The following is an 84,141-nucleotide window of genomic DNA, read 5'->3' as shown; positions in this document are numbered from 1 at the left end:
TATACACGGTAGCTTTAAAAAGGGGGACTTTGACTGAATCTTTGCCCCCTTAAAAAGGCAGGGCTGATTCATCCCCTTTGGGAATGAATTTGTCAATATCTAAAGCAATCGGTTTTTAGTTGAAGGTGGTTGTTTCTGAGCATGAACGTACCAGTTATTCGATCGGAATTAATTACTTTTATTCTTGTCAACCTAAGCCCGATCGGGAATGAATCAGCCCTGCCTTAAAAAGGGGGTTTGGGGGATTCGCACCAATTTCGCTTCTCACCCAAGATGTGTATGCACGGTAGCAAACTGAGGTAGTAGGGCTAATTTATGAATTAGCCCTACTACCTCAGTTTGCTGTCTCGACACCCAATTCTAAAGCAGCCACCAATCCGGGCAATGTATATTCAGTTGCTTCGATATCTACCTTACCCAATAAGGCTAGACAGGTAGCCGAAGTCTGAGGACCGATCGAGGCGATGCAGACTTGCTGTTGCCAATCTGTTGGTAAACTGGTGCCGATGAGTTGGTAGAAATGTTGGACGGTTTTAGAGCTGGCAAAAGCGATGATATCTATCTCTCGATTTTGGAGTGCGGTAAGTACGGTGGGATCGATGTGGGCGGGACATTGCGATTGATATGCGGCGACTTCGATGACTGTCGCACCTAAATCGGTAAATTCTTTGACTAAAACTTCACGTCCGCCTGTTTCGACGCGGGGAAATAAAATTCTTTGTCCTGCTGGGGATGTGGGGAAGTTAATAATTAAGGAATCGGCGATAAAGTCGGGCGGGATGAAGTCGGGGGTAATGCCGTGCGGTTGCAACGATTGGGCGGTTTTTTGGCCGACGACGGCAATTTTAATGCCAGCGAGCGCGCGACTATCTTTACCAGCATGTTGGAGTCGGGCGAAGAACGAGTCTACTGCGTTGCTGGAGGTAAGAATTAGCCAATCGAAATCGGTTAATTTATCAATCTCGCGATCGAGATCCTGCCAGCTTGTCGGCGGTACGATTTCTAAAGTGGGCATTTCTAGGACGCGTGCGCCCTTCGATTGTAACATTTGACTGAATCCACTAGCTTGTTTGGCAGCACGAGTCACAAGGACGGTTTTGCCCACGATAAAGGGACGATCGGCACAGTTATCTAGCCCTAAAATTGGATCGATCGGCGAAGTTGACATTTCACACTTGAGATATTCGCGCAATCTGACCACTTGACCCACGACGATGACGGCTGGCGATAGATCGACATCGCCAGTTTCCAGCAGAATTCGACCCAAATCTGAGACCCAAATTTGTTGCTGGGGGGTACCTGCCCAGCGGATAATGGCGATCGGGGTATCGATGGCGCGATCGTGTTTTAAAAGCTGGGTGACTACAGCGGCTAATTGCCTAGCCCCCATTAAAATCACCACCGTGGGCATCCGTGCTAAGGCATCCCAATCGAGATCGTCCGGAAGATGAGCGGTGACAACCGCAAAGCCGCGACTCAGTACCGGATCGGTGAGTGGAATGCCAGCCAGTAACGGGGCGACTAAGGCGGTAGATAAGCCCGGAACGACTTCATAATCGCACTGTGCGGCAATTAAAGCATCAATTTCGGCAGTGACTCGCCCGAAGATAAACGGATCGCCACTTTTGAGCCGAACTACCGTCTGTCCGGTTTGGGCATATTCTACCAGCAATAAATCGATTTGCGATTGAGGCATACTCGGCTGTCCGCCGCGCTTGCCGACATCGACTAAGATACAAGTGTCTGGGACGAGATCGAGTAATCCGCGATCGACCAAAGCATCATAAATTAACACTTCCGCTTGTGTGAGAATCTGTTGCGCTCGCAGTGTTAAATATGCGGTATCTCCTGGCCCCGCGCCCACAATGTATACTTTGTTCATCGAAAAAATTAATTAATTATTATATTTCTCAGACTGTCGATGCGATCGTTCCCCACCGTCCGATCGAGCGATCGGTAAGATCGAGCATTCTCAAGCGATCCCCATCCGCAGGGCTGCCATTGTCGAGAATTCGGATAAACCTATCACAGTATCACAAATTGTCGATCGGACTCGCCGATCGTGCCAAATTGGTGTAAGAATATAATATAATTCCCCATTCAGATCTGATAATTCAGTTTTGGATCGAGTTCGATCGATAAACATCGTACGATGGTTGCAAGCTACCATCAGGCTAACTAATTCGGAGCGATACCGAAACAGCAATTCTTCAAAAAGAGTGGCTGTGCCCGTGAGTCGATTGATAACGGAGGGGAAAAAATCAGCATTCGCTAAGTTCGCTTGCGTTGCTAAGCACCCACTACTACCAGGTAATAGCTTTCATTATATATACTTAGTTTAATCATCAAAATATCAACATTGTGTAGATAAATATATGGTCTTGCCCACATCAAGTCATAATCTAGACGCTCGATCGGTTTCATAAATAGGGACATAGTGGATGAACAACGGCAAAGTCAGAATTTACGAATTGTCAAAGGAATTGAATTTGGAAAATAAGGATTTATTAGGGATTTGCGAAGACTTGAATATTGTAGTCAAAAGTCACAGTAGCAGTATCTCAGAGGCGGAAGCAGAACAGATCGTCACCGCCGCTAACGAAAAATTTCCCGATCGTCACAATAAACCCCTGCGTCAGATCGCGACTGAGAAGGGGGAATCTACTCCTGCCACAACCAAGATCGAACCACCAAAATCGATAACTCCAAATCCAGCCACCGCCAACCAGAGCGCGCCCCAACGACCAAGCGAATCAAAAGCCAGAATCTTGCAAATCGAACACAAAAGCGACAGTCAACACAAGCCATCTTTGATGCCTCAACCGCCGTTACCAGCCCAACAGCCACCCTTGAGACAGCCCCCATCTCAGCCCACTGCCAGTCGTCCGGTCGTTCGGCCGACACTCGGCGGTGAAGCCGTTACTTCCGTCCGCCGTGCGGAGAGCAGTAACACAGAAGGAGCAGCACCCGTACGTGCTGCCAGAGTGTCCAGTCCCGTCCAGCCACCAGCTCCAAAACCCCAATTATCTGGCCCGCCAGCGCGTCCAGCGGATGGCGATGGCGGGGAAGCCAGCGGTGTGGCTCCAGCGGCCAAGTCCCCAGCTCCCACTAAGCCGATCCCCAAACCCCAGATCGTCAGAATCGAACCGGGCAGCCGTCCGGCAGCAGGCGCGCCCACGCGTAGCCCCGCTCCTGGCGCACCGCGCAAGCCAGTTGCCAAAGCCGAAAACGAAGCACCACCGCTCAATCGTCCGCCCGCGCGGATCGTCCAGATTAAACCTCAGGGCAACGGCCCTAAAATTGGCGGAGCGGCTAAAGATGCCAACAGCACCGACAAAGATGATACGCCAACCACCGTCGATCTCGAACTCAAGCGGCCGCCGCTCCGCAAGCCAGTAAATAAAGGCAAAGGCTGGAGTAAAGAAGAGGAAGAAATCGAAACTGCTAAAGCCAAAGTCCCAGCGAAAGGGAAGCGGGTTAAAACAGTGGTCATCGATGAAGATGATGAAGACGACGATCTCGATGGTAACGACAACGCGACCGAGACGATCGTCAGCCTGTCGATCGCCCGACCTGCTAAACAGAAAATCGGTACTGGTGGCGGCATTCGACCCGCATCGGTACCCGCTCAACGTAAGAAGCCCGTCATGAAAGGCGATCGCGACACCAAAGAGCGCAGTAGCAACAACAAACGGGAACAGAAAAGCACCGTTGAAAAGCCAGAGTCGATTACACTCATGGGCAGTATTACCGTCCGCGATTTAGCCGAAATGCTGATGGTAGCGGAAACGGAAATTGTTAAACAGCTCTTCTTTAAAGGGATGGCAATTAGCGTCACCCAAATTCTCGATGCGGGTACCGCCACAATGGTAGCCGAAGAGATGGGTGTGGAAGTGATTACTGGTGTCGAACAAGCAGCGGCAACCAAAGTTACCGAAATGCTCGACCTCGAAGACTTCGACTTACTCCAACGTCGTCCGCCCGTCGTTACGATTATGGGTCACGTCGATCATGGTAAAACTACCTTACTCGATGCCATTCGATCGACCAAAGTCGCTCAGGGTGAAGCAGGGGGGATTACCCAGCACATCGGTGCTTACCATGTGGACATGGAACATGAAGGCGAAACCCAACAGGTGGTTTTCCTCGATACCCCCGGTCACGAAGCCTTCACCGCCATGCGGGCGCGGGGTGCGCGAGTCACAGATATTGCGATTCTCGTCGTTGCTGCCGATGATGGCGTGCGTCCCCAAACGATCGAAGCAATCCGTCACGCTCAAGCAGCAGAAGTACCGATTATCGTCGCCATTAACAAAATCGACAAACCCGGTGCCAACCCCGCTCGTGTCAAACAAGAACTCATCGCCTTCAACCTCCAATCTGAAGACTTGGGTGGCGATACAATTATGGTCGAAGTTAGTGCCCTTAAAGGCGAGAACCTCGATACGCTGCTAGAGATGATTCTCCTAGTTGCCGATGTCGAAGATCTTCAAGCTAACCCCGATCGGACTGCTCGTGGTACGGTAATTGAAGCCCACCTTGACAAAGCCAAAGGCCCCGTTGCTACGCTGCTAGTCCAAAATGGTACCCTCCGCGTCGGCGAAACCCTAGTTGCCGGACACGTATTTGGGAAAGTCCGGGCGATGGTAGACGACCGACTCGCACGAGTCGAAGCTGCTGGCCCCTCTTTTGCCGTCGAAGTCCTCGGTTTGAGCGATGTACCTCAAGCTGGTGACGAGTTTGAAGTCTTCATCGAGAAAGAAGCTCGTGCCATTGCCGATGTCCGTTCTGCCGAACGTCGTCAGTCGCGACTCCAACAAATGATGGCATCCCGCCGGGTCACCCTCAACAGCTTATCAGCCAAGGCTCAAGAAGGAGAACTCAAAGAACTCAACCTGATTCTCAAAGCCGACGTTCAAGGTTCTGTCGAAGCAATTCTCGGTTCCCTACGCCAGTTACCTCAAAACGAAGTCCAAGTCCGCGTTCTCCTCTCTGCCGCAGGTGAAATCACCGAAACCGACGTAGATTTAGCCGCAGCCAGTGGTGCCGTAATTATCGGCTTCAACACCACTCTCGCCAGCGGTGCCCGTTCTGCCTCCGATGATGCTGGTGTCGATGTTCGCGAATACAACATCATCTACGCCCTCCTGAGCGACATTCAAGGCGCGATGGAAGGTCTCCTCGACCCCGAACAAGTCGAAGAACCCCTCGGTCAAGTGGAAGTCCGGGCGGTATTCCAAGCCGGACGCGGCAACATTGCTGGCTGTTACATACTATCGGGTAAAGCCCTGCGGAACTGTAGCATTCGCGTTCTGCGGAAGAGTCAACTGGTGTATGAAGGTACGCTCGATTCGCTCAAACGGGTCAAGGATGACGTGCGCGAGGTCAATTCTGGCTTTGAGTGCGGTATCCGTCTAGATAAGTTTAATGACTGGCAAGAAGGCGATATTATCGAAACCTTCCAAATGGTCAGCAAGCGTCGGACGCTATCGCCCGTTTAAGCAATAACGCGATCTTAATTTTTAAAACCCAGCTTCAGTTAGAAGCTGGGTTTTTTAAGGTAAGTTACATTGAGAATAACGATCTCGGTTAAGATGCCGATCGATTCAATCATCTAAATTAATATTTACTTCCGAATTAGTACGCCCCAAATTACGAATAATAGCAGCGCGATATAGGTGCCTACAAATAGCCATTCCTGCCAAGTATCTTGAGTCTCCATCTGGAACTTCAGTTTTAAATCTCTCGTCTTATTGAATTATATCTTCTTTTCTTACCAGCCGATCGCACCTAGAGTATCATGAACAAGATTCAGTTAATATCGATCGGGTTAGCTATACTGCTGGTGCCGAATGCTGTGTCTGCCCAACCAGAACCTCAAGATAGAACGATCGTCAATAGTCCCACAGCGGCTAGAAAATTAGTAGGCAAGCATAAGCTAAATCTCCAATGGATTGGTTGGGACAATTGGGCAGAATTTGGCAATCTTAAAGTAATCGATCGGCAAGGGATGATGGTGGCAATCGGCAACCAGACTAAAGGAGAAGACTATCTACAAATCGACGGCAAAATTGTCAGTGTTGAAGATAAGCAATTTACATTCAGAGGTAAAATTGTTACGAGAGTCAGTCATATTAATAAAGGCGAGGCTTGCAAGCGAGACGGCGAGATGGTGTTTAAAATAACTGAAAATAGAAAATATTGGCGATTACAGCAAATGCAAAGTCCATGCGATACTGCCACTGACTATGTTGATATCTTCATGCGGTAAATATCGATCGTATTTTTGGTTTTAATTTACAATATTAAAAATCACCCCATTATCGACTCTCTTCTAGAGATACTTCGCGATCGAATTGAATTATGTCACTCAAAAATACTGCTAAGGAAACATTAGATATCCTCAAAGTCGGGAAATATATCAATCAGGCTGGAAAAACAATTGAATTTTTAGCCGCACAACAGAGCGCAGTCAAAAAAACAGTTTTATATACCCCACAACAGTCGTATGTGCTGTTAGAACAGCCTGCCGCTAGTACATCTAAGCAGCAACCTCAGATTGAAGTAACAACCGAAACAACTCAAGTAGCCGCCAATCGGTTAGTGCGTGCTGAAGGATGCGAGGATTTGGTATTGTTAAGCTTCGCATCAGCCCGAAATCCGGGTGGTGGCTTTATTAATGGTGCCAAAGCCCAAGAAGAAGATTTGGCGCGTTGTTCGGGCATCTACCCGTGTCTGCTGACTCAACCCACTTACTACGATATCAATCGTGCGGGCGAATCGTTGCTCTATAGCGACCATATTATCTATTCGCCGAATGTACCCTGGTTTCGCGTCCGCAATCGGGAATTGTTAGATGATGTATTTCTGGCATCGGTAATTACCGCACCCGCACCCAACGCGGGACAAGCTTTGCGTCGAGATCCTGAATGTAGCGCGGCGATTGCAGCCGCACTCGAACGACGTGCTGGCATCGTTCTAGCCATCGCGCGCGACAATGGACATCGATCGTTATTGCTCGGAGCTTGGGGTTGTGGGGTATTTTGCAACGATCCTAGCATGGTCGCCGATGCGTTCGGGCGGTGGCTGGAACATCCCAGCTTTTGGGGTTGTTTCGATAGGGTTGTATTTGCGATCTATACTTCTAATCGTAATTCAGATACGCTGACGGCATTTCAACAGCGGTTTCGATCGAACATCAGCTCAGATGAGATCCAGAAAAGACTAATTTAACTATTGAAATTCCGTTTTCAGTAGGATCGGTTTGAATGGGAAGCTCCGATCTGGAAAGGAATCTAAATATAAATTTTTAGCGTATGTCTAAATAACAATCACTATTAACCCCTCTTGCCATGCCGGATTTAACTATACTCAAACAGCCGATCTCAAGTATCATTTCGATCGGCTCCGCAATCGGGATCGCGGGATTATTTGGCTGGATGACACCCCTAGCAATGGCGCAGCAGATTGAGGGGATAACTGCTTTTGGCGATAGTCTCGTCGATAATGGGAATGTTTTTCAGGCAAGCGGGCAAATATTTCCACCGAACCCACTGTATTTCAAAGGGCGTTTCTCTAATGGCTCAATCTGGGTAGAGAATATTGCGGCTAAGTTAAAAGTTACCAAGACAAGTTCTAATTTCGCTTTTGGGGGAGCTACTAGCGGTACACTCAATACGATCGATCCGGCTTTACCTGGCTTAACCACTCAACTAGATCGCTTTTTACAGACAACTCCAAGGATCGATCCAGATCGATTGTTTATTCTCTGGGCGGGAGCTAACGACTACTTGGGAGATCGGCAACCTAATCCAGCCGTGACAGTCGGTAATTTATCAACGGCACTTCAACGACTGATTGATGCTGGGGCAACACAACTAATGGTGCCTAATCTTCCAGATTTAGGCAAAAGTCCATCTGGTGTTGCCAACTCCAGAAAAAGTGCGCGATTGACTGAGTTGTCAACGGTGCATAATCAACTTTTAAAAACGTCAATTGAAAGGCTATCTCAACAGAATCCTAAAATTTCAATTATCTCGATCGATATGCAGACATTGTTCGGCACAGTAATAAATAATCCGAGTAAATTTGGATTTATAAATGTCACACAGCCTTGCTTTAATCGATCTACTAGAACTGTTTGCACTAATCCTAATTCTTTTTTGTTTTGGGATGAACTTCACCCGACTGCTGCTGCCTATCAAATTCTCTCAGCACATGCTCTAACCATCCTACAATCAAACACTCAGCAAAGCCGTAGCCGATAAGAAGCTGCTCTTTTCCCAGCGTAGCACTAGACATCGATCGGGTTCCACTCGATCGAAGAGCGGACTGCATATTTCTTGAGTGAGATGGGAGTAATTTAGTAGCATACTCCCCGCAAGAGTTTATGAATTAAATAAGAATTGCTACAATACGAGAAATTGCGTTGGCGCAGCCTCGCCCTGGATAATCGCCATGTCAATTCCAGCTAGCATTGTTTTTCCGCATCAACTTTTTCGCCAACATCCGGCACTGGTTCCAGGTAGAGTTGTTTATTTAGTGGAAGAGTGGTTATTTTTTCATCAATTCAACTTCCATCAGCAAAAATTGTTGTTACATCGCGCGACGATGCAGATGTACGCAGATTACTTGACTCAACAAGGCTATGAGGTGCGCTATGTTCCCGCGACGAGTGCGGAATGCGACATTCAGAAGCTGATCCCCATTATTGCTAGTGAGGGGGTATGCGAACTCCACTATGCAGATGTGGTTGATGACTGGCTGCAACAGCGGTTGACGGCGGGATCTCAGCAGCACGGCATCGAATTACAGGTATATCGAACGCCGAATTTTTTAGAAGATCCGGCGGAAATCTCCGCATTTTTCGACAAGCGCAAGAGTTATAAGCAGACGGATTTTTATATTGATAGACGCAAAGAGCGGGAGATTTTAGTAGATAAGTTTAATAAACCGCTGGGCGGACAATGGACGTATGATGTGGATAATCGCCTCAAATTTCCTAAAGGTCGATCGGCTCCAGTTTTAGATTTACCCGAATTGAATGAGTACGTGCGGGCAGCTCAAATTTATGTGAGCAAACATTTTAGCAATAATTATGGCTCGGTAGAGCAACCATTTGCGGCTGGGTTTTATCCGACGACTTATGCTGAGGCTGATGAGTGGCTGACTGATTTTTTAACCGTGCGGTTTGCTGATTTTGGCGCGTATGAAGATGCGATCGTCTTACGTGAGACAGTTTTACATCATTCCATATTATCACCGCTGCTCAATACTGGATTGTTATCGCCCCAACAGGTAATCGACGCAGCTTTAAAAATGGTCGATGAGGTGCCTTTAAATAGTCTAGAAGGCTTCATTCGGCAGATAATGGGATGGAGAGAGTTTATCCGAATTACATACGATCGCCGGGGACGCAGCCAGCGTACGCGCAACTATTGGGGTTTTACACGCCAGATTCCTAAAAGTTTCTGGGAGGGAACGACCGGAATTTTACCATTAGATGCCACGATTAAGAAAACACTTAAAAGCGGTTATTGTCATCATATCGAACGGCTGATGGTAGCTGGGAATTTTATGCTGCTATGCGAGTTCGATCCCAATGAGGTGTATCGCTGGTTCATGGAAATGTTTGTCGATACTTACGATTGGGTGATGGTGCCAAATGTGTATGCGATGAGCCAGTTTGCCGACGGTGGAGGCATGTGTACTAAGCCATACATCAGCGGTAGTAATTATTTGATGAAGATGAGCGACTATCCAAAAGGTGATTGGCAACAAACTTGGGATGGTTTATTTTGGCGATTTATGCACGTTCATCGCGATTTCTTTCTCAGCAATCCGCGTCTGGGTATGTTGGTGAGAACTTTCGATAAAATGACTCCAGAAAAGCAGCAGCAGCATCTCACCGCAGCAGAAAAGTTTTTAAAAAATCTAGATGCTACTGCGTAAACACGCCTAGATCCCCGACTTCTTGAAAAAGTCGGGGATCTTTTCTAACCTCGATCGATCGGTTTAATTGTATATGCTAACGGATCGATATCTACAGGGTTGTTTACACCCAAAGCTTGCCAATCGGGCGGATGGCTGAATGCAATATTTACAGCTCCATCTTGAGACTTTGCAGTCCAGTTTTCCCCAGGACAAACTTTTGAGGGCATGTTAAATTCTTTTGTTGCAAGCTCGACTTTTTGTCCCGATGCTAATTGAGATTTTACTTGTCTAATTATACTAGTTGCTTCCCAGCGCAGATCGCTACTCAAGACTTTTCGATATTGACTGGCTAGATATGGAGTCGAAGTAATATAGTCATCAATACCTAAAATCGCTGTCGGTATTATCCCATCAGCTCCATTCGTGCGGCAAATATTCTGTTTCTGCCAATATGCTAAACCTTGCATAACTTCTCGATGACGATCGACTATTTTTAGTCGAATCTGAGGGCGTAAAAAATGATAATAAGCAGGAATAAATCTTACAAAACTTTTGTTGTCTATTAAAATCTGCCCGAACATCGTTTTATCTTGCAGTTTTCTATTAGTAAACATTGAATAATTTTCGATAGAACCGTACATCTGTGTGTGACGATCGAGACTAAATAAATTATTACCCCATCCTGTCGGAATCCGATCGACACGTCTTACCAAATCTGAAATTCGACGTTCTCCAAGTCGGGCAACTAACTGTGAAACTAATGACGGTTGAGTTTGAAAAGATTGCTGAATTTTTTCAATGGCGGCTAAATCTCGATCGATATTAGTGTTAGGTAATGACTGTTTATCGAGTAAATTCAGGATCGTTAAATTCTCTACATACCAAACAGCAAAACTATTCATCTGTTGTGAATACGGACTATCTCCAGCTTGCAGATCGCTTTTTTCGATCCATCCTGGATCGGCACCCCATTGTGGAATTGGATTATTAATTAGATGAGTTTCAATAGCTGTAATCTCAGGTTGATGTTTGTTAAGATAACTTGCTAGCAAATCGGGGAATGGTTCGATCGATTCTTTTGTTTCTAATTGCTTATCTAAATACTTTTTAAAAACTGGCTCGATCGTTTGCCATTGCAAGATTGCGGCTTGCTCTGGCTTGACTTTTACTTCGGTACCATCGCCAAAAGCTTCTACAGATAGGCCTAATTTAGCCATTAAAGCTTGTAATTCGATCGCCGATTTGTTTGGTGCAGTTTTAGGATATTGACGGACATAACTGGCGATCGCTAATTCTAAGGGTTTTTCGCGATCGGCTGCATAGATATTCCCGCCAATTAAATAGATGCTAGTTATTAATGCGATCGCACCAATTACCCACCACTGAAGCTTACTAAAGTCACGACGAGGACGCGATAATTCTTTTTCTAACGCACGAGCTAATATGTGTTCCGTCCCAGCTAATTCGCGGACTCGATCGACAAGTAATTGAGGTGTCTGGTAAAAACGAGGTGAGATGTGAATATTTTTTCGACCTATTACTTTAATACATAAAGAGCGGGTTCCTTGGAACTGATAAGGCTTAACTGCGATTATTTCTTGCCAGCCGATATCAGTCCGACGACCCCACCGATCGTAACCAGAGATACCTTTTGAAGTAAGTAAAAGACAACATTTATTAACTAGAAAGTGTGTTGATAATATTGCGATCGCGAATATCGATATTATTAAAAGTATCGATATCCAAATAGTTTGACTTGCGATAAATTTTGCAATTGGCTCGAACGTCCAACATATCGATATAACCAGAAAATCGACGATAGCAAACAAACCAAATAAAGGTAAAAATAATAGCTTGAATCGATACTCAACTAGATTTTGGCTAGGCTTGACTGGAGATAGTAGTTGTTTTTGTCTCATCAGCCCACAACTTACGAGATTACCTAGTAAGTATGCCCAAATCGCTGAGTGAATTTCTCATCCTGTGTCAATTAGAGTGCGTATCCTCGGTACAGAATCCATTTGAGATCTTAAATGGGTTCTATACAAAGTTCGGGATAAGGACAGTTGATTTGCTCCGTTCCAACACCGCCTGGGGATTAATCCCCAGGCTAGTAACTAAAGTCCTCTTCAGAGGACTATCAATTAGTCCTCTGAAGAGGACTTTAGTTACTAGCCCGCACTTCAGTCGCGGGCGGTGTCTGAGCGGAGCAGATATTCTTAACCTGAATTGACGTTATCTTAGTCTAAAATCTCGATCGCGCGATCGGTTAAAATCTCCGACTTTTTAAAAAAGTCGGAGATCTGGCTTACTTATACATCTAAACGACGTTCGATCGCATTTGCCCAAGTATCGGTAATTGCCGCGAGATCGAGATCGATTAATCCAATTGCGCCGTTAGCAGAAGTAATTTCAAATCGATCGCTCGCAGTACCAACGACACCTAAAGATTGCCAATTACCTGTGATTTGTTGTTGTAAATAAGCCTCGAATTCGGCTTGAGAGTCGGGCGAAATCGAGACGATAATTCTCGCACCACCTTCGCCAAATAACCACTCATCCCAACGCCAGCACATGCCGCTGAAATCTAATTGTGCAATTGGTAACCGCGCCCCCGTCTCGCGATAAACTTTAGCGATATTTTCGGCTACCCCTTTTTGCCAAGCTTCTTGATTGCTGACAAAATTAATTGCTGCGCCTTTATTGCCAGAAATACAACATTCAGCGAGGGCTACGGCTAAACCACCCTCGGTGGAGTCGTGAGCGGATTTAATCCAGCCTTGGCGAATTCCATAGCGACAGGCGGCTTGAACTTGGAGTTCGAGGGCGAAATCTACGGCGGGGGGTTGCCCAGCGACGGTTTGATGGAGGGTTGCCAGATATTCCGATCCGCCTAGAGTAATGGGATGGAGTACGTGCGATGCGGGGATACCCGCTGGAGCGTCATTGCGGTGGGGTGCGTTTGAGGTGGTGGGAATCCCTAATAGGTAGATAATATCGCCGGAATTTTGCCAGCCTTGACCGCAGACTTTGGTAATATCGTCTACGATGCCGACCATGCCGACGACTGGGGTGGGGTAGATGGGGACGGGATTGCCTTCGGGATCGAAGGTTTCGTTATATAGTGATACATTTCCGCCCGTGACGGGGGTGCTAAATGCGCTGCAAGCTTCAGATAAACCCTTACAGGCGTTGGCGAGTTGCCAATACCCGATCGGTTTTTCGGGGCTACCAAAGTTGAGATTGTCGGTGACGGCGACGGGTTCGGCTCCGACGCAACTGAGGTTACGGGCGGCTTCGGCGACGACCATTTTCGCGCCTTCGTAGGGGTTGAGATAGACGTAGCGGGGGTTGCAGTCTACGGTAGCGGCTACGCCGAGGTTGGGGTTATTAACTGTAGATTGGCGACCTTGGATCGGCTCCAAGGGGCGGATGCGGATGATTGCGGCATCGGCACCACCGGGAAGCATGACGGTATTATTTTGGACTTGGTGGTCGTATTGACGGTAGACCCAGCGTTTGGACGCGATCGAAGGTGTATCCAACAGGGTCAACAGCACGTCGTTCCAGGTATGAGATTTGCCGTTAATTTCGATGCCTTGGGGGGTGGCTGGGGGTAATAGGTCTGGTGTCCATGCCCAGGCTGTTTGGGCATACTCAGGAGCTTCTGTCATCAATTCCCGCTCGTAAATGGGGGTGTTATCTGCCAGTGCGGTGGCGGGAACTAAGGCAGCAACTTCTCCCTGAAATAGAATTCTGACAACTGGCTCTTCGATGACGGTACCTGCGACGACGGCGTGGAGTCCCCACCGCTCGAAGATATCGATTAATTCTTGTTCGCGTCCTTTATGAGCGACGAATAACATCCGTTCTTGGGATTCGGATAAGAGGTATTCATAGGGCACCATGCCGGGTTCGCGGGCGGGTACTAAGTCGAGGTTAAATTCAACCCCAACGCCACCTTTAGCCGCCATTTCCGAGCAAGAACAGGTAATCCCAGCGGCTCCCATATCTTGGGCGGCGACGACTGCACCAGTTTTGAAGGCTTCGAGACAGGCTTCGATTAGGGATTTTTCTAGAAAAGGGTCGCCAACTTGGACTGCGGGGCGATTATCGATCGATTCGGCAGTCAGTTCGGCACTGGCGAAACTCGCGCCACCCATGCCGTCGCGCCCAGTAGTGGAACCGACGTAGAGAACGGGATTGCCAATGCCAGCGGCACCAGATTTAACGATCGTATCTGTCTCCATTAAGCCCATCGCCATCGCATTGACTAAGGGATTACCAGAATAAGCGGGATCGAAATAAACTTCGCCACCGACGGTAGGCACGCCAACGCAATTATGGGCGACAATTCCCCCGCTGGTGACAAATAAGTGAGTATTATCGACCTCGACATCGTAGACATCGCAGGTTTCGATGGTATGGGCGGCGATGCTATGAATTTTGACTGTCGCCATTGTTGTCAGCGTATCGGTGACGCATTTAGTTGCGACATTCCCAGCTTCTTGCTGCTGCGGGGGGGTCGCGGAACGAGTCTGCATCCAATCGTGGCGCACTTCAATTTGCCAGAGTGCAGCGTAGTCAAATTCTCGTCCTTTAATTTTGCCCACAGTCGCCGGACGGTGGTGAACTTGGGGTAGAATGCCCTGATTTTGGATCAGGAGCATAATGCCATCGAATAATTGACGGCTGGAAGTAGAGCAGAAAATTTTCTCGCGCGCTGAGGCTCCATAACTCGGATTGGGAATTGTGGGATTGTTGCGAATTAAACCTTTGAGTAATTCCTGCTGAAGTTGCCAGTTCCATTCCCACACAAAATCGGGAATCCGTTTGTGCGTCGATTCGTTACCACAGCCCCACGCTCGAATGAATAAATGACCCAATAACCAGGACGAAACACAAATTGCCATTCCCGATGTGCGTTGCTTGGCACTAGCTTCGAGTCCCAACTGCTGGAGGATTTCGATCGTATCCTCAGCAGCAGCGGCTTCCTGATGGCTGAAGTTAAAGAAAATTCGATAAATGTTCCCAGATGGCGATACCATCCCCGTGGCGAGGTAGTAACCGAGTAACCGAGCAAAAGCGGCATTCGGCTGCACGATCGCAGGTAACCAGTCATCCTTGCCATGTTGCCCGATTTGCAGATCCGCACGGGAGAAATTCAAGGCACGATCGAGTCCGAGTAATTGTTCCAGATTTAGGAACCGATCGAGTGGTAAAGTTTTGGTACTGAAGTAGTGATTGCGTTTTTGAATCGAGGGTTCAAATAATTCCAGCGTAGTGCGGATTAGATCTGTAGGTTGCCAAGTGTCTGGCAGTTTGACAAGTAAATCTAGATCGGCATGTAGTTGGGGATCGATGGTGGCAATTAGATCGATCGGTTGAGGCTGGGCAGAGCTTTCGGGGAGTTTCTGGAGTACGGGGAGATTATCGCCAACGCGGAGGGTTTGAGCGTAGCGAATTCGCACTTTATTCTCGGCTTCTACCCGTAACATCGGGTGATCGGGAGTAACTGTAATGCTTCGCCCTAGTGAGGTGCGGATATTAACTAGGGTAGTTGTCTGACGTTTGAAAATCCGCGCTACGGGTTGCCAGCAAGTCCGATTGGTTTTAGGATCGAGCGAGAGGGTTTCAATCCCCGCTGGGAGTTCGTGAGTATGGACGTTCGGCGGAAGATGGGTATTGACAAAATTACCGATCGTATCGATATGAATACCGCGATCGTCCTTCCAGGTAAAGGTTTCAGATCCGATCAAGCAGTTGCCATAATGAGATATTCCCGCGACGACACCCGTAAATAAACGGCGGGTTTTAGCATCTTTGAGGTCTCCAAATCGCAGCGAATTGAGAATTGCGATCGGACGTGCGCCCATTGTAAAGATATCGCGGAGAATGCCGCCCACGCCCGTAGCGGCTCCTTGAAAGGGTTCGACCGCCGAAGGATGGTTGTGAGATTCGATTTTAAATGCAAGTTGAAGTCCATCGCCTAAATCGATCACACCCGCATTTTCACCTGGCCCGACCAGAATCCGATCGCCTGTAGTCGGAAATTGTTTGAGCAATGGACGCGAATTTTTATAGCAGCAATGCTCCGACCACATCACCCCAAACATGCCTAATTCGGCTTTGTTAGGGTGTCTATTGAGTCGTTTGACAATTTCCTCGTATTCATTAGGCTTGATACCTTGAGCGGCGATTTCGGCAGGGGTGAAGGGGCTAGTCATGGGGTGGGAGTAAGGAGTAAGGAGAGTATTTTATGCGATCGGTAATTTTCTAGGCGGCTGGGTATTATAAACTAGAGCAATTTTTTTGGTGGGCTAGGGTTAAAACTATGGCGTATTGGTGTAATAAGTGCGAAACACAGATTTTAGTACTCCGACTGGGATACTGTATGAACTGTCGAGAACCCATTTCTACCGATATTTTACCTGAATCTAAACAACAAGCTCTGACAGCAGCGGAACGGGAATACGAAGCCAAGCGCGATCTGGTTAGAGCGCAAAAAAGACAGAAAAGTTTGGGGGATGGAGAATTTGTGGATTTTGGCAACACCAGCGATTTGGGCAATTTTGATTAGTAATGCGATCGATCCACATCTAATTATCGAAAATGACTTTTTGGGCGTAGCCATTTTGCTCCCACGCTCCGGTAACGAAGCCCATAATACCAACAATTAAAATGCCTAACATCGGAATTTGTTGCAACTTTTTGACTTCAGCAATTTGGTAGCAGCGACAATCGCCCGTTGAAACCAATCTCGCCCAATGTTCGCAGTTAAATCGATACAGATCGTATTGCCAGTTTTCGTGAAATTCTCGTACGGATAAATGCAGTGCCTTCTCGATCCATTCTCGATGCCAATATGGAGATCGATCCGGTTGAAAGCGATGCCAATCGATCTCCCAAATTGCTAATTTGCCAGTATCTTTGCCCTTACCAGCATGGATGGGTTCCCAGCCGATCGAATGCCAATCGTTGAGTTGGACGGAATAATGCAAAATAGTTGGATTGTGCAGATCGTTGTGCTGGAGTAGCCTGCCATAGTGGGGATGCGATCGATTATTGTCAATTAATTCGTACAGGTTTTGCATAATTCAACTCCGGTCGATCGATCTATAAAATCTAGTTCGATCGACCTAATTTAAGTCGATAGAACTGTGGTAATTGCTAATTTACATACATGAGTTCTTCATCTCGATCGAGATCGATAATTTTGGTACCGATACCATCTTTACCATGCGATGCGATCGTTGAGATCGGCAGAAGTTCGCGACGGTGGGTAGTGGTAATCAGATCGAGGTGGGTGGCTTGGGCGGGGAGGATCGACCGAATTAGCCGATCGGTTTTAGTCGCAAATTGCATCGCATGGGTGCCCATATTTCCGGTTTGGACGATCCTGATGGTGGCAATGGGAATACGTTTGGCATAGCCATGACGGGAGATTAAGATGATGTCGTCCGTATTATTAGCGGGAATACAGCCGACGATACTTTCTCGATTACCGACTTTAAGAGCTTGGATGCCTTGAGATACCCTACCCATCAGGGGAATTTGTTCGGAGGCAAGCGCGAGCCGTAAAATTCGCGCGCCGGAAGTGGCGATAATAATTTCGCGTTGGTTGGTAAGGGGCGTAATGGTATGGAGTTTGTCGTCTTCTCGCAGTTTAATTAGGGTAGTACCGCGATTGGTAAGTCCGGTTAATTCTTGCAGGAGGATGCGTTTAATTTTACCTTGGCTGGTGAGCAGAAGCAGTTGCTGGAAATCGTCGGCGATTTCGTCGGGAGTTGGCAGGCTATAAATTATTTGCTCTGCGGTGTCTTGTAGTGCGGGAATCAGGTTCGCGAGGATCGTTCCCCGATCGTTACCTAATGTGGGGGGAATATCGCGAATTTTGAGCGGATAAGCTTTACCGTCGGTGGTAACTAATGTTAGTTCGGCTTCGGTATGCGTTTGATAGGTTTTGGTAACAAAATCTTGACTATTAGGATTGAGTTTTGCACCTGTTTTACTCAGTCTTCTAATGTAGCCTTCCTGAGTTATTTCCACGGTGCTAGGTTGACTGGGTTCTGCTTCAATTATTTGCAGTTGAGTGGCGGGAAGTGCCCGATTGCGTAATTCTTTAGCTGTCAATCGTTCTGCTGCTAGCTCGGTTTTGGCTGCTTTTTTAGCCGCGCGCAGCTCTTTACTAGCAGCTCCGATCGCGAGTTTTGGCGTGTCGATTTTGGTGATTTTTGACCGCCGAGGATCTGTAAACTTCCGCTTTAGCGATCGCAGGTCTTTTTTAAGCGATTTAAGTAGTTCGTTGCGATCTTGCAGGAGGGTATTTAAACTAGCAATTTTATTGTTTTGTTCTTCAAATTCTGTCTGAAGATTTTGCTTTTCCATCCCGGTTAAGCGTCGCATTGGCATTGCCAAAATTGCATCTGCTTGGGTATCGCTCAGATCTAATTCGGTCTGAAAAATGGCTTTAGCAGTAGTGCCATCCGGCGCATTGCGGAGGATATTAATCACCACATCGAGATTATTTAAAGCAATTAGCAATCCGGATAGAGTATGTACCCGTTTTTGGGCTTGTGCGAGTTCGTTACTATACTGGCGGGTGAGAGTAATTTCTCGAAATTTGAGAAATTCTTCGAGGAGTTGTCTGAGGCTTAACTGTCTGGGTTGTCCTTCGACAATTGCCAGCATAATTGCGCCAAAGTTGCTCTGGAGTGCAGTTTGTCGATACAGTTGGTCGAGAACGTGGTTCGGTTCGCTATCGCGTTTGATCTCGATAACTACCCGCATTCCATCCCGATCGCTTTCATCGCGTAAGTCGGCAATACCGTCAATTTTACCAGCATTGACCAGCTCGGCAACTTTCTCGATCCAGGCGGCTTTATTCACCTGATAGGGTAATTCGGTGATAATCAGCGAATCGCGGCGTTTTTTCGATTTTGTCAGTTTGGCTTGAATACTGGCAACTTCTACATGGGAAACCCCGCGCACGGTAATAATTCCTCTTCCCGATCGATAAGCATCGTGGATCCCTTCGATGCCCATAATTTCACCACCCGTGGGAAAATCAGGGCCGGGAATTAATTCCCATAATTTGGCATCGGGGAGATCGGGTTTATCAATAATGGCGATCGCCCCATCGATAATTTCACCCAAATTATGCGGGGGAATATTTGTCGCCATCCCTACCGCAATCCCGCTGCACCCATTGAGGAGCAAAATCGGTAATTGCGCGGGTAAAACCGTCGGCTCCTGCTGAGAATTATCAAAATTTCCCGTGAAGTCTACAGTAGCGGTACTAATTTCACTCAGTAAAGCCTCATTCCCGATCGGAGCTAGCCGCGTTTCGGTATACCGCATCGCCGCAGGCGGATCGTTATCGACTGAGCCAAAATTGCCGTGGCCGCCTAAAAGCGGATAACGGGTCGAAAAGTCCTGAACGAGCCTAACCAGGGCATCATAGACTGATTGATCGCCGTGGGGATGATATTTACCCAAGACATCTCCAACGACACGAGCGCATTTGCGATACGGCCTGTCAGGTGTCAATCCCAGTTCGTGCATTGCGTACAAAATCCGCCGATGCACTGGTTTGAGTCCATCGCGGACATCGGGCAACGCACGCCCGACGATCACACTCATGGCGTATTCTAGGTACGATCGCTGCATCTCTGAGGGCAGGTCGATCGGAATAATTTTATCTGTACCTAGCAGATCTAGCTGTTTTACCATGAGTTCAAATGCCTATGTTCGATCGCTTGAGTTAATCTCAGTCTGCCACAAACTGTTCGCAATCTGGATCGATTGCAAAATAATAATACACAATTACCAGTCTAGGTGTTAGGCTTTAGGCTTTAGGTGTTAGGGGAAAGACTTAACCCTAGCCTCTAGAACGCAAGCGTTCCCATACTTCCTAAAGTCTAAAGCCCAAACTCTCAATCCTAATCCCTAAAGCCTAAAACCTAAAGCCTAGTTCTTACTCGGAGCCTTAGTAATAAAATCTCTAACTCTAGGAGTCTGAATCAGTTTGCGGGTGTCATTGAGCAGTTTATCACCCCACAAGTTATCTTTGAGGTATTGAATATTGGCGTAGCGACTATCGAGGACGATCGCTTTTTCGGCGGCGGCAAAGGCTTCGGCTTGCTTGCCTTGGGCAAAGAGCGCGACAGCTATAGCTAGTACTGGTTCTGCGGCTTTGGGATCGATCGCGATCGCCCGTTGCCAGTTTTGAATCGCACCATTAATATCGCCAGTTTCATAATTAACTAAACCAATATTATTGATTGCTGGCCAAAATTTGGGGTCTTTTTTAACGGCTTTTTGATATTGAGCGAGTGCGTCTGGATACTTGTTAGATTTATAGAAAGCATTCCCCAGATCGAACAGCGCGCTATTATTATCGGGTTTGATTTTTAGTCCGGTTTGGATGGTATCGATCGCTTTTTGATTGTCGCCTTTCTGGAAGTATGCCGATCCTAGCATAAAGAGCGTGTCTGGATCTTGAGGCTTAATCGCGATCGCTTGTTGCAGGGCATCGATACTTTTTTGGTATTTTTGAGTTTGGACGTATAAGGTACCTAAAAATAACCAAGCTTCATGATTTTTTGGAGCTAATTGGGTTGCCAATGCTACGCGCGGAATTGCTTGCTCGTATTGCTGAAATTGAACTAATCCGGCGGCTTGTCTGAGTAACGTCTTGCTAGTATTCTCTAGCGATTTGGCATCTTGCGTGGGGGTATATGGTACTAAAGCTTGACTATGAGCGACGGTTGCTACGCTTGTCATACCCAGGCAAGCCGTCAGGAAAAGGGGATAGATCCGTTTATACACAATAAATTAGGTCTAGGTAGATAGTCGAAGTTAAGTTAATTTAGCAATCTTGTCGATCGCCGATCCCATCATAAGACAGATTCTACAGCCTCGGAGGTAATTGTCTAGTAGATGGGAGCGGGGAGCGGGGAGCGGGGGACGGGGAGTGTGGGAGAGGTGGGAGGAGAAAAACTAAAGAACGCAGTTCCAACGCCTAAAGCCTAAAAACTAACACCTAACACCTAAAGCCTAGCGATCGACATGACTTTCGACACTGGCGATCGATGGGGATCGAGCGTTAAAATTAATGTAAACAATCGTAACAAACCGGATCGAAAGTTGTGGTAGCGAATTTTGGAGAATCCGATCTTTTACTTCGATCGCTGGATAAATTGACAATAGTAGTGAGCCGCTACCTGCACCGATTGGGAACAATAGAGTTAAGCGACTCGCGCCAGAACTATTCGAGCGCAGTTAAACCCAGTAGTCGCTGTTCGCGAACGAGAGGCTACACCAACAACGCCAGCTATTTGAGAGTTTCAACCTAAAAATTAGTGTGCCTCGACTTCATTATGCAATTACCGCTTATCAAAAATTTCAAACATCCATTACCGAAAATCGCCGGGATCGCTGCGGTGACAATCGGTGTCGCCGCGCTGGGTGCGGCGGCGTTTACTCAATTTAAGCCAACTCCTAAAATCGATTTAGAACGCTATACCAAAACCGCACAATCGCAAGATTTAACCGATCGGATTACCGCCAGTGGTAATATTATCCCCTTTCAAACTGCGAATTTGAGTCCTAAAACTTCTGGAAGGGTAGCGCAGCTATTTGTCGAGCAGGGAGATCGCGTTCAGCAGGGGCAAAAAATTGCCCAGATGGAGAATAGTGAGGAGCAAGCAACATTCGCCCAAGCGCAAGCCAATGTGGAGCAAGCGCAGGCTAATTTGAATAAAGCCAAAAATGGCACGCGCGTGGAAGAAATCGCCCAAGCACAAGCTAAACTGACGCAAGCACAAGCCAATCTAGATAAAGCTAAAAACGGCAATCGCCCAGAAGAAACCGCTCAGGTACGAGCAAAACTGGCTCAAGCACAGGCTAATTTTAATCTGGCTCGATCGATCGCCCCCCAGCAAATCGAACAGGCTACGGCACAACTAGCCTCAGCCGATGCCAAACTCAAACTCGCCCAAGCTCAAATCGATCGCAATCGATCGCTTAAAGCATCGGGGGCAGTTTCTCAGGATACACTCGATCGGGCGATCGCCGACTACCAGACAGCCAAAGCTAATGTCCTTGACGCGCAACAAAAACTCCAACAGGTTCGCAACAGCAGCCAATCGGAAATCAACCAGCGTCAAGCCGCTGTCACCGAGGCTCAACAAGCCTTACGTCAATCGGAGATGGGATCTCGATCGGAAGATATCGCCAGTTTAGCCGCTCAAGTTGCCCAAGCCCAAGCCGCTTATCAACAAGCCAAAAACGGTTCGCGCCCAGAAGAAATCGCCCAACTTACCGCCGCATTAGGCGTAGCTAACGCGCAATTATCGTCGGCTCGCTCTCAACTCAATGACTCGACGATAATTGCCCCCTTTACGGGCTTAATTACCCAACGGTATGCCAGTATTGGGGCATTTGTTACGCCGACAACTTCGGCTTCGACTAGCTCCTCAGCGACATCAACTTCGATCGTTGCTTTAGCCAAAGATATGGAAGTTAAAGCCAAAGTTCCGGAAGTAGATATCGGCAAAATTAAAGTCGGGCAAAAGGTCGAAATTACTGCCGATGCTTTTAGCGACAGGCCTTATCAAGGTACGGTCAGATTAGTCGCCCCCGAAGCCGTCGTCGAGCAAAACGTCACCTCATTTGAAGTCCGCGTTGCTTTAAATACTGGTAAAGATGTCTTGCGATCGGGGATGAATGTCAATACCGTTTTTACCGGACAAAGTACCCGTAACGCGCTGACAATTCCGACAGTTGCCATCAGTTCTCGACGCGGACAAACGGGCGTTTATATACCTGATGAAAATAACGAACCTAAGTTCAAACAAATTAAAGTTGGTGGTACGGTTAGAGATAAAATTCAAGTCATTGAAGGTCTAAAATCTGGCGATCGCGTTTTTGTCGATATCCCGCCTGGATTTAAAAATCAAATGATGGGCGTAAATGGAACTTAAATGAATATTTTTGAAAGTTTGAAAATGGCAGGACAAACTCTCGTAGCTAACAAGTTACGGAGCGGTTTGACAATGCTGGGAATCGTGATCGGTAATGCTTCGGTAATTACCATGATTGGTGTCGGCGAAGGTACTCAAATCCTCGCGACAGATCAATTCAAAAATTTAGGGCCGAATACCTTATTTATTTTACCAGGTAGCCCAAAAGCGCAGAATATTCGGAGTGGTGGTGTACCGCCAACCCTAGTACTAGGCGATGCTAGAGCGATCGCGAGACAAGTACCGTCTGTAGCTGGAGTCGCACCAGTATTGCAGTCTTCATCTGTTGTCAGTTATCAGAGCATTACCACGACTTCGATTATTCAGGGTACGACGGCTGACTTTCCTGCCGTTCGTAATTTTGCAGTCGATAAAGGGCGATTTGTCACAGCATTAGATGTCTCAAAAGACAAGCAAATTGCCATGGTTGGTACAGATATCGCTCAACGATTATTTGGCAGTGAAAATCCGTTAGGAAAACAAATTCGGATTAATAATTTAAGTTTTGAAGTAGTTGGATTAATGGAACCAAAAGGTTCTTCTTTTGGTAGCAATCAAGATGATGCAATCTTCGTACCCATTACAACGATGAGCAAACGCATCATCGGTCGAAATTCACCATTCGGACTCCGATTATCATTGATTTCGGTATCTGCTAAAAACAGTGAAAGTATGGATGCGGCTGAATTCCAAATTACTAACCTACTGCGCCGCCGACATAAAATCGTCGGTGAAGATGATTTTACAGTTCGCAACCAAAAAGACGCGCTGACGATCGTGACGACGATTACTAGTGCTTTAACATTATTACTGGGCGCAATTTCTGGGATTTCACTATTAGTTGGTGGAATTGGCGTAATGAATATTATGCTCGTATCTGTCACCGAACGTACTCAAGAAATTGGGCTACGAAAAGCCATCGGCGCGACTCAAAATGATATTTTAATTCAATTTACGATCGAGGCAATTATTCTCTCGACAATTGGCGGTATTATCGGTACTCTAATTGGTGTTGGGAGTATTATTGCCATCTCCAAATTTTCGCCACTTAAATCAGCCACAATTTCTCCATCGGCAATTATTTTAGCCGTGAGTGTTTCTGGTGGAATTGGTTTATTTTTTGGTGTAGTTCCTGCCCGACAAGCTGCTAAACTAGATCCGATCGAGGCTCTAAGAAGTGTTTAAATAAGTTGCTATGCCTAACTGTCTGAGTAATCCCATTTTTCTAAGGTTGTATATCGCCCAAACAATTAGTTTATTTGGGGATGCTTTAACGTGGTTGGGACTAGCATTATTAGCTTTTGAATTAGCAGGTACTGACGCGCCAATCTTACTTGCAGGCGCACTGACACTGAGGGTGACAGCTTTTACCATCCTATCGCCATTCGCCGGGATAATTGCCGATAGGTTCGATCGTAAACCGATTTTGATAATTACCCATCTGGGACGAATGTTGCTGGTTTGTTTATTGCCATTTGTGAATAGTATTTGGCAGATTTACGCTTTAGTGCTGGGTTTAAATATATTTAATGCCTTTTTCACACCCACATATCAAGCGACAATTCCCTTAGTTACAGGCGAAACCGATTATCCTCAAGCGATCGCACTTTCTAGTACAACTTATCAAATTCTCGGCGTGTTTGGCCCTGGAATTGCGGGAATTTTAGCACTATTTATCGGTGCCAGAGAGCTATTTTTTTGGGATGGAGCGAGCTTTATCACCGCCGCAATTTTAATTGCGACTCTCCCTGGTAATTTAAGAGCGATTCCCACAACTCAATCGCGATTAGTCGGAAATATTCGCTCGGATCTGCAAATTGGTACGGTTAAATTATGGACGGATTCACCAATTCGGTATGGTTTAATGATGCAATTAGTAGCATCGATCGTCGGTGCCCAGATTTTGGTAAATACAGTCGGTTATGTACGAGGCACGCTTAATTATACTGCTGTTGAGTATGGCTGGGTAATGATGGGATTCGGCTTAGGCGCGACATTAGGCACGATAGCGATCGGAATTTATCCCCAATCCAGATCGAAAATTATCACCCTTTTGAGCGGCGGCGCAATTGTGAGTACGGCCTTAATTGGTGCCAATTATGTCGGATTAATTCCCTTGATTTTACTATGGTCGATCGCGGGATGCGGTCAAAGTTTAATTAATTTATCGATGCAAACTCTAATTGCCGATCGAACACCGACTAATCTCCAAGGGCGCGTTTATGGCGCGCATTTTGCCTGGAGTCATCTCTGGTGGGCGGGTGCATATCCCCTAGCAGGATGGTTGGGAACGACTTTTCCCGATCGCACTTTTCTGTATGGTAGTTTAGGTGGCATTACTTTACTATCGATCGTCCATTTTTTGTTAAAACCCGACAGGTTTACCCACACTCATTCAGAATACTCCCATACTCATTCTCATCAACACGATCTTCCACATCAACACGAACATCAAACTAATCTGAAAAGTGAAGATCGATTACCTGACGGTACGCTGGCGCGAACGACACATCAACACCCACATTTACATCCCCAATTTCAGCACGTTCACTCGTACTCAGATATCAGCCACGAGCATTCAGGCTTTCATTAATATTTTGGATTTTGGATTAAAATACCCATAAAACATAAAGCCTATCCCCTAATCCCTATCCCCTATTCCCTAATGAACGACAACCAGCCAATTATTATCCGCCTAGAAAATGTCAGTAAAACTTATGGCATCGAAGACACTTTGGTTAATGCATTAGATGGTGTAAATTTAACGATCGCCGAAGGTGAATATTGCTCAATTATGGGGCCATCAGGTTCGGGAAAATCATCGGCAATGAATATTATCGGTTGTCTCGATCGACCCACTATCGGACATTATTATCTCGACAACTTAGATGTTTCTACCGTTCCTGAAGATGAACTAGCCAGAATTCGCAACCGCAAACTCGGCTTTATTTTCCAACAATTTCATCTGTTACCCCAACTTTCCGCCCTCGAAAATGTCATGCTCCCGATGATTTATGGGGGATTATCTCAAAGCGAACGTAAGGAACGTGCGGTTGTCGCTTTAGAGAAAGTAGGCTTGAGCAATCGGATGGCAAATCGCCCCAATCAGCTCTCCGGGGGGCAACAGCAGCGCGTCGCGATCGCTAGAGCAATTGTCGGCGAACCGCGCGTATTACTAGCTGACGAGCCTACAGGTGCCCTAGATTCGCGCACGACTCAAGAGGTAATGGATATTTTCACCCAGCTCAATGAAACCGGAATCACGATCGTGATGGTAACTCACGAGCCAGATGTTGCCAAACAAACCAGACGAATCGTGTGGTTTAAAGATGGGCAAGTCGTACATTCTCACCTCACACCCAGCGATATCTATCGCGTGGCAATGGCAGGATAGGGACTAGGTTTTAGCGAAGATCTACCCACCCCACTGGGCGGGTGACCCGACCAGTAGCCCTACGGGCACCCCTCCCTGGATGGGATTTTTCCTCTCCTTACTCCTTCTCTCTATTTCTTACTCCTTACTCAATCCGAGCCAGCCGAATTCTAGCAGTTGAAACAGTGATTTTTCCCCTTCTAGTTGCAGCAACAGCAAAGGTACCAAGGAAAATAGGCGAAGGATGCTAGAAATAACAAATAAGCCTGTCAATCCTCCCAACACGTCTAGATTCGCGAGAATACCACCGAGACACGTTCCCAAGAAACCACTAATACCACCCAGTGCGGCATTAATGCCAAAATATTGGGCTTGGTGTCGATCGTGAGCGATTTCGATCTGAAGATTATTAATACACAGATCGATCGCGGCACTCGCACCGCCATTGAGAATAAATAATAGCGGCAAACCCAGCCACAACGAGAAAGCATCCTTGCCCACACCCAACCACAGCAGCGGTAAAACAGCCATTACTAGTCCCATTACCACTAGTGGAATGCGGGTACCGATCCGATCGCTCCAACGTCCGAATGGTATTAGTAGAGCCAGATTAGCCGCTGAAGTCAGACTATTGTAAAGTGTCACCCAACTGACATCGATTTCTAAATCTTGGAGCAAATAGAGGTTAAAAAATGGCGCACTGAGATTGAGTGCAAACATCCAGGCACTAAAACAGATCGTAAATCCTAAAAAGTGTCGATCTTGGAGGAAGGTCGCGATCGCCGATGGATGTTGTGGGCTGTCTAGATCGGGCGTAGCAGGCACTAAAATTGAATTATCTTCAAAGCGATCGGCAGTAGCAACTTCATGTCTTGAAGGACTAATATCTACCATCTGCCATTGATAAAACATGCTGATAATACCTGCAACGATCGCGACTCCTAAGGCAATCTGATATGCTTCAATTTCGCCGCTGGGATAATTTGCCACCCAAAAACCCGCGATCGCCACCACTATTAAACTGGTGAGATTAGCCGCAGTGTTGCGGATGCTAAAATAACGACCGCGCAATTTGCTGGGCACTAGATCCGCCATCCAACTCAACCACGTCGCACTTCCAAGTCCGCCGAGTAGATGGCTGACAGATACCACCACCATCGTCCACAAAATCGTAGCGCGATCGTCGAGTAGATGTTGAGTATATAAGGCAATCCCGATCGCTAGCAATATCCAGACGCATCGCGCTGGAATGTTGACGCTAGCACAGTAATTGCGCCGACTCTGCGCGCGATCTCCCCACCAAGCTCCCAGCGGTTGAACGACATTTGCCAACATGGGAATTGCCGCTAAAATGCCAACCTCAAAAGAATTTGCCTGGAGCTTGATTAAGAAATTACTCAGCAATACTCCACTGGTAAGGTTGGAATAAATAGCCGCAAATACTCCATCGATCGAAGATGCAACTAGGCTGCGGCGAATTTCGGTGGTTGGAATGCGTTCGATCTCAGTAGATCGTTGGGTCTCAGACTCGATCGATGTAACATTAACCGTTGTCAGACCTAGATCCACAAGTTACCTCGATCGCATTCAGGTTTGGCGTGAAGAGTATCTCTCGATGCTTGGAGTTTAACGTGTTTTTGGCAATTAATTATGCTATCGATCGGATGACAGCCAATACTGTAGGCGCAAAGCGCAGGCTACGCCAACGGTTTAACCAATAGTTGCTCTAGTTTTAGTTTGCGTAGCAGCTTGCGCTCTCTGAAATTTGGGGTAGGGGAAATGTCTTGTCGGTTTTTTTATGCGGAGGTTCCCTCCGCATAAAACCGCCGCTTCATGAATCGCCCCTACCCCAAATTTCGAGCAGCAATTTATCCCTCAAATCGGCAACGTTGCAAATCTCTAATCTTGTCAGCGGGCACCTAATTGCTGTAATTGGCGCACGATCTGAGCGTGTTGGAGATCTTCTCGCTCGAATTGATAGAGACCCATTTGAGCGTATTCTAGAGCCGAATAACTTTGCGATTCGCCAGCCGGAGCTTGGATATCGGCACCTGCTTCGATTAATAGCTCCACGATTGCGCCATAACCTGCATAAGCAGCACTAGCGATCGGTGTAAACCCTAATTTATCTCGCAGATTGACATTCGCCCCCGCCTGGATTAACAGTTCGACGATCTTGGTATGTCCCGCCGCCGCCGCATTGCCAATCGCCGCCCCCCGATCGAGATCTAAGTTCACACTACTTGCTAAGAGCGATCGTACGCGATCGATATTTCCCGTCGTTGCGGCTTGAATCAGTTGCACCGATTCTAGTCCCGTTGTAGAAGCACCTGCTTGCATCAGCAGATTGAACATGGGATAGTTTTCAGCAGCAGCTACGGCAGAAAGAACGGTGTGCCCCCGATCGTCCGTCAGATTGAGGTCGGCACCAGCCTTAATAATTATCTCTACGCAATCGGCATAGCCAGCACCAGCGAGTGCGGCATGGAAGATTGCTGTTTTGCCACCAGCCCCGCGTTGATTGACATCGGCACCGCCAGCAATTAATAGTTGCAATACATGTTGGCGATTGCTGGCAAAGAAACTCCCCGCCGCTAGCATCAATGCTGTCATCCCCGCCCCTAAACCATCATCGTCACTGAGGAGATTGGGATCGGCACCAGCAGCTAAGAGAATATTCACCAGCGATCGATGTCCGTAATAAGCCGCCGCCATTAATGCGGTATGTCCCTTCGCACCGATTTCGTCGATTTCGACACCAATCTCAATTGCCCGATTAACCTCATCAATATTGCCGATCGTCGCCATTTCGATGAATTTCTCCACCGGACGATTTTGGGCGCGAATCCGGCGTTTGCGGGTGGCTTGGAGCAGTTGTTCGCCATCGCGATCGGCACATAATCTAATCGTCGTATTGACGAGGGGATATAAGTAGTGATAAATCTCGCGATCTTCACATTTTGCTGCTAATAAAATCGGCGTTTCGCCGCGACTCCAGACATTTACATTCGCCCCCGCCGCGACTAATAACTGAACCACAGCACGATGTCCGCGCTCGATCGCCGATAACAAAGCCGTCCAGCCATCTCTACCGACTGGGGCATTGAGATCGACTCCTCTAGGTAAGAGCATTTGCACGATTTCTACCGCGCCGCTTTCGGCGGCTAAACCGAGTGCGGTAGTTGAAACACTCCCACATTGGGGGTTTGCTCCCGCCGTCAGCAAGCATTGAACGATTTCCAGATGTCCTCGTTCGATCGCCATTCCTAAGGGTGCATAACCCAAATTCCAATCATACCGATCGAGATTTGCGCCAGCTTCGATCGCCTGTTGGACTAAATCGAGATCGCCATCGATCGCCGCCGCCATTAGTGATGTATTGGTCGCATTTCCTTCGTATACTGGTGCTGCCAGATCTCGATCCGATCGCGCGTCGCCTTGTCCGAAAATATCGGTGCTAGTTTGGGTATCGGTATAATATTCGAGTTCGTCATCACCACCGATCGCTGGGAATAAACTCGAATCGAGATCGGAGAGTAAATGTGATTCAGTGGTGATTGATTGCTCTACAGCTACCGCAGCAGGGGCTGGATGTAAACTATCCAGATCGAGAGCGTAAGTCTCACCATCTTCCCAAGTTTCTGTCGGCGTAAAGCAACTTTCTTCCACTTCAAATAACCGATCGATATCCGCAATCCGGCGATTCTCCCGTGGAGCGAGCTTTCCGTCAACGCTGCGTTGCAGGGGTACATTGCTCAGATTCAGATCTAGTGCGGAAATAGCTCGATCTCCGTTTTCGACAATATAGGTTTCGTTCTCTTCCCAAGCACCCATTGGCGCGGAGAGCCGATCCGAATCTTCCGGATCGTCAATGGTGAGTCGATCGAGATCTAGGCTCAGATCGAAAGCATAAGTCTCACTAGCTTCAAAATCCATCTCTCGATCGCGTGGCGAAAGTCGATCTTTAGTGTTAATTTCTACACGATCGAACATATCCGTGCGATCTGAATTTGCCAGCCCATCGGAATCTCGATTGCTAGCAAAAACCTCCTCTAAATCAAAGGTATATGTCATCTCTGCTTCGGAGCCGACATCTTGCCAATTAGTGGCGATGCGATCGATCTCGGTGGGTGGATGCAGATTCTGGATGGGGATGATTTGCTCGATTTCCGTCGCTCGACTGCTATTGGGCTGATGGATCAGATCGAGCAGATTTTCAAACGGAATTTCCTGGGCGTTAGCTGGAGTATCTAGCGGTTCGGTTGCCTCGTCGAGCGGACTAGAACTAGTTACCGATCCCGAATTAGTTGCGATCGATTGTAAGGGCGGATGTTGTGTCTGTGCTTGCATTTGGGCACCAGCAGCAACCAGTAAATCGACAATTTCCAAACTACCCTGACGACAAGCGACGGCTAGCGGTGTTAAACCGCGCTGGTTGGGGCTATTGATGGCTGCGCCTGTGTCGATCGCTAGCTTGACTCGATCGTAATTAGCAGCGGCGATCGCGTTAAATAAGCTCTGAGTTTTGGGATCTACACTCATGATTGCTGTGTCCAAGTGGGCTGGGGGAAAAGGTGATGTGCCCTAAGCACTATCCATACTTTTATCATTCCCAAATTATTCACCAAAATGTCGATCGATCGATTTTTCCCAACCTAATTTCTCCCCACCGCTCGAAATTCAAGCTCGATTGGAACGTTATCCGATCTATGATGTCATCCGTCTATCCACATTCACCCTTCTCCTTACGGAGACGCTACGCTACGACAGGCTCAGGGCAAACTATTCCCTATTCCCTATCCACTCTAGATATCTAATTTAACAGCAGAGTATTTAGATTTGCTGGCGGAGAATTTGTTCGACACTCGGATGCAGATTAGGAAACGTCGCTGATTGAATGAGATCGACACCTTGAAATTCGATCGGTTCGTACCAACCTTCCATCAGCGTAAAAACAGTCACTTTTTCCAATAAAGGATCGACAATCCAATATTCAGGAATATCTAAAACGCTATATTCGGTACGTTTAGCCCGATAGTCAACTGTTTTTGTCGATTCGCTCACAACTTCTACTACCAATAACGGCGGAGCTTCATTTAATTCGACAACCGCCTCGCGAGTTTGCAAAGCGCGCCATTGCTCTAGCGGCAAAACCATCACATCAGGAATCCGACAGGTATCCCATCTGCCACCTTTGGGAGAGCGAACGCCAACTAATCCAGGTAAAACAACCCAATCGCGATCTAGATTCGCAATCTCTGTTTCTAACATTCGTTCGATAAATTTGACAATCGCACCATGTTGTCCCGTGCCCAGACTCATTGGGATTAGCTCTCCATTGACTAGTTCGTAACGCCTGTCGGTACCATCGGCATATTTAAGATACTCTGCAAAAGTCAACCGATCGGTAATGATAGTCATAGCAGTATTTCCACGATGAATTAGTTAGATATTACCATTGTAACGAGCCTGCGGATTCACCTTGCGATCGCTTCAATTGGGCATCGCGCTCGAACCATTTAATAATCTGTTGCGGGGTCAGATCTTCAATTTTTTCGACTCGCTCCTCATCCGCAATCTGTTTGAGCATTCGCATCGAAGAAATCGTAATTCGGGTTAAAAACTTCTCGTGAGTAGATAGCAATGCTGTTTCTACTTCTACCGCCTCAGCGTGCGTTAAGTACTTTTCGTCGCTCATTGGAAATTATGATGATTAATTATTAATTATCGATCGTCGAAATCAAGTAACCGCATTGATGTCCGCCATCAACCAGCCAGTGCGTGCGCTCTACCTGACAATCTGCTAGCGCAGCCGCAAACATTTCTAATTCGTGTCCGCAGACAGCCGGAAATGAGGTCGCTACTTGCGAAATAGCGCAGTTATACTCAGTCAGGATAAATTTATCATTTTGTCCTTCTAAGGGGTGATACTCAGCCATATACCCCTCTTGGCGACGCAATTCAACTAGCTTGGCAACCCGTTCTGGCAATTCGCCCGTACCCAACTTGTGACGATAATCGATGCTTTTCTTTTGCCAATGCTGATGAATAATTTCACTGGCTCGATCGTAACCGAGATTTTCTACTAGTGTATCGAGAAACGAGATGGCAAACCTGTCGTAACGATCGGGAAAGCGATCGTGTCCCTTCTGACTGAGATGATAGATATGTTGGGGTCTACCAGTGCCAGCAGCTACCGATTGATATACAATTAAATCTTCAGTTTGTAAATCCTTGAGGTGGCGACGTACCGCTTGGGGACTGATATCTAGGGCGATAGCCAAATCTTGAGCGATGGCTTGACCATGTTTGAGGAGATATTCGAGGATATCCTGTTTGGTTGAAGAGTGCGGCTCTGTCATCATATCGGTGCTGGGTGGGGAGAAATGGTCGCGCGCAGACATGCAGATAAAAACTTTTTCGCTAGTTTTGCTACTTTAGCAACAACTATGTTGTTAAATTACGATACAATAGGGTTAAAGACTTAAACAACTAGTTTATTGTTTAATTATACGATATTTTGTCTGTCCCAGTCAGACACCCTAACCATCCTTATTCTAGAGAGAACACAGGCGATCGATGAGTAGCGCAGTCCAAAATTTAGTCAATCAACCCTACAAGTACGGCTTTGTCACTGATATTCAGTCCGACCAGATCCCACGCGGCTTGAATGAGGATATCGTGCGTCTGATTTCGTCCAAGAAGGACGAGCCACAATTCCTGCTCGACTTCCGACTGCGCGCCTATCGCCAATGGCTCAAGATGACCGAACCCACTTGGCCGCATGTAGACTATCCCGCGATCGATTACAACGATATCATCTATTACTCCGCACCCAAGCAAGCCGCCAAAAAATTGGACAGCTTGGATGAAGTCGATCCCATTCTTCTCGAAACATTTGAGAAACTAGGGATATCCCTCAACGAGCAAAAGAGATTATCCAATGTCGCCGTCGATGCCGTATTTGATAGCGTCTCGATCGGCACCACTTTTAAGGCACAATTAGCCAAAGAAGGCGTGGTATTCTGCTCGATTTCCGAAGCCGTCAAAGAATATCCAGAACTAATCGAAAAATACTTGGGAAGTGTCATCCCGATCGCCGATAATTTCTTTGCAGCCTTAAACTCCGCCGTATTTAGTGACGGTTCCTTTGTCTACATTCCCAAAGGTACCAAATGTCCGATGGATTTATCCACTTATTTCCGCATCAATACCGGAGATAGCGGACAATTCGAGCGGACACTAATCATCGCCGATGAAGGTGCTTCCGTTACCTACCTCGAAGGCTGTACCGCACCCGCATTCGACACGAATCAACTTCACGCCGCCGTCGTCGAATTGGTGGTACTAGATAACGCCGAAATCAAATATTCCACCGTCCAAAACTGGTACGCAGGCGACGAAACTGGTAAAGGTGGCATCTACAACTTCGTTACCAAACGCGGCTTATGTAAGGGTGTCAACTCCAAGATTTCCTGGACGCAAGTAGAAACAGGTTCGGCAATTACCTGGAAATATCCCAGTTGCGTCCTAGTTGGCGACAACTCCGTCGGCGAATTTTATTCCGTCGCGCTGACTAATAATCTTCAACAAGCCGACACAGGCACCAAAATGATCCATGTGGGCAAAAATACCCGCAGTACGATTATTTCCAAAGGGATTTCGGCAGGTAAATCGAAGAATAGCTATCGCGGTTTAGTCAAAATGAATCCGACAGCTAAAGGAGCAAGAAATTACTCCCAGTGCGACTCGATGCTAATTGGCGACAGAGCGCAGGCGAATACTTTCCCCTATATCCAAGTTCAAAATCAAACCGCCAAAGTCGAACACGAAGCATCGACTTCTAAGATTGGTGAGGATCAGTTATTCTTCTTCGCTCAACGGGGGATTTCCCAAGAGGATGCGATTTCGATGATGATTAGTGGTTTCTGTAAGGATGTCTTTAATCAGTTGCCGATGGAATTTGCCGTTGAAGCTGACAGGTTGTTGAGTTTGAAGTTAGAAGGTACTGTCGGTTAATTAGTATATGTAATGGTTGTTGGGTTCCGCCCGTCAACCATTTTGTTAATTAAATTGATTAGGTCGAAATCTAAAGGTGGGCAGTTCCACCCGAAAAAACTTGTTATTTAATCGAACATGAGTTCAGCTTTACCACTTAACGAAAAACTTTGGTTCACAATGGAAAGTCATTGTGCTGGAAAGCATTATCTTCTTGGTAATGCTCATACTTTTAATGGGCGAATGCTAGCGTGGTGTCCATTAAAAGAAAAAAGTTTTTATGTCTCAAAGACTGAGATCGATGATTTATCTGAGGAGGCACAATATTGGATAAAGGGATTCTTGGCAGGGAATGAGCCGGAACCACCTATTGATGATGTTGGCGATATGTTTGCTTTCGATACGTCGCAGTATCAGTTTTGGCTAAAAGCAACGGAACTGTTTACTGAGACAGGCTACTGGTATTCGGGAGAAAGGCAATGTGAAACTTGCGGAGAGGATTTACTACCTTCACAAATAGGCGATCTTTGTGCGGAATGTCGCCAATAGCAGACCAACATTGACTAAAACTATATAAATATTATGCCCTATAGTAGCTTCACAATTGAAGAGGTGGAATCCAAATTTAACCTAAACTTGCAGACAGGTCATTTTTTACCAAATATCGAGCCGATTTCTCCTAGCTTGATGTTAGAACAATTTTTAAATATTACTTTGCCATTGGCTCGTGAAACTGGCTCAGAAAAAGCCAGATCGGAACTGCTTGTTTCGCCAATTTTAGTAGAAGTCCGCACCTTACTAAATAACTCGATTAGTTTGTTTTCAGGGGAAGACTTTACAGTCGATAGGGATTTAGGCTTAAATGGTATTTGTGATTTTTTGATTAGTCGATCGCCGATCCAGTTTAAAATTAATGCACCCGTAATAGCATTAGTCGAAGCCAAAAAAGGTGTACTAAAAGATGGCTGGGGTCAATGTATTGCCGAAATGGTAGCAGCACAGAGATTCAATCAACTTCGACAGCATTCGATCGAATTTATCTATGGCGTTGTTACCAGCGGAACTCGTTGGCAATTTATCGAGATGAAAGGAAGTAACATTACTATCGATCCAGAAGAGTACTCCTTCCCACCGATTGAGCCATTACTAGGTATTTTAAAATGGATGGCATCAAGAGAAGCGAAACTAGTAGATTTTGACAAGTAATTGAATTCGATCGATATCAAAATGTAGGCAGTGCCCACCTTACAAAATTAAAGTTTTAAAATGGTTGCGACACCTGTAAAAAATCTTACTTTAGAAAGCTTTCTGGATCTGCCAGAAACTAAACCTGCGAGTGAGTATATTGATGGAAAGATAGTTCAAAAGCCAATGCCTCAAGGAAAACATAGCGTAATTCAGACAAAGTTAATTATATTCATTAATTCACTGTTACTAGAATCGAAGATTGCCATCGCACTATCAGAGCTACGATGTACATTTGGTGAGAGATCGATCGTTCCTGATGTAGTTGTCTTGAAGAATGAAAATATCCCTAAAGATGATGATGGTGAGGTTTCTAATATTGTGACAATTGTACCTGATTGGGTAATTGAAATATTATCTCCAGACCAAAGTACAACCAAAGTAATTAAGAATATCCTTCATTGCTTAGATAATGGTACTGAAGTAGGATGGTTAATCGATCCTGCCGAGAAGATGATACTGGTTTATCAACCCGATCGACAAGCACAAGTAGTAGATATACTCGAAGCTGAATTAATTGTACCTGAATTCGCGCGATCGATTAAATTGACTGTCGGTGAGATATTTAACTGGCTGAAGGTGTGACTTTCGATGATAAATTACTCAAATCTTTAAAGTAGGTATCAACTAATGCTGGCAAATGAATCACTGACAGAGAATATTGCTGAGTTTCCAGAAGATAAATTTGAAGATGAAGAAAATGAAAATTTAGAGCCGGAAATATTAGTAAACAGTCAAACACTCAACCGAGACAGAAGACTTGTAACACATCCATACGACTTCATTATCCGCTCGCTCAAAGAGCAAGTAGACGATCGAACACTGGTACTTGCAGATGATTTTCAACGCCGTCGAGTCTGGGATGATACCAAAGCTAGTCGATTGATTGAGTCTTTATTGATAAACGTACCTATTCCAGTTTGTTATTTTGCCGAACTTGATGATGGTAGCTATAGTGTTATTGATGGTCAACAAAGACTTACATCAATTTATCGATATCTGGACAATGAATTTCCGTTAAAATCATTAAAAGTTAGAGACGATCTTAATAAAAGAAGATTTAATCAGTTAGGAGTAGCAGACCAACGATTAATTAAATCAAGATCGATTAGATGTGTTGTTATCTTGAAAGACTCTGATCCAGAAATTAGATTTGATGTATTCGATCGGCTTAATTCTAATTCAGTTAAATTGAATCGTCAAGAACTGCGAAATAGTTTGTACAAGGGCACGCTTAGTAATCTAATTAACAAAGAATTTTCTGAAAATGAAATATTCAAGAAGTTACGTCGAGCCAAAGAAATTGACGGGAAAATGCAAGTTGACAAAAGGATGAATGATTGCGAAATGATTCTAAGATTTTTCGCTTTTAATTTTAGCGGCTACAACTACACAGGGAATCTGCACAAATTTTTGGATGATTACCTGCATTTAGGACAGAAATTAAATCCAGAAAATATCGATCGACACCGCTCTATATTTTTAAAAACAATCGATAACGTATATGAAGTGTTTGGCTCTAATGGATTTAGACGTTACGATCTCCAGACTTCTGCCTGGATCGATTCTTTAAATCGAGCAATTTATGATATTGTTATGCTTTATTTTTCTAGGCTACCTATAGATGTAGTTCGACAAAAAAAGAACGAGATTCTCAATGCTTTTATTCAACTACAACAAGATCCAGAGTTTCAACAGGCAATTACTGTATACCCTGAAAAAATTCAAAGTCTCCAAACTAGACTTGACAAATGGCATGAGTCGCTACAACAGATAGGCATATGTGTAGACCGAGTTACCATTGGCGCAGCAAGTGGAAGTAGCGAAAGATAAATTCCATGAGCCGTAGTTCGCCAGCATTAGTGAGATTTTTTGATAATTTAAAGGAGGTGGGGACTTTAATATCTATGTCAAAGTTAAATGCATTAACAGCTAGAGAGCGAACTATTAATGAATGTATTTCTAGATCGGCAATATTACTTTTATGCAGTCACATAGAAAGTTTTTTTGAAGATTTAATAGTTGACATCATCGACTTCCACGAGCTAAGTCATACATCGATCTCTAAATTGCCAGTGAAGTTGAAATCGATCCAAACCTTGCGTAAGCCGATAATAGATAGTTTTTCTCTCGAAAAGAAATGGAAAATCCTTAAAAATATCAGCCAAAGCTCTTTTCTCAATGACGATGGAGTCTGTGATGAAGGGATATTTGATGCAGATTTACACCTCAAAGGTTTTGCCTCACCTGGTAGTGAATCGGTAGAAAGTCTGTTTGATGGAGTTGGTATGGCTAAAATATGGAGTTTAGTCGAAGCAAAAGATTCATCTGTCAATTTGAGGAGAAGCTTAGATGCATTTATCAATAGGCGAAATAACATCACTCATGGAGCTTCATCAGATAAGCCAACCATTGAAGATATCAAAAGTTATGTGCGCGATATCTGTGATATTGTTAGGATATTCAATTCAATTGTTACTGAATACCTAATAACTGATTTCAGCATTAAAGATCCGTGGTTAAACATATCAAAATAAAACCGATCGAGCCATTGCTGGGAATTTCAAAATGGATGGCATCAAGAGATAGTTAAACATAATGATAAGATACAAAGATTAGCTACTGTCGATCGAACCTTATTAAAAATCAATTAAACAAAATCTAAATATGATTAATCCTAATAGTCCAGTTATCCTCTCGATCGAGAACCTTACCGCAAATGTCGATGACACGCAAATCCTAAACGGTGTAAGCCTCGAAATCAAAGCTGGTGAAATTCATGCGATTATGGGGCCGAATGGTTCTGGTAAAAGTACCTTATCTAAAGTGTTAGCTGGACATCCGGCTTATACAGTTACGGGTGGCAAAGTTACTTATAAAGGTGAGAACTTATTTGACTTGGAGCCTCAAGATCGGGCGCGTTCGGGTGTATTTTTAGCGTTCCAATATCCGCTCGAAATTCCTGGCGTTAGTAATTTAGACTTCCTCCGCGTTGCTTACAACTCCCGCCAGAAGCATCGAGGATTGGAAGAATTGGATGTATTTGACTTTGACGACTTGATTCAGGACAAATTAGAGATTGTCAAAATGAATCCTGCTTTCCTCAGCCGGAGTGTCAATGAAGGCTTCTCTGGTGGTGAGAAGAAGCGGAATGAAATCTTGCAAATGGCAATCCTCGAACCTAGTCTCGCTATTCTCGATGAAACCGATTCTGGTTTGGATATCGACGCGCTCAAAATTGTTGCCAATGGTGTAAATCAGTTGTCGAATCAGGATAATTCGATGCTGGTGATTACCCACTATCAACGCCTGTTGGACTATATTATTCCTGATTTTGTGCATGTGATGGCAAACGGACAAATTCTCACCAGTGGTGGCAAGGAACTCGCACATGAACTAGAAGCCAAGGGCTATGACTGGGTGACAGAAGCTGAAACAGCGAACGTCTAGCAAACACAGATCTGTAGGGGCAGGTTTATGCTAGGGTTCTCGCAACCCACCACCAACAATCGGACGAACCTGCCCAACCCCACTAGGAACTGTAATTATATCCGGCGTTCGGTTGGTTACTGGTGAGGTGGGTGGGTTTGATTGAAATCTCTAGTGCTTCCGATATCGATCTCATAAACCCACCCCTACAGATCCTTGTTTTGATAAATCTATAAATCCTGTTTTTCCTTATTTGCCTTACTCCTATGACATCAACCTTAACCAACCGAGACACCTATCTCGCCCAACTCCTCGCCCTCATCCCACCACCTGCAACACCCCAACTGCTCGAACTGCGTACCCAAGCAGCCGGGTTTCTTCAAGAAGAAACCATTCCCAGTAGCAAAAACGAAGAATGGCGATTTACCGACTTATCCCCGCTCCTCGCGCAGCAATTCATCCATCCCAGCACTCAACTATCCCCAGTCAATATTGATGGGTTCGTCGTTCCCGAAGCCATTGATACCCGCTTAGTCTTTGTAAATGGCATCTACGCGCCGTTACTCTCTAGCTTGGTGAATTTACCTGCTGGCGTATTTATCGGCAACCTCACCGCTGCCAATACCGCCGGATTAGAGGTTGCTAAATATTTAGGCAAACAACCTGGTGGCGAAGAAGTCTTTACGGCGATTAATACGCTTAGCATTAATGAAGCCGCAGTGGTGTGGCTAGCTCCAGATGTCGTCTTTGAGTCCCCAATTCACCTATTATTTATTACTACCGTAGATGATACGGCGATCTCGACTCAACCGCGCACTTTAATCGTGTTAGAACGGGGGAGTAGCGCAAATTTGGTGCAAGAATATCTGCCTACGTCAGCTTCCAGCCACGCTTATTTTAATAACAGCGTTACGGAAATCTGGTTGGGGGAAGCAGCCAAACTCAATCATAGTCGCATTCAAACCGAAGATATTACTGCTATCCATATCGGTAAAACAGCGGTTTCGCAATCTCAGCATAGTGTCTATACTGGTAATGCGATCGAACTCGGTAGCAAACTTGCCCGTCATAATTGGGAAATCTTCCAAATCGGCGCGCAGACTGAAACTTATCTGAATGGGTTGACGATGGTAAATGGCGAACAAGAGTCAGATACTCATAGTGTCATCGCCTTAACTAAGCCCCACGGGATTACCAACCAACTGCATAAATGTATCATAGACGATCTCGCTCATGCGATTTTCAACGGTAAGGTATTTGTGCCCCAAGCCGCCCAACAAACCAATGCAGGCCAGTTAAATCGCAACCTACTACTTTCTGCCAAGGCGCGCATCGATACCAAGCCACAGCTCGAAATTACCGCTGATAACGTCAAATGCTCCCACGGGGCGACAGTCAGCCAACTCGAAGACGATGAGATCTTTTATCTCCAGAGCCGAGGTTTAGATGTCGAAACAGCTAAAATATTACTAATTAACGCTTTTGCTGTAGAGATTATCGATCGAATTCCCGTCGCCTCAGTACGCGAAAAACTAGCTGTCGCAGTAAAAGCATTCAAAGCTAACTAGGAACTGGTAAGCAATGACTAGAGAAAGCCCGATTCTAAGACTGATCCAAAATTTTACAGGAAATGCTGACGACATGACTTTTATCCAAACCAAATCGGGGATTCATACCAAGCAAAGTCTCGCGGATACAGTACGCGCCGATTTCCCTATCCTTCATCGCGAAGTGCATGGTAAGCCCTTAGTTTATCTAGATAATGCCGCAACTTCCCACAAGCCTCATGCTGTCATTCATGCGCTAGAACATTACTACAGTCACTATAATTCTAACGTTCATCGCGGCGTACATACCCTTAGTGCTGAGGCGACAGATGCTTATGAAGGCGCGCGCGAAAAGATTGCCAAATTTGTCAATGCAGCTTCTTCTCAAGAGATTATCTATACCCGTAATGCAACTGAAGCAATTAATTTAGTCGCCTATAGTTGGGGTTTGAGCAATCTGCAACGCGGCGATGAAATAATTCTATCGGTAATGGAACACCATAGCAATCTCATCCCCTGGCAATTAGTCGCTCAAAAAACAGGCGCGCGGCTTCAGTTCGTTCAACTCACGCCAGAAGAAGAGTTTGATTTCGGACATTACCAATCACTAGTTAATGAAAAAACAAAACTAGTGTCTATCGTGCATGTTTCTAACACATTGGGCTGTGTCAATCCGATTAAAGATATCGTCGCTCTCGCCCATCAATACGATGCGAAGGTGTTAGTTGATGCTTGCCAAAGTGCGCCACATTTACCGTTAGATGTCCAGGATTTAGATTGCGATTGGTTGGTGGCTTCGGGTCATAAAATGTGCGCTCCAACTGGAATTGGCTTTTTATATGGTAAGCTAAATTTACTGCGATCGATGCCACCTTTTTTAGGTGGTGGTGAAATGATTGCCGATGTATTTTTAGAAAATGCTACTTATGCCGATTTACCGCATAAATTTGAAGCAGGTACGCCCGCAATTGCCGAAGCGATCGCATTAGGAGCCGCAATCGATTATTTAACTAACATTGGGATGGATAAAATTCATACCTACGAGCAAGAATTAACCGAGTATTTATTCGATAAATTACTGAATATTCCTCAAGTAAAAATCTATGGTCCCAAACCACCTAGAGAACGAGCGGCATTAGCCTCTTTTACATCTGGAGACGTGCATCCTCACGATCTTTCTACTATGTTAGATCAAGCCGGAATTGCCATTCGTGCCGGACACCATTGCACTCAACCGTTGCATCGATTTATCAAGGCTCAATCGACCGCACGGGCGAGTTTGTACTTCTATAATACTAAAGCAGAAATCGATAGTTTTATCGCATCTTTACAAGAATCGATCGAGTTCTTTGACAGTATTTTTAGTTGAAATCTTGATTCGATTTAAAGATGTGGAGCGGCGATTCCCCCCGATCTTGTAAGAAATGTATTGTCTAGATGTGGAAATGTACCAAATCTTTACCAAAAACAGCGATCGGACTAGGCTACCGATCGCGATTTTGAGTTACAATAAAGGTACATAACTACTATATTTGCTATGAGTCTTAATGTCGTCCATTTGGTGGGAAGAGTTGGTGGCGATCCAGAAATGAAATATTTTGAGTCTGGTACTCAGCTCTGCACCCTCACTCTCGCTGTCAATCGTCGTAGCAAAAACCAAGATCAGCCCGACTGGTTCAATCTCAAAATCTGGGGTAAAACTGCCGAGATTGCCAGAAACTACGCTAAAAAAGGCAGCCAAATCGGGATTAAAGGCTCTCTAGAAGTAGAAACTTGGACTGATAAAGCCACCGGAACCGAACGCTCTCGCCCCGTAATTAAGGTGGAAAGTTTAGATCTGCTCGGCTCTAAGCGAGATGCTGCTGAAGCTATGCCAGATTACGGTTAGGGTGTTAAATGCCCTCAAAATATCGGGGAGGGGCAATTCAGAAATTACCTCTCCCCGATGTTTATAGAATTGTTTTGCCAGATCTCAAGATGCAATCCCCGTGAAAAAATGATGGCAGTAAAAGTGCATATTTTCACAATGAGAATTGCTGAAATATGAACGAGATCCCAATCGATCGCAACCTAGATGCTAAAATATTACCCATTCTACAGACTATATACGTAAGTTAGCTAAAACCCTATCCCCTACCCCTTAAAGAATGTTTCGTCTCTCCAGCCAAATCGAGGCAATTTTGTATCTCAAGGGACAACCCCTCGATTTAGCCACGATTGCCGAATGTGCGGGGTGCGATCGCGATGCGGCGGAAACTGCCATGATGGAGTTAATGGATGACTACGCGCACCGAGATAGCGCGCTGGAAGTCGTCGAAACGCCAACTGGTTATACGCTTCAGTTGAGAGCTTCCTTCCAAGCTCTAATTGATAAGATGATTCCCCCGGAAATCGGTACGGGTGCGTTGCGAACTTTGGCGGCGATCGCCATTAAAGGCTCGATTTCCCAAACAGATCTGGTAGAATTGAGAGGAAGTGGAGCTTATCAACACGTTCAAGAATTGGTAGAAGTAGGCTTCGTTCGCAAACGTCGTCAATCTGGAAGTCGATCGTCATTATTGCAAGTTACTGATAAATTTCATCGTACCTACGAACTCAATGACTTACCCATTCTCCAAGTAGCCGCAGTCACTAAAGATCTTGAGGCTAGTATCGAAGCATCGACTCCCATCGAGCTAGCAACTATCGATCCCGATGGGGTGGATCTCCCCACTCAATCTGACTGAAGCTGCCTGCTCTAGCCGCTTACTAGCATCCATTTTGAAAACTAGCTGCGATCGCCTGAATGCGGATAACCGTTCTGAGGGCATAATAACACTAGCGATCCGATCGCTGTCATCCAGCTCGATAACACAGTATGATGGTTATATCGAGTAGTTGGCGTAGCCTCTAACAACAGAGAATCGCTCAAGATCGATCGGTCGCAAACTGGCTCCATCAAACTAAAGTAATAATGGCATTTAATCCTGATTTTCTGGAACGCAAATCTGAAGATGCTCAAGTAAATCAATTACTCAAGTATCTTCAACATCAATCCCCAGAAGTCTTAGCCCAAATTGCTAAGGCGACAACTCCCCAGGTAAAAGATATTATCACTCACAACATTCAGGGTCTGCTGGGAATGTTGCCGAGTGAAGGCTTCAGCGTCCAAGTGACTACAGATCGCGATAACCTGGCAAATCTCTTGGGTTCGGCGATGATGACAGGCTACTTCCTCCGTCAGATGGAACAACGCATGGAACTAGAAGATATGCTGATGGGTTCGAGTTCGGTAGATCGCGAATCTTAATCGAGCGTCGAAACTCGACGCTCGGCTCTGCTGGCGAAGCTCAACTGCGCCAGCTTAAAACCTGCGACTTGACTGGGTTGACAAAATCGCGGTTTTCTGAATCTGCTTTGGTGAATTCCGATCGCAACTGGTAATACCATTTGGCTTGAGTATCCGCATCCCTAATTAGCATTAATGGGGGATCGTACTTGAGTCCAATTTGCTGTTTGACAACCATATCTCGATCTTGTCCCAAAAAGGTCGTAATAAATGGTTGGAGGATCGGCAGCAACGGTTTGAACCAGCCGATGGTAGTATAAAACATCGTGGTGACCTCAGTTTCGGTCTCGGAGATTGGGGTAATTACGGTGAGATTAGCGACGCGATTGGTGTTGGTAATAATTTGCTCGACTCTTACCCCCGGTAACTGAAAAGCAATTTCTACCTCTGCATCGCCGCCGAGTAAGCGATAGAAAAATGTTTGTCGCTCCAGCCGATGGCGGCGCATGGTGAAGCCATAAGGCGAAGGATCGAAGGCTTTGATCTCTGGTGTTAGGATAGCATCCGATCGCCACCACCACGCCCGATGGACGAAGGGAACGTGAGCGGGATCCATCAAGCCGACGACAGCATGATCGATAAAGCAGGGAAACTTCATCGTATAAGTAGATTGATAAACCGCGTCTTCAAACCCAGCCACCACAGGTACGGGATATTTAGGCACGATTTCGCCCCGCTCCTGCTCGGACATATAAATCCAGATATTGCCCTGGGATTCGCACGCGGGGTAGCGACGCACTTGAAACTTACTCAAATCTAGATCCTGGTTGTCATTCAACGCCGGGATGAGCGTACATTGTCCCATTTCGTCAAATCGCCAGCCGTGGTAAGCACATTCAATGGAGGTACCGTCAAATCGTCCACAACTCAACGGAACGGCGCGATGGGGACAAATATCCCTCAGCGCGAAGACTTCGCCACTATGAGTGCGTCCGAACACCATGGGTTCGCCGAGTAACTGTTTGGCAAACATTTGCCCTGGTTTGAGCTGTCGTCCGGGTAAAGCGTAATACCAAATATTTCGGAGGAAATTTTTCTGTTCGGTCACTAGTTTCTCTGGTGTTAACAGCAATTCAACGATTTGCCTGCGAACAGTAAGTTCGGCACTTATAAAGTTTATAGTAGATTGAGTTCGGTCAGCATTACCTAGTTCATGAGCGGTACATATAAAGCTACAGGTATCAATCTTAAAGCTATTCCGATTGGGGAAAACGATCGACTGTTGACAATTCTCACCCGCGAGCGTGGTTTAATAAAAGCGATCGTGCCTGGTGCTAGAAAATCAAACTCTAGTTTGAGCGGACGCAGCGCACTGTTTATGGTAAATAATTTATTAATTGTCAAAGGTCGATCGCTCGACAAAATTACCCAAGCAGAAACGCTCACTATATATGGTAGATCGATCGGGGATTTAGGTAAACTAGCCGCCAGTCAGTATTTAGCCGAAATTGTGTTGGCGCAAGCCTTGAGCGACCATCCGCAAGAGGAATTATATCAATTATTACTGCTCCATTTAGGCAGATTAAATAACCTCGATCTCAACGATAACACGGCGGCGATCGCTCATTTGTGTCAGGGCATTTTTCATCTATTGGCGTTGGGCGGAATTGCGCCCCAGTTATACCATTGCTATGTTACCAGACAAGCGATCGAACCCAATTTTCAGACTATTAACTGGCAAATTGGCTTTTGTATCGAAGCTGGAAGTATCGTCGAGTTAGCAGTAGCCAAAGCAGATCCGAGTATTACCGTCAATTATCGCCTGAACGCACTAGATTTACTGCTGTTCCAGCACTTATCAGATCCTAGCCTCGATCGACTAGAAATAGCAATCGATCGATTTACCCTTGAAACTATCTCAGATTTGGAGCTAGCAGGCGGCTGGAGACGGCTCGAACGGATATTACGTCAATATATTCATTACCACCTTAGCATTCAGATTCGATCGGCAGCATTGATCGATTTATGAGAAGCGGGGAGATGGGAGTAAGAAGTAAGAAGTAAGGAATGAGGATTAAGTAACTTGCGTAGGTTGGGTTGAAGCCCGCGAAACCCAACTCTCTAGGGATGTTGGGTTTCTTCTATGTGCGATCGATAATTTGGTATTTTTTAGATAATTGGTAGTAGCCGCCCCACACTCGCTGTCGAAACCCGCTACACTAAAAGCTGTCAAACCAGACATAGAAGAGGCTTTTGCGATCGCCAGAGACTAAAACTAGCAATTATCATTAATGAGGGATCTAACTACCCGATAGATCCAGATCTAGAGCGAAATATATGTACAGCTACCGAGGATCGGGCTGTCGCGCTCGCTCGGATCGCTTTAAAATAGAAGGTATAAAACATTTTTAGTCTAAAGCATCAACTTTTTAACATCAAACTTTAATTTTTGCGGTTATCACAGCCCTACCTCATTACTCAATGCGATTATCTGATTTTGACAAAGTACCAGAAAGTGAATTGACAGATGCCACAACTACCGGATCCGCCAGCTCAGAAATTCCAGCAGATTCAGTAACGGCAAATGGCGAGGGTACCGAGATCCAAACACATCGCGAGAATTCAGATCTTCAACCAGGATTTTTTACAGTTCTCAAAAATCGCAACTTTGTCACCCTGTGGAGCGGACAGATTTTTTCGCAACTAGCCGATAAAGTCTATGTGGTGCTGATGATTGCGATTATTGAAAGTCAATTTCAGTCAGAAAATCAGAGTATTAGTGGTTGGGTATCGGCGATCCTGATTGCAAACACGATTCCAGCGGTGCTATTTGGCTCTCTGGCGGGGGTCTTTGTCGATCGGTGGCATAAAAAAGAGGTTTTGGTAATTACCAACCTGCTCCGGGGCGGATTGGTGCTAGTCGTACCATTTCTGCTGTGGTTGACGAAGGGGCAAATATTTATAAATTTACCATTGGGGTTTGAAATTCTCTTAGCAGTCACTTTTATGGTGTCTACTTTGGGTCAGTTTTTTAGCCCCGCCGAACAATCAGCAATTTCGATGATTGTCGATAAACCGAATCTTCTGGCGGCAAATTCTCTCTACACCACTACTGCAATGGGTTCGCTAATTGTCGGGTTTGCGATCGGCGAACCCATTTTAGCATTGGCAGATAGTCTGGGCGCAAGTGTGGGTTTGGGCGTAAATATCGGGAAAGAATTATTAGTCGGCACTAGTTATGTAATTGCCGGAATTTTTCTAATTGTGATGCGAACGGGGGAAACCAAGCAAATCCCCACAGGAGACGAGCCACACGTTTTAGCCGATCTTAAAGATGGCATCCGCTATCTGGGAGAGCATAAACAGATCAAAGGCGCACTGATTCAATTGGTAATCATCCAATCGGTCATTGCTTCAATGACCGTAGTTGCCGTGCGGATGGCAGAATTATTACCAGAAATTAAAGCTTCCCAATTTGGCTTTCTGTTAGCCGCTGGTGGTGTAGGTATGGGCTTAGGCGCGGTAGCATTAAGTTATCTCGATCGCAAATTATCTCGCACTCAGTTGAGTCTATATGGTTCGCTAGGAGTAGCATTTTCGTTAATTGGGTTATCATTTTCTCAATCTCTATGGCTGAGTCTATTATGCTTAGTCGGCATGGGCGTATTTAGCGCAAGCGTCATGATTCCGATGCAAACTACCATTCAAGGCGAAACTCCAGAAGAAATGCGCGGTAAAGTATTTGGACTGCAAAACAACGCCATTAACATCGCCCTCAGCCTCCCGCTAGCACTGACCGGAATCGCTGAGACAGCTTTGGGCGTTCCTACAGTATTATTATCTTTAGCCGCAATCTCCGCAATTGGTGGTATATTCACTCAAAAGTACAATTCCGCAGATTAGTTAATTTACCCTATCCCCTTCTAGATGGAACCGATAATTCAACTACGCGGAGTCTCCCAAGCCTTTGGTACTAACGTAATTTTAGATGGCTTGGATCTGGATATTTATCCGGGACAGGGTTTAGGCGTAATTGGGCCATCGGGAACGGGTAAATCGACGATTCTCCGCATCATTGCGGGCTTATTGACTCCAGATGAAGGCGAAATATATATTCGGGGTGAATTGCGGCGCGGATCGATCGAAGATGGTAACGATCCGATTTATATTGGCATGGTATTCCAACAAGCCGCCTTGTTCGATTCGCTTACCGTCGAAGAAAATGTCGGCTTTCGGTTATTTCAACAGTCGCATATTTCTCGCAAACACATTCGCGAACTGGTAGATGCTAAACTAGCCCTAGTCGGAATGGCAGGTGTAGCCGACAGATATCCCGCGCAATTATCTGGGGGGATGCGAAAACGGGTCAGTTTTGCCCGCGCAATTATGGCAAATCCCGAACATCCCGAAGATAATCCAGAGATTCTATTATACGACGAACCAACCGCTGGACTAGATCCGATCGCCTCTACGGTCATTGAAGATTTAGTTCGAGATTTACAAAATGTCGATGATGGTTGCAGTACCTATGTAATGGTAACTCATCAAAATAGTACCATCCGCCGCACTACCGATCGGATCGTGTTTCTCTATCAAGGTAAAGTCCAATGGGATGGTAAAACCGAAGATATCGATACTACAGATAATCCCCTCATTCGCCAATTTTTTAGTGCTAACACCCACGGGCCAATTCATCTCATCGATTGAGAGGGTGTCTGAAAAGCGTAGATCTAAATCCCCCCAACCCCCTTAAAAAGGGGGATTTAGCGGATGCGCGCACGCCTTTGTTCCCCGACGGTTTAGCGGCGTTTTTATTCGGGGGGAACCCCCGAATAAAAAAACGACAAGACAGCGACCCAAATCGCGCTGAGGTTCCCTCAGCGTGCGTTTGGGTCAAGACAGCGCACCAAGCAGGGGGATTTAGATCTACGATCGAAGCAATAAGACTTTTCAGACACCCTCTGAGTTAGGATGACTGTTGCACTCTTGCTGATGGACGATCCAGATCTGGTGCTTACCGCAGATATTGTTGTCAAAATCTAGGTAAGCACCTTTTCAATCGCTACACTTTCACCCCTCTAAAGTCTAAAACCTCAAGCCCTGTTGCTTAATTAATCGGTAATTTAATTACCTGTAAGTTGTTGGACTTTAACTAATAACTCTTGACTCAATTTAACAAAAGATTTAGAACCAGCAGAACCGGGGTTTTCGATAACGACAGGTTGGAAACTATCGATTGCTTTGGCAACATTTACATCCATTGGAATGCGAGTTTGGAAAATTTTACTCTCATCAAAATCTTGAGTTACCCGTTCCATAACGCGATCGTAATATCGGGCAAATAAAGAACTCCCAGACAAAATAAATACCACCCCTAGCAAACTACTTTCCAGACAATTTTTATCGCCTTCATGAGCCTCGCGGAGCTTGGCAATCCGCCGCTCCAATAACTGCATCCCTACGAGTGAAAGCGGTTCGGGGCGGGCGGGCATAATATAAAAATGACTTGCCATAATTCCGCTTCTAGTCAACAGATTGTAACCAGGGGCGCAGTCGAGAATGATAAAATCGTACTCATCGATGACTGGAGCTAAAATATCTTTAATTAAAGAGCCTTCAAATCCATTCCAGACATCAATAAAGTCGGTATTAGGATTGTTGAGAGTTTCTTCATGCAGTTTTTCAGATACTAGAAACTCATCATAAATATCGATGTCGCCAGCTAATAAATCTAGTCCTTTCACCCAACAAACATCGGTAGTAATCAGATCTTTGGTTTCAAATTTATAGCGGCTACTCGGTTTGAGCACTTTGGCGATCGAATACGAGATCGTCTTTTTCTCGCGGCGAATTTTGGCAAAATCTTGAGGTGTAACTAGGCTCAGAGTAGCACTGATCTGGGTGTCGAGATCGACAACTAAAACGCGCTTCCCGGCTAGTTTGGCAAGACAAGCAGCCAGATTGACGGTGAGGGTGGTTTTACCAACACCTCCTTTCATATTGACAGTGGCGATAACTAGTCCCATGATGTATCTAAAGTAGCCCCCTGACTTGAGTGTGAGGTAACGAAAGTACCGCTAATATCATAGTTGGTTTCGATCGGTTTACGATCGACTCAGACCATTGTAGCTGACATAATTTTACTTGAGAGCGATTGGCAATCGATCGCCGCTGAAGGCTCTAAACTACTCTAACCATATTTATGAAAAAATATTTAGCTTTATTCACGGCAATTGCTTTAGCAATTTATTTATTATTTGGATCTCCTACAAGTGCGATTCCACCAGGAAATGCATATACAGAATCTGAGGAGTTTTTATATAATATGCAGCAAGAATTAATCGCTAAAATTAGTAATTCTCGCGATAAACAGCGGCTGATGGCAGCCGATCGAGCCTGGATTAAATTTCGCGATGCTGAGGTAAATTTTTACGGTCGATATTATGCTAATAGTCAGGGTGGATTAGCCCTCAAGGCTAAACTGACTGAGGGGCGCGCTATTTATTTTCAGTCGATGCTCAAGCAATTGCCACAACAAAAAGGTCAAGATATCGGGCCGATTTGAACTGGTTAAATTTGAGGTTTAAAATTTAGCAGTTTGCTCGTGCATAAATGTTTGAGATTATCCCAATGAGGATCGGTGTAGACTTCGATTTCATTGAGGAGTGTTATGGAAAGTGCCAAAATACCGATCGGCAGCACGCTCGACGAACGCTATGAGCTTATCGAACTATTGGGTGAAGGGGGGAGCGGTAGTACCTACAAAGCGATTCGACTGGCAGATCGCGTCATTGTCGCGATTAAAATGCTCTCATTGCGCCATCTCAATGACTGGAAACAGCTCGAACTATTCGAGCGCGAAGCCAAGGTACTCTCGCAACTCAACCACCCTCAGATTCCCCAATATTTGGAGTATTTTCACATCGATACTCCCGACAATCGGGCATTTTATATCGTACAACAACTCGCACCTGGTCGGCCGCTGACGGAGTGGGTGCAGTCTGGCTGGCGAGGTACCGAAGCTGAGATTCGCGATATTGCCAGTCAGTTGTTAGCAATTTTGCAATATCTCCATCATCAATCGCCACCACTGATTCATCGCGATCTCAAACCTCACAATATCATCCGCGATGATGATGGGCGCATATTTCTAGTCGATTTTGGTGCGGTGCAGGATGTGTATAACAACACGCTGCTCAAAGGTAGCACTGTGGCTGGTACTTATGGCTATATGGCTCCAGAACAGTTTCGGGGTGATGCGGTACGTGCGAGCGATTTATATGGCTTAGGTGCCACTATTTTATACCTCTTAACTCATCGATCGCCTGCGGATCTACCTCAAGAACGATTGAAGCTAAATTTTCGCAGCCATGTAAATATTAGCAACCATTTTGCTGACTGGCTGGAGACAATGCTAGAGCCGGATACATCCGCACGATTCTCATCCGCTCGTGTGGCTTTAAGTAACTTAGAAAAACAGCATTGGTTTAGCAAGCGGCGCAACACTAAATTTAATTCCTCCTGGATAAATGTCGCAGTTGCCACAATTATCTTATCGATTTCGGTACCGCTAATTTATGAATATCGCCATACTGTTGCCGCCAGAATTGGTTTACCTGTTACCGATATTTGTTATGCGATTCGGAATGACGATGTGGAATCGCTGCATCGATACCTCGATCGAGGAGTGAGTGTCAATGCTACTGTTGAAATTAACCAAGGTTGGGATAGTGAAGAATCACGTTCTAATGGTTATTTTGTTAATGGTTCGATGCTAGATTGTGCGATCGAGCATCGGAAAGATGAAATAGTTGCAGATCTACTCAAACATGGTGCAGATCCTAATTTAGGTAATAATTACAGCACGCCATTACATCGGATAGTCAATTTTAGTTATTCTTGTGCAGAGGAAGGAGATAGCTACTGTCTTGCTCATGGTTTCAAGATAGTGGATTATTTACTGAATTATCAAGCAAAAATTGATGCGGAAGATCGCGATCGCAATACACCACTTGCGATCGCAATTAAAGCGAATAACAACGATCTTGCTAAATTTTTAATATCGAAAGGTGCTGATGTAAATAAAGTCAGTAGCAACGATAGTTCGCCGCTAATACTAGCGATCGATAATAATGAAAAAGATAATCTAGAGCTTGTAAAAATTTTACTTGTCAAAGGTGCCGATCCGAATATTCCTAATGATAATGGTGAGACACCGTTAATGAGGGCGATCTTTTATGCTGACGGACATTTAACTCGTACATCTGATGCTACTTTGCTAAAAACGATCGAGTTACTACTATCGAAAGGTGCCGATCCTAATCTTGTCGATCGAGATGGAAATACCGCATTACATTATCTTGCCAAACTCGACAATATTAATTACCAGTGCATAAATAACAAATCTCTGGCAGCTCGCATCTTCGACTTACTCATTCAATATAGGGTAGATCGTAAGGCGATCGTTAATAAAGAGGGCAATACAGCTTTACATGTATTAGCCGATAAAAAAGATTTACATCCGATTGTCGATCGGATGATTGAATCCGGCTGGGATCCGCTTAAAAAGAATCGGGGTGGTAAAAATGCCCTGGAATTAAAAAAAGCAGCTAAATCCATCTCATCTGAATGTGAAAGGCAGGTGGAACCTAATGAATAACATTGCTATATTTTTAGAAAATCGTTATCGAATTTTAGACGTATTAGGTGAAGGCGGTTGTGGTAAAACTTATCGCGCTGTGGATGAAGCTTGTCAAGCTGAAGTTGCTATTAAAGTATTAAACTTGCGAGGAATGAGCGATTGGAAAACACTAGAATTATTCGATCGCGAAGCCAAAATTCTCGCCCAGTTAGAACATCCAGCCATTCCCCGCTATTTAGATTTCTTTCAGACTGAGATCGCTGGTGAAGAGGTTTTTTGTCTGGTTCAAGCAATTGCGCCAGGACGATCTTTAGCGAGCTGGATAGAATCAGGTTATATTTTTAATAGCATAGAGTTACGCAACATTGCCACCCAAATTTTAGAGATTTTAATTTATCTTCAGACATTTACGCCCCCAATTATCCATCGCGATCTCAAACCTCAAAACTTAATCTGGAGAGAGTCGGGTAATATTTATCTAATAGATTTTGGAGCCGTGCGTGACACATATCATCTCACGGTGACAGGTGGCAGTACGATCGTCGGAACGTATGGTTATATGGCTCCCGAACAATTTCGCGGACAAGCGGTGTTAGCAACCGATTTATATGGCTTGGGAACGACATTATTATATCTGGCATCTGGGAAAGATCCGGCAGATTTTCCGATCGAACAGATGAAGATCGATTTCCGCGATGCTCTTTCAGATCGACTTCACCAACGAGTCAAAATATCACCCAATTTTATTGATTGGCTCGATGGATTATTAGAGCCAATTCCTGAAGATCGTTATCGCAGTGCCGCACGCGCTCTAGCCGCTCTAAATGGCAAAAATACTGTCAAAACTCGTCATCCCAAACACCCCATTACCCAAATCGAGCGACAGGGTGAAACGATGAAAATTGTCATCCTGCCGATTTGGTTAAAGACAGATCGTAGTCAGCGACATTTTTTCACTGCAATATCATTAATATTACTGGCGATCGGTATTTTTGGGCTGATGACATCAGCCTCTTTAAATCAAATACCGGGGCTATTTTGTTTGTGTTTACTATTAGAAATAGTACTAATTTCAGGTTCGATCCGAATACTATGGCATTACTATAATAATGTTAGATGTCAGCATGAAATAGAAATAACCAAGCAAAATGTAATTTGCACGACAAAAATAGATGAAGTATCTATCTCTCAACGGATAATTAAGCTTAAAGACATCGAACACGTTAATTGCCCGAAAATAAGTAGATTAAATTTCAAGAGTGGCATCGAATTAAGTGTCTCTACTAAACGACACTTTCAGCTTAAATGTGATGAAGAAGAGACTACTTTTTTACCTCTGTATACTTTTGGTCGTTATCTAGATCGTGCTGAGAAAATATGGTTGGCATGTGAAATTTTAGAGCAGATTCAGTATCTCGATCCTGAAACAGACCGAATTTTTTATTAATTAAGTAAATTTTCCACGATCGCCGCTAATTTATCAGCCGCACCTGCTTCGCCGCGAACTTGGCGTAAATCCGATCGCATGGCGGCTAATTTTTCGGGATGTTCGAGATAATCGATCGTAAATTCAGCGACGGTTTTGGCATCTAAATTACCAACTAATTCGGGGACTATTTCTCGTTTCGCCCAAATATTCGGCCATGCAAATTTATAATTACCCATATTCCGATAGGCGATCGTATTGACGATTTTGGCGATCGGCGAACCAATTAGGGGTAAATTAACTAATATCCCTGGTAGCCCGTCCCAAGCGCGCATGGCATCCATTTGTTGCAAAGCGATTAAAACGATCATTGGTACTCCTAACCCGCCTAATTCTGCCGTATTTGCCCCCACTGTGGTCAAACATAAGGTACATTGACTCAACCAATCGTAAGCCGGAAATTCAGTATGTAACTCTACTTTTAATCCGGTGGCTGTCTGAAGATAAGGAATTATTTCATTATCTTCTAGAGTTGCGGTGGCACCATTTACCAGGGCAATAATCGGATTTTTACTAGGATCGGCATAACTCGCTAAAGTTTGCAGATCGATCGTTGGTGCGACGGGAATAGCAAATTTTATGTGAGGGTTAGCCGCTTGAATATATTCGGCAATCGCCAGCATCAATGGCAATCCCATCCCTAGTTTGGCCGATTTAGATCCGGGCAATAATCCAATTGTAATATCCTCAGAATTGCGATCGATTCGTTCGGGATTGAGGCTAGTTTGAGTCTCCACCATTAAGTCACCAACTACGGTAAATCGATCGAGATATTTTGGTTTGACTTTAGTAGTTACTTCGGCATTCATGACGGCAAATCGATCGATTAAATTATGCCATCTTGCCGTCCACTCGGCATAGACAACCGTTTGATAACCCAAACGTTTACCGATTACAACCGGAAAAAACTGATCGCCACCTAGAAAAATTACGATTCCCCGTTCTCGCCACTCCCAATTTTTGGCAGTTTTACCCCATACTAAAAACTGAGTAAAATGCTCGGCACCTTGGGCGCGATCGATCTCTGGATAACTGGTTAAAATTTGGACTTCTTTACCACTCGCATTCGGACAAGGTGATAAAATTGCGGAAATTCGCACGATAGATCGATCGTTACCTAATTTGGCGCGTAAAGCTCTGACGACGGGACGTACCCATGTCGTGACTTCGCCCGGTGCGTTAGAGAGAATGATAATATCGATCGGTTCAATAGCAGTCATGTTTAGTTTACTTACTCCCTTGCTAGTGTCGAATTAGGCAACTAGAGTAGTGAGTGAATAGTGAATAGTGGATAGTGAATAGTAGATTCAACACGATTTGGTTAGTAAAATAAGTTGTCTCATATTAGTCCGCGTAGGCGGACTGCGCTTCATGTGCCACGGCTTCAATTGTAGGCATTTCGGCGATTAGTTCTTCTAATATAGGTATTTTGCGCGATCGTTGGGCGATCGTGTCTAGCGGAACTTTAAAATATCTTGCAGCACGAGTCATATCAAAAGATAACAGTCGATCTTCACCGCGATCGAGAGTTTTTTGGGGTTTTGATGGTTGAATTCCTTGTGCTTTCAAAAGTTCGCCAGCCAAAGCGCGCGCTAATAGCGGCGGTACGCTATTCCCAATTTGACGACAGCCGTGCCATTTTGTCCCATGTAGGCGGAACCAATCGGGGTAAGAATGCAGTCTCGCTGCCTCTCGCACGGTGATTACCCGTGGGCAGGTAGGGTGGATCGGACGGGGCGAGGTATGCGCCCCGCGTGCGCTATCTGTGCCCGCTCGGAGCGTATTACAAAGCCCCTGCGGATCGAGTCTGCGAAAGTGGCTGATTTTCTCAGTTTTGCCCGGAACTGTTGCCTCAAAACGGGCGATCGAAGCAGGAGTATGCTGGGTTCTGATACTACAGGTTAGCAGATGCGGATCGAATTTTCGCGGGTAACTATAATCGTCGAGATCTGGCTCTAACCCGCGTAATTTACGTGCATACGTGCTAGTTGTCTCCCATTTTACCGCCACCGAATCCGTCGCCCATAATGCCTCAAAACTATCTGAATTTGGCAAATCGGCGATCGCTTCCCCAACTGTAATCCGCTCTCGTTGCGGCTGCGGATAACCAGGAGACTTTTCGCCCCGGCGGGTACCGACTAAAAATAACCGCTTTCGATCCTGCGGTACGCCATAATCGGCGGCATTGAGTACTTTATATGGCATTAACACCTCATAACCAGCTTCACCCAACGCGGCAATTAGTTCTTTGAGAAACTGCGCGTGTTGTCCGAGTGTCAAGCCTTTAACATTTTCAAAGACGCAATATTTAGGGTTTAGTTCTTTAACAATCCGCACGTAATGAAATACTAACTGATTGCGCGGATCGTCAAACATCCGTTTGCCCATGAGCGAAAAACCTTGACAAGGCGCACCACCCATGACGACATCGATATCTCGATCGCCTAATTTAGCTTGGTGGCGGATTTCAGTCCCGGTGAGATCGGTAACGCTGGCGCAAATTGTCGCAGTATTGGGAAAATTATATTCATGCGTCGCACAATGAATCGGATCGATTTCTACAGCGGCGACAATATCGAATCCAGCTTGCTCGAAACCCAGTGACATCCCGCCAGCACCCGCAAACAGGTCGATTCCGATCGGTCTAGTCATTTCGATGGTTGGGGTCAGTACTGAATTATCTTAGCAGTAGTGAGGATGTTCTGTTTTAGCAATTTTACGATTGTTTAGATGTCAGATTACTTAAAGATATTTGGTGGTGCGTCGAAGCGGAGAAACATCGAGAAGACGTTATCGGCAACGCCCGATCGAGCATTCTGGGAATTTACACCGAGATCGACTTCATTTCGATTCCAGCCGAGCGAGAGCGTGGGACTATTCTTGCCACCCAGGCGGATACTCGCACTGGCACCAAAGGGCGATCGAGTCGGGTTATTATTAACTGGGGTATAGTAACCCGATACAACGAGTCCGTCGCTAATTTTCCATGTAGCATTAGTCGATAACAAATTGCCGATCGAATTATTGAGTCCGGTAGCCTGAAAATAAGTCGTACCCAAAATGACATTACCTAAACCCAGCCGCGCACCAACATTAACATAACTATTGGCAGAGCGAAAACTCACGGCATCAAAGATTTTGGCACCATCGATCGCATAGTTAATCCCCGCAGAAAGGTTAAGATTATAAGCCGGATTTTTACCCAAATCGATCTGCTTGGAGATTGTCCCGACGAGTTTACTGTAGTATTCGGAATCGGGGTTAATATAGCCGATCGCGCTGAGATTATAGCTCAATCCATTCGGTTCGACCTTGGTAAAATCCACGCCGACGTAAGCTTTATCGGCACTGGTACTATCGCTACTGCCATTGGGATTGACAATCAATCCGGTATAGTAACGCAATACCGAATCTTGAGTCGTAACATTACCAGTCGCACTCAGATGGGGATAATAATTAGTCCGTTCGCGAACTGTAGTAGTAGTGATGCTATTGACATCTCGCTCATATCGTGTTAAGTAAGTTTGGACGTAGGCATTGTTGATACCTGATGTATCGAAAGCACTCCGATCTACTAATGCGTTAACTTGAATGTTACTCTCCACACCGCCTTCACCACCAGCCGATAACACGATCCGTTCGGGGCCAGTCGGTTGAAAAAACTGCTTGCCTAGTAATACATTGCGATTGATGACTGGCGAGAACCCAATCCAAATGCCTTCATAGTTAGAGCTAGAAATCTCCTTGCCGTTGGGGGTCTTCCCACGACCGATGCCGCTATAGTAGGCGGTAAAACTATTGTCTGGTGTCCGATTGTTATTGGCGGCTAAGACTAAAGTCCGCTCGACTGCTGTAGAACCGCCCTTTTTACCCGGTCTTAAAGATGGTTCCAGGTCGGGTAATAATTCGGTGGCGGCTTGAATCCCGGCAATCCAGCCCGTATTCCGATCGCCTGAGATATAGTTAAACCCGCGTACCGTGCGCGCGATCGCGGTATCGGTACCATTAGCAAAAATTGTTTGATGGATGCGGCCGACTGAAACCATCGGGACAGTGAAACTACCTTCAAATCGATCGAATTTATTCTCTTGTGCCTGAGTATTGCCTGCTGCGGTACCAACGCGGGGAAAATAGAAATCTAAACCCAATTGTTGACCGTTGGCACCACTTTGAAATCCCGGTGCCTTAATTGCGGCTAAAGTTTCGGCTGTCGCTACCTCTCCAAATTCTGATGTGACCGCAAACCGAGTCGGGAGCAATTGCTGTTGGTCGATCGTCGCCTCGTCGGTCTTAATACCGGGGACGAAGGTACAAACTAGTTTTTGACCTGTAGCAGAAAGTTTTGGGCTGCCATTCGCGTTAGGCAGACAGTCGCCCACAAAAGAGATTTGCTGGCGCATTCCAAAGACAGTTTCGGGGGCGATCAGCGATGTCGTTACTTCTCGCTGCTGGCCTACCGTTCTAAGTTGACTGTAGTTACTGCGGTAGTCGAGCCGATAGATCCGATTGTTAGAGACGCTCTCGACAATCTTGGGTACGTACAGACCAGTCGTATTTACACTTACATTCGTACTGCGGCGATTGCCTGCTTCGGCACCGCCAGTGATTTCGTATTGACTCCGGTGGTTGAGCGGTACATCGTTGACTACTATCTGCGTAAAAGTCGGACTCACCCGATCGAGTGGGAGTTCTCGCGGGGGAATCAAATAGCGCGGATCTGGTGCGGCTACTGCTTCTGGCTTCACCTTGGGCAGGGGGATCGGCGACCCATTTGGCGATGGTGTAACGGGGTTCGTAGGTGGTGAGATCGGCGGAATAAACGGACGATCTGTTTGGAACTGCACGCTGCCCGGTAGTGCTGGCTTTGGTGCAAATAGTTCGCTCGGCTGAATCGTCGTGGGGAAAGATGGATCGAAGCCAGGAATATTTCTCCAGAAATCCAAATTTTTAATAATAGCTAGCGTTTCTTCGAGCGATAAAAATCGCTGTTCGCTTGTTTGAGCGACTAGATTAGGATTAAAATCGCACGATGTTTTTGCTGGCGATAGTAATCGATTCGATTGAATTTCTGAAGGTAACAAACAGCGATTTTCGGAATCGATCGCTGAATTTTTTGCTAATTTAGATTGAGGTTGAGTGCTGAGATCGATGCTCGGACTATCTACACCTTCGGCAAGGGCAGTTTGAGTTGGTTCTAATAATAGATAACTAGTTAAAATTATCGAGTATGTAGTCCATAGCCAACGACTTTCTCTAGGAGAAACCTTGCTAATAGTCCGATCGGGTGTTAGATTAGGAGTATACAACCAGAGTTTTAGCATATCGATCTCATTACTTGAAAATTCACTCAATTTTGTTAACAAAATCGGGTTTAGGTGGATGCTTGTTAAATAGATTTGTCAAATATAATCGATCGAATGCTCAAAATCTGGCTCGATCGCCAACAAGATAGATCGAGCAAATATCTTGCAGATAATGTCTCGATTACAAAGTTATTAATTTAATTTTGATGAGTTCGATCGAGTCCGAGATGTCGATCGGGATCGGTTATTTAAGGAACCTCGATCGATTAAGGCATTACAGTTACTACCTGAGTATTGTTTCCCGCTGAATTATCAATTCTTATCGATGTGGATCTAACCGGGTTAGTTGCTGCCGTATTTAGCTCGGTTGCCGACTCAGCACCGACTCGATAACCCACAATAGTAGGATCGTCAGGATTGGGGACGACGGTTATGGTGCCTGCGCTGCCAATTGCTGAAGCCGCAGTTTCCGTACCAGTAATACTGGCAGTTCCCGCCGCCGAATTTTTGCCAACCGCGATCGCCGCAGATACACTATCGATTCTGGTACCAACATAGCTAACCGCAACCACTCCAACCGTGCGAGTACCATCGGCACGCGCCACAATCGCCGTCGAGGAGATCGCCAGACTAGATATAATCGCGATTTCGATCGCCCGTTTGAGTACGACTTTCATTTGTTGCCAAGATGGAGATGAAGGGTAATTAGAGATCTGACTAGCTATTTAAAAACTAGCCAGATCCACTCGAACAGTTCGCTCTAGTTAGATCGAGCTATTCGAGCGCGGACTAAGGAATAATGATTCCCTGAGTACCGAGACGGAGGTTGGGGGCAGAAACGAACTCGTTACCTTGAGCGGTATCGAGGTTATTCTCTGCAAATACTTCATAGTTAACTTCACTAGCATTCAGCCCGGCAACATCGAGATCGCCCGCGCTACCAACAGCAACTGCAGAAATATTGTCAGCAGTAGTACGAGCTGTAGTAATCGCACTGTCTTTACCCACAGCCACTGCACCAGCAGTAGCTTCGATACGGTTGCCAGCACTGAACTGAGCGGAGATACTACCAGCCGCGCCACCTTGTCCGGCATGAGCGGGGTTAGCTACTGCACCAGCAGCTAAGATTAAACCAGTCGCAAATAAGATCGAAGCTTTCATGATTTTGTCCTTGATTGATACTGAATGTGTTGATAGATCGTTGCCGATCTGAGTTGTTACTAGCTGTAACGTTTTAGTTTGCTAGTTGGAGTAAATAACCTGATTGGCAAGATCGATTTTACAAATCGATAGTGCGAGATCGAGTTATTAAGGGAGGGTAACGCCAGTAATTGGAGCCAGTGATGCGGAGTTACCACCGCCAAATTGGTTGGTTTGATTGGCAGCGATAGTATCAACTTCAACAAAGCCAAGATACTCAGCAGTGGCTTTGTTAGCATCGGTGAGCGTGGCAGTACCAGCAGCACCAATGGCAGAAGTACGAGTTTCACCACCAGCAGCAGTCTCAGTCAAGCTAGTAGCGGCTGCAAAGTTTTTACCAACAGCAACGGAACTAGACAAACGAGCTACATCGGGAGTAGTTGCGGGCAAAGGGCCGATCGCACTGTTAGTAGTAGCAAATTTGATGCTGACGCTACCAGCCGCGCCGCCTTCACCAGCTTGTGCAGCGGTGCCGGAAGCAACCAAAGCACCAGCAACCAAAACTAGACCAGCCGCAAACTTGAGTGAATTTTTCATGATTAATTTTCGATTCGGGGATAATGTGATTTAGTACCACATTTATATCTTTCCCAGCGAAGTGTGATAAAGAACACATGTAGCAAAAGAATTTTTACACAAGTGTCAAAAAAGGCTACAACGTTGAATTTACGTGTATCAAATATAACAGTCGCTTAACGATCGCATTAATAGCTAGCTGTATAAAACAGGAAAAAGACACAAGAAGCTGTATAGATCGGAAATAAATTAGATATACCGTTTTGGCATAGCACGATTTTGGCGCAGTAACGCCTCGCGATCGAGATTTTGCCAAAAAAAATCAGCTCCCATCTACTTCAAGAGCAGAGAAAGCCGAATGGGTTCTATAAAGATCTAATCTATAAAGCAGACCGATCTGCCCAGTGATTCGCCACCTCTAAAGCGGCGGCTACTACTCGAAAATGTTCGTCTTGCTGGAGTCTAGCGATCGCACCCTTTGTTGCCGTGTTTTGAAGACTTTGCAAGGCGATCGTCGCCCGCCAGCGGTTGCGCCAGACGGGATCTTGACATAATGCTAACAAAATCGATAGTGCTGGTTCTTGGAATGGCGAATTTAATAAATGTCCCATCGCTAATATCCCCACCTCTTTCACCGACTGAGTTTCATCGGCAATCGCGATTTCGGCGATCGTGAAAATTTCGGCATGATAATTAGTATCCAGCAGTAGCGAAATGATGCTTTGACGGACTAACCAATTATTAGTCTCTTTAAATAGATGTACCAATAATGGAATCGCGCGATCGCCAAAATCAAAGATCGAATTAGCAGCTTCTCCCATGACATTAGGATCGCGATCGGTTTTAATGACACCTGCTAATAATTGAAACGATGCTTCTACTAAATGATTGCCCAAACCCATTACCGCAATCCGCCGCTGCATGAAGTCGCTCGACTCTAGTAAGCGGGCGAGGATCGGTACGGCAATCTCGGCAGAAACTTTGGCTAGTTTATCTAATCCCGCTTTTTGCTTATCGAGGGCGCGATCGCGTAAATCTCGATCGATCTGCTCTAAATCTACTGGTAATTCATCATGTTCGGACATGCAGTTAACTAGGTGTGAGGCTACATTTAGATCTTACACTCGAAACAGATGGTGAATTTAATTTGCAGCCGCCACCCAATTAATGACCGTATTGTGAGAGACTCCGGTTTGGCGTTCGATCTCGCGGAAGCTCATGCCCTGCTGATGTAGCATCAAACATTGCTGCTTAGTTTCTGGAGGATAGCCGCGCTGACTGTATTCGTCGGCGAATTGTTTGCCACAAGCCTTGCAAATATAGCGTTGCTTGCCATGTCGATGTCCATTTTTAGCGACTCGATCGCTATCGCAGTTTGCACACACCATTACTTTGTTGTGCATTAGTAAAGCATCGCCGATGTAGGGATCGAGATAGGCGTAGAGGACTTTTTTTAGCTCTGTATAAAGCTTTTGGCGATATGTGCGATCGCTTTTCAGGGCAGTTAGAAATAAGCCGTTATAAGTGCGATGGAAGACTTCGGCAATTAGTTCGCTTTGCTCGCGATCGAGATTGGGGTTGCGCTGTTGGCAAATATTAGCAAATTGCTGAATTACCATCCGATCGAACTCATCATCAAATAGCACGAATAGCCCTGGTATAGGGGCGAGAAAGTACTGTAGATAAACGATTTGGTGAATGGGATGCTCGAAGTATTCCGCATGAGTATCAACCATTTGGTCGATCGTTTGACTGAGGGGACGGCGGATATCTTTGGCGAGAAGTTGGGCATTGACGATCGCGACTTGCTCCATGTGCTCGGCTTCTAGAGCGTGGAAAATCGCTAATTTGTCGGGGAAGAATTGATAAATCGAGCCGACTGCGGTATTGGCTCGATCTGCTATTTGCTGGATAGTGGCCGCGCTGTAGCCTAGTTCTGTAAAGACTTCTGCGGCGGCAGTGAGGATTGTGGCGACTCGCTGTCGTCCGCGTTGTTGCTTGGGTTGACGGCGGAGCGAATTAGCACTTGACATTTGTGAGGATTTATTCATAAAATTACAATATCAATACCTACCAGGATTTAAGGATTTACAGGATTTACAGGATTAGGTTGTCAGTGCGAACCTGTATTCCCTATTCCCTACCCCCTATTCCCTATTCCCTATTCCCTATCCACTATTCACTAACTCATGAATATGCTCCAAGGTACACCCTGGCTCTTAGCTCACAAATCTATGCTAACAGTCGATAAACCGTATAAAATATCGCTTTATGGCAAAGATTACGTACTGTGGAAAGATCGCCAGGGGAGTATTAATGCGCTAGAAAATATGTGTCCCCACATGGGTGCGATGTTGCCGGCGGGTTGGTGCGAATCAAAACCCGATGGTACTAGTACGGTAGTTTGTCCGTTTCACGCGCTTGAATTTGATGCTAGCGGCTGTACGATTTTACCTGCTACTCGCAAGCAAACATTACCGCAATTAGCACCACTAGAGTTAATTATCCAAGGCGATTTTATTTGGTCTTATGGTGGCTGCGAGCCAAAAATACCAATTCCGAATATTCTGAATGAAATTGCGGCTAATTACGAACTTGTTGGTGTGACGGGAGAGTGTAGCGTCGCCACCGATTTGCGCTCTATGTTGCTCAATATGCACGATTATAATCATCAGAATGGCACGCATCGGGAGCTATTTAAAATTACCGAAGTAAGGTTCGATCGATTTATCGATGAGGGTCATCATTCTCATGCTTATTATGACATGCCCACCGCACCCAGTAGTCTTCAGGAAAAACTCAAAAATCCAGCTCTATTAGTAATACCGAAAGTTTTGTCGGCACATTTAGAAAATTACTTTCCGCATTTAGTCATTTTTCATGGAAATCTCCCGGCGGGAACGGTAGCGCAATGTCATTTATTCGTGCCAGAGTCAGAAACTAGCACTCGAACTTATGTATTATTGTTCGGTCAACTCAAGAATCCTTTGTTTAGGCTGATGGGCAAAAACTTCTTAGATATGGTTAATGTGGTTGTCGAGCAAGATGTACATATTTTAAGTAATATTTATCCTAATGCGCCGCAGAAAATAAAATTGAACAATGAAGTTGGGATGGATTGGGTATATCGTAATTTCGATAGTTTTCCCGCAATCGAATCGCCGAATTTATCAACTAAATAATTGCTTAAAAGCTGATTCTTCTCGAAGTGAGGTAAAGTCGGTATCAGTTCGAGCATGTTGTTTCAAGGCATCCGGTTCTAGTTCGATCGCTTTTTGCAAGCAACTAATCGCCCGATCGACATTATGTTCTAAAGCATGACAACATGCTAAGTCGTACCAAGCAGTTGCATTCTTTGGCTCAAGATCGACTAATTTTTGATAGGTGACAATCGCCGTCAAATAATCTTTTAACTCGTACAACAAAGCACCTTTGGCATTTAGAATATTTTCTGCTTTTGGGGATATCGATAGAGCGATGTCGAAGGTTTCATCGGCTAATTCAAATGCTTTATTTTTTTGCTGAGATACTCCTAAATAATAATAACCGTCGATATTGTTAGAATCTAATTCAAGGGCTTTTTTTAGAGATGAAATTGCATCTGGATATCGTTCGAGGCTAAAAAATAGTATGCCCACACTCAACCAAGCGCGTTCGTTATCTTCGTTAATCGCGATGACTTTTTGATAACATTCGATCGCTTCTGCTTGCCGATCGATCTGCCATAAGCAATATCCTTTTTGCCACCAAGATTCTTCTCCATCGGGGTTGACTTTAATCGCCCGATCGAATAATTCGATCGCGGCTGGGTATTGCTTTTTCTCGATTAAACTTTTACCTTTTTGAATCCAACGATTTTCTGGAGAATTAAGACCCCAACCGATAATTATTAAGATAGATATGGCGATCGCCTGATTGATTGGATGTCGGAATGCAGCCGATCCCACGCTGACTAAATCACCAGGGATATTCAGGAAATTATCGATAATCGTTCTAACTACTCTAAACGTAAAGCTACTAAACCAAGGTACGAACCAAAATAAAATAACGATCGCTAAGGTACTATATTTTCTAAACGCATTAAGCTGAGTTTGCATCGGTTTCGACAACCAAGGCTCGATAATACCATAACCATCTAAGCCAGGAATTGGTAATAGGTTAAGTACCGCTGCAAAGACTTGTAAATACAGCAAAAAAGCTAAACCACTGAATAAAAATGAATCTTCAGTCAAACGATAGATCGAGGTTGTATTAGCATCTAAAAAAATCCAAAATGGAATTGCTAATAGTAGAGCTATTAAAATATTAGCACTCGGCCCCGCCGCCGATACCGCACTTTGCCACCACCGATTTCGTAATTTGTGATTGTTGATATACACGGCACCACCCGGTAAGCCAATTCCACCCATGAGTAAGAATAGTACTGGTAAAACGAGACTATAGCCAGGATCTGTATATTTAAGCGGATTGAAAGTGAGATAGCCTTTCTTTTTAACGGCAGTATCTCCGCCCCAATAAGCAACGATCGCATGACTGAATTCATGCAGACAGAGCGAAAAGATCCACCCAAAACAGACAATAATTCCAACTAGCCACATATATAATTGTTATCGATCGAACTTAGTGTTAGTATCGCATCCCCAGGCGTACCATTCTAATTGTAACTAGAGATTCTCAAATCGTCCCTATTGTTGCGATCCAAATTTGCAGATATTTTCCTCAATAAAGTTCCCATCGAAATTACTAAATTAGTCGAGCCAATTGACTCGATCGAAACCCTCACAGAGCAAGTTTGTTAGAATGTACGAGCAGACTATCGGCTAAGTAATTTTTCAGAACATGAGTACCCAACTGTACCAAGAAATCAAAGAATTCTATGATGCGTCGAGCGATCTCTGGGAATCAGTCTGGGGCGAACACATGCACCACGGCTATTATGGCGAAGATGGTAACTATAAATTAGATCGTCGTCAGGCTCAAATCGACTTAATTGAAGAATTACTCAAGTGGTCTGGAGACTACAATAATCGTCCGCCTCAAAATATCCTCGATGTCGGTTGTGGAATTGGTGGAAGTAGTTTGTACTTAGCTGAAAAATTCGGCGCGCAGGTAACAGGAATTACGCTTTCACCCGTACAGGCAAATAGAGCTAGGGAAAGAGCGCGTGCGGCGGGTTTGGCAGCCAAGGCAGATTTTCAGGTCGCCAACGCACTAGAAATGCCGTTTGCCGATAATAGTTTCGACTTGGTATGGTCGCTCGAAAGTGGCGAACACATGCCAGATAAGGTCAAATTTTTACAAGAATGTTATCGCGTTTTAAAACCTGGTGGCAAACTAATTTTCGTAACTTGGTGTCACCGTCCGACGACTGCGACAACGCCACTGACGACTGACGAACAGAGGCATTTACAGGATATTTATCGTGTGTACTGCTTGCCTTATGTAATTTCGTTGCCAGCTTATACCGAAATTGTGACTCAATGTGGATTTAAAGATCTACATGTGGATGATTGGTCTACCGCTGTCGCGCCCTTTTGGGATGTGGTCATCTATTCGGCAATCTCACCACAGGCTGTTATCGGGCTGTTGAAGGCGGGTTGGAAGACGATCGAAGCGGCTTTGTCGTTGCGCTTAATGAGTGAGGGTTATCGGCGCGATTTGATTCGCTTTGGTCTGATTACTGCGACGAAGTAAACTTGCACATAGGTTATGGAAATAGATCGCATTCATTTCTACGTTGTCGATGCACTCCGCACGCGGGATTTATTAATCGAACAAATTGGGTTGCAAGCTCTAGGCGAAAGAGTTAACGAACACACGATCGAATATTTGGTCGGTAACGATAATCTATTATTTTCGATCGCATCCCCGCTTACTGCTGCTAGTCCTGTCGCCGATTATCTCGCTCGACATCCATCGGGGGTAAAAGATGTTTCATTTAGAGTAACCGACCTAAATGCGATTAGGAAAAGAATTGAGAGTTCGAGGACTCCAATCTTGGCAACTTCAGATCTGGCTGAAGATGTAGAGTGGATCAAAATTCGCGGCTGGGGTGGGATCGAGCATACCATTACTCAAGCTCGATCGAAATCAATCAAGCCAGCGATCGCGACCACAGACTCAATTATTAGCATCGACCATGTGGTTTTAAATGTGCCTGCTGGCGATTTAGAAATGGCGACAGTTTGGTACATACATTTCCTTGGCTTTAAAGTTCAGCAGAATTTTAACATTCAAAGTAAAAAATCGGGTCTGACCAGTAAAGCTCTAATTAGTCCTTGCGGTCGGGTCAGATTTAATATTAACGAACCGAGTTCGAGTAATTCCCAAATTCAAGAGTTTTTAGATCTCAATTGCGGTGCGGGTATTCAGCATATTGCCCTCCAAACTAACGATATTTTATCTACAGTCGATCGGCTTGGGCAGCAAGAATTAGCCTTTTTGTCCATTCCCCAGGCTTATTATACAAACTTACGAAACCGGGCTAACTCAGAACAGAATTTACTCTTAACAAACGATGAGTGGCAACAACTCGAACGATTGCAAATTTTGATGGATTGGTCTTCAGCCACGCCGACAGAAATTCTCTTGCAAATCTTCACCCAACCGATCTTTGAATCGCCCACATTCTTTTTTGAATTAATCGAACGCCGCAATCGAGCGCAAGGATTTGGGCAAGGTAATTTCCAAGCCTTATTTGAAGCGATCGAAGAGTATAATTCTATCTAACCTGAGATGGTGTCTGAAAAGTCTTATTGGTTTCGATCGTAGGTTGTCAATCCCCCTGTCTTGAAAAGGTGCTTTACTTGCGGCGCACTTTTGGACGGGTTCCCCGTCAAAATAAGTGCGACAAGACAGGGGAAACGTCGCGCCCCAAAAGCTCGCGCCCCAAGAACGCACTTTTCGCTGTCTTGTCGTTTTTTTATTCGGGGGGAACCCCGAATAAAAACGCCGCTAAATCCCCCTTGGAAAGGGGGACTTTCAGCGCAAGCGCATCCTTGGGGGTTGGGGGATTTATACGCTTTTCAGACACCCTCTGAGAACATGTCAGAAAAGTATAGTTGCCCCGTTTCTAGTAGGCAGATCTCTCTAAATCCGGCTCCTCTCTTCTTGAAGCAGGGCTGTTAACCCAACTTCGCTCGAACGACTAAAGCGGTAATATTATCATGACCGTTATATTCGTTGGCAAAATCGATCAGTCGATCGACTCCATCTTGGAGATTGGCATTAGGCGAGAGTAAAGGTGCGACATTTGTCAACCAATAATTTTCAAGTAATTGATTGTCAGTCAAACCATCAGAAGCTAGCACGATCAGCGTATTTTCTTGCAGCTCAAAAAACCTAATATCGGGGGCGATATAATTGCGATCTCGCGGGCCGATGGCTTGAGTCAATTGATAAGAGTCGGGACGACCGTAAGCAATATCTGGCTCGACTCCGCGTAAAATTTGTTGTTGCCCCACCTCGTGATCGAGCGTGAGTTGAATTAAACCCTGAGTCGGGGTAATCCCATAGCAGCGTGAGTCGCCAACGTGCGCCACAGCAATATTTCGATCTTGGACTAAGACCAGCACTAATGTCGTGCCCATTCTCCCGCTACCGTGAGCGGATTTTTTTTGATTGATTTCAAATACCGCCTCATTTGCGGCGACGATGCCTTCGCGGATCGTTTGCTCGTCGGGGAGGGTATCACCGTTCCACCGAGTGTCAAAATAGTCTCGCAAGATGTCTACAGTCATCGCGCTAGCAATTTCGCCCCCATCGTGTCCGCCCATGCCATCGCAGAGAATGTAGACCCCTCGTGCGTTAATTTCATTGCCTTTAGGGCTATTTCGGCGATCGATCCGACTCACCATGCCGTAGCAATCTTCATTATGGTCGCGTTTTTTGCCCGTATGCGTAGCTGCGGCATCTTCTAAATCGATCAGCTTTTGAGCTAGCGAGATCGTCGGTGCTTCTTGCGGGGTGCTTAAATCTGCGGAGGCGGGCGATTGGAGTGGCGCGCTCAGTTGCTTGGGTTCTAGTTCGTAGGCAATTTGCTGAAGCCTAGATCTAACTTCTTCCACGCGTTCGACTTCGCCGCTTTGAATCGATTGGAGCAAGTTGGCGAGTGCGGAGGAGGCAGGGCGATGAGATTCGACTTCTGGCATTGGGAAGCGATCGAATAATTGTTTCCACATTCGCGCCAGATCGGCAAGTTGCAGTTGTCTATCGACTGGTTCTGGGTGCAACCGTTGGAAGCAAATTCTCGCGTCTTCATCGAGCAGTAAATTAGCGGTTTCGAGCAAACTTTGACGCATTTGCCACGGTTCGAGAGCCACCCACAGCTTGAGTGTCGAATCTAGCCAATAGATGGTTTGAGAGGAGGGGATTTGGGGATCGTTCCAGTTAGCGGCTAATTGTTGCCAGTTACTGCGATCTTCTACGATCGTTACGGCTTTGCCGTCGTGACTCCAACTATCGCGAATCGTGGGTACCGTACCCGGTAAACTGACTTGGAGGGCGATATATGCCTGGGCGACTTTAGGAATGCCATGTGTATTCCAAAACTGCCATTGTCGATAAGCGGCGATCGGTTTTGCCGCAGATGCCTCCGTGCTGTCGGTTTTCGCTAACTGGGCAACATCGGCAGGACTATCTAATGTGACGGGTTCTTGCTCCATCAATATCTCCAAGAGGGTATTACAGAATGGTTGACGATCGATTACCCGGACTTGGCTAGAGTCGCCCGGTTTCAGTAGCTGGAGTGCTACCGGATCGAGCAATCTATAGTTACATTGAGGATCGAGATAAGTTGTCGCCACTAATGGCTCGCTGTTAACGATGGCATCTAATGTCGGTTCGACTTGCGGCTCAGACGTGGTAATTGACGATGAAAATTCGCTAGTGGGTTTGCCTGCATTCAAATCTGGCTGAGAAAGATCCCAGGGACTCCGCGTCAGATCGTCGCTGGGTGGGGCGGAAACAGAGTTATCTGGCTGGCTCTCGATTGGTTCGAGGACGGCGACTGGTACGTCCCACAGATTGAGATCTATTTCCGATTCGAGATTGCTATCACTAGCATTTAATTCGGCGAAAACCGAGGAATCATACCCCGATTCAGCTCCGATTAGGGCTAGATCGCGTTCGATTTCTGTTGGCTCTACTCCAATCTGGTGGGTAGTGTCACTTGTCGGTTCGATAATTGCCCACCAGTAAGTACCGCTGCTGGTTTGGCACTGCGGACAACTTTCGGCATCAAAGTCTACGTTTTGCCCACAACTACGACAAATATAATGTTTGAGCGATTTACCACAACCTTGACAAAAATTGTGGTGCTGGGGATTTACTAATTGACAGTAGGGACAGCTAATCATAGGGGTAGATGACAACAGAGCACTTCAGGGATATGGGTAAGCAACCTCAGATGTGGGTTATCGAGTGGGCGGCAATCGAATCGCTCGACATGCTACCAGTGGGATCGAGCATCTGTCCCCGAAGAGCCACCCATATCTTGCAAACGCCAACAGATTACGATGAGATTGGCAACACCAAACTTACCTAAGATTAAATCTAGTTTGCCATGTGTCAGTCTCAGATTGAAATAATCTAACTAAAATAAATACTCTAATATCTATACTTCCCATTCGATCGCCTTAAATTTACAACCTCTTGGCTATTATATTGATAATTGTCATCGATACCGCTTTGATTTGAGATTTAATTGGCTCGACAACTACTTATTTTATAGACTAAAAGTAGTTGTTGCCGATCGCCAGTCGAGATTGTCCTCTGTATCGATTTTTTAGCCAAAATTATTGGCTGACGATTTGCACCGTAATGCCAATCGCGATCGATCCTATTCAAAATGACGCATTAACTGTAACGTGCCTAGCCCCAAATCGTCATCGGCGATCGCTTTTGTTTCCAAAAAAGCGATCGTCTCGCGGATGCCAGGATTGCCTCGCGCTTTACCCGTCAAGCCTTGGGCGACAATTAAGCCGCAATATCCTTGAGTTTTTTTGCTCCGCTGGTTCCACTTTTTGCGCGCTTCGATATGTACCGCGCTCTCATTGTCAAACTCGCCAAATAGCTGCATTTCATCATCAGCGAGTTGTAAGATTCCTAAATCAAAACTATCACCAGCGATCGGATCTTCGCCAGGATTGAAACAAATCCCCTGCAAGCCGCCAGCTTGTTGAATTCGCTCGATAATTTCGCGGGCTTTGGGGCGTGTCGTTTGAATCAAGATAATTGGCAAACCTTCGCCTACGGGACGAACTTCGCTCGGTTGGTGATAAACAGCCGACTTGCGAATGATTTCGACTCGATCCCAGGGCATCATCCCCAAGCTAATAAATGAGTCATTGGGAATTAAATCTTCGCGAATTTGGAGTTCGAGCGGATCGAATTCTTCATCATCTAATGCCAGATGTATCTTCAGCAATTCTTGAGAGAGTTCTGGCAATGTCTCTACCGTCACTGTTTCGCTGCGGGTTGGGTGTGCGGCTCCACTCACTCGCAGCATCGGTTCTGGCGCGCCGATCTCTGGGATTGTCACTGAAATCGTTGCCGAGAGACTGGGGAGTTCGTCTGCTTGTAATTGTTCCCTAAAATCGGCTATGAACTCTTTGAGTGACATTAATGCCACATTCGTCGCGATCGCTTCTTCTTCGTACAAGAAGGGGCGCATACCCTCCATTGGATGAATGTTTCCAAAGTTCGGTTCGATCTCGGTTGCTGGCAAGGTACCCAAATCGCGATGCGAATCGGTTCCTTTAGCAGGAAGTGAATCTACTACCGAGTCGAAAGTTACAAAAATGCAATCTTGAGACAAAAATGCCGACTCCATCTGACTCGATTCGTCGCGGTTGAGAGCCATCGCCCGAAACCGTTGCAACGATTCGACCGATCGATAGAGCAATATGCCATACTCCATCCCTAACATCCCCATCACCGACACATAAAATTTTTGGATGTCCCATTGATTTAACTCAATCGAAATCGCCTCATAATCGGCTAACATCGACCACGGAGCCAACGTCCAAATCTCTCTGGCGGTGGCTTTAAGCGATTCTAAATAGCGACGGGGCAATTTGGGCGCGCGCGCGCCCGCCAGATCGGCAAACCGCTGAAATAATTCATCGACAATTGGCAATTCAGGGACGTATTCGACGATGATCTCTAGATCTTGCAGTACGCCGCGCAAGTAAAATTGTAACTGTCGATCGCGGACGATAATTTTCTGGGGACGTGCTGGCTGAGAGGGAGCTTGCGGTGATTCCATCGCCTTAATTAGTGCTCTGACGATCGCTTCGCTACCCATCGTCGCATTGACAACTTCCATCGATCTTACGATGCAGTCGATTCCATCTACCCAGACGATCAGTTCTCGTCGCTGCTGGAGCCGCTCTCGATCGGGATTGCGATCTAATTCTAACTCTTGCGCCAACTCTGCTACGTAGCGTCGATCGCCCTCCCAGACACTGGAAAGTTGCGGAAGTTGCTGGAGTCGTCGTTGAGTGGAAGGACTAATCGCCGTCATAATCAAATTGCACCTAAGAATCGAGCGGAAATTGAAAATATCCGCCATTCCGATCTTATGCGTTAATTTATAGTCAGCACCGATCGGGTCAGAGAAGTTAACATAGATTTAGGTTTAAGTTAATTTAGATCTGCTAATTTGGAGATCTTTTACCAAGGAGTCGAGCGCAACCCATGACTGAAGTAATTACCACGAAAAAACCCAGCATCCAAATGACTGACAGTGCTTTGGCGCACGTCCTGGCATTACGCGAAAAACAAGGTAAAGATCTGTGCTTGCGCGTCGGTGTCCGTCAAGGCGGTTGTTCTGGCATGTCCTACGTGATGGATTTTGAAGACCCCAGTCAAATTCGAGACGACGACGAAATCTGCGATTATGGTGGGTTTAAGCTGGTCTGCGATCGCAAGAGTATGCTATATGTTTATGGTCTCGTCCTCGACTACAGCGATGCGATGATCGGTGGTGGGTTTCAATTTACCAACCCCAATGCCGCTCAAAGCTGTGGTTGTGGTAAGTCTTTTGCAGTTTAGGAAGGCTTTAGGTATTAGGCTTTAGGCTTTAGGTTTTAGGTTTTAGGCTTCAGAAGTATTTTAATAACCAATACCGAATACCCAATCCCGAATACCTAACACCCAATGCCTAACACCCAGCACCTAACACCCAATACCTAATATCTAACACCTAAATCATGGCTGAAACAATCGCCCCCAACGAGCTGTTTGACAATGCAATTAAGGACTATCAAGCAGGTGAAAGTCCCGCGAAGCTAATCCCGATTTTCATTGATGTTTGTAACAGATCGCCGAAACTCGATAGCGCGTGGACGTGTCTATCTTGGTTGTACTTACTCGAAAACAAGCCGCAACTAGCGATGAAAGCCGCTCTAAAATCGATGAAAATCGATCCCTTCGACGCTCAAACGCGGATTAATTTAGCAGCAGCGATGCTAGATGCCAAGCAATCTGGCGTGCGCGAACATATCGAACTGGCGAAAAGTCTCGTCGAAGCCGCTCCCGAAGTTCGCGATCAAGTAGTCGCAAATTTTAAAGATGGATTCAGTCGCAAACCCGATTGGGCCAGTCTCAAACGGATTGAAAAGTTGATATTTGAAGACTAGAATTAAGATCTGGGTAGGGGTAATTCATTAATTGTCCCTACCCAGATCTCAGCATGAGAGGGTGTCTGAAAAGCGTAGATCTAAATCCCCCCAACCCCTTACAAAGGGGGATTTAGATCTACGATCGAAGCCAATAAGACTTTTCAGACACCCTCTGATGCCAATTTCAAAGGTTCGATCGATTGACGCGATTGTCAGTTGGGCAGTATTTTACATGATTTAGATTTTCAGACGATCGATATCGATCTTATAAATACTTATTCTGACTGGTTTATTTTCGTGGGTTCGTAATTCATAACTGCTAAAAATGTTAAATACTAAAACTCAACTAATCGGTTTACAAGCTGACAGATTTCGCCATCCATTAGACTTGGAAGCTACTACTAGTCTCCGCAGGCTCCCTGGATTAGATTTATTAGTTCGGAATTTATTAGGCGGCGTAACTGAAGACTTTTTATATCTAAATAATATTGCTGCTAGCGTTTTAATTGGCGATCGACAACTCCCCGATATCCACAAACTACTAGTCGAAGCCTGTCAGATTCTTGATTTAGAAGTCCCCCAACTCTATCTCAAACAGCACCCCGCCCCCAATGCCTATACAATGGCAGTCAGAGGTAAAAAACCCTTCATCGTCGTCCATACCTCCCTCGTCGATTTACTCACCCCCGCAGAACTCCAAGCCGTCATCGCACACGAATTGGGACACCTCAAATGCGAACATGGTGTCTACCTCACCCTCGCGAATATCATTGTTTTAGCTACAGGCGGCTTATTGCCTGGTGTCGGCAGTGCGATCGCTCAAAATCTCCAGGCGCAAATGCTACAATGGTTGCGCTGTGCCGAGTTCAGTTGCGATCGGGCGGCTTTACTCGTCAGCCAAGATCCCAAAACCGTAATTTCTGTCTTAATGAAACTCTCTGGCGGTTCCCCACTACTGGCTCCCTTACTAAACGTCGATGCTTTTCTCGATCAGGCTCGTGCTTACGAGGCGATCGGCACCACTAGTTTTGGTAAAATGCTCACAGCCAGCCAAACCGAACAACTCAGCCATCCCGTGCCCGTATTGCGTGCTAAGGAAATCGATCTGTGGTCGCAAACCGATAATTATCAGTCCTTGCTAAATAACCCCACCATGCGTTATGATAAGCAGGCTACAAATAAGGGCGGCTGGCGGAATTGGTAGACGCAGTTGACTCAAAATCATCCGCGAAAGCGTGTCGGTTCGAGTCCGACGCTGCCCATGGCACAACACCTAATTTTATTCCGGTTGGGTATCTCAGAAACCCGACTTCTCGATCGAGAAGTCGGGTTTCTTTGTGGGGTTAAGGTAAGGGGTGATTCATGAATTACAGCCAAAAACTTGTTAAGGAATTATTAGATCCCACTCCCACCATCGGGGGATCGCCTATAGTGTCTAGAAGGTATGGTTGCTAACGCCTAAAACTAGAGCCATAGCTTCAAAGTAGCTGCCTGTATTCAATCCGAGGCTCAAATCGTTTTAATAATTTGTTAGATTAACAATTAAACTACCCTCGCGATCGATACACCAGCACAGGGCATTCGCGGAGAGTACGCTTTCATAAATCGTCCTTGAAAATTTTATGTCCGTTAGCACCATCCGTGGCAGCACTAACTATACTAACTAATCTATTGGGCATTTCCCGATTTTAACTGCCTATGAATAGCTTCCCCTGGTTGACCACCATTATTTTATTTCCAGTGCTCGCTTCCCTGGCGATCCCCATCATTCCCGATAAAGACGGACGGACGGTGCGCTGGTATGCCTTGATCGTGGGATTGATTGATTTTGTCCTACTCGTCTATACCTTTGCCAATCACTACGATATTCATAGCGATCGACTCCAGCTAGTCGAAAGTTATACTTGGATTCCCCAACTAGACCTCAGATGGTCAGTAGGTGTCGATGGCATCTCGATGCCGCTGGTATTACTCACCGCTTTTGTGACGACGCTGGCAATTTTAGCAGCATGGCCAGTCACCTTCAAGCCCAAACTGTTCTACTTCCTGATGTTGGTCATGTACGGCGGACAGATTGCTGTCTTTACCGTCCAGGATATGTTGCTATTTTTCTTGGTGTGGGAGCTAGAACTAATTCCCGTTTACCTATTCCTGGCAATTTGGGGCGGGAAGAAGCGACTGTACGCTTCGACTAAATTTATCCTTTACACTGCTGGCGGCTCCTTATTCATCCTGGTAGCTGCCTTAGCGATGGGATTTTATGGCGATACGATCAGCTTTGATATGCGGACATTGGCGGCTAAGAATTATGCCCACAATTTTCAGCTCTTTATGTATGCGGGGTTATTAATTGCCTACGGGGTCAAATTACCGATTATTCCGCTCCATACTTGGCTCCCCGACGCGCATGGCGAAGCTACCGCACCCGTCCACATGTTGCTAGCGGGAGTATTACTGAAGATGGGCGGTTACGCGCTGATTCGGATGAATGCAGGCATGTTACCCGACGCTCATGCTACGTTTGCGCCAGTATTAATCGTGCTGGGGGTGGTAAATATCGTCTATGCCGCCTTAACTTCGTTCGCTCAACGCAACCTCAAACGGAAGATTGCTTATTCCTCGATTTCGCACATGGGATTCGTGTTGATTGGGATTGCCTCATTTACCGACTTGGGTATGAGTGGCGCAGTCTTACAAATGGTCTCCCACGGGTTAATTGGGGCGAGTTTATTCTTCCTCGTTGGCGCGACTTACGATCGTACCCACACCTTAATGCTCGATGAAATGGGCGGTGTCGGGCAAAAAATGAAAAAGATTTTTGCGATGTTTATCGCCTGCTCGATGGCTTCCCTCGCTTTACCCGGTATGAGCGGCTTCGTCGCCGAACTAATGGTATTTGTCGGTTTTAGTACCAGCGATGCCTACACGACCCAGTTTAAAGTGATTATGGTGTTAATTGCGGCAATCGGGGTCGTACTTACACCGATTTATCTACTCTCAATGCTGCGGGAAATTTTCTATGGTGCCGAAAATAAAGAGTTGGTCGAACATGAGGAGTTAATCGACGCGGAACCCAGAGAGGTATTTATTATCGCTTGTCTGCTCGTCCCGATTATCGGTGTCGGGTTCTATCCCAAACTCCTGACCCAGATTTATGACTCGACCACTACCACACTAACAGCACACCTACGCGATTTCGTCCCGACGATCGCTCATAAACCAGCCAATCCAGTAGCGATTGGCGATATCGTCCGCGCACCAAAAATTATTGACTAGCTTCACCCTCTGAGCTACGGTGTACACACAAGTCTGAATAAAAGCGAAAACCCTAGACAGCCCCCTTCCCAAGGGGGTTGGGGGATTGAGATCTAAAAACGAAGTCTAGCCGACTTGTGTGTACACCGTAGTTACAAAGGGGAGGGCTGGGGCGGGGTGAAGGACTACGCCTCATCTCAAAAGACTTGCCCCTACCCAAGGAAGAATTACAAGTTATCTAACCGTACTTATTGCGTTTATCCTGTTTGGAAGATTTGAGTTTGGTTTGTTGCTCCGGCGTGAGAATTGCCTTAAATTGCTGTTGGCTAGATTCCCGAATCGCCTCAATTTTTACCTTTTGGTCTGCGGTCAAATTCAGACTCTGCAAACCATCGCGACGCATATTCGCTTGCTGTTGTTGGGCGGGGGTCAAAATTGTATCCATCTGGCTGCGTGCAGATAGCCGCAGTTGTTTCATTTTGGTTTTCTGCTCGGGAGTAAGATTGAGTTTATCGATCCCGCCTCGTCCCCAGCCTCCATCTTGAGGCAATTGTGCTTGTTGAGCGGGAGTGAGAATCGCCTTAAATTGCGCTTTGTTAGCATTGCGCATGGCTGTGAGTTGCGCCTTTTGGTCGGCGGTAAGATTCAGACCATTTTTACCTTGCCGATTGGCTTGGCGTTGAGCGGTAATTTGCTTGCGCTGTTGGCGTTGTGCCGGAGTCAGCACTGCATCGATTTGGGTCTTAGTAGCCGCCCGCAGTTGCTCCATTTTAGTCTTCTGTTCGGGAGTAAGATTGAGATCGCTTAACTGTCTGCCCATCTCATTGACAGCGAGGTGTCCGCCACCGCGATGGTGGTTGGAGTGGTTACCAGCCGCCATCGATGGTGTCGCGATTGCGAGTAAGATGAGGGGAAGTAATTTGACTAGTCGATTTAGCATTGGGGGATTCGGGTGGTTTAGATTGCAGATAGGTTGTCTTTCCATGCTGCTATCTTACGATTTCCACCCCGATGCTCACATCGCACTAAAGTCACGAGTAATCGGTAATTACCCATGACTATGGATCGATATAACAGTGCTTGCAATAGTCGGGTAAATCGTGAGTACCAATCCGTTCGCGGAGTTGTTGGTAAGCTTCAGAATTCCAGATCTCTTTGAACTCTTGCTCGAACACATTCCCCATGTTAGCGACATCAGCATCTGCGACGACACAGCAAGGAACCACATCACCATTAGCGGCGATGTAAGCACTCTTCCACGGCCACGGACAAGGTTTCTCGCGACAAAAGCGAGTCGATTCGTTAATGACTAGTTTGATGCCTACTTCAGTTGCTGTTGCTTGAGCGGTGGCGAGTTGAGTCGCGAAAGTATCCGATTCGGTCGTAACTTGAATATCGTCGGTATGAGAGAGCATTTCATCTTTACCCCAGCTAGAGAGATAAGGCTGAATGGAAATATAATCGAGTCCGAGATTTTTACTTAGCTCGACAATTTGGGGTAACTCATGGACATTTTTTTGAGTGATGACAGTCCAAGCGGAGACTAATAAGTTGCTGTTGGGCTTACGTTCGCCAACGAGCATCCGCACATTTTCGACAATTTTATTGAAGCGACTGCCGGGGCGCATTTGCGCGAAGGTTTCGGCGGTAGCTCCATCGATACTATAGGTAATTTGAGTCCGATTGAGTTGTGCTAGTTGTTTGGCTCTGTCTGCATCGCAAACGCTACCATTGGTATGAAAATGCATCCGCAGCCCGCGCTCTTCGCCAGCTTGAAGCATGGGAATGAGTTGTTTGTTTAGGAATGGTTCACCCATCCCTTGAAGCTTGACTTTCATCAAGTTCGGGATTTGTTCGAGGACTTTAATAAAGGTGGCTCGATCGAAATAAGCTGGCTTTTTATCCCAATAAGTAACTTGACAGTGGCTGCATTTAAAATTGCAGGTATTATTCGGCTCGATATCGATCGCGACTGGCAACCAGGGGACTTTTTTCCATCTCTTGGCATAAGCTAATCTCGTACCAACCCAGTCTATTCCGGCGCGAGGCTTGAGTGCTAAATCTTTAATAAAGAACTTTAAATCTTTTAATAACATTGCTAATTCCCCTCTTGAATTTACGATCGATAGAATATTCTGCTGCTTTAACTTTCTTTCATACCACCCGTGCGATCGATATATTACCCGCCTGGTGTATGTGAGAAAATATTGAAGCTAGTAGCTCTGGGGTTTAATTGATTTTAGTGCGATCTCTCGATCGAGATCGAGAATATCTACAGAACTTAATATAGTATCCAGATTAGCAATTTTTCCGAATCTGGATACTATATAATAGCTAATTTAGACTTAGATCGAGTTTTTCTTGCGCGGCTTTAAGTGCGGTTTGTGCTGAATGTTTGTTTAATAATACCGACTCAATTGCGCGTCCGAGTTGTTCGGATATTTGACTGTAACTAGGTTCGATTGGTCGAGATCTACCATATTTGGCTTGGTCTAGAAATACTTGAGTTGCCGGAGTTTTACTGACATAATTTCGATAGCTAGATTCTTGACGAGATTTAAGATTCACAGGTAAATATCCGGTGCCTAATGCCCACTCAGTTTGAAATTCTTGACTTAACACATATTCCATAAATTCCCAAGCTGCTTGTTGATGTTGGGGGCTACTTTTCATCATGAATAAATTCTCGCCGCCGACACTAGTTGCCGATCGAGTTCCGGCAGGAATCGGCATCACATCATAGTCAGTAAACTTCATACCTGCTAATTGCCCGAATGTCCACGGCCCGGTTAACTGCATGGCAACTTTGCCAGTTAAAAAATTAGCTAATTCATAACCTCGCTCTGGTGAAGATAAAATTGCCGTGCCCGATTTAATTAAATCTTGCCATAATTGCAGTGCGGCGATCGCACCAGGATTATCGATCGATATTTTTGCTGTTTTAGGATTATTGCGACCCGATTGAGATTGCTGTGGTATCAATTCGCCACCGCCACCCCACATAAATGGCAGCCAGGTGAATACAGTCCATTCGCCTTGTCCTAATGGTAATAACATGCCAAACTTATCATTTTTACCATCGTTATTAGTATCGCGAGTAAGTTGTTGTGTTGTCGTTTTTAATTCTTGCCAATTAGTTGGAAACCGATCGATTCCAGCGGCTTTGAATAAACTCGGACGATAAAAAATACCGACGTTATTAGTCGCAAATGGAATCGACCATAAATGATTTTTATATTGCATCGAACCGAGTAAAGCCGGATCGATATCTTTGGTAACCGCCGATCGATTCCACCATTTATCTAAAGGTTCGATCGCTTCTAACTCGACCAATTGCCCGGTTAACATCGATCCGAACCAGAGTAAATCTGGTGGCGTACCACCGACAATCGAGGCGAGAATTTTGGGTAATTGCCGATCGGATTGACCCACATATAACGACTCAACTTCGATAGTCGGATGGGTGAGATTAAATTTAGTTACTAACTTCTGAAAAACATCGCGATTGGGTGGTGGATTGATGCCTTGCCATAAAGTCAGATGCGTCACTCCATTAATATCTCGCTGAGTGGGCGTACATCCGGCGATAATTACGAGTAAAATTAGAGCAATCGAAATTCCAACTTTAGCAGCTAATCGGTTCATATGTCAGGTCATAGTAAATGGGCAACTATTAAGCGACAAAAAGCACGGGTTGATGCTGTGCGTGGGAAAACATTTACCCAATTATCGCGAGCAATTATTGTCGCCACGCGCAATGGGATTCCCGATCCCGATGGTAACTTCCAACTGCGAACGGCGATCGATAAAGCTAAAGCCGCAGGTATTCCCAACGATAACATCGATCGGGCGATTGCCAAGGGGGCGGGGACTTTAGACAGTAGCAACCAACTCGAAGAAATTCGCTATGAGGGTTATGGTGCGGGTGGGGTAGCGATTATTGTCGAAGCTCTGACAGACAATCGCAACCGTACGGCAGCAGATCTGCGATCGGCTTTTACCAAACGGGGTGGTAACCTGGGGGAAATGGGCTGTGTGGGGTGGATGTTCGACCTCAAAGGTGTGTGCGCGATCGAGGGGAAGGTTGATGAGGATAAACTGTTAGAAGCGGCTCTAGCGGGCGGTGCGGATGTCTACGAGTTGCTTGAAGATGAAGAGCAGCCAGGGGCGGAAGTATTTACGACAGTAGCCAATCTCGAACACTTGAATTCTACCCTGCGATCGACTGGTTTTAAAGTTAGTGATGCCGAATTGCGCTGGATTCCGCAGACTACCGTACTAGTCTCAGATCCAGAGCAAAGCAAGCAACTGCTCAAACTTGTTGAGGTACTCGAAGCTCTAGATGATGTCCAGACGGTGACTGCTAATTTCGATCTGGCAGAAGAACTATACGATTGACGAGTTTAGTCTCAACTTGAGGAACTTATCGATGCCAGCCAGAATAATCAGGAGATCGAGTGTTAAACTGATTAATGAACCCCACATCCTACCTACTTTCTACTCGACTTGAATGTCAACAATTGCAAAAAAATGCGATCGTGAGTGAAGAGAATAGTGTATGTGTATTTAGGTAAGTGACATTACCATAATGTTAATAAATATCATAGGCAAGGAGGCGATCGCGAGTGGACGAGTCCTATCAAACTTATCTCAATCGCGTGGCAAAGATGACCCTACCTGCCACCTACGAATCTCAGGTCAAAAACATCCAACAATCGCCTAAATTCAGGCTGAAAGAGGATGGAACCCAGCAACCAGTATCATTTCCAGGATATTCGGCGATTACGCCACCAGGAGCGGAAGATCCGGGTAATAGTGCTGTATTCAAAGATTTAGCCGCCTGTCAGCAACAACTGATCGAGAAATTAGAACCAGATTTATTAGTATTAGTCGATCCAGCTAGTTTTCACTTCACGCTAGCCGATTTAATTTGGGATAGTGCCTACCTGACAGCAATCGCCACCAATGCTGATTTTGAGAGTAAATTAGTCGATCGAATTGCCGATAGTTTTAAAATCTATCAAGATGCACTCGTCGATACTACCCCCATTCGCTGGCAAATTATGGGATTAACGGTCAGACCGCGCGCGATCGAGGTAAGTTTAGTACCGAAAGATGAATCTAGTTACGATCGCATTATTGCGTTCCGGCGCGCGATCTATCAAAATTCGAGTCTAATTTCGCTAGGCATCGAGCAGCAGTACTATTTTACCGCTCACACGACCTTAGCTTACTTTGCTAACGTCCAGCAAGAAATAGATCGCGTGCGACTCAGCGATACATTGCAAGCATACAACATGCACTGGTTAGACAATCCTCAAGAAATTACTTTAGCTCATGGGCAATTGCGGAAGTTTACCGATATGTATACTTACCAACGAGAACCAAATTTCCCGATCGTGCAGTTGTAAATAACTCCGAATTTTAAATAATACCGCAACGATAACTAAATTTGGTTGTCGTTTTTTTATGCCTCGATTCGATTCAGATACCCAGACGCTGGTGGTTTCGATAGAATGGATAGGTACAAAGGCAGCAACCATCGCCCCTACAGCGACTAACCCAAGTTGCTAGTTATGGGTTTTTAGTAGGATGGGTTTTAGGTTTTAGCGATTAGGTTTTGCGGATGAAATCACGCGGAGGTTCCCTCCGCATGTGTTTCACCAAGCAAGGTTTTATCCCATCGCTAATACCCAATACCTAATACCTAATACCCAAATCTTTAACCTTGGTTATAACTAGCAAATTGTGTTAATACCGATGGGATTTTGAGTACAAATTTATATCCATTCCTACCCACAAGATTAGATGTCTCTATCTTCTTATCAGATCCGCTGGTGCAATAGCCTAGCCGAAATTCCACAAGCTGATTGGGATGCGCTAGCAGTGCCCTTAAAGACCCCTTTTTTAGAATGGGACTGGTTGAATAACCTAGAGACTTCTGGCAGTGTTACCGCCGAAACTGGGTGGCTACCAACGCACTTAACCGTCTGGAGCGGACAAACATTAGTTGGAGCCGCAGCTCTATATGTCAAGGGACATAGTTATGGCGAATTTATTTTCGATAATCAGTGGGCAGATTTAGCGCAACGGATGGGAATTAGGTATTATCCCAAATTGGTGGGCATGAGTCCGGTTACCCCCGCCGAAGGGTATCGATTTTTAATCGCACCGAACGAAGATGAAGCCGAAATCACCGAATTAATGGTGCGATCGATCGATGATTTTTGTAAGCTGCATCGGTTATCTGGCTGCCACTTTTTGTATGTCGATCCGCAGTGGCGATCGCAAATGGAGACATATGGATATAGTCTGTGGATCAATCACAATTATGTCTGGCAAAATCAGGAGTACCAGAATTTTGACGACTATTTGGGTGGATTTAACGCCAACCAACGGCGGAATATCAAACGCGAACGCAAGTCAGTCGGCGATGGTGGATTACAGCTAAATACGGTCGCGGGAGATAGCATCGAACCTCAGTTATTTTCCCAGATGTATGCTTTCTATGCCGATACCTGCGATAAATTTGGCTGGTGGGGGAGTAAATATCTAACTCCAGAATTTTTTGAGGGGTTACACGAGCGTTATCGCCATCGAGTGGTATTCGTCACGGCGATGGGATCGGATCCGACCACCCCCGTGGGCATGTCTTTTTGCATTACTAAAGGCGATCGACTCTACGGTCGTTATTGGGGTAGTAGTGAAGATGTCGATTGCCTGCATTTTGATGCTTGCTACTATACTCCGATCGAGTGGGCAATTCATCACGGAATTAAAATTTTCGACCCCGGTGCAGGTGGCAGACATAAGAAGCGGCGAGGCTTCCCCGCAACAGCTAATTACAGTCTGCATCGATTTTATCACCCTCGATTTGGCAAAATCTTACGCGACCATCTTGTCGAAGTAAATGAGTTGCAACAGCAAGAAATCATCGCCATCAATCAAGATTTACCGATGAAGATCGCTCCGCAGTCGATTGTCGATCCTCAGGCTTCACTCGGCACGAGCGGTTGAAATTAGAGCGATATCGTCACCAGACTTTAGTGCAGATCGATCGCTATTACCGACGTTAATTCACTCGCAATCTAGTCGATCGCAGCTATTTTCATTAAAAAAGAGCAGATTTCTGCTCAAAAAATCCACAAATTGTTGAATTATCGGTTAATCTAGATTTAATAATTAGATTAACTATTAAATTCATGACCCTATTAACCGATAATTTAACAACAATCGATCGCGAACTATCCAATCGACACATCGATCTCGATCCGAATGGCTACTTTATTATTTATGTCG

At 45.6% G+C, this 84,141-nt stretch carries 71 protein-coding genes and 1 tRNA gene; 42 read left to right on the top strand and 30 right to left on the bottom strand.

What is annotated here, in order from left to right:
* Nucleotides 1-334: 334 nt before the first annotated feature.
* Nucleotides 335-1,882, bottom strand: a complete 1,548-nt coding sequence (cobA, locus tag RMO79_RS04145) for a uroporphyrinogen-III C-methyltransferase (protein ID WP_310481806.1) — start codon at nucleotides 1,880-1,882, stop codon at nucleotides 335-337.
* Between the two features lie 90 nt (nucleotides 1,883-1,972).
* On the bottom strand, nucleotides 1,973-2,206 hold the full coding sequence (locus RMO79_RS04140; RefSeq protein WP_310481805.1) for a hypothetical protein: 234 nt from the start codon (nucleotides 2,204-2,206) through the stop codon (nucleotides 1,973-1,975).
* A gap of 235 nt (nucleotides 2,207-2,441) precedes the next feature.
* On the opposite strand from RMO79_RS04140, the gene infB reads away from it, so the two are divergent.
* From infB to RMO79_RS04115, 5 genes are all read left to right on the top strand, one after another.
* Nucleotides 2,442-5,501, top strand: a complete 3,060-nt coding sequence (gene infB, locus RMO79_RS04135) for a translation initiation factor IF-2 (protein ID WP_310481804.1) — start codon at nucleotides 2,442-2,444, stop codon at nucleotides 5,499-5,501.
* 299 nt (nucleotides 5,502-5,800) lie between these two features.
* The gene (locus RMO79_RS04130; protein ID WP_310481803.1) at nucleotides 5,801-6,271 is read left to right on the top strand and encodes a hypothetical protein; all 471 of its coding nucleotides are present in this window, start codon (nucleotides 5,801-5,803) and stop codon (nucleotides 6,269-6,271) included.
* A 92-nt stretch (nucleotides 6,272-6,363) separates the two neighbouring features.
* Nucleotides 6,364-7,233: a TIGR02452 family protein gene (locus tag RMO79_RS04125; RefSeq protein ID WP_310481802.1), complete on the top strand. Its 870-nt coding sequence runs from the start codon at nucleotides 6,364-6,366 to the stop codon at nucleotides 7,231-7,233.
* Nucleotides 7,234-7,352: 119 nt separating this feature from the next.
* Nucleotides 7,353-8,267, top strand: coding sequence for an SGNH/GDSL hydrolase family protein (locus RMO79_RS04120; RefSeq protein ID WP_310481800.1), 915 nt, complete (start codon nucleotides 7,353-7,355; stop codon nucleotides 8,265-8,267).
* Between the two features lie 190 nt (nucleotides 8,268-8,457).
* Nucleotides 8,458-9,951 carry a cryptochrome/photolyase family protein gene (locus RMO79_RS04115; protein WP_310481799.1) on the top strand — a complete coding sequence of 498 codons (1,494 nt, stop codon included), beginning with the start codon at nucleotides 8,458-8,460 and terminating at the stop codon, nucleotides 9,949-9,951.
* 44 nt (nucleotides 9,952-9,995) lie between these two features.
* Here the strand turns inward: RMO79_RS04115 and RMO79_RS04110 are convergent, their stop codons facing one another.
* Together RMO79_RS04110 and purL are read right to left on the bottom strand one after the other, a co-directional pair.
* The gene (locus RMO79_RS04110; protein ID WP_310481797.1) at nucleotides 9,996-11,852 is read right to left on the bottom strand and encodes a hypothetical protein; all 1,857 of its coding nucleotides are present in this window, start codon (nucleotides 11,850-11,852) and stop codon (nucleotides 9,996-9,998) included.
* Nucleotides 11,853-12,245: 393 nt separating this feature from the next.
* Complete coding sequence (gene purL / locus RMO79_RS04105) at nucleotides 12,246-16,160, bottom strand: phosphoribosylformylglycinamidine synthase subunit PurL (RefSeq protein WP_310481795.1); 3,915 nt, start codon at nucleotides 16,158-16,160, stop codon at nucleotides 12,246-12,248.
* Between the two features lie 167 nt (nucleotides 16,161-16,327).
* On the opposite strand from purL, the gene RMO79_RS04100 reads away from it, so the two are divergent.
* Nucleotides 16,328-16,513, top strand: a complete 186-nt coding sequence (locus tag RMO79_RS04100; RefSeq protein WP_310481794.1) for a hypothetical protein — start codon at nucleotides 16,328-16,330, stop codon at nucleotides 16,511-16,513.
* Between the two features lie 19 nt (nucleotides 16,514-16,532).
* Here RMO79_RS04100 and RMO79_RS04095 read toward each other — a convergent pair whose 3' ends face one another.
* The 4 genes from RMO79_RS04095 to RMO79_RS04080 form a co-directional block, all read right to left on the bottom strand.
* Entirely contained in the window at nucleotides 16,533-17,027 is a 495-nt protein-coding gene (locus RMO79_RS04095) for a hypothetical protein (RefSeq protein WP_310481792.1), read from the bottom strand.
* A gap of 76 nt (nucleotides 17,028-17,103) precedes the next feature.
* Nucleotides 17,104-19,665: a DNA topoisomerase (ATP-hydrolyzing) gene (locus RMO79_RS04090; protein WP_310481790.1), complete on the bottom strand. Its 2,562-nt coding sequence runs from the start codon at nucleotides 19,663-19,665 to the stop codon at nucleotides 17,104-17,106.
* A gap of 237 nt (nucleotides 19,666-19,902) precedes the next feature.
* The gene (locus RMO79_RS04085) at nucleotides 19,903-20,718 is read right to left on the bottom strand and encodes a tetratricopeptide repeat protein (protein ID WP_310481789.1); all 816 of its coding nucleotides are present in this window, start codon (nucleotides 20,716-20,718) and stop codon (nucleotides 19,903-19,905) included.
* A gap of 273 nt (nucleotides 20,719-20,991) precedes the next feature.
* On the bottom strand, nucleotides 20,992-21,141 hold the full coding sequence (locus RMO79_RS04080; protein WP_310481788.1) for a hypothetical protein: 150 nt from the start codon (nucleotides 21,139-21,141) through the stop codon (nucleotides 20,992-20,994).
* Nucleotides 21,142-21,314: 173 nt separating this feature from the next.
* Between RMO79_RS04080 and RMO79_RS04075 the strand changes: the two genes are divergently transcribed.
* The 4 genes from RMO79_RS04075 to RMO79_RS04060 all read left to right on the top strand — a co-directional run bounded on the left by RMO79_RS04075 (nucleotide 21,315) and on the right by RMO79_RS04060 (nucleotide 26,352).
* A complete protein-coding gene (locus RMO79_RS04075) occupies nucleotides 21,315-22,919 on the top strand; it encodes an efflux RND transporter periplasmic adaptor subunit (protein WP_310481787.1) in 1,605 nt (534 codons plus the stop codon).
* Nucleotides 22,920-24,143: an ABC transporter permease gene (locus tag RMO79_RS04070; protein ID WP_310481786.1), complete on the top strand. Its 1,224-nt coding sequence runs from the start codon at nucleotides 22,920-22,922 to the stop codon at nucleotides 24,141-24,143.
* Nucleotides 24,144-24,153: 10 nt separating this feature from the next.
* Entirely contained in the window at nucleotides 24,154-25,551 is a 1,398-nt protein-coding gene (locus tag RMO79_RS04065) for an MFS transporter (RefSeq protein WP_310481785.1), read from the top strand.
* Between the two features lie 72 nt (nucleotides 25,552-25,623).
* Nucleotides 25,624-26,352 (top strand): ABC transporter ATP-binding protein, encoded by a 729-nt coding sequence (locus RMO79_RS04060; RefSeq protein ID WP_310481784.1) that lies wholly within the window; start codon nucleotides 25,624-25,626, stop codon nucleotides 26,350-26,352.
* A gap of 117 nt (nucleotides 26,353-26,469) precedes the next feature.
* On the opposite strand, the gene RMO79_RS04055 is transcribed toward RMO79_RS04060, so the two are convergent.
* Entirely contained in the window at nucleotides 26,470-27,900 is a 1,431-nt protein-coding gene (locus RMO79_RS04055) for an MFS transporter (RefSeq protein WP_310481783.1), read from the bottom strand.
* Between RMO79_RS04055 and RMO79_RS04050 the strand changes: the two genes are divergently transcribed.
* Nucleotides 27,882-28,052 (top strand): hypothetical protein, encoded by a 171-nt coding sequence (locus RMO79_RS04050; RefSeq protein WP_310481782.1) that lies wholly within the window; start codon nucleotides 27,882-27,884, stop codon nucleotides 28,050-28,052. The genes RMO79_RS04055 and RMO79_RS04050 overlap by 19 nt on opposite strands.
* A gap of 187 nt (nucleotides 28,053-28,239) precedes the next feature.
* Here the strand turns inward: RMO79_RS04050 and RMO79_RS04045 are convergent, their stop codons facing one another.
* From RMO79_RS04045 to sufR, 4 genes are all read right to left on the bottom strand, one after another.
* Nucleotides 28,240-30,873 carry an ankyrin repeat domain-containing protein gene (locus tag RMO79_RS04045; protein ID WP_310481780.1) on the bottom strand — a complete coding sequence of 878 codons (2,634 nt, stop codon included), beginning with the start codon at nucleotides 30,871-30,873 and terminating at the stop codon, nucleotides 28,240-28,242.
* 291 nt (nucleotides 30,874-31,164) lie between these two features.
* Nucleotides 31,165-31,752 (bottom strand): Uma2 family endonuclease, encoded by a 588-nt coding sequence (locus RMO79_RS04040; RefSeq protein WP_310481779.1) that lies wholly within the window; start codon nucleotides 31,750-31,752, stop codon nucleotides 31,165-31,167.
* A 31-nt stretch (nucleotides 31,753-31,783) separates the two neighbouring features.
* The gene (locus tag RMO79_RS04035) at nucleotides 31,784-32,029 is read right to left on the bottom strand and encodes a hypothetical protein (protein ID WP_310481777.1); all 246 of its coding nucleotides are present in this window, start codon (nucleotides 32,027-32,029) and stop codon (nucleotides 31,784-31,786) included.
* 22 nt (nucleotides 32,030-32,051) lie between these two features.
* Nucleotides 32,052-32,696: an iron-sulfur cluster biosynthesis transcriptional regulator SufR gene (gene sufR, locus RMO79_RS04030; protein ID WP_396136513.1), complete on the bottom strand. Its 645-nt coding sequence runs from the start codon at nucleotides 32,694-32,696 to the stop codon at nucleotides 32,052-32,054.
* Between the two features lie 214 nt (nucleotides 32,697-32,910).
* On the opposite strand from sufR, the gene sufB reads away from it, so the two are divergent.
* From sufB to scpB, 11 genes are all read left to right on the top strand, one after another.
* Nucleotides 32,911-34,350: a Fe-S cluster assembly protein SufB gene (gene sufB, locus RMO79_RS04025; RefSeq protein WP_310481774.1), complete on the top strand. Its 1,440-nt coding sequence runs from the start codon at nucleotides 32,911-32,913 to the stop codon at nucleotides 34,348-34,350.
* 117 nt (nucleotides 34,351-34,467) lie between these two features.
* A complete protein-coding gene (locus RMO79_RS04020) occupies nucleotides 34,468-34,878 on the top strand; it encodes a hypothetical protein (RefSeq protein WP_310481772.1) in 411 nt (136 codons plus the stop codon).
* A gap of 33 nt (nucleotides 34,879-34,911) precedes the next feature.
* On the top strand, nucleotides 34,912-35,535 hold the full coding sequence (locus RMO79_RS04015) for a hypothetical protein (protein WP_310481770.1): 624 nt from the start codon (nucleotides 34,912-34,914) through the stop codon (nucleotides 35,533-35,535).
* A gap of 60 nt (nucleotides 35,536-35,595) precedes the next feature.
* The gene (locus RMO79_RS04010; RefSeq protein ID WP_310481769.1) at nucleotides 35,596-36,159 is read left to right on the top strand and encodes a Uma2 family endonuclease; all 564 of its coding nucleotides are present in this window, start codon (nucleotides 35,596-35,598) and stop codon (nucleotides 36,157-36,159) included.
* Nucleotides 36,160-36,204: 45 nt separating this feature from the next.
* Nucleotides 36,205-37,407 carry a DUF262 domain-containing protein gene (locus RMO79_RS04005; protein WP_310481768.1) on the top strand — a complete coding sequence of 401 codons (1,203 nt, stop codon included), beginning with the start codon at nucleotides 36,205-36,207 and terminating at the stop codon, nucleotides 37,405-37,407.
* 5 nt (nucleotides 37,408-37,412) lie between these two features.
* Nucleotides 37,413-38,111, top strand: a complete 699-nt coding sequence (locus RMO79_RS04000; protein ID WP_310481767.1) for an MAE_28990/MAE_18760 family HEPN-like nuclease — start codon at nucleotides 37,413-37,415, stop codon at nucleotides 38,109-38,111.
* Nucleotides 38,112-38,241: 130 nt separating this feature from the next.
* Nucleotides 38,242-39,024, top strand: coding sequence for a Fe-S cluster assembly ATPase SufC (sufC, locus tag RMO79_RS03995; RefSeq protein WP_310481766.1), 783 nt, complete (start codon nucleotides 38,242-38,244; stop codon nucleotides 39,022-39,024).
* Nucleotides 39,025-39,269: 245 nt separating this feature from the next.
* Nucleotides 39,270-40,571, top strand: a complete 1,302-nt coding sequence (gene sufD, locus RMO79_RS03990) for a Fe-S cluster assembly protein SufD (RefSeq protein ID WP_310481765.1) — start codon at nucleotides 39,270-39,272, stop codon at nucleotides 40,569-40,571.
* A 73-nt stretch (nucleotides 40,572-40,644) separates the two neighbouring features.
* Nucleotides 40,645-41,919 (top strand): SufS family cysteine desulfurase, encoded by a 1,275-nt coding sequence (locus RMO79_RS03985; RefSeq protein ID WP_310481807.1) that lies wholly within the window; start codon nucleotides 40,645-40,647, stop codon nucleotides 41,917-41,919.
* Nucleotides 41,920-42,087: 168 nt separating this feature from the next.
* Nucleotides 42,088-42,438 carry a single-stranded DNA-binding protein gene (locus tag RMO79_RS03980; RefSeq protein ID WP_295613768.1) on the top strand — a complete coding sequence of 117 codons (351 nt, stop codon included), beginning with the start codon at nucleotides 42,088-42,090 and terminating at the stop codon, nucleotides 42,436-42,438.
* A gap of 259 nt (nucleotides 42,439-42,697) precedes the next feature.
* A complete protein-coding gene (scpB, locus tag RMO79_RS03975) occupies nucleotides 42,698-43,276 on the top strand; it encodes an SMC-Scp complex subunit ScpB (RefSeq protein WP_310481764.1) in 579 nt (192 codons plus the stop codon).
* 41 nt (nucleotides 43,277-43,317) lie between these two features.
* Here the strand turns inward: scpB and RMO79_RS03970 are convergent, their stop codons facing one another.
* Complete coding sequence (locus RMO79_RS03970; protein ID WP_310481763.1) at nucleotides 43,318-43,488, bottom strand: hypothetical protein; 171 nt, start codon at nucleotides 43,486-43,488, stop codon at nucleotides 43,318-43,320.
* A gap of 15 nt (nucleotides 43,489-43,503) precedes the next feature.
* On the opposite strand from RMO79_RS03970, the gene RMO79_RS03965 reads away from it, so the two are divergent.
* Nucleotides 43,504-43,839, top strand: coding sequence for a DUF760 domain-containing protein (locus RMO79_RS03965; protein ID WP_310481762.1), 336 nt, complete (start codon nucleotides 43,504-43,506; stop codon nucleotides 43,837-43,839).
* Nucleotides 43,840-43,879: 40 nt separating this feature from the next.
* On the opposite strand, the gene RMO79_RS03960 is transcribed toward RMO79_RS03965, so the two are convergent.
* Nucleotides 43,880-44,926 carry an aromatic ring-hydroxylating dioxygenase subunit alpha gene (locus RMO79_RS03960; RefSeq protein ID WP_310481760.1) on the bottom strand — a complete coding sequence of 349 codons (1,047 nt, stop codon included), beginning with the start codon at nucleotides 44,924-44,926 and terminating at the stop codon, nucleotides 43,880-43,882.
* Nucleotides 44,927-45,031: 105 nt separating this feature from the next.
* Between RMO79_RS03960 and recO the strand changes: the two genes are divergently transcribed.
* The 3 genes from recO (at nucleotide 45,032) to RMO79_RS03945 (ending at nucleotide 48,525) form a co-directional block, all read left to right on the top strand.
* Nucleotides 45,032-45,847 (top strand): DNA repair protein RecO, encoded by an 816-nt coding sequence (gene recO / locus RMO79_RS03955; protein ID WP_310481759.1) that lies wholly within the window; start codon nucleotides 45,032-45,034, stop codon nucleotides 45,845-45,847.
* 452 nt (nucleotides 45,848-46,299) lie between these two features.
* Nucleotides 46,300-47,721, top strand: a complete 1,422-nt coding sequence (locus RMO79_RS03950) for an MFS transporter (protein WP_310481757.1) — start codon at nucleotides 46,300-46,302, stop codon at nucleotides 47,719-47,721.
* 24 nt (nucleotides 47,722-47,745) lie between these two features.
* The gene (locus RMO79_RS03945) at nucleotides 47,746-48,525 is read left to right on the top strand and encodes an ATP-binding cassette domain-containing protein (protein ID WP_310481756.1); all 780 of its coding nucleotides are present in this window, start codon (nucleotides 47,746-47,748) and stop codon (nucleotides 48,523-48,525) included.
* Between the two features lie 416 nt (nucleotides 48,526-48,941).
* Here RMO79_RS03945 and RMO79_RS03940 read toward each other — a convergent pair whose 3' ends face one another.
* Nucleotides 48,942-49,844: a ParA family protein gene (locus RMO79_RS03940; RefSeq protein WP_310481755.1), complete on the bottom strand. Its 903-nt coding sequence runs from the start codon at nucleotides 49,842-49,844 to the stop codon at nucleotides 48,942-48,944.
* A 176-nt stretch (nucleotides 49,845-50,020) separates the two neighbouring features.
* Here RMO79_RS03940 and RMO79_RS03935 point away from each other — a divergent pair, with 176 nt between their 5' ends.
* From RMO79_RS03935 to RMO79_RS03925, 3 genes are all read left to right on the top strand, one after another.
* Nucleotides 50,021-50,383, top strand: a complete 363-nt coding sequence (locus RMO79_RS03935) for a lysozyme inhibitor LprI family protein (protein ID WP_310481754.1) — start codon at nucleotides 50,021-50,023, stop codon at nucleotides 50,381-50,383.
* Between the two features lie 105 nt (nucleotides 50,384-50,488).
* Nucleotides 50,489-52,477, top strand: a complete 1,989-nt coding sequence (locus RMO79_RS03930; protein ID WP_310481753.1) for a protein kinase domain-containing protein — start codon at nucleotides 50,489-50,491, stop codon at nucleotides 52,475-52,477.
* Nucleotides 52,470-53,906 carry a serine/threonine-protein kinase gene (locus RMO79_RS03925; protein ID WP_310481752.1) on the top strand — a complete coding sequence of 479 codons (1,437 nt, stop codon included), beginning with the start codon at nucleotides 52,470-52,472 and terminating at the stop codon, nucleotides 53,904-53,906. Before RMO79_RS03930 ends, RMO79_RS03925 begins: the two co-directional genes overlap by 8 nt.
* Here the strand turns inward: RMO79_RS03925 and RMO79_RS03920 are convergent.
* The 8 genes from RMO79_RS03920 to RMO79_RS03885 all read right to left on the bottom strand — a co-directional run bounded on the left by RMO79_RS03920 (nucleotide 53,903) and on the right by RMO79_RS03885 (nucleotide 63,015).
* Nucleotides 53,903-55,165, bottom strand: coding sequence for a lipid-A-disaccharide synthase (locus RMO79_RS03920; RefSeq protein ID WP_310481751.1), 1,263 nt, complete (start codon nucleotides 55,163-55,165; stop codon nucleotides 53,903-53,905). The genes RMO79_RS03925 and RMO79_RS03920 overlap by 4 nt on opposite strands.
* A gap of 124 nt (nucleotides 55,166-55,289) precedes the next feature.
* Complete coding sequence (locus RMO79_RS03915) at nucleotides 55,290-56,597, bottom strand: DNA cytosine methyltransferase (RefSeq protein WP_310481750.1); 1,308 nt, start codon at nucleotides 56,595-56,597, stop codon at nucleotides 55,290-55,292.
* Between the two features lie 86 nt (nucleotides 56,598-56,683).
* Nucleotides 56,684-59,266 carry a hypothetical protein gene (locus RMO79_RS03910; protein WP_310481749.1) on the bottom strand — a complete coding sequence of 861 codons (2,583 nt, stop codon included), beginning with the start codon at nucleotides 59,264-59,266 and terminating at the stop codon, nucleotides 56,684-56,686.
* 248 nt (nucleotides 59,267-59,514) lie between these two features.
* Nucleotides 59,515-59,925, bottom strand: a complete 411-nt coding sequence (locus RMO79_RS03905) for a hypothetical protein (protein WP_310481748.1) — start codon at nucleotides 59,923-59,925, stop codon at nucleotides 59,515-59,517.
* 112 nt (nucleotides 59,926-60,037) lie between these two features.
* Nucleotides 60,038-60,409, bottom strand: coding sequence for a hypothetical protein (locus tag RMO79_RS03900; protein ID WP_310481747.1), 372 nt, complete (start codon nucleotides 60,407-60,409; stop codon nucleotides 60,038-60,040).
* 147 nt (nucleotides 60,410-60,556) lie between these two features.
* The gene (locus RMO79_RS03895; RefSeq protein ID WP_310481746.1) at nucleotides 60,557-60,985 is read right to left on the bottom strand and encodes a hypothetical protein; all 429 of its coding nucleotides are present in this window, start codon (nucleotides 60,983-60,985) and stop codon (nucleotides 60,557-60,559) included.
* Nucleotides 60,986-61,344: 359 nt separating this feature from the next.
* Entirely contained in the window at nucleotides 61,345-62,049 is a 705-nt protein-coding gene (locus RMO79_RS03890) for a HEAT repeat domain-containing protein (protein WP_310481745.1), read from the bottom strand.
* 57 nt (nucleotides 62,050-62,106) lie between these two features.
* On the bottom strand, nucleotides 62,107-63,015 hold the full coding sequence (locus tag RMO79_RS03885) for a TetR family transcriptional regulator (RefSeq protein ID WP_310481744.1): 909 nt from the start codon (nucleotides 63,013-63,015) through the stop codon (nucleotides 62,107-62,109).
* 138 nt (nucleotides 63,016-63,153) lie between these two features.
* Between RMO79_RS03885 and RMO79_RS03880 the strand changes: the two genes are divergently transcribed.
* Nucleotides 63,154-64,146, top strand: a complete 993-nt coding sequence (locus RMO79_RS03880) for a Rieske 2Fe-2S domain-containing protein (RefSeq protein WP_310481743.1) — start codon at nucleotides 63,154-63,156, stop codon at nucleotides 64,144-64,146.
* On the opposite strand, the gene RMO79_RS03875 is transcribed toward RMO79_RS03880, so the two are convergent.
* Nucleotides 64,135-65,562, bottom strand: a complete 1,428-nt coding sequence (locus RMO79_RS03875) for a tetratricopeptide repeat protein (protein WP_310481742.1) — start codon at nucleotides 65,560-65,562, stop codon at nucleotides 64,135-64,137. The two genes, RMO79_RS03880 and RMO79_RS03875, sit on opposite strands and share 12 nt — an antisense overlap.
* A gap of 241 nt (nucleotides 65,563-65,803) precedes the next feature.
* Between RMO79_RS03875 and RMO79_RS03870 the strand changes: the two genes are divergently transcribed.
* Together RMO79_RS03870 and hppD are read left to right on the top strand one after the other, a co-directional pair.
* A complete protein-coding gene (locus tag RMO79_RS03870; protein WP_310481741.1) occupies nucleotides 65,804-66,658 on the top strand; it encodes a methyltransferase domain-containing protein in 855 nt (284 codons plus the stop codon).
* Nucleotides 66,659-66,673: 15 nt separating this feature from the next.
* Entirely contained in the window at nucleotides 66,674-67,693 is a 1,020-nt protein-coding gene (gene hppD, locus RMO79_RS03865) for a 4-hydroxyphenylpyruvate dioxygenase (protein ID WP_310481740.1), read from the top strand.
* A gap of 395 nt (nucleotides 67,694-68,088) precedes the next feature.
* On the opposite strand, the gene RMO79_RS03860 is transcribed toward hppD, so the two are convergent.
* Nucleotides 68,089-70,320 carry a serine/threonine phosphatase gene (locus tag RMO79_RS03860; protein WP_310481739.1) on the bottom strand — a complete coding sequence of 744 codons (2,232 nt, stop codon included), beginning with the start codon at nucleotides 70,318-70,320 and terminating at the stop codon, nucleotides 68,089-68,091.
* Between the two features lie 32 nt (nucleotides 70,321-70,352).
* Between RMO79_RS03860 and RMO79_RS03855 the strand changes: the two genes are divergently transcribed.
* Nucleotides 70,353-70,508 (top strand): hypothetical protein, encoded by a 156-nt coding sequence (locus RMO79_RS03855; protein ID WP_310481738.1) that lies wholly within the window; start codon nucleotides 70,353-70,355, stop codon nucleotides 70,506-70,508.
* Nucleotides 70,509-70,802: 294 nt separating this feature from the next.
* Here RMO79_RS03855 and RMO79_RS03850 read toward each other — a convergent pair whose 3' ends face one another.
* The gene (locus RMO79_RS03850; protein WP_310481737.1) at nucleotides 70,803-72,488 is read right to left on the bottom strand and encodes a DUF6930 domain-containing protein; all 1,686 of its coding nucleotides are present in this window, start codon (nucleotides 72,486-72,488) and stop codon (nucleotides 70,803-70,805) included.
* A 173-nt stretch (nucleotides 72,489-72,661) separates the two neighbouring features.
* Here RMO79_RS03850 and RMO79_RS03845 point away from each other — a divergent pair, with 173 nt between their 5' ends.
* The 5 genes from RMO79_RS03845 (at nucleotide 72,662) to RMO79_RS03825 (ending at nucleotide 76,863) form a co-directional block, all read left to right on the top strand.
* Entirely contained in the window at nucleotides 72,662-73,018 is a 357-nt protein-coding gene (locus RMO79_RS03845) for an iron-sulfur cluster assembly accessory protein (RefSeq protein WP_310481736.1), read from the top strand.
* A 158-nt stretch (nucleotides 73,019-73,176) separates the two neighbouring features.
* Nucleotides 73,177-73,605, top strand: a complete 429-nt coding sequence (locus RMO79_RS03840) for a hypothetical protein (protein ID WP_310481735.1) — start codon at nucleotides 73,177-73,179, stop codon at nucleotides 73,603-73,605.
* 307 nt (nucleotides 73,606-73,912) lie between these two features.
* On the top strand, nucleotides 73,913-74,791 hold the full coding sequence (locus tag RMO79_RS03835; RefSeq protein ID WP_310481734.1) for a M48 family metallopeptidase: 879 nt from the start codon (nucleotides 73,913-73,915) through the stop codon (nucleotides 74,789-74,791).
* A tRNA-Leu gene (locus RMO79_RS03830) sits at nucleotides 74,770-74,849 on the top strand. The genes RMO79_RS03835 and RMO79_RS03830 overlap by 22 nt, the downstream gene beginning before the upstream one ends.
* Nucleotides 74,850-75,285: 436 nt before the next feature.
* Entirely contained in the window at nucleotides 75,286-76,863 is a 1,578-nt protein-coding gene (locus tag RMO79_RS03825) for an NAD(P)H-quinone oxidoreductase subunit 4 (RefSeq protein ID WP_310481733.1), read from the top strand.
* 217 nt (nucleotides 76,864-77,080) lie between these two features.
* Here the strand turns inward: RMO79_RS03825 and RMO79_RS03820 are convergent, their stop codons facing one another.
* From RMO79_RS03820 to RMO79_RS03810, 3 genes are all read right to left on the bottom strand, one after another.
* Complete coding sequence (locus RMO79_RS03820) at nucleotides 77,081-77,782, bottom strand: Spy/CpxP family protein refolding chaperone (protein ID WP_310481732.1); 702 nt, start codon at nucleotides 77,780-77,782, stop codon at nucleotides 77,081-77,083.
* A gap of 118 nt (nucleotides 77,783-77,900) precedes the next feature.
* Complete coding sequence (locus RMO79_RS03815) at nucleotides 77,901-78,938, bottom strand: radical SAM/SPASM domain-containing protein (protein ID WP_310481731.1); 1,038 nt, start codon at nucleotides 78,936-78,938, stop codon at nucleotides 77,901-77,903.
* Between the two features lie 238 nt (nucleotides 78,939-79,176).
* Nucleotides 79,177-80,487: an ABC transporter substrate-binding protein gene (locus RMO79_RS03810; RefSeq protein WP_310481730.1), complete on the bottom strand. Its 1,311-nt coding sequence runs from the start codon at nucleotides 80,485-80,487 to the stop codon at nucleotides 79,177-79,179.
* On the opposite strand from RMO79_RS03810, the gene RMO79_RS03805 reads away from it, so the two are divergent.
* From RMO79_RS03805 to RMO79_RS24425, 4 genes are all read left to right on the top strand, one after another.
* Nucleotides 80,488-81,240, top strand: a complete 753-nt coding sequence (locus RMO79_RS03805) for a YebC/PmpR family DNA-binding transcriptional regulator (protein ID WP_310481729.1) — start codon at nucleotides 80,488-80,490, stop codon at nucleotides 81,238-81,240.
* 227 nt (nucleotides 81,241-81,467) lie between these two features.
* Nucleotides 81,468-82,253: a DUF1868 domain-containing protein gene (locus RMO79_RS03800; protein ID WP_310481728.1), complete on the top strand. Its 786-nt coding sequence runs from the start codon at nucleotides 81,468-81,470 to the stop codon at nucleotides 82,251-82,253.
* 397 nt (nucleotides 82,254-82,650) lie between these two features.
* Nucleotides 82,651-83,859, top strand: a complete 1,209-nt coding sequence (locus RMO79_RS03795; RefSeq protein ID WP_310481726.1) for a GNAT family N-acetyltransferase — start codon at nucleotides 82,651-82,653, stop codon at nucleotides 83,857-83,859.
* Between the two features lie 185 nt (nucleotides 83,860-84,044).
* Nucleotides 84,045-84,141, top strand: a 97-nt coding sequence (locus RMO79_RS24425) for a DUF4346 domain-containing protein (RefSeq protein ID WP_396136512.1), incomplete at its 3' end; no start/stop codon positions are given.

The organism is Chamaesiphon sp. VAR_48_metabat_403 (assembly GCF_031422475.1).
In the GTDB taxonomy this organism is placed as follows: Bacteria; Cyanobacteriota; Cyanobacteriia; order Cyanobacteriales; family Chamaesiphonaceae; genus Chamaesiphon.
Note: the sequence above shows the minus strand (reverse complement) of the source record. Positions and strands in the feature narration are given on the sequence as shown.

What these genes read in the sequence shown, in the direction of transcription:
- cobA (WP_310481806.1), bottom strand. Translation starts at nt 1,882, where the DNA reads ATGAACAAAGTATACATTGTGGGCGCGGGGCCAGGAGATACCGCATAT.
- infB (WP_310481804.1), top strand. Translation starts at nt 2,442, where the DNA reads ATGAACAACGGCAAAGTCAGAATTTACGAATTGTCAAAGGAATTGAAT.
- RMO79_RS04130 (WP_310481803.1), top strand. Translation starts at nt 5,801, where the DNA reads ATGAACAAGATTCAGTTAATATCGATCGGGTTAGCTATACTGCTGGTG.
- RMO79_RS04125 (WP_310481802.1), top strand. Translation starts at nt 6,364, where the DNA reads ATGTCACTCAAAAATACTGCTAAGGAAACATTAGATATCCTCAAAGTC.
- RMO79_RS04120 (WP_310481800.1), top strand. Translation starts at nt 7,353, where the DNA reads ATGCCGGATTTAACTATACTCAAACAGCCGATCTCAAGTATCATTTCG.
- RMO79_RS04115 (WP_310481799.1), top strand. Translation starts at nt 8,458, where the DNA reads ATGTCAATTCCAGCTAGCATTGTTTTTCCGCATCAACTTTTTCGCCAA.
- RMO79_RS04110 (WP_310481797.1), bottom strand. Translation starts at nt 11,852, where the DNA reads ATGAGACAAAAACAACTACTATCTCCAGTCAAGCCTAGCCAAAATCTA.
- purL (WP_310481795.1), bottom strand. Translation starts at nt 16,160, where the DNA reads ATGACTAGCCCCTTCACCCCTGCCGAAATCGCCGCTCAAGGTATCAAG.
- RMO79_RS04100 (WP_310481794.1), top strand. Translation starts at nt 16,328, where the DNA reads ATGAACTGTCGAGAACCCATTTCTACCGATATTTTACCTGAATCTAAA.
- RMO79_RS04095 (WP_310481792.1), bottom strand. Translation starts at nt 17,027, where the DNA reads ATGCAAAACCTGTACGAATTAATTGACAATAATCGATCGCATCCCCAC.
- RMO79_RS04090 (WP_310481790.1), bottom strand. Translation starts at nt 19,665, where the DNA reads ATGGTAAAACAGCTAGATCTGCTAGGTACAGATAAAATTATTCCGATC.
- RMO79_RS04085 (WP_310481789.1), bottom strand. Translation starts at nt 20,718, where the DNA reads ATGACAAGCGTAGCAACCGTCGCTCATAGTCAAGCTTTAGTACCATAT.
- RMO79_RS04075 (WP_310481787.1), top strand. Translation starts at nt 21,315, where the DNA reads ATGCAATTACCGCTTATCAAAAATTTCAAACATCCATTACCGAAAATC.
- RMO79_RS04070 (WP_310481786.1), top strand. Translation starts at nt 22,920, where the DNA reads ATGAATATTTTTGAAAGTTTGAAAATGGCAGGACAAACTCTCGTAGCT.
- RMO79_RS04065 (WP_310481785.1), top strand. Translation starts at nt 24,154, where the DNA reads ATGCCTAACTGTCTGAGTAATCCCATTTTTCTAAGGTTGTATATCGCC.
- RMO79_RS04060 (WP_310481784.1), top strand. Translation starts at nt 25,624, where the DNA reads ATGAACGACAACCAGCCAATTATTATCCGCCTAGAAAATGTCAGTAAA.
- RMO79_RS04045 (WP_310481780.1), bottom strand. Translation starts at nt 30,873, where the DNA reads ATGAGTGTAGATCCCAAAACTCAGAGCTTATTTAACGCGATCGCCGCT.
- RMO79_RS04040 (WP_310481779.1), bottom strand. Translation starts at nt 31,752, where the DNA reads ATGACTATCATTACCGATCGGTTGACTTTTGCAGAGTATCTTAAATAT.
- RMO79_RS04035 (WP_310481777.1), bottom strand. Translation starts at nt 32,029, where the DNA reads ATGAGCGACGAAAAGTACTTAACGCACGCTGAGGCGGTAGAAGTAGAA.
- sufR (WP_396136513.1), bottom strand. Translation starts at nt 32,696, where the DNA reads ATGATGACAGAGCCGCACTCTTCAACCAAACAGGATATCCTCGAATAT.
- sufB (WP_310481774.1), top strand. Translation starts at nt 32,911, where the DNA reads ATGAGTAGCGCAGTCCAAAATTTAGTCAATCAACCCTACAAGTACGGC.
- RMO79_RS04020 (WP_310481772.1), top strand. Translation starts at nt 34,468, where the DNA reads ATGAGTTCAGCTTTACCACTTAACGAAAAACTTTGGTTCACAATGGAA.
- RMO79_RS04015 (WP_310481770.1), top strand. Translation starts at nt 34,912, where the DNA reads ATGCCCTATAGTAGCTTCACAATTGAAGAGGTGGAATCCAAATTTAAC.
- RMO79_RS04010 (WP_310481769.1), top strand. Translation starts at nt 35,596, where the DNA reads ATGGTTGCGACACCTGTAAAAAATCTTACTTTAGAAAGCTTTCTGGAT.
- RMO79_RS04005 (WP_310481768.1), top strand. Translation starts at nt 36,205, where the DNA reads ATGCTGGCAAATGAATCACTGACAGAGAATATTGCTGAGTTTCCAGAA.
- RMO79_RS04000 (WP_310481767.1), top strand. Translation starts at nt 37,413, where the DNA reads ATGAGCCGTAGTTCGCCAGCATTAGTGAGATTTTTTGATAATTTAAAG.
- sufC (WP_310481766.1), top strand. Translation starts at nt 38,242, where the DNA reads ATGATTAATCCTAATAGTCCAGTTATCCTCTCGATCGAGAACCTTACC.
- sufD (WP_310481765.1), top strand. Translation starts at nt 39,270, where the DNA reads ATGACATCAACCTTAACCAACCGAGACACCTATCTCGCCCAACTCCTC.
- RMO79_RS03985 (WP_310481807.1), top strand. Translation starts at nt 40,645, where the DNA reads ATGACTTTTATCCAAACCAAATCGGGGATTCATACCAAGCAAAGTCTC.
- RMO79_RS03980 (WP_295613768.1), top strand. Translation starts at nt 42,088, where the DNA reads ATGAGTCTTAATGTCGTCCATTTGGTGGGAAGAGTTGGTGGCGATCCA.
- scpB (WP_310481764.1), top strand. Translation starts at nt 42,698, where the DNA reads ATGTTTCGTCTCTCCAGCCAAATCGAGGCAATTTTGTATCTCAAGGGA.
- RMO79_RS03970 (WP_310481763.1), bottom strand. Translation starts at nt 43,488, where the DNA reads ATGGAGCCAGTTTGCGACCGATCGATCTTGAGCGATTCTCTGTTGTTA.
- RMO79_RS03965 (WP_310481762.1), top strand. Translation starts at nt 43,504, where the DNA reads ATGGCATTTAATCCTGATTTTCTGGAACGCAAATCTGAAGATGCTCAA.
- recO (WP_310481759.1), top strand. Translation starts at nt 45,032, where the DNA reads ATGAGCGGTACATATAAAGCTACAGGTATCAATCTTAAAGCTATTCCG.
- RMO79_RS03950 (WP_310481757.1), top strand. Translation starts at nt 46,300, where the DNA reads ATGCGATTATCTGATTTTGACAAAGTACCAGAAAGTGAATTGACAGAT.
- RMO79_RS03945 (WP_310481756.1), top strand. Translation starts at nt 47,746, where the DNA reads ATGGAACCGATAATTCAACTACGCGGAGTCTCCCAAGCCTTTGGTACT.
- RMO79_RS03940 (WP_310481755.1), bottom strand. Translation starts at nt 49,844, where the DNA reads ATGGGACTAGTTATCGCCACTGTCAATATGAAAGGAGGTGTTGGTAAA.
- RMO79_RS03935 (WP_310481754.1), top strand. Translation starts at nt 50,021, where the DNA reads ATGAAAAAATATTTAGCTTTATTCACGGCAATTGCTTTAGCAATTTAT.
- RMO79_RS03930 (WP_310481753.1), top strand. Translation starts at nt 50,489, where the DNA reads ATGGAAAGTGCCAAAATACCGATCGGCAGCACGCTCGACGAACGCTAT.
- RMO79_RS03925 (WP_310481752.1), top strand. Translation starts at nt 52,470, where the DNA reads ATGAATAACATTGCTATATTTTTAGAAAATCGTTATCGAATTTTAGAC.
- RMO79_RS03920 (WP_310481751.1), bottom strand. Translation starts at nt 55,165, where the DNA reads ATGACTGCTATTGAACCGATCGATATTATCATTCTCTCTAACGCACCG.
- RMO79_RS03915 (WP_310481750.1), bottom strand. Translation starts at nt 56,597, where the DNA reads ATGACTAGACCGATCGGAATCGACCTGTTTGCGGGTGCTGGCGGGATG.
- RMO79_RS03910 (WP_310481749.1), bottom strand. Translation starts at nt 59,266, where the DNA reads ATGCTAAAACTCTGGTTGTATACTCCTAATCTAACACCCGATCGGACT.
- RMO79_RS03905 (WP_310481748.1), bottom strand. Translation starts at nt 59,925, where the DNA reads ATGAAAGTCGTACTCAAACGGGCGATCGAAATCGCGATTATATCTAGT.
- RMO79_RS03900 (WP_310481747.1), bottom strand. Translation starts at nt 60,409, where the DNA reads ATGAAAGCTTCGATCTTATTTGCGACTGGTTTAATCTTAGCTGCTGGT.
- RMO79_RS03895 (WP_310481746.1), bottom strand. Translation starts at nt 60,985, where the DNA reads ATGAAAAATTCACTCAAGTTTGCGGCTGGTCTAGTTTTGGTTGCTGGT.
- RMO79_RS03890 (WP_310481745.1), bottom strand. Translation starts at nt 62,049, where the DNA reads ATGTCCGAACATGATGAATTACCAGTAGATTTAGAGCAGATCGATCGA.
- RMO79_RS03885 (WP_310481744.1), bottom strand. Translation starts at nt 63,015, where the DNA reads ATGAATAAATCCTCACAAATGTCAAGTGCTAATTCGCTCCGCCGTCAA.
- RMO79_RS03880 (WP_310481743.1), top strand. Translation starts at nt 63,154, where the DNA reads ATGAATATGCTCCAAGGTACACCCTGGCTCTTAGCTCACAAATCTATG.
- RMO79_RS03875 (WP_310481742.1), bottom strand. Translation starts at nt 65,562, where the DNA reads ATGTGGCTAGTTGGAATTATTGTCTGTTTTGGGTGGATCTTTTCGCTC.
- RMO79_RS03870 (WP_310481741.1), top strand. Translation starts at nt 65,804, where the DNA reads ATGAGTACCCAACTGTACCAAGAAATCAAAGAATTCTATGATGCGTCG.
- hppD (WP_310481740.1), top strand. Translation starts at nt 66,674, where the DNA reads ATGGAAATAGATCGCATTCATTTCTACGTTGTCGATGCACTCCGCACG.
- RMO79_RS03860 (WP_310481739.1), bottom strand. Translation starts at nt 70,320, where the DNA reads ATGATTAGCTGTCCCTACTGTCAATTAGTAAATCCCCAGCACCACAAT.
- RMO79_RS03855 (WP_310481738.1), top strand. Translation starts at nt 70,353, where the DNA reads ATGGGTAAGCAACCTCAGATGTGGGTTATCGAGTGGGCGGCAATCGAA.
- RMO79_RS03850 (WP_310481737.1), bottom strand. Translation starts at nt 72,488, where the DNA reads ATGACGGCGATTAGTCCTTCCACTCAACGACGACTCCAGCAACTTCCG.
- RMO79_RS03845 (WP_310481736.1), top strand. Translation starts at nt 72,662, where the DNA reads ATGACTGAAGTAATTACCACGAAAAAACCCAGCATCCAAATGACTGAC.
- RMO79_RS03840 (WP_310481735.1), top strand. Translation starts at nt 73,177, where the DNA reads ATGGCTGAAACAATCGCCCCCAACGAGCTGTTTGACAATGCAATTAAG.
- RMO79_RS03835 (WP_310481734.1), top strand. Translation starts at nt 73,913, where the DNA reads ATGTTAAATACTAAAACTCAACTAATCGGTTTACAAGCTGACAGATTT.
- RMO79_RS03825 (WP_310481733.1), top strand. Translation starts at nt 75,286, where the DNA reads ATGAATAGCTTCCCCTGGTTGACCACCATTATTTTATTTCCAGTGCTC.
- RMO79_RS03820 (WP_310481732.1), bottom strand. Translation starts at nt 77,782, where the DNA reads ATGCTAAATCGACTAGTCAAATTACTTCCCCTCATCTTACTCGCAATC.
- RMO79_RS03815 (WP_310481731.1), bottom strand. Translation starts at nt 78,938, where the DNA reads ATGTTATTAAAAGATTTAAAGTTCTTTATTAAAGATTTAGCACTCAAG.
- RMO79_RS03810 (WP_310481730.1), bottom strand. Translation starts at nt 80,487, where the DNA reads ATGAACCGATTAGCTGCTAAAGTTGGAATTTCGATTGCTCTAATTTTA.
- RMO79_RS03805 (WP_310481729.1), top strand. Translation starts at nt 80,488, where the DNA reads ATGTCAGGTCATAGTAAATGGGCAACTATTAAGCGACAAAAAGCACGG.
- RMO79_RS03795 (WP_310481726.1), top strand. Translation starts at nt 82,651, where the DNA reads ATGTCTCTATCTTCTTATCAGATCCGCTGGTGCAATAGCCTAGCCGAA.